At 72.8% G+C, this 112,910-nt stretch carries 95 protein-coding genes, 5 pseudogenes and 1 riboswitch (1 of these 101 running past the window's edge); of the genes and pseudogenes, 50 read left to right on the top strand and 50 right to left on the bottom strand.

What is annotated here, in order from left to right:
• The 4 genes from ACH47Z_RS30710 to ACH47Z_RS30695 form a co-directional block, all read left to right on the top strand.
• Positions 1-962 carry the end of a TIM-barrel domain-containing protein gene (locus tag ACH47Z_RS30710; RefSeq protein WP_399079567.1) on the top strand. The gene continues 1,210 nt to the left of window position 1, outside the view, so the window shows 962 of its 2,172 coding nt (coding positions 1,211-2,172); the start codon falls outside the window, past its left edge; its stop codon occupies positions 960-962.
• Between the two features lie 130 nt (positions 963-1,092).
• Entirely contained in the window at positions 1,093-2,301 is a 1,209-nt protein-coding gene (locus ACH47Z_RS30705) for a carbohydrate-binding protein (RefSeq protein WP_399079414.1), read from the top strand.
• A 139-nt stretch (positions 2,302-2,440) separates the two neighbouring features.
• Positions 2,441-3,217 carry a polysaccharide lyase family 7 protein gene (locus ACH47Z_RS30700; protein WP_399079412.1) on the top strand — a complete coding sequence of 259 codons (777 nt, stop codon included), beginning with the start codon at positions 2,441-2,443 and terminating at the stop codon, positions 3,215-3,217.
• A 94-nt stretch (positions 3,218-3,311) separates the two neighbouring features.
• A complete protein-coding gene (locus tag ACH47Z_RS30695; RefSeq protein WP_399079410.1) occupies positions 3,312-3,773 on the top strand; it encodes a hypothetical protein in 462 nt (153 codons plus the stop codon).
• Positions 3,774-3,867: 94 nt separating this feature from the next.
• Here ACH47Z_RS30695 and ACH47Z_RS30690 read toward each other — a convergent pair whose 3' ends face one another.
• A complete protein-coding gene (locus tag ACH47Z_RS30690; RefSeq protein WP_399079408.1) occupies positions 3,868-7,242 on the bottom strand; it encodes a pyruvate carboxylase in 3,375 nt (1,124 codons plus the stop codon).
• A gap of 203 nt (positions 7,243-7,445) precedes the next feature.
• Positions 7,446-8,321: a hypothetical protein gene (locus ACH47Z_RS30685; protein WP_399079406.1), complete on the bottom strand. Its 876-nt coding sequence runs from the start codon at positions 8,319-8,321 to the stop codon at positions 7,446-7,448.
• Positions 8,322-8,816: 495 nt separating this feature from the next.
• Between ACH47Z_RS30685 and ACH47Z_RS30680 the strand changes: the two genes are divergently transcribed.
• From ACH47Z_RS30680 to ACH47Z_RS30645, 8 genes are all read left to right on the top strand, one after another.
• The gene (locus tag ACH47Z_RS30680; RefSeq protein ID WP_399079404.1) at positions 8,817-10,709 is read left to right on the top strand and encodes an ATP-binding protein; all 1,893 of its coding nucleotides are present in this window, start codon (positions 8,817-8,819) and stop codon (positions 10,707-10,709) included.
• Positions 10,706-11,113, top strand: a complete 408-nt coding sequence (locus ACH47Z_RS30675; protein WP_399079402.1) for a roadblock/LC7 domain-containing protein — start codon at positions 10,706-10,708, stop codon at positions 11,111-11,113. Before ACH47Z_RS30680 ends, ACH47Z_RS30675 begins: the two co-directional genes overlap by 4 nt.
• An 11-nt stretch (positions 11,114-11,124) precedes the next feature.
• Positions 11,125-11,472 (top strand): DUF742 domain-containing protein, encoded by a 348-nt coding sequence (locus tag ACH47Z_RS30670; RefSeq protein WP_399079400.1) that lies wholly within the window; start codon positions 11,125-11,127, stop codon positions 11,470-11,472.
• Entirely contained in the window at positions 11,453-12,079 is a 627-nt protein-coding gene (locus ACH47Z_RS30665) for a GTP-binding protein (protein WP_399079398.1), read from the top strand. The genes ACH47Z_RS30670 and ACH47Z_RS30665 overlap by 20 nt, the downstream gene beginning before the upstream one ends.
• Entirely contained in the window at positions 12,076-13,287 is a 1,212-nt protein-coding gene (locus ACH47Z_RS30660; protein ID WP_399079396.1) for a cytochrome P450, read from the top strand. The genes ACH47Z_RS30665 and ACH47Z_RS30660 overlap by 4 nt, the downstream gene beginning before the upstream one ends.
• Before the next feature lie 39 nt (positions 13,288-13,326).
• Positions 13,327-14,553: a cytochrome P450 gene (locus ACH47Z_RS30655; RefSeq protein WP_399079394.1), complete on the top strand. Its 1,227-nt coding sequence runs from the start codon at positions 13,327-13,329 to the stop codon at positions 14,551-14,553.
• Between the two features lie 132 nt (positions 14,554-14,685).
• Positions 14,686-15,675, top strand: coding sequence for an aldo/keto reductase (locus ACH47Z_RS30650; RefSeq protein ID WP_399079392.1), 990 nt, complete (start codon positions 14,686-14,688; stop codon positions 15,673-15,675).
• Positions 15,676-15,835: 160 nt separating this feature from the next.
• Entirely contained in the window at positions 15,836-16,993 is a 1,158-nt protein-coding gene (locus ACH47Z_RS30645; RefSeq protein WP_399079390.1) for a PP2C family protein-serine/threonine phosphatase, read from the top strand.
• A gap of 63 nt (positions 16,994-17,056) precedes the next feature.
• On the opposite strand, the gene ACH47Z_RS30640 is transcribed toward ACH47Z_RS30645, so the two are convergent.
• Together ACH47Z_RS30640 and ACH47Z_RS30635 are read right to left on the bottom strand one after the other, a co-directional pair.
• Positions 17,057-17,581 (bottom strand): hypothetical protein, encoded by a 525-nt coding sequence (locus ACH47Z_RS30640; protein WP_399079388.1) that lies wholly within the window; start codon positions 17,579-17,581, stop codon positions 17,057-17,059.
• Between the two features lie 56 nt (positions 17,582-17,637).
• The gene (locus ACH47Z_RS30635; RefSeq protein ID WP_399079386.1) at positions 17,638-18,147 is read right to left on the bottom strand and encodes an SRPBCC domain-containing protein; all 510 of its coding nucleotides are present in this window, start codon (positions 18,145-18,147) and stop codon (positions 17,638-17,640) included.
• A gap of 109 nt (positions 18,148-18,256) precedes the next feature.
• Here ACH47Z_RS30635 and ACH47Z_RS30630 point away from each other — a divergent pair, with 109 nt between their 5' ends.
• A complete protein-coding gene (locus tag ACH47Z_RS30630) occupies positions 18,257-19,054 on the top strand; it encodes an SAM-dependent methyltransferase (protein WP_399079384.1) in 798 nt (265 codons plus the stop codon).
• 39 nt (positions 19,055-19,093) lie between these two features.
• Positions 19,094-19,441 (top strand): annotated as a pseudogene (locus ACH47Z_RS30625) (GNAT family N-acetyltransferase); the annotation flags it as partial.
• A 30-nt stretch (positions 19,442-19,471) separates the two neighbouring features.
• On the opposite strand, the pseudogene ACH47Z_RS30620 reads toward ACH47Z_RS30625, so the two are convergent.
• From ACH47Z_RS30620 to ACH47Z_RS30605, 4 genes and pseudogenes are all read right to left on the bottom strand, one after another.
• A pseudogene (locus tag ACH47Z_RS30620) lies at positions 19,472-19,627 on the bottom strand (acyl-CoA desaturase); the annotation flags it as partial.
• A gap of 62 nt (positions 19,628-19,689) precedes the next feature.
• Positions 19,690-20,946, bottom strand: coding sequence for a beta-ketoacyl-[acyl-carrier-protein] synthase family protein (locus ACH47Z_RS30615; protein WP_399079382.1), 1,257 nt, complete (start codon positions 20,944-20,946; stop codon positions 19,690-19,692).
• 110 nt (positions 20,947-21,056) lie between these two features.
• Complete coding sequence (locus ACH47Z_RS30610; RefSeq protein ID WP_399079380.1) at positions 21,057-21,620, bottom strand: lysophospholipid acyltransferase family protein; 564 nt, start codon at positions 21,618-21,620, stop codon at positions 21,057-21,059.
• Between the two features lie 191 nt (positions 21,621-21,811).
• Entirely contained in the window at positions 21,812-22,270 is a 459-nt protein-coding gene (locus ACH47Z_RS30605; RefSeq protein WP_399079377.1) for a flavodoxin family protein, read from the bottom strand.
• A gap of 102 nt (positions 22,271-22,372) precedes the next feature.
• On the opposite strand from ACH47Z_RS30605, the gene ACH47Z_RS30600 reads away from it, so the two are divergent.
• Positions 22,373-23,074 carry a lipoprotein gene (locus ACH47Z_RS30600; RefSeq protein ID WP_399079375.1) on the top strand — a complete coding sequence of 234 codons (702 nt, stop codon included), beginning with the start codon at positions 22,373-22,375 and terminating at the stop codon, positions 23,072-23,074.
• Positions 23,075-23,082: 8 nt separating this feature from the next.
• Here ACH47Z_RS30600 and ACH47Z_RS30595 read toward each other — a convergent pair whose 3' ends face one another.
• Both ACH47Z_RS30595 and ACH47Z_RS30590 read right to left on the bottom strand, forming a co-directional pair.
• Entirely contained in the window at positions 23,083-23,718 is a 636-nt protein-coding gene (locus tag ACH47Z_RS30595) for a GNAT family N-acetyltransferase (RefSeq protein WP_399079374.1), read from the bottom strand.
• Positions 23,719-23,813: 95 nt separating this feature from the next.
• Entirely contained in the window at positions 23,814-25,547 is a 1,734-nt protein-coding gene (locus ACH47Z_RS30590; protein WP_399079565.1) for a DUF1996 domain-containing protein, read from the bottom strand.
• A 358-nt stretch (positions 25,548-25,905) separates the two neighbouring features.
• On the opposite strand from ACH47Z_RS30590, the gene ACH47Z_RS30585 reads away from it, so the two are divergent.
• Positions 25,906-28,341 carry an NlpC/P60 family protein gene (locus ACH47Z_RS30585; RefSeq protein WP_399079372.1) on the top strand — a complete coding sequence of 812 codons (2,436 nt, stop codon included), beginning with the start codon at positions 25,906-25,908 and terminating at the stop codon, positions 28,339-28,341.
• Between the two features lie 30 nt (positions 28,342-28,371).
• Here ACH47Z_RS30585 and ACH47Z_RS30580 read toward each other — a convergent pair whose 3' ends face one another.
• Entirely contained in the window at positions 28,372-29,445 is a 1,074-nt protein-coding gene (locus ACH47Z_RS30580) for an NAD-dependent epimerase/dehydratase family protein (protein WP_399079370.1), read from the bottom strand.
• Positions 29,446-29,641: 196 nt separating this feature from the next.
• On the opposite strand from ACH47Z_RS30580, the gene ACH47Z_RS30575 reads away from it, so the two are divergent.
• Positions 29,642-31,006: an FAD-dependent oxidoreductase gene (locus ACH47Z_RS30575; protein WP_399079368.1), complete on the top strand. Its 1,365-nt coding sequence runs from the start codon at positions 29,642-29,644 to the stop codon at positions 31,004-31,006.
• 86 nt (positions 31,007-31,092) lie between these two features.
• Here the strand turns inward: ACH47Z_RS30575 and ACH47Z_RS30570 are convergent, their stop codons facing one another.
• The 3 genes from ACH47Z_RS30570 to ACH47Z_RS30560 all read right to left on the bottom strand — a co-directional run bounded on the left by ACH47Z_RS30570 (position 31,093) and on the right by ACH47Z_RS30560 (position 37,164).
• Positions 31,093-35,688: a hypothetical protein gene (locus ACH47Z_RS30570; protein ID WP_399079366.1), complete on the bottom strand. Its 4,596-nt coding sequence runs from the start codon at positions 35,686-35,688 to the stop codon at positions 31,093-31,095.
• An 82-nt stretch (positions 35,689-35,770) separates the two neighbouring features.
• Positions 35,771-36,772, bottom strand: a complete 1,002-nt coding sequence (locus tag ACH47Z_RS30565) for a hypothetical protein (RefSeq protein ID WP_399079363.1) — start codon at positions 36,770-36,772, stop codon at positions 35,771-35,773.
• On the bottom strand, positions 36,769-37,164 hold the full coding sequence (locus ACH47Z_RS30560) for a PadR family transcriptional regulator (protein WP_399079563.1): 396 nt from the start codon (positions 37,162-37,164) through the stop codon (positions 36,769-36,771). The genes ACH47Z_RS30565 and ACH47Z_RS30560 overlap by 4 nt, the downstream gene beginning before the upstream one ends.
• Before the next feature lie 387 nt (positions 37,165-37,551).
• Between ACH47Z_RS30560 and ACH47Z_RS30555 the strand changes: the two genes are divergently transcribed.
• The 7 genes from ACH47Z_RS30555 to ACH47Z_RS30525 all read left to right on the top strand — a co-directional run bounded on the left by ACH47Z_RS30555 (position 37,552) and on the right by ACH47Z_RS30525 (position 46,320).
• A complete protein-coding gene (locus tag ACH47Z_RS30555) occupies positions 37,552-38,775 on the top strand; it encodes a hypothetical protein (RefSeq protein ID WP_399079361.1) in 1,224 nt (407 codons plus the stop codon).
• An 11-nt stretch (positions 38,776-38,786) separates the two neighbouring features.
• Complete coding sequence (locus ACH47Z_RS30550) at positions 38,787-39,065, top strand: DUF1232 domain-containing protein (RefSeq protein ID WP_399079359.1); 279 nt, start codon at positions 38,787-38,789, stop codon at positions 39,063-39,065.
• Between the two features lie 29 nt (positions 39,066-39,094).
• Complete coding sequence (locus ACH47Z_RS30545; protein WP_399079357.1) at positions 39,095-39,817, top strand: 2-phosphosulfolactate phosphatase; 723 nt, start codon at positions 39,095-39,097, stop codon at positions 39,815-39,817.
• Positions 39,818-39,850: 33 nt separating this feature from the next.
• Complete coding sequence (locus tag ACH47Z_RS30540) at positions 39,851-40,201, top strand: hypothetical protein (RefSeq protein WP_399079355.1); 351 nt, start codon at positions 39,851-39,853, stop codon at positions 40,199-40,201.
• Positions 40,202-40,371: 170 nt separating this feature from the next.
• Positions 40,372-42,894, top strand: a complete 2,523-nt coding sequence (locus tag ACH47Z_RS30535; protein WP_399079353.1) for a SpoIIE family protein phosphatase — start codon at positions 40,372-40,374, stop codon at positions 42,892-42,894.
• A 197-nt stretch (positions 42,895-43,091) separates the two neighbouring features.
• Positions 43,092-45,716 carry a SpoIIE family protein phosphatase gene (locus ACH47Z_RS30530; RefSeq protein WP_399079561.1) on the top strand — a complete coding sequence of 875 codons (2,625 nt, stop codon included), beginning with the start codon at positions 43,092-43,094 and terminating at the stop codon, positions 45,714-45,716.
• Positions 45,717-45,939: 223 nt separating this feature from the next.
• Positions 45,940-46,320: a hypothetical protein gene (locus ACH47Z_RS30525; RefSeq protein ID WP_399079351.1), complete on the top strand. Its 381-nt coding sequence runs from the start codon at positions 45,940-45,942 to the stop codon at positions 46,318-46,320.
• Between the two features lie 31 nt (positions 46,321-46,351).
• Here the strand turns inward: ACH47Z_RS30525 and ACH47Z_RS30520 are convergent, their stop codons facing one another.
• The gene (locus tag ACH47Z_RS30520; protein WP_399079348.1) at positions 46,352-48,193 is read right to left on the bottom strand and encodes a glycoside hydrolase family 15 protein; all 1,842 of its coding nucleotides are present in this window, start codon (positions 48,191-48,193) and stop codon (positions 46,352-46,354) included.
• A 154-nt stretch (positions 48,194-48,347) separates the two neighbouring features.
• Here ACH47Z_RS30520 and ACH47Z_RS30515 point away from each other — a divergent pair, with 154 nt between their 5' ends.
• On the top strand, positions 48,348-48,554 hold the full coding sequence (locus tag ACH47Z_RS30515) for a hypothetical protein (protein WP_399079346.1): 207 nt from the start codon (positions 48,348-48,350) through the stop codon (positions 48,552-48,554).
• Between the two features lie 135 nt (positions 48,555-48,689).
• On the opposite strand, the pseudogene ACH47Z_RS30510 reads toward ACH47Z_RS30515, so the two are convergent.
• The 4 genes and pseudogenes from ACH47Z_RS30510 to efeU all read right to left on the bottom strand — a co-directional run.
• A pseudogene (locus ACH47Z_RS30510) lies at positions 48,690-48,906 on the bottom strand (molybdopterin-dependent oxidoreductase); the annotation flags it as partial.
• Between the two features lie 45 nt (positions 48,907-48,951).
• Positions 48,952-50,103: a HoxN/HupN/NixA family nickel/cobalt transporter gene (locus ACH47Z_RS30505; protein WP_399079344.1), complete on the bottom strand. Its 1,152-nt coding sequence runs from the start codon at positions 50,101-50,103 to the stop codon at positions 48,952-48,954.
• Positions 50,104-50,270: 167 nt separating this feature from the next.
• Positions 50,271-51,542 carry an iron uptake transporter deferrochelatase/peroxidase subunit gene (gene efeB / locus ACH47Z_RS30500; protein WP_399079342.1) on the bottom strand — a complete coding sequence of 424 codons (1,272 nt, stop codon included), beginning with the start codon at positions 51,540-51,542 and terminating at the stop codon, positions 50,271-50,273.
• 56 nt (positions 51,543-51,598) lie between these two features.
• Entirely contained in the window at positions 51,599-53,629 is a 2,031-nt protein-coding gene (gene efeU, locus ACH47Z_RS30495; RefSeq protein WP_399079340.1) for an iron uptake transporter permease EfeU, read from the bottom strand.
• 244 nt (positions 53,630-53,873) lie between these two features.
• On the opposite strand from efeU, the gene ACH47Z_RS30490 reads away from it, so the two are divergent.
• The 5 genes and pseudogenes from ACH47Z_RS30490 to ACH47Z_RS30470 all read left to right on the top strand — a co-directional run bounded on the left by ACH47Z_RS30490 (position 53,874) and on the right by ACH47Z_RS30470 (position 57,700).
• A complete protein-coding gene (locus ACH47Z_RS30490) occupies positions 53,874-54,536 on the top strand; it encodes a DedA family protein (RefSeq protein WP_399079338.1) in 663 nt (220 codons plus the stop codon).
• Complete coding sequence (locus ACH47Z_RS30485; RefSeq protein ID WP_399079336.1) at positions 54,533-55,144, top strand: phosphatase PAP2 family protein; 612 nt, start codon at positions 54,533-54,535, stop codon at positions 55,142-55,144. The genes ACH47Z_RS30490 and ACH47Z_RS30485 overlap by 4 nt, the downstream gene beginning before the upstream one ends.
• Positions 55,141-55,899, top strand: coding sequence for a phosphatase PAP2 family protein (locus ACH47Z_RS30480; protein ID WP_399079334.1), 759 nt, complete (start codon positions 55,141-55,143; stop codon positions 55,897-55,899). Before ACH47Z_RS30485 ends, ACH47Z_RS30480 begins: the two co-directional genes overlap by 4 nt.
• A complete protein-coding gene (locus ACH47Z_RS30475; RefSeq protein ID WP_399079332.1) occupies positions 55,853-56,521 on the top strand; it encodes a response regulator transcription factor in 669 nt (222 codons plus the stop codon). Before ACH47Z_RS30480 ends, ACH47Z_RS30475 begins: the two co-directional genes overlap by 47 nt.
• Positions 56,518-57,700, top strand: a pseudogene (locus tag ACH47Z_RS30470) (sensor histidine kinase). The gene ACH47Z_RS30475 and the pseudogene ACH47Z_RS30470 overlap by 4 nt, the downstream one beginning before the upstream one ends.
• A 6-nt stretch (positions 57,701-57,706) precedes the next feature.
• Here ACH47Z_RS30470 and ACH47Z_RS30465 read toward each other — a convergent pair.
• The 4 genes and pseudogenes from ACH47Z_RS30465 to ACH47Z_RS30450 form a co-directional block, all read right to left on the bottom strand.
• Positions 57,707-58,297: pseudogene (locus ACH47Z_RS30465) on the bottom strand (hypothetical protein); the annotation flags it as partial.
• A gap of 21 nt (positions 58,298-58,318) precedes the next feature.
• The gene (gene prcB, locus ACH47Z_RS30460) at positions 58,319-59,173 is read right to left on the bottom strand and encodes a proteasome subunit beta (protein WP_399079330.1); all 855 of its coding nucleotides are present in this window, start codon (positions 59,171-59,173) and stop codon (positions 58,319-58,321) included.
• Positions 59,174-59,248: 75 nt separating this feature from the next.
• Complete coding sequence (locus ACH47Z_RS30455; protein WP_399079328.1) at positions 59,249-60,199, bottom strand: lysylphosphatidylglycerol synthase domain-containing protein; 951 nt, start codon at positions 60,197-60,199, stop codon at positions 59,249-59,251.
• Positions 60,196-61,671 carry a hypothetical protein gene (locus ACH47Z_RS30450; protein WP_399079558.1) on the bottom strand — a complete coding sequence of 492 codons (1,476 nt, stop codon included), beginning with the start codon at positions 61,669-61,671 and terminating at the stop codon, positions 60,196-60,198. The genes ACH47Z_RS30455 and ACH47Z_RS30450 overlap by 4 nt, the downstream gene beginning before the upstream one ends.
• A gap of 208 nt (positions 61,672-61,879) precedes the next feature.
• On the opposite strand from ACH47Z_RS30450, the gene ACH47Z_RS30445 reads away from it, so the two are divergent.
• On the top strand, positions 61,880-62,263 hold the full coding sequence (locus ACH47Z_RS30445; RefSeq protein ID WP_399079326.1) for a BlaI/MecI/CopY family transcriptional regulator: 384 nt from the start codon (positions 61,880-61,882) through the stop codon (positions 62,261-62,263).
• On the top strand, positions 62,260-63,153 hold the full coding sequence (locus ACH47Z_RS30440) for a M48 family metalloprotease (RefSeq protein ID WP_399079324.1): 894 nt from the start codon (positions 62,260-62,262) through the stop codon (positions 63,151-63,153). Before ACH47Z_RS30445 ends, ACH47Z_RS30440 begins: the two co-directional genes overlap by 4 nt.
• A 338-nt stretch (positions 63,154-63,491) precedes the next feature.
• Here ACH47Z_RS30440 and ACH47Z_RS30435 read toward each other — a convergent pair whose 3' ends face one another.
• Together ACH47Z_RS30435 and ACH47Z_RS30430 are read right to left on the bottom strand one after the other, a co-directional pair.
• Positions 63,492-65,855 carry a glycoside hydrolase family 65 protein gene (locus ACH47Z_RS30435; protein ID WP_399079322.1) on the bottom strand — a complete coding sequence of 788 codons (2,364 nt, stop codon included), beginning with the start codon at positions 65,853-65,855 and terminating at the stop codon, positions 63,492-63,494.
• A complete protein-coding gene (locus ACH47Z_RS30430; protein WP_399079320.1) occupies positions 65,852-66,592 on the bottom strand; it encodes a beta-phosphoglucomutase family hydrolase in 741 nt (246 codons plus the stop codon). The genes ACH47Z_RS30435 and ACH47Z_RS30430 overlap by 4 nt, the downstream gene beginning before the upstream one ends.
• A 130-nt stretch (positions 66,593-66,722) precedes the next feature.
• On the opposite strand from ACH47Z_RS30430, the gene ACH47Z_RS30425 reads away from it, so the two are divergent.
• Complete coding sequence (locus tag ACH47Z_RS30425) at positions 66,723-67,385, top strand: nucleoside/nucleotide kinase family protein (RefSeq protein WP_399079318.1); 663 nt, start codon at positions 66,723-66,725, stop codon at positions 67,383-67,385.
• A gap of 3 nt (positions 67,386-67,388) precedes the next feature.
• On the opposite strand, the gene ACH47Z_RS30420 is transcribed toward ACH47Z_RS30425, so the two are convergent.
• From ACH47Z_RS30420 to ACH47Z_RS30395, 6 genes are all read right to left on the bottom strand, one after another.
• Complete coding sequence (locus ACH47Z_RS30420) at positions 67,389-69,218, bottom strand: hypothetical protein (protein ID WP_399079316.1); 1,830 nt, start codon at positions 69,216-69,218, stop codon at positions 67,389-67,391.
• Positions 69,219-69,269: 51 nt separating this feature from the next.
• Positions 69,270-70,988 carry a hypothetical protein gene (locus tag ACH47Z_RS30415; RefSeq protein ID WP_399079314.1) on the bottom strand — a complete coding sequence of 573 codons (1,719 nt, stop codon included), beginning with the start codon at positions 70,986-70,988 and terminating at the stop codon, positions 69,270-69,272.
• 2 nt (positions 70,989-70,990) lie between these two features.
• On the bottom strand, positions 70,991-71,893 hold the full coding sequence (locus ACH47Z_RS30410) for a carbohydrate ABC transporter permease (RefSeq protein WP_399079312.1): 903 nt from the start codon (positions 71,891-71,893) through the stop codon (positions 70,991-70,993).
• The gene (locus ACH47Z_RS30405; protein WP_399079310.1) at positions 71,890-72,801 is read right to left on the bottom strand and encodes a carbohydrate ABC transporter permease; all 912 of its coding nucleotides are present in this window, start codon (positions 72,799-72,801) and stop codon (positions 71,890-71,892) included. The genes ACH47Z_RS30410 and ACH47Z_RS30405 overlap by 4 nt, the downstream gene beginning before the upstream one ends.
• 117 nt (positions 72,802-72,918) lie before the next feature.
• On the bottom strand, positions 72,919-74,247 hold the full coding sequence (locus tag ACH47Z_RS30400) for an extracellular solute-binding protein (protein WP_399079308.1): 1,329 nt from the start codon (positions 74,245-74,247) through the stop codon (positions 72,919-72,921).
• Positions 74,248-74,532: 285 nt separating this feature from the next.
• A complete protein-coding gene (locus ACH47Z_RS30395; protein ID WP_399079306.1) occupies positions 74,533-75,678 on the bottom strand; it encodes an ROK family transcriptional regulator in 1,146 nt (381 codons plus the stop codon).
• Positions 75,679-75,902: 224 nt separating this feature from the next.
• Here ACH47Z_RS30395 and ACH47Z_RS30390 point away from each other — a divergent pair, with 224 nt between their 5' ends.
• The 5 genes from ACH47Z_RS30390 to ACH47Z_RS30370 all read left to right on the top strand — a co-directional run bounded on the left by ACH47Z_RS30390 (position 75,903) and on the right by ACH47Z_RS30370 (position 82,486).
• A complete protein-coding gene (locus ACH47Z_RS30390; protein WP_399079304.1) occupies positions 75,903-76,802 on the top strand; it encodes an N-acetylglucosamine kinase in 900 nt (299 codons plus the stop codon).
• 215 nt (positions 76,803-77,017) lie between these two features.
• Positions 77,018-78,925 carry a phosphatase PAP2 family protein gene (locus ACH47Z_RS30385; RefSeq protein WP_399079302.1) on the top strand — a complete coding sequence of 636 codons (1,908 nt, stop codon included), beginning with the start codon at positions 77,018-77,020 and terminating at the stop codon, positions 78,923-78,925.
• 92 nt (positions 78,926-79,017) lie between these two features.
• Entirely contained in the window at positions 79,018-80,703 is a 1,686-nt protein-coding gene (locus tag ACH47Z_RS30380) for a phospholipid carrier-dependent glycosyltransferase (RefSeq protein ID WP_399079300.1), read from the top strand.
• Between the two features lie 78 nt (positions 80,704-80,781).
• Positions 80,782-81,699 carry a MurR/RpiR family transcriptional regulator gene (locus tag ACH47Z_RS30375; protein ID WP_399079556.1) on the top strand — a complete coding sequence of 306 codons (918 nt, stop codon included), beginning with the start codon at positions 80,782-80,784 and terminating at the stop codon, positions 81,697-81,699.
• Positions 81,700-82,105: 406 nt separating this feature from the next.
• Complete coding sequence (locus tag ACH47Z_RS30370) at positions 82,106-82,486, top strand: hypothetical protein (RefSeq protein WP_399079299.1); 381 nt, start codon at positions 82,106-82,108, stop codon at positions 82,484-82,486.
• 49 nt (positions 82,487-82,535) lie between these two features.
• Here ACH47Z_RS30370 and ACH47Z_RS30365 read toward each other — a convergent pair whose 3' ends face one another.
• Together ACH47Z_RS30365 and ACH47Z_RS30360 are read right to left on the bottom strand one after the other, a co-directional pair.
• Complete coding sequence (locus tag ACH47Z_RS30365; RefSeq protein ID WP_399079298.1) at positions 82,536-83,192, bottom strand: peptidoglycan-binding protein; 657 nt, start codon at positions 83,190-83,192, stop codon at positions 82,536-82,538.
• Positions 83,193-83,344: 152 nt separating this feature from the next.
• Positions 83,345-84,196 (bottom strand): hypothetical protein, encoded by an 852-nt coding sequence (locus ACH47Z_RS30360; protein ID WP_399079296.1) that lies wholly within the window; start codon positions 84,194-84,196, stop codon positions 83,345-83,347.
• Between the two features lie 316 nt (positions 84,197-84,512).
• Between ACH47Z_RS30360 and ACH47Z_RS30355 the strand changes: the two genes are divergently transcribed.
• Together ACH47Z_RS30355 and ACH47Z_RS30350 are read left to right on the top strand one after the other, a co-directional pair.
• Positions 84,513-85,256, top strand: coding sequence for a TetR family transcriptional regulator (locus tag ACH47Z_RS30355; protein ID WP_399079294.1), 744 nt, complete (start codon positions 84,513-84,515; stop codon positions 85,254-85,256).
• A 160-nt stretch (positions 85,257-85,416) separates the two neighbouring features.
• On the top strand, positions 85,417-85,833 hold the full coding sequence (locus tag ACH47Z_RS30350) for a Zn-ribbon domain-containing OB-fold protein (protein ID WP_399079292.1): 417 nt from the start codon (positions 85,417-85,419) through the stop codon (positions 85,831-85,833).
• A gap of 41 nt (positions 85,834-85,874) precedes the next feature.
• Here ACH47Z_RS30350 and ACH47Z_RS30345 read toward each other — a convergent pair whose 3' ends face one another.
• Genes ACH47Z_RS30345 through ACH47Z_RS30335 form a run of 3 tightly spaced genes read right to left on the bottom strand, consistent with a single transcriptional unit; the run spans position 85,875 to position 86,499 of the window.
• Entirely contained in the window at positions 85,875-86,051 is a 177-nt protein-coding gene (locus tag ACH47Z_RS30345) for a hypothetical protein (RefSeq protein ID WP_399079291.1), read from the bottom strand.
• Positions 86,048-86,173, bottom strand: coding sequence for a hypothetical protein (locus tag ACH47Z_RS30340; RefSeq protein ID WP_399079289.1), 126 nt, complete (start codon positions 86,171-86,173; stop codon positions 86,048-86,050). The genes ACH47Z_RS30345 and ACH47Z_RS30340 overlap by 4 nt, the downstream gene beginning before the upstream one ends.
• A gap of 32 nt (positions 86,174-86,205) precedes the next feature.
• Complete coding sequence (locus ACH47Z_RS30335) at positions 86,206-86,499, bottom strand: hypothetical protein (RefSeq protein WP_399079287.1); 294 nt, start codon at positions 86,497-86,499, stop codon at positions 86,206-86,208.
• A 155-nt stretch (positions 86,500-86,654) separates the two neighbouring features.
• Here ACH47Z_RS30335 and ACH47Z_RS30330 point away from each other — a divergent pair, with 155 nt between their 5' ends.
• A complete protein-coding gene (locus tag ACH47Z_RS30330) occupies positions 86,655-89,414 on the top strand; it encodes an alpha/beta hydrolase family protein (RefSeq protein WP_399079285.1) in 2,760 nt (919 codons plus the stop codon).
• A gap of 21 nt (positions 89,415-89,435) precedes the next feature.
• Here the strand turns inward: ACH47Z_RS30330 and ACH47Z_RS30325 are convergent, their stop codons facing one another.
• Entirely contained in the window at positions 89,436-89,822 is a 387-nt protein-coding gene (locus ACH47Z_RS30325) for a PPOX class F420-dependent oxidoreductase (RefSeq protein WP_399079282.1), read from the bottom strand.
• Positions 89,823-89,832: 10 nt separating this feature from the next.
• Positions 89,833-91,026: a MalY/PatB family protein gene (locus ACH47Z_RS30320; RefSeq protein ID WP_399079280.1), complete on the bottom strand. Its 1,194-nt coding sequence runs from the start codon at positions 91,024-91,026 to the stop codon at positions 89,833-89,835.
• A 174-nt stretch (positions 91,027-91,200) separates the two neighbouring features.
• Here ACH47Z_RS30320 and ACH47Z_RS30315 point away from each other — a divergent pair, with 174 nt between their 5' ends.
• Positions 91,201-92,031 carry an SAM-dependent methyltransferase gene (locus tag ACH47Z_RS30315; RefSeq protein WP_399079277.1) on the top strand — a complete coding sequence of 277 codons (831 nt, stop codon included), beginning with the start codon at positions 91,201-91,203 and terminating at the stop codon, positions 92,029-92,031.
• Positions 92,032-92,470: 439 nt separating this feature from the next.
• Entirely contained in the window at positions 92,471-93,868 is a 1,398-nt protein-coding gene (locus tag ACH47Z_RS30310) for a S1 family peptidase (protein ID WP_399079275.1), read from the top strand.
• Between the two features lie 85 nt (positions 93,869-93,953).
• Here the strand turns inward: ACH47Z_RS30310 and ACH47Z_RS30305 are convergent, their stop codons facing one another.
• A complete protein-coding gene (locus ACH47Z_RS30305) occupies positions 93,954-94,139 on the bottom strand; it encodes a hypothetical protein (protein ID WP_225097636.1) in 186 nt (61 codons plus the stop codon).
• 100 nt (positions 94,140-94,239) lie between these two features.
• Entirely contained in the window at positions 94,240-95,388 is a 1,149-nt protein-coding gene (locus ACH47Z_RS30300; protein ID WP_399079273.1) for an ROK family protein, read from the bottom strand.
• 109 nt (positions 95,389-95,497) lie between these two features.
• On the opposite strand from ACH47Z_RS30300, the gene ACH47Z_RS30295 reads away from it, so the two are divergent.
• Entirely contained in the window at positions 95,498-96,700 is a 1,203-nt protein-coding gene (locus ACH47Z_RS30295) for a Gfo/Idh/MocA family protein (RefSeq protein WP_399079271.1), read from the top strand.
• Positions 96,701-96,704: 4 nt separating this feature from the next.
• Here ACH47Z_RS30295 and ACH47Z_RS30290 read toward each other — a convergent pair whose 3' ends face one another.
• Positions 96,705-97,403 carry a L,D-transpeptidase gene (locus ACH47Z_RS30290; RefSeq protein WP_399079269.1) on the bottom strand — a complete coding sequence of 233 codons (699 nt, stop codon included), beginning with the start codon at positions 97,401-97,403 and terminating at the stop codon, positions 96,705-96,707.
• A gap of 237 nt (positions 97,404-97,640) precedes the next feature.
• On the opposite strand from ACH47Z_RS30290, the gene ACH47Z_RS30285 reads away from it, so the two are divergent.
• Complete coding sequence (locus ACH47Z_RS30285) at positions 97,641-99,029, top strand: pyridoxal phosphate-dependent decarboxylase family protein (protein ID WP_399079266.1); 1,389 nt, start codon at positions 97,641-97,643, stop codon at positions 99,027-99,029.
• Between the two features lie 6 nt (positions 99,030-99,035).
• On the opposite strand, the gene ACH47Z_RS30280 is transcribed toward ACH47Z_RS30285, so the two are convergent.
• The 5 genes from ACH47Z_RS30280 to ACH47Z_RS30260 form a co-directional block, all read right to left on the bottom strand.
• Positions 99,036-99,824, bottom strand: a complete 789-nt coding sequence (locus tag ACH47Z_RS30280) for an SDR family NAD(P)-dependent oxidoreductase (protein WP_399079264.1) — start codon at positions 99,822-99,824, stop codon at positions 99,036-99,038.
• 54 nt (positions 99,825-99,878) lie between these two features.
• Positions 99,879-100,793 (bottom strand): SDR family oxidoreductase, encoded by a 915-nt coding sequence (locus tag ACH47Z_RS30275; RefSeq protein WP_399079262.1) that lies wholly within the window; start codon positions 100,791-100,793, stop codon positions 99,879-99,881.
• An 85-nt stretch (positions 100,794-100,878) separates the two neighbouring features.
• Positions 100,879-101,247, bottom strand: coding sequence for a DUF4180 domain-containing protein (locus tag ACH47Z_RS30270; RefSeq protein WP_399079260.1), 369 nt, complete (start codon positions 101,245-101,247; stop codon positions 100,879-100,881).
• A 44-nt stretch (positions 101,248-101,291) separates the two neighbouring features.
• Positions 101,292-101,921, bottom strand: coding sequence for an MBL fold metallo-hydrolase (locus ACH47Z_RS30265; RefSeq protein WP_399079258.1), 630 nt, complete (start codon positions 101,919-101,921; stop codon positions 101,292-101,294).
• On the bottom strand, positions 101,921-103,009 hold the full coding sequence (locus ACH47Z_RS30260) for an S-(hydroxymethyl)mycothiol dehydrogenase (RefSeq protein WP_399079256.1): 1,089 nt from the start codon (positions 103,007-103,009) through the stop codon (positions 101,921-101,923). Before ACH47Z_RS30260 ends, ACH47Z_RS30265 begins: the two co-directional genes overlap by 1 nt.
• A 204-nt stretch (positions 103,010-103,213) precedes the next feature.
• On the opposite strand from ACH47Z_RS30260, the gene ACH47Z_RS30255 reads away from it, so the two are divergent.
• Positions 103,214-103,957 carry an acyltransferase domain-containing protein gene (locus ACH47Z_RS30255; protein ID WP_399079254.1) on the top strand — a complete coding sequence of 248 codons (744 nt, stop codon included), beginning with the start codon at positions 103,214-103,216 and terminating at the stop codon, positions 103,955-103,957.
• 68 nt (positions 103,958-104,025) lie between these two features.
• Here ACH47Z_RS30255 and ACH47Z_RS30250 read toward each other — a convergent pair whose 3' ends face one another.
• On the bottom strand, positions 104,026-104,331 hold the full coding sequence (locus tag ACH47Z_RS30250) for a hypothetical protein (RefSeq protein ID WP_399079252.1): 306 nt from the start codon (positions 104,329-104,331) through the stop codon (positions 104,026-104,028).
• A gap of 173 nt (positions 104,332-104,504) precedes the next feature.
• Here ACH47Z_RS30250 and ACH47Z_RS30245 point away from each other — a divergent pair, with 173 nt between their 5' ends.
• Positions 104,505-104,870 (top strand): nuclear transport factor 2 family protein, encoded by a 366-nt coding sequence (locus ACH47Z_RS30245; protein ID WP_399079250.1) that lies wholly within the window; start codon positions 104,505-104,507, stop codon positions 104,868-104,870.
• A 240-nt stretch (positions 104,871-105,110) separates the two neighbouring features.
• Positions 105,111-105,191, top strand: a riboswitch (ZMP/ZTP riboswitch).
• 24 nt (positions 105,192-105,215) lie between these two features.
• A complete protein-coding gene (locus ACH47Z_RS30240) occupies positions 105,216-106,061 on the top strand; it encodes a bifunctional 5,10-methylenetetrahydrofolate dehydrogenase/5,10-methenyltetrahydrofolate cyclohydrolase (protein WP_399079248.1) in 846 nt (281 codons plus the stop codon).
• 13 nt (positions 106,062-106,074) lie between these two features.
• Here ACH47Z_RS30240 and ACH47Z_RS30235 read toward each other — a convergent pair whose 3' ends face one another.
• Positions 106,075-108,045: a ricin-type beta-trefoil lectin domain protein gene (locus tag ACH47Z_RS30235; RefSeq protein WP_399079247.1), complete on the bottom strand. Its 1,971-nt coding sequence runs from the start codon at positions 108,043-108,045 to the stop codon at positions 106,075-106,077.
• A 215-nt stretch (positions 108,046-108,260) separates the two neighbouring features.
• Here ACH47Z_RS30235 and ACH47Z_RS30230 point away from each other — a divergent pair, with 215 nt between their 5' ends.
• Positions 108,261-109,490 (top strand): glycosyltransferase, encoded by a 1,230-nt coding sequence (locus ACH47Z_RS30230; RefSeq protein ID WP_399079554.1) that lies wholly within the window; start codon positions 108,261-108,263, stop codon positions 109,488-109,490.
• Positions 109,491-109,528: 38 nt separating this feature from the next.
• Here the strand turns inward: ACH47Z_RS30230 and ACH47Z_RS30225 are convergent, their stop codons facing one another.
• Positions 109,529-110,554 (bottom strand): alcohol dehydrogenase, encoded by a 1,026-nt coding sequence (locus tag ACH47Z_RS30225; protein ID WP_399079245.1) that lies wholly within the window; start codon positions 110,552-110,554, stop codon positions 109,529-109,531.
• 152 nt (positions 110,555-110,706) lie between these two features.
• Positions 110,707-111,369 (bottom strand): TetR/AcrR family transcriptional regulator, encoded by a 663-nt coding sequence (locus tag ACH47Z_RS30220; RefSeq protein WP_399079243.1) that lies wholly within the window; start codon positions 111,367-111,369, stop codon positions 110,707-110,709.
• A 166-nt stretch (positions 111,370-111,535) separates the two neighbouring features.
• On the opposite strand from ACH47Z_RS30220, the gene ACH47Z_RS30215 reads away from it, so the two are divergent.
• The gene (locus tag ACH47Z_RS30215) at positions 111,536-112,789 is read left to right on the top strand and encodes a YncE family protein (RefSeq protein WP_399079241.1); all 1,254 of its coding nucleotides are present in this window, start codon (positions 111,536-111,538) and stop codon (positions 112,787-112,789) included.
• The last annotated feature ends 121 nt before the right edge of the window (positions 112,790-112,910 follow it).

Genomic DNA, 112,910 nt, shown 5'->3' with positions numbered 1-112,910 from the left:
CGACGATGTCCGGCATCGCCTACGACACCGGTGACGTGGGCAGCATCTACCGCCACGACGCCAAGATGTACGCCCGTGATCTTCAGTGGAAGGCGTTCCTGCCGGCCATCATGACCATGGACGGCTGGGCCACCGACATCACGACCAAGAAACCGGCCGACCAGCAGCCCTGGCTCGACGGGGAGCCGTACACCTCCATCAACCGGAAGTACCTGCAGCTGAAGGAGCGGTTGCTGCCGTACATGTACACACTGTCCGCCGAGGCCGCGAAGACCGGGGTGGGCGCGGTGCGTCCGCTGTGGCTGGAGTACCCGGACGATCCGGGCACCCTTACGGATCAGGCGAAGTACGAGTTCCTGTCCGGTCCCGACTTCCTCGTCGCCCCGGTCTACCAGGACTCCGACACCCGCGACGGCATCCATCTGCCGAAGGGCACGTGGACCGACTACTGGACCGGCCGCACCTACCAGGGCCCGACCACGGTCAACGGCTACCACGCCCCGCTCGACACGCTGCCGCTGTTCGTGCGTGAGGGCGCGATCGTCCCCATGTGGCCGAAGGGGACGACGAGTTGGCAGACCCGGGACCGGCACGAGCTGGACTGGGACCTGTATCCGGCGGCCCATGGCACGAGCCACTACACGCTGTACGAGGACGACGGAACGACCCGCGACTTCGCCCAGGGTGCCGCTGCCACCCAGCGGGTCTCCCTGCACGGCGACGGCGACGGTACGACCGTCTCGGTGGGCGCGAGCCGGGGCGCGTACGCCGGCAAGGTGGACGCCCGCTCGTACCGGTTCACCGTGCACGGCGCCACGACGCCCGCCCGCGTGCTGCTCGACGGCCGCCAACTGCCCGCCTCCGCCTGGTCGTTCGATGCAGGCGCGCAGGTCACGACGATCACCGTGCCGAGTCTGCCGCTCGATCGCGGGTTCACCGTGCGACTGGTCGACGGAAGGTAAAGGGATCGTATGGTCTAGTCCAAAGAGCATGTTGGTCTAGTCCAACTTATTGACGTGACCGCAACAGCTCCCGGAGGGTGGGGCTCCCCACATCGGGGCACTCCCCACCCCCACCCTCTGGAGGCACGCAGTGAGACGTCTTCGGGCATGTCTGGGCGCGGCGGCGGCCGTCACGCTCGCCGCTGCCGGCACCACCGCGCTCGTCGCGGGCAACGCCTCGGGCGCGACCACCGCGCTGAGCAACCGCTGGTACGCCGCGGCCCCCTACCTGATGCCACTGGACAACGACCCGCCGGACCCGTCCGCCATCATGGACGCGACCGGCCTGAAGGCCTTCCAGCTGGCGTTCGTCCTCGCCCCCAACGGCGGCGGCTGCTCCCCCACCTGGGGTGGCACCGCGCCCGTCTCGTCGGACACGGCCGTGCAGTCGGTGATCAACACCATCCGCTCCAAGGGCGGTGACGTCTCGGTCTCCATCGGCGGCTACGGCGGCACCAAGCTCGGCCAGGCCTGCGCGGACGCGGCGTCCACGGCGGCGGCGTACCAGCAGGTCATCACCAAGTACGGGCTGCACGCGATCGACTTCGACCTGGAGGAGCCGGAGTACGAGAACACCGCGGCCATCCACAACGAGATCGGCGCGGCGAAGATCCTCCAGCAGAACAACCCGGGGCTGTACGTGTCGGTGACGACGGCCGGCACGGCGGACGGCACCGGCTGGTTCGGCAAGCAGATGCTGCTGGAGGCCAAGTCCCAGGGCTTCACGCCGAACAACTTCTCCATCATGCCGTTCGACGGCGGCTTCAACGGGGCGGCGAGCCAGACCAGCGCGCTGACCAACTTCAACTCGATCCTGCAGTCGACCTTCGGCTGGGACCAGGCGACCGCGTACGCGCACGAGGGCTTCTCCGGCATGAACGGCCGCAGCGACACGGGCGAGTACTTCACCCAGGCGGACTTCCAGACCGTGCTGGACTACGCGACGAGCCACAACATGGACCGCTTCACGTTCTGGTCCCTGAACCGCGACCGGCAGTGCAGCCCGCCCGACAACGGCGGCCGCACGTCCGGGACCTGCTCGAGCGTGGCGCAGAACGACTGGGACTTCGCCAAGTACTCGGTGAAGTTCGCCGGGGTGACCCCGCCGACGCCCACGCCGACCCCGACCCCGACCCCGACACCCACCTCCTGCAAGACCGCCTGGAGCGCTTCGGCGGTCTACACGGCCGGCGACGAGGTCTCGTACGGGAACCACAACTGGAAGGCGAAGTGGTGGACCCAGAACGAGGTGCCCGGCGCGGCGCAGTGGGGGCCGTGGCAGGACGAGGGCGCCTGCTGACCTCCCAGCGCTCGAAGTCTTGACGGGTCTGGTTCAGACCTTTAGCTTCTCGGGTCACCGAGGACCAAGGATGCGTTCAGCGTTCATCATGTTGAACGCATCCGTCGGTCCGACATCCGGTCCGACGAAGGGACCCCCCATGACCCGGTCACGGCTCCTCGCAGTACCGGCCACCGCGGGCCTCGCGCTCGCGCTCGCCCCGCTCGGCGGCCCCAGCGCGATCGCCGCCGACCCCCTCACGGCCCCCGGCGGCAACTTCGACCTGTCGGTCTGGGAGCTTCAGGAGCCCGTCGGCTCCCCCGGCAGCCCGACCACCATCCCGTCGTCCCGGCTCCAGGGCGCGGACGGCTACCAGGACGCGTACTTCTACACCGACACCCGCGACGGGGCGATGACCTTCTGGGCTCCGGAGAAGGGCGTCACCACCCCGAACTCCCCTTACGCCCGCTCCGAACTGCGCGAGATGAACCACGACGGCAGCGCGGCGGACTGGGCGCTGTCCGGCTCGCACAGGATGAGCGCGACGCTGCGTGTGGTGTCGGTGACGAAGAACGTGTGCGTGGGCCAGGTCCACCTCGGCAGCGGCGGCTCCTCCACCAAACCGTTGCTGGAGCTGTACTACCGGGCGAACGGCGACATCGTGCTCGGCACCGAGGACTCGCCGTCCGGCGGGCAGACCCCGCACACCGTGGGACACGTCGCGGTCGGCAGGACGTGGAGCTACACCATCGCCGTCTCCGGCGGGAACACCGTCGATCTGACCGTCAACGGCACCACCACCCACTACGCCGTCCCGTCGCCCTTCCAGCAGTACAAGCAGTACTTCAAGGCCGGCTCCTACAACCAGTCCTCCTCCGACAGCACCACCGACGGCGCCCGTGTCGCCTTCTACGGCCTGACCGTCAAGCACGGCTGACACGCGGTCCGACCTGCGCGACTGGTGCAATCGGCCGTACGGTCGTAGCGTCGAGAGGCACGCGGTCGGACACGGCACAACGGTGGGAGCGACCATGCGCGGATCAGTGCTGGGAACGGCAGTCACCCTCGCGGCAGGAGCCTTGCTGACAGCGGCGATGACGACGGCGTCGGCCAGTCCGCCGACCACGGCCACGGCACCGGCCCAGGTCACTCGGGCTCAGCCCGTGCTCGTCGACTGCTTCTTCCACCGCAACGTCCGCCCGCAGGACTTCATCCTGGCCTGCGGCGACGGCAACAGCCGGCTGACCGACCTCCAGTGGACCCAGTGGGGTCCGGACGGGGCGAAGGCCATCGGCGTGAACATGGTCAACGACTGCAAGCCGTACTGCGCGGCCGGCACCTTCCACGCGTACCCGGTCGTCATCCGGCTCAGCGGCGAGAAGCCGTGGAAGAAGCATCCGCGCTTCCAGCGCTTCAGCGACATCAGCCTGACCTACACCGGCGCCCGGCCGGACACCTTCAAGCAGGTCATGACGTACCCGCTCTGGGACTGACGCCCCGGGCGCACGGCGCCGAGGGCCTGGGCCGCGCGGGTGGTCCCGCGGTGCGCGCCGCGACCGGGGCCGGGTCGCGGCGCGTACGGTCGGCTCAGGCGATCTCGACCAGCAGGTCGCCGCCCTCCACCTGCTGGATACGGTTGATGGCCAGCCGGGAGACGCGGCCCGCCTTGGGCGCGGTGATCGTGGCCTCCATCTTCATCGCCTCGATGGTGGCGATCGTGGCACCGGCCGCGACCTCGTCGCCCTCGGCCACCGCGAGGGTCACCACACCGGCGAACGGCGCCGCGACATGCCCGGGGTCGGCGCGGTCGGCCTTCTCGGTCACCGGCACGTCCGAGGCGGCGGCGCGGTCACGGACCTGGATCGGGCGCAACTGGCCGTTGAGCGAGGACATCACGGTGCGCATCCCTCGCTCGTCGGCCTCGCCGACCGCCTGGAGTTCGATGAGCAGCCGGACGCCGGGCTCCAGGTCGACGGCGTACTCCTTGGCGGGGCGCAGGCCGTAGAAGAAGGCCTTGCTGTCCAGGACGCTGGTGTCGCCGAAGGCCTGGCGGTGGGTGTCGAACTCGCGCGTGGGGCCGGGGAACAGCAGCCGGTTGAGCGTCGCCCGGGTGTCCTTGGCGAGCCCCTCGCGGTCGTCGGCGGACAGCTCGGGAGCGGGCTTGGGCGCGCCGCGGCCGTTCAGGGCCTTGGTGCGGAACGGCTCGGGCCAGCCGCCGGGCGGGGTGCCCAGTTCGCCGCGCAGGAAGCCGATCACCGAGTCGGGGATGTCGAACCGGTCGGGCGTCTCCTCGAAGGCCGCAGGCGAGACACCCGCGCCGACCAGGTGCAGGGCGAGGTCGCCGACCACCTTGGACGACGGGGTGACCTTCACCAGCCGGCCGAGGATGCGGTCGGCGGCCGCGTACATGGCCTCGATGTCCTCGAAGCGGTCGCCGAGGCCGAGGGCGACGGCCTGGGTGCGCAGGTTGGACAGCTGGCCGCCGGGGATCTCGTGGTGGTAGACGCGGCCGGTCGGGGAGGCGAGGCCCGCCTCGAACGGGGCGTAGATCCTGCGGACGCCCTCCCAGTACGGCTCCAGGTCACCGACGGCCTGCAGGTCGAGGCCGGTGGGGCGCTCGGAGTGGTCCGTGGCGGCGACGAGTGCCGACAGCGACGGCTGCGAGGTCGTCCCGGCCATGGAGGCGACCGCGCCGTCCACGGCGTCGGCGCCCGCCTGGATCGCGGCGAGGTAGGTGGCGAGCTGGCCGCCGGCCGTGTCGTGCGTGTGCAGATGCACGGGCAGATCGAACTCGCGGCGCAGCGCGGAGACGAGCTTGGCGGCGGCCGGGGCGCGCAGCAGTCCGGCCATGTCCTTGACCGCGAGGACATGGGCGCCGGCCTCGACGATCTGCTCGGCCAGGCGCAGGTAGTAGTCGAGGGTGTAGAGCCGCTCGGAGGGGTCGTTGAGGTCGGCGGTGTAGCACAGGGCGACCTCGGCGATCGCGGTGCCGGTCTCCCGGACGGCGTCGATGGCGGGCCGCATCTGGCCGACGTCGTTGAGGGCGTCGAAGATGCGGAAGATGTCGATGCCGGTGGCGGCGGCCTCCTGTACGAAGGCGTCGGTCACCTCGGTCGGGTACGGGGTGTAGCCGACGGTGTTGCGGCCGCGCAGCAGCATCTGCAGGCAGATGTTGGGCACGGCCTCGCGCAGGGCGGCCAGCCGCTCCCAGGGGTCCTCGGCGAGGAAGCGCAGCGCCACGTCGTACGTCGCGCCGCCCCAGCACTCCAGGGAGAGCAGCTGCGGCAGGGTGCGGGCGACGACCGGGGCTACCGCGAGGAGGTCCTTGGTGCGTACGCGGGTGGCGAGGAGGGACTGGTGGGCGTCGCGGAAGGTGGTGTCGGTGACGCCGAGGGTCGGGGACTCGCGCAGCTGCCGGGCGAAGCCCTCGGGGCCGAGGGCGACCAGGCGTTGGCGTGAGCCGGCCGGGGGCTCGCCGGCCGGGAGCGCGGGCAGCTTGGTGACCGGGTCGAGCAGCTTCGGGCGCTCGCCGTGCGGCTTGTTGACCGTCACGTCGGCGAGATAGGTGAGCAGCTTGGTGCCGCGGTCGGCGGAGGAGCGGGCGGTGAGCAGGTGCGGGCGCTGCTCGATGAAGGAGGTGGTGACCCGGCCCGCCTGGAAGTCCGGGTCGTCCAGGACCGCCTGGAGGAAGGGGATGTTGGTGGCCACACCGCGGATGCGGAACTCGGCCACGGCACGCCGGGCGCGCCCCACGGCGGCCCGGAAGTCCCGGCCCCGGCAGGTGAGCTTGACCAGCATCGAGTCGAAGTGTGCGCTGATCTCCGTACCGGCGTGGGTGGTGCCGCCGTCCAGCCGGATGCCGGAGCCGCCCGGGGAGCGGTAGGCGCTGATCCGGCCGGTGTCCGGGCGGAAGCCGTTGGCGGGGTCCTCGGTGGTGATACGGCACTGGAGGGCGGCGCCGCGCAGGGTGATGGTGTCCTGCGCGAGGCCGAGGTCGGCGAGGGTCTCGCCGGAGGCGATGCGCATCTGGGCCTGGACGAGGTCGACGTCGGTGACCTCTTCGGTGACCGTGTGCTCGACCTGGATGCGCGGGTTCATCTCGATGAAGACGTGGTTGCCGTCGGGGTCGAGGAGGAACTCCACGGTGCCGGCGTTGCGGTAGCCGATCTCGCGGGCGAAGCGGACGGCGTCGGCGCAGATCCGCTCGCGCACCTCGGGGTCGAGGTTGGGGGCGGGCGCCAGCTCGATGACCTTCTGGTGGCGGCGCTGGAGGGAGCAGTCGCGCTCGTAGAGGTGGATGACGTCGCCCTCGCCGTCGGCGAGGATCTGCACCTCGATGTGGCGCGGGTCGACGACGGCCTTCTCCAGGAAGACGGTCGGGTCGCCGAAGGCGGAGGCGGCCTCGCGGGAGGCGGCCTCGATGGACTCGCGCAGCTGGGCGGGGTCTGCCACCCGGCGCATACCGCGCCCGCCACCGCCGGCGACCGCCTTGACGAAGACGGGGAAGCCGATCTCCTCGGCGGCGCTGACCAGTTCGTCGACGTCCGTGGAGGGCTGGGAGGAGCCGAGCACGGGTACGCCGGCCGCGCGGGCGGCGGCGACCGCGCGGGCCTTGTTGCCGGTCAGCTCCAGGGTCGCCGCGCTGGGGCCGACGAAGGTGATGCCCGCCTCCTCGCAGGCGCGGGCCAGCTCGGGGTTCTCGGACAGGAAGCCGTACCCGGGATAGACGGCGTCGGCGCCCGCGCGGCGGGCGGCGCCCACGATCTCCTCGACGGAGAGATAGGCCCGCACCGGGTGCCCCGGCTCCCCGATCTCGTACGCCTCGTCGGCCTTCAGCCGGTGCAACGAGTTGCGGTCCTCGTGCGGGAACACGGCGACGGTACGCGCGCCGAGTTCGTACCCCGCCCGGAACGCGCGGATCGCGATCTCTCCACGGTTGGCGACCAGCACCTTGCGGAACATCCTGGATTCCCTTCAGCTGCCCTGCCGGCGACGAACACCATGGTGTCTGCCACGCCTGCCGTATCTCGCGGCAACCATAGGGGTTCCCCCGGTTGTCGACGTGCGAAAACCATCACACTGCCGAGGTGGCCGGCGCCACAGTCGGGGCCACGGACGGGGCCACCGTCGGTGCCCCGGCCGGGCCCGCACGGGGCGCCGGCCGGTCAGCGTTCCGCGGAGGTCATCGCCGCGTCCCCGCGCCGGTCGGCCCGCGCCGGGGCGGGCACGGTCCGCGGCTGCCCGGGGGCGGGACCGGGTGCGGCCGTGGGGACCGGCGCCGCAGGGGCGGGGGCGGGCGCCCGGCGGCGGCCGGGCAGCAGGGACCGCACAAGCGCCCGCACCTGCTCGCGGCGGCCGTGCAGCAGCCCGAGGACGATCGCCGAGCCCACCGCGATCAGATGCTCGCGGCCGGCCAGGTTGGGGATGGCGATGGACTCCCACACCATCGAGCCGCCGGTCAGCGTGAACACCACCGGCGCACGCTTGATCACCGCGAGATAGGTGAACAGGCCCACGACGGCCGCGGACGGCCCGGTGTCCAGCACATGGGCGGCCTCGGGTGGCAGCCCGAGGCCTCCCCAGCCGGGGCCCATCGCGATCATCACGCGGGCGGTGAGCGTGCCGGCCAGCGTGGTCGCGTACGCGATCGCCAGCGTCCGGGCCCGGCCCAGGGCCAGTTCGGCCCAGGCGAAGGCGAGGAACAGCTGGGTGATGCCCGCCCACACCGGCAGGTCGAGCGCCGGGACGTACAGCGACACGGGCGTGCGCAGCAGCGACAGCCACAGCGGCAGGTCGGCCTTGACGCCGCCGAGCCGGGTCACCCAGAGCCGGCCGAGGGGGTGCTGGGCGATGCCCTGGAAGAAGATGACGCCGAACGCGGCCACGAACGCCAGCAGCAGTCCGGACAGCCCGCGGCGCGCGAGGCGCTGCACCGGCTCGACGACGATCGCGTGGAACTCGCCCCGCAGCGTTCGCCCGGTGAACCGGGCCAGCCGTACGAGCAGCGAGCGGCATGCCTCGATGCGCCCCTCAGTCATCATGAGGCACGGCAGCCCATCGCTTTCGGCTCCCCGGTCATACGCGTCTCCCCCTTCGCCAGGCTTCCGGCTTTGTGGCCGGTCGACCTACCCCCTCCGTACGGGTCGCGGCCTGCATGCCCGGTCCCTCCCCCGGTGTGGGCCTCTGTGGTGGTGAGGCCCGGTCGGTGACAGTTCATCGACCCGGGAGACGGGCGTCAAGATCCATTGCGGATGCACAGGGGTATGAAAAGACCCACAGGTCCGGGGCGCGGAAATCCGGCAGCGGGAGGCAACCCGCACACCCGTGATTCCGTCCCCCCATTCAAGGCTTCTGTACGGCTGTGTCGGCGCGCTCCGGACCCGCCCACTTCATGGAACGAATGCGGAACCTTTCTTTTCCGATCACGAACTCTCGTATAGTGACCGCCAGTTCACCACTGAGTGTCACGTCACACCATCGACCGTTCCTGCCAGCCGCCCCATGCCCGTCTCTGCCGCGAGGACCAGACCGGACCGATGATCCCGCCCACGCATCCCGGCGACCGACCCTCTCTCCGTACCTTCCTCACCGCCCTCGCCGTCACCGGCGCCCTGTCGGCGCTCGTGGTCTGCGTGGCCGTGGCGGCGGCGCCGGGCTCGGTACGCACCCCGCTGGCCTGGGGCGCGGGCGTGGCGGCGGTCGTGCTCAGCGCGGCGGTCGCCGACGCCGTACAGACCCGGCGCACCGCGCGCGGCCTGCGGCACCGGCTGGACGCCGTGACCCAGGACCTCGGGCGGCTCCTGCAGCAGCAGGCCCGAGCGACCGACGAGACCCGTCAGGAGCAGCAGCGGCTCATCGACGAACTCGCCCAGCAGCGCACGGAGTTCACGGAGTCGTTCGCGGCTGAGCGGGCAGAGCTGGAGCGGGCCGGCGGGCAGGAGACGGACCGGCTCCGGCGCGAGAACGCCCGGCTCACCGACGAGTTGGAGCGGGCCCGGCGCGAGCGGGCCACGGCGGTCGCCGCGACCTCCAACGCCGCCGGCCGCATGCAGGCCCTCGCCACGGCCACCCTCGCCGACCTGCGCGCGATGGAGGACCGGCACTCCGACGAGGACGTGCTCGCCGACCTGCTCCATCTCGACCAACGCACCGCGCAGGCGGGCCGGATCGCCGACTCCATCGCCGTACTGACCGGGGCGCGGTCCGGTCGCCGGTGGGCGCGGCCGATCGGGATGGAGTCGATCCTGCGCGGCGCGATGGGCCGGATCGCCGGCTATCGGCGGGTGCGGGTGCACTCGGTCAGCGAAGCCGCCGTGGCCGGGCACGCGGCCGAGGGTGTGATGCACGCGCTCGCCGAACTCCTCGACAACGCCTCGAACTTCTCGCCGCCGACGGCCGAGGTGCACGTCTACGTGGAGGAGGTGCCGGCCGGGGTCATCGTGTCCGTGGAGGACAGCGGTCTGGTGATGGGCGACGTCCAGCTGCGCCGTGCCGAGCGGGCGGTCTCCGGTGACGTCTCCGAGCTGGGCGGTCTGACCGGCACCCGGCTCGGACTCGCCGTGGTCGGCCGGCTCGCCCTCAAGCACGGCCTGAAGGTGTCGTTCCGGCCGTCCGCACGCGGCGGCACGGGCGTGCTGATGCTCATCCCGCAGGACATCCTCACGACCCCCGCCCCGCCCGAGTCCCCGGCGGCGACCCCGCTCCCGGCACCGGCCGAGTCCCCCTCCGTCCCGCCCGCCGCGGAGGCCACCCCGGTCCACGAGTCCGCGGCCCGGGAGGAGGGCCCAGCCGGCCTCCCCAAACGCCGCCGCGGCCGCACCCTCGCCGAGGCCGAACGCTCCCGCTCGACACCCCGCCCCGCCGAGGCCCCGGCCACCGGCACCGACACGGGCAAGGCCCGAGCGGCCCGCTTCAGCAGCTTCCGCCAGGCGCTCCGCCCGGCCACCCAGGACACACAGGGCACGCCGGACACCACCCCGGACGCCTCGGGCACCCGCAGGGTCGGCACCGACCCCGCCGCGCCGACACCGGCTGCCGCACACGCCGCCGCTGCGACCGCACCGGACACCGACCCGGCCACCTCCGCCCCGGCCGGGACCGGCGCGGCACCGGACGCCGACGCCACCGTGTCCCCACAGGACCCCGCACACGCCCGTCACGCGGCCGGTGATCCGCAGACCGCGGCGCAGGCCCCGGCCGAGTCCCCGCAGGTCGGCGCGCCCGTCGCGCATCCCGCCGACCACGCCCCGCAGGACGGCCGCCCCCGGGACGGCCGTTCGGCCGATGTCCCGCAGGGGACGCTCCGGGACGGTCACGCGGCCTACGCCCCCGCGGACCACGTCGGCGCGCCGCACGGCACCCCCGGTGAGCACCCCTCCTCCGCCCCCTCCCACCCGCACGCGCACCCGGAAGGCGACACCACTTCATGACCGGCCCGAGCACCGCCGACGACACGCTCACCTGGCTCCTGGAGGGCCTGCTGGAGAGGACTTCGGGGGCGCGGCACGCGCTCGTGTTGTCCCGGGACGGGCTGAAGCTGTGCCGCAGCCCGGAGCTGAGTGCCGATCAGGCCGACCAGCTCGCCGCGATCGCCGCCGGGATCCAGTCGCTGTCGCACGGGGCGTCGGTGGAGTTCGGTGACGGCAGCGGAGGCGTGCGCTCGGCGCTGACCGAGTTCTACGGCGGTGTGCTGTTCATCGTGGAGGCGGGCGCCGGCGCCCATCTGGCCGTCGTCACCACGGAGGACGCGGACGCCGGGGTCGTCGGACACCACATGAGCGAACTCGTGGAGCAGCTCGGCGAGCACCTGACCGCGCTGCCCCGTACGTCATGAGTGGTCCGGGGATGAATCGGCCGGGACGGGACGACGCTCCTGATCGGCTGTACACCATCACCCAGGGCCGCAGCCGGACCGGCCCCGACAGCCCCTTCGATCTCGTCACCCTCGTCGTCGCCGAGTCGGGCCCGGTGGCCGGCATGCAGTCGGAGCACGTGGCGATCCTGCGGATGACCGAGTTCCCCGCCTCGGTGGTGGAGATCGCCGCCGAGCTGAAGCTGCCCGTGGGCATCACCAAGGTGCTGCTGTGCGACCTGCTGGCGGCGGGCCGCGTCAGCGCCCGGCATCCGCACAGACCGGCCATCGCCGACCCCGACATCCTGGAGCAGGTGCTCGTTGGACTCCGCAACCTCTGACGCGCGCACCCCGTTGGGTGCCTCCGCCGACCACGGTTTCAAGATCGTGGTCGTGGGCGGCTTCGGCGTCGGCAAGACCACCCTGGTCCGATCGGTCAGCGAGATCCGTCCCCTGAGCACCGAGGAGACGATGACCCAGGCCGGCGCGTCCGTGGACGACATCCGGCAGGTGCGCGGCAAGTCCGCCACCACCGTCGCCTTCGACTTCGGCCGGATCACCCTGGACGCCCGCAAGGTGCTCTACCTGTTCGGGGCGCCCGGACAGGAGCGGTTCTGGTTCCTGTGGGACCGGCTGTTCTCCGGCACGCTCGGCGCCGTCGTGCTCGTCGACACCCGGCGGATCGACGACTCGTGGTACGCCATCGACCGCCTCGAGCACCACGGCACGCCGTTCATCGTGGCCTGCAACGACTTCGGCGGTCCCGTCCGCGCCGGCGAGGACGTCCGCGAGGCCCTCGACCTCGACCCGCACGTACCGCTGATCGACTGCGACGCCCGCTCCCGCGCCTCCGGCAAGCAGACGCTGATCACGCTGGTGCGGCACGTGAAGAACCGGTACGCCGACCCGTCAGCCCGGACGGGCCTGCCCCGACAGGAGTTCGTGTGACCACCCCCGACGCCGTCCCGCTCGGCGGCCCCCGGTTCCAGACCGAACCCGCCCGCCTGTACCGGGAGATGCGCCGCGACCACGGCGCCGTCGTCCCGGTCCTGCTCGACGGCGACGTCCCGGCCTGGCTGGTGCTGGGCTACCGCGAACTGCACCAAGTGACCGGCGATCCGGTGCTGTTCAGCCGGGACTCCGACCTGTGGAACGAGTGGGAGAACATCCCGGCCGACTGGCCGCTGCTGCCGATGATCGGCCGCAAGCAGCCGTCGATCCTCTACACCGTCGGCGAACGGCACCGGCAGCGCGCCGGGATGGTCAGCAACGCCCTGGAGGCGGTGGACCCCTTCGAGCTGCGGCGGCACGCCGAGCGGTTCGCGGACGAGCTGATCGACGCGCTGTGCACGGCGGGCGAGGCCGATCTGGTCGCCCAGTACGCGATGCTGCTGCCCGTGCGGGTCCTCGCCCGGCTCTACGGTTTTCCCGACGAGGACGGTCCGGGGCTGGTCACCGCCCTCAACGACATGATCGACGGCCGCGAGCGGGCCCTGGCCGGGCAGGCTCATCTGGCCACCTCCATGGGGCAGTTGATCGCCGACCGGAAGAAGGAGCCGGCGCACGACGTGGTCTCCCGGATGCTGGCCGACGACAGCGGCTTCAGCGACGAGGAGATCACCCAGGACCTGATGGTGATGATGGCGGCCGGGCACCAGCCGACCGCCGACTGGATCGGCAACTCGCTCCGGCTGATGCTCACCGACGACCGCTTCGCGGCCTCGCTGTTCGGCGGGCGGCACAGCGTCGCCGAGGCGATGAACGAGGTGCTGTGGGAGGACACGCCCACCCAGAACGTGGCCGGCCGCTGGGCCGCCCGCGACACCCACCTCGGCGGCCGCCGCGTCCAGGCCGGCGATCTGCTGCTGCTCGGCCTCCAGGGCGCCAACTCCGACCCCCAGGTGCGCACCGACGCCTCCGCCCTGACCGGCGGCAACAACGCGCACTTCTCGTTCGGTCACGGCGAGCACCGCTGCCCGTTCCCCGCGCAGGAGATCGCCGAGGTGATCGCCCGGACCGGCATCGAGGTCGTACTGGACCGGCTGCCGGACATCGACCTGGCGGTGCCCGCCGAGTCCCTCACCCGGCGGCCCTCGCCCTGGCTGCGCGGACTGACCCGGCTGCCCGTCCGGTTCACGCCCGTACCCACCCTTTGACCGCCGCACTCCGACCCCCCGCCCTGGAGGCACGTCACGATGACGACCGGTACCGAAGCATCGCGGATCGCCCTGGACCCCTTCGTCACCGACCTGGACGCCGAGAGCGCGGCGCTGCGCGCGGCCGGTCCGCTCGCCGCCGTAGAACTGCCGGGCGGCGTGCCGGTGTGGGCCGTCACCCACCACGCCGAGGCCAAGGCGCTGCTCACCGACCCGCGCCTGGTGAAGGACATCAACGTGTGGGGCGCCTGGCGGCGCGGCGAGATCCCCGCCGACTGGCCGCTGATCGGGCTCGCCAACCCGGGCCGCTCCATGCTCACCGTGGACGGCGCCGACCACCGCCGGATGCGCACGCTGGTCGCGCAGGCGCTCACCCCGCGCCGGGTGGAGACGATGCGCGAGCGCATCGAGAAGCTCACCCAGGACCTGCTGGACGCGCTGCCCGGGGACGGGGAGACCGTCGACCTCAAGGCGGCCTTCGCCTACCCGCTGCCCATGTACGTCGTCGCCGACCTGATGGGCCTCCCGGAGGACCGGCTCCCCCGCCTGAAGGTGCTGTTCGAGAAGTTCTTCTCGACGCAGACCCCGCCCGAGGAGGTCATCGCCACGCTGACCGAGCTGGCGCAGATCATGGCCGAGACGGTGGCGGCCAAGCGGGCCGAGCCCGGCGACGATCTGACCAGCGCCCTGATCCTCGCCTCCGAGGACGGCGACCACCTCACCGACGAGGAGATCGTCTCCACCCTCCAGCTGATGGTCGCGGCCGGTCACGAGACGACGATCTCGCTGATCGTCAACGCCGTCGTCAACCTCTCCACGCATCCCGAGCAGCGCGCCCTGGTGCTGTCCGGGGCGGCCGACTGGCCGGCGGTGATCGAGGAGACCCTGCGGTACTCCACCCCGACCTCGCACGTGCTGATCCGGTTCGCGACCGAGGACGTGCCGGTCGGCGACCGGGTGATCCCGGCCGGGGACGCGCTGATCGTGTCGTACGGCGCGATCGGCCGCGACGAGCGGGCGCACGGACCGGGCGCCGGGGAGTTCGACATCACCCGCGAGTCGAAGAACCGGCACATCTCCTTCGGCCACGGCCCGCATGTGTGCCCGGGTGCGGCCCTGTCCCGGCTGGAGGCGGGGGTGGCGCTGCCCGCGCTGTACGCCCGCTTCCCGCGGCTGGACCTGGCGGTGCCGGCGGCCGAGCTGCGCAACAAGCCGGTGGTCACCCAGAACGACCTGTTCGAGCTGCCGGTGCGGCTGGATTCCTGACCCGGCGCGGAGCGTTGCTTGACTTGGAGAGCGCTCCAACTCGTAGCGTCACAGACGTACGGCACGTGAGCGGCTCCGGCCGCGTGCCGTACGCAGTGACCATCGAGTGTGCGGGAAAGGCTGGGACATCACATGCAGAAGCGCAGTCTGCGGGACCTCCAGGTATCGGCCATCGGCCTCGGATGCATGGGCATGTCCGCCTTCTACGGCTCCGCCGACCAGGACGAGGGCGTGGCGACCATCCGGCGCGCGCTGGAGCTGGGCGTCAACTTCCTCGACACCGCGCAGGTGTACGGCCCGCTCACCAACGAGTCGCTGGTCGGCGAGGCGATCCGGGGGCACCGCGACGAGTACGTCATCGCGACGAAGTTCAACTACCGGATGGACGACGCCGTACCGGGAGACATGACCACGATCGGTCGGCAGGACGGCTCCGCCGAGCACGTCCGTGAGTCGGTCCACGGCTCGCTGCAGCGGCTGGGCACCGATCACATCGATCTGTACTACCAGCACCGGGTGGACCCGAACGTGCCGATCGAGGAGACGGTCGGCGCGCTGGGCGAGCTGGTCGAGCAGGGCAAGGTGCGGCACATCGGGCTGAGCGAGGCGAGCGCGGAGACCATCCGGCGGGCGCACGCCGTGCACCCGATCACCGCCGTGCAGAGCGAGTACTCGCTGTGGACGCGGGACGTGGAGGCCGAGGTGCTGCCCGCCTGCCGGGAGCTGGGCATCGGCTTCGTACCGTACTCCCCGCTCGGCCGTGGCTTCCTCGCGGGCCGTTTCACCTCGCCGGACGAGCTGGACGCGAACGACTTCCGGCGCAACAACCCGCGCTTCACCGACGCCAACCTGGAGGCCAACCTGCGCCTCGCGGCGAAGGTCAAGGAGATCGCGGCGGAGAAGGACGTGACCCCGGCCCAGCTGGCCATCGCCTGGGTGCTGGCCCAGGGCGAGGACCTGGTGCCGATTCCGGGTACGAAGCGGCGTACGTACCTGGAACAGAACGCGGGGGCGGTGGACATCGAGCTGGCCAAGGAGGACTTGGCGCGCATCGATGCGGAGCTGCCGCCGGTGTCGGGTGAGCGGTACGACGAGGCCGGGATGCGGGCGGTCAATCGTTAGGCCGGGCGCAGGAGAGGGCCCTTTTGTTTCGCAGGCGAAGTGGGCGGGAGAGCCGCTGATCGCATGGCATGCGGTGGAATCGGGGCCGGGCTCGGAATGCCTGGTTCCGGTTCTTTCCGTGTGACGTGCGCCCGGTCCGGTGGGAGAGCACGCTGTAGGAATGGGACCCACGTCCAGGACGGTGGGTTCGCGGCAGCCGTGGTGGTCCTCGCACGCGCTGCTGCTGCTCCCGGTCCTGCTCATCGTGGTGATCACGGTGGTGGACATCAGGTCACCCACCAACGTGCACCTCGGCCCGGCGCTGGTGATCGCGCCCGCGCTCACACCCTCGTTCGCCGGGCCCCGCACCACGGCGGCGGTCGGGGCGCTGGCCCTGGCCGCCCAGCTCCTCATCGCCATCACCCACGGCGGCATCACCACCATGAACCACGTCGTGCAGCTCATCACGCTCGCCGTGCTGTCGGTGCTGTGTGTGATCTACGGCGTCCTGCGCGAGCGCCGGCAGGCCCAGCTGGCCCAGGTCCGCACGGTCGCCGAGGCCGCGCAGCACGTCCTGATGTGGCCGCTGCCCGAGCAGATCGGCCCGCTGCGGATCGCCTCGCTGTACCTGGCCGCCGAGGAGGAGGCACAGATCGGGGGTGACCTGTACGCGGTGACCCAGTACGACGGCGGGGTGCGGGTCCTGATCGGCGACGTACGCGGCAAGGGCCTGTCCGCCATCGGCGAGGCGGCCCTGCTGATCGGCGCGTTCCGGGAGCGTGCGCACCACCGGCACATGCCGCTCCCTGAGCTGGCCGTCCTGCTGGAGCAGAGCGTCACCCGCTACGCGGCGGACCTGGAACCGCCGGAGGAGGCGGGCGAGCGGTTCGCCACCGCGCTGCTGGTGGAGATCCCGGACCGGGATCCGGTCACCATCATGACCAGCTGCGGCCATCCGCCGCCGCTGCTGCTGAGCCCCGGCCACGCGGTCACGATCCCGAGCCTGCACCCGTCACCGCCGCTCGGGGTGCACGGCGGAGCCGAGCACACGCTGGACGTGTTCTCCTTCGAGCCGGGCGACACCCTGCTGCTCTACACCGACGGCGTGGTGGAGGCCAGGGACCCCAGCGGCCGGTTCTATCCGCTCACCGACCGGGTCGCGCGCTGGACCGACGACAGTCCCGAGGCGCTGATGCACCATCTGCGGCGCGATCTGCTCATCCATGCCGGCGGCCGGCTGGACGACGACGCCGCGCTCATCGCACTGCACCGCCAGACGGTCGACCGCCGCCGGCACCACGGCCGGACGGTCGGCGGCGACGCCGTCCGGCACGGGTGAACGTACGGCAGAGGGCGTGGGCCCCGCTCCGAGTGGGGCGGGGGCGGGGCCGCACGCCCCGGCTCAGCGGACCGGCTTGAGGTCGGTGATCTTCAGGGTCTTCAGGTCGGACCGGACGTCGATCCGGCTGACCTCCGGGTGCTTGCCGTCGCTCCAGGTGAGCGTGACCCGGCTGGTGGCGTGGCCCGCGCCGGAACCGGTGTAGGTCACCTGCCACTTCACCGGCACGTTCTGCGCGAAGAGGATGCCGTCGGCGTGTTCCTTCTTCTCGAACGCGGCGACCTTCTTCTGCGCGGCGGCGGTCAGGTAGAAACCGCGCAGGGCCTTGGCGGCGGTCCCGGCGGACTTGTCGCCGGTGGCCCAGACGGCGTCGATGTAGGCGCCGTAGAAGTCGGCCACGTGCTGGGTGGCGTTGCGCGGGTCGCCCTGGGCGGAGGACACGGCGGCGGCACGGGTGGTGTGGCTCGGGCCGGTCCCGGCGAGGGCGGGCGTCACGGCGGCCAGGGTGAACCCACCGGTGAGGGCCACGGCGGTGAGCAGGATCTTACGGCTGTGGGTACGGCTGAGCGTGCGGCTGCGAACGGACATACGTCTGATTCCCCCGGTTACGGTACGACCAGGCCGATCCCGGCCGTCGACGGACCTTAAGACCGCATTTCCCTCGCGTCGGTTCCGTTTCCCGAACCCCTGTTTCCCCGATGTCCCCCAACGAGCCGGGCGAGGTTGTCGAGGGCCATCCGGGTGCCCAGTTCGTTGTCCTCGCGCGGGATCTCGTCAGGGATGCCCTCGTGCAGGATCTCCACGTCCGTGCCGTCACCGGCCGGGGTGAGTGTCGTCGTCATGGTCATGGTGCCGCGTACGGCGTCGTCGTCGGTCTCGAAGGCGAACACCTCCACGACCAGGGCGTCGGGCACGAGCCGGGCGAAGTGGCCGTGGTAGGTGTCGGCGTGCCCGCCGGACTTGCCCGAGGCGGAGGCGTCGTCGTAGGTGAGGGAGACCCGGAAGGCGCCGCCCTCGCGGGCGTCGAACTCGTGGACACGGGCGGTCATCCCGGCCGGGACCCGCCAGGCCGCGATGGCGTCCGGGTCGGTCAGCGCCCGGTAGACGACATGCGGGAGCGCCTGCACACGCCGGGAGACTCGGGTGGCGTACATGGACTCACGCTACCGCCGTCGCCGAACAACCCCCACCCGCACGGCAGTTCACCGCTCTCGGTAGATTCACCCGCACCGCGTGACTCCACCCCCCTCACGGAGAGCCGACGTGACAGACACCGGATTCAGCCCGGAGCGGATCGACACCGGCAAGCCGCATTCCGCCCGGATGTACGACTGGTTCCTGGACGGCAAGGACCACTACCCCGTCGACGCCGAGGCGGCGACCGAGGTGCTGGGGCTCTTCCCCGGCGTCAAGGACACCGCCTGGGCCAACCGCGAGTTCATGCACCGGGCCGCCCGCTACGTCGCCCGCCAGGGCGTCGGCCAGTTCCTGGACGTGGGCACGGGGATCCCCACGGAGCCGAATCTGCACCAGGTCGTCCAGGCGGTCACCCCGAGCGCACGGGTGGTCTACGCGGACAACGACCCGATCGTACTGCGGCACGCCGAGGCACTGCTCCAGGGCACCCCCGAGGGCCGTACCGCGTATCTGCACGCCGACGTCCGCGAGCCGGAGCGGATCGTGGAGTACGCCCGCGAGCATCTGGACCTCGGCCGGCCCGTGGGCCTGTCGCTGATCGCCCTGCTGCCGTTCGTCCCCGACGAGCAGGACGCGTACGGCATCGTCCGGACCCTGCTGGACCCGCTGCCGTCGGGCAGCCATCTGCTGTTGTCCCATGTCAGCGCCGAGTTCGATCCGGAGGTCTGGGCGCGGATCGAGGCCGTCTACCGCTCCGGCGGCACCTCGGTCCGGGCCCGCTCGCATGCCGAGGTGTCCCGGTTCTTCGAGGGGCTTCAGCTTGCCGTGCCGGGTGTCGTGCCTGCCACGCGCTGGCGCCCCGAGCCGGCGATGCGGGTGCACGAGGAGCAGCCGGTGTTCGTGGGGGTGGCTCGCAAGCCCTGACGGCGGTGCGGGGGTCCCGGAGCGGTCATATGCTGCGAAATGCCGCCCCCGAAGGGAGTTCCCGTGGCCGACCCGCCGGCCCGCCCCGAGGAGCTGACGCTCCAGCCCCTCGGCTTCGAGCATCTGGCCGCCGTCCTCGACCTCGGTCACCGGGTGTACGACACCGATGCCATGCCCTACACCGGGTGGTCGCTGTCGGCCGTCGCCGGGCATCTGGACGCCCCGGACCCGGCCTGTCTGGTGGTGCTCTACGGGGAGCGGCTGGCCGGGTTCGTGCTCGGCTCGCTGTCGTTCGAGCAGCGGGCCGACTGGGGCTGTCTGGAGTGGATCGCCGTCGACCCCGCCCATCAGGGGCGCGGAGTGGCCTCGCGGCTGGTGAAGGAGTGCTGTGCGCGGCGGCCGAACGCGTCCGCTGAGGTCGGCGTGGTGGAGGTCGTGCCAGGACTCGCCCAGGGACAACGGGGCCGGCCACCCCATTGTGCCCGAGCGGTCCCGGCCGCGGAACGGGCGTGAACCGGCCGCGTGGCAGATGGAGTTGATCGACCAGGCAACATGGTGGACCAGGCAGATCCGGCGGCGAGGAGCGCGAGGAACGGCACCGCGACGAAGACGCCGATCTTTCCCGCAGAACGGGGCTACTGGTCGACGGCGGTGAAGGCGAGCACGGCGTTCTGGCCGCCGAAGCCGAAGGAGTTGCTGACGGCGGCGCGCATCCGCTGCGGGCGGGGCACCTTGGCGACGACGTCCAGGTCCATGTCCGGGTCGAGGGTGTCCAGGTTGGCCGTGGGCGGGATCAGCTGGTGGCGCAGGGTGAGCACGGTGCAGGCGGCCTCGATCGCGCCGGCGCCGCCGATGGCGTGCCCGATGGTGCCCTTGACCGCGGTGACGGGCGGCGGCCGGCGAAACACCTGGTGCAGCGCGTTGTGCTCGGCCGCATCACCCTGCGGGGTGCTCGTACCGTGGGCGTTGACGTGGTCGATGTCCTCGGGGTCCAGCCCGGCGTCGCAGATGGCGGCGCGCAGGGCACGGGCGGCGCCGTCGCCGGCGGGGTGCGGGGCGGTGACGTGGTGGGCGTCGCAGGAGGCCCCGAACCCGGCGAGCAGGGCCTCGGGCCGTACGCCCCGGGCGCGGGCGCTGTCGGTGCGCTCCAGGACGAGGACGGCCGCGCCCTCGCCGAGGACGAAGCCGTCGCGGTCCCGGTCGAACGGGCGGGAGGCGGACTCGGGGGTGTCGGTACGACGGGACAGCGCGCGCATCTGGGCGAAGCAGACGGCGGTCATTCGCAGCCGGGCCGACTCGCTGCCGCCGGCCAGGACGATGTCGCAGAAGCCGGACAGCAGCCAGTCCCGGGCCAGTCCGATGGCGCTGGTGCCGGAGGCGCAGGCGGTGCTGACGACCATGTTGGGGCCCTGTGCGCCGAGGTCGAGGGCGATCTCGGCGGCAGCCATGTTCGGCACGCTGCGGGGCAGGGCCAGCGGGGAGACGCGTTCGGGGACCTGGCCGGCGAGCCGGTCGAACTCGGCCTGCCAGCCCTGCATCGACCCGGTGCCGACGCCCATGACCACACCGATCCGGGCCCCGTCCCAGCCGCCCGGGGCGAGACCCGCGTCGGCGACGGCCTCCCGGGCGGCGAGCAGCGCGAAGGTGGTGAACCGGTCGAGGCGGCGGGCGAGCCGGTGCCCGAGCCGGCCGGCCGCGTCGAGGCCCGGCACCTGGCAGGAGAAGGCGACGGGCAGCCCGTCCAGAGCGGGGTCGGCGGTCGCGGTGGACACTCCTGCGGTCAGGCCCGTCCAGGCGGCCTCCCGGCCGACGCCCGCCGGGGTGACCAGCCCCAGTCCGGTGACGGCCACCGGGGCGCGCCGCGCGGGGCCGTGTGCTGTCACGAGCTGCATGGGGGCTGATTATTCGGGCCGGGGGTGACGGTGCCGGGCCGTGACAACTCGATCAGCCCAGACGGAGGGTGTCGTACCACCCGGATGCGCGCAAACGCACCCGCGAAGGGTCACCGCCGTGGGGCGGATACGACCGCCCGGGTCCACGCCTCGGCGAGGGCGGTCTCGAGGTCGTCCGGCGGCCGGTCCGAGGTCGCGAGCCGGAGCGCGGGGCCGACGTACACATGGACGCGGGGGCGGCGCACGGGTGCGGTGGCCCGGCCGGCCGGCTGTTCGGCGCGGCTTCCGGAGGAGACCCGGCGGGCGCCCGCGTGCACGATCGGCATCACCGGGGCGCCCGTGGACAGCGCGAGCCGCACCTCGCCGGACTTCAGCCGGCCGGGCGGTCGGTCGTGGGAGGCGCGGTAGCGGGGCAGGCCGCCCTCGGGGTAGCTGAGCACGCTGCGGCCCGTCGCGAGCGCGTCGGCGGCGTACCGCAGGGCGTCCGGGGCCCGCCGGCTCCCCCGGTGCACCGGCACGTACCCCTCTCGGGTGAGGGCCCGCCCGGCAGCGGCACCCGCCACAGCCCGGCGGTGGCGAGCACGGCGGGCCGGCCGGTCCCCACCGGCGAGGAGAGGAGGGTCCGCGATGCTGTCCGCATGGGCCGGAGGCAGCGGGCCCGCACCTTCGTCCATCCAGGTCGAGGATGCCCGCCGGGGCGGCGGCGCCCGCCGAGCCTGGCACCGTGCGGTTGCGGGTGTTGGTGTCCTCTGAAGACACGAACAGGACTGACAGAGCGCTGTGCGGGCGGGCTTCGGTCCACGCCGGTCACGCGGTGTCACCGTACGAAGATCGCTCCGGTCGCCGCGCGCCCGCTCTCCGGCTCTCACGCGCCGGGCATCAGCCCCGCCGCGACCGTGGCCCCCAGCTCCCAGCACGCCTCTGTGTCGGCCTTGCCGGGCTCGCCGGTGACGGTCACCGGCTCGGCCGCGCGGCGCCAGCCGAGACCTGTGGTGACGGCCTCGATGGCGCGGACGGCGCCGGTGACCTCGTTGCCGCCGTGGACGTAGTAGCCGAAGGGGCGACCCCGGGTCTCGTCCAGGCAGGGGTAGTAGATCTGGTCGAAGAAGTGCTTGAGCGCGCCGGACATGTAGCCGAGGTTCGCCGGTGTGCCAAGCAGATAGCCGTCGGCTTCCAGGACGTCGGAGGCGGTGGCGGCGAGGGCCGCGCGCCGGACGACGCGGACACCCTCGATCTCCGGTGTCGTCGCGCCGGAGACGACGGCCTCGAACAGCGTCTGACAGTTGGGCGACGGCGTGTGATGGACGATCAGCAGGGTAGGCACATCCGCACCCTGCCATGAAGCTGCGCTCGCGCGCCAAATGCGTACGGCGCTGTCGCCGCCCTCGGTTACAGTGGCGCCCCTGTCCAGGAGGGGAGAAGAACGGTGCAGGTCAGGGTGGGGTCCGTGGCAGGCCGCGTGGTCGTGGCGCTGGCGCTGGCGGCGGTGCTCGGCGGGTGCGCGGGGGCGGGGGACGGCGACCGGAAGGCGGGGGCAAGCGCGTCGGCTGCCGCTGGTGCCCGTGGCGCGAAGGGCACGGGAGGTGTGCCGAGCGGGGGCACCATCGGCGCGAGCGGGTCGGACTGCAAACTGCCTGTCCGTTTCGACATTGCCGCCTCCTGGAAGGCCAAGGGCATCGACGCCGAGGCCGAGTTGTCGAAGACGTCTCAGGGCCCCGACGGCGATCTGGGCGGAGCGCTCGCCGACAGCTTCCTGCGCCAGGGGCCGGTCACCGCGGCCTGCGAGATCGACGCCAAGCCGGCCGGCCACATCGGCTTCCTGCGTGTGTGGACCGGCAAGGGGGCGAACGCCGACGCGGGCACGGTGCTCCGGCAGTTCGTCGCCGCGGAGGACAACACGAGCAAGGCGACGTACCGCGTCGTCAAGACGGGCGGCGGCCTGTCCGGCGTGGAGGTGGAGTACCTGTACACCAGCAAGCTCCTGGACGAGACCAAGAAGGAGACCGCCCTCGCGGTGAGCACGCCCGACGGGCCGGTCGTCCTGCACCTCGGCGGCATGGACACCGAGGAGCACGAGGCGATGCGCCCCGCGTACGAACTCGCCAAGCGAACGCTCAAGTCGGCCTGACGCTCCGGTCATTCCACGGTCGTGGAGCGGCCCAGGTAGGTGAGGGGACCGGCGTCCGCGACCGGGATCTCGTGGAAGCCGAGCCGGTCGTAGAAGGTGCGGGCGACGGTGTTGACGGTGACCATGCCGAGATGGACGGCCGCTACACCCTGTCCGCGCAGGGCCCCGAGGAAGGTGTGCATCAGCCGGCGTCCGTGGCCCCGTCCCTGCCAGGGCGGCAGCAGGTCGATGTGCAGGTGGGCGGGGTAGGCGCCGAGTTCGGGTACGAGCATGCGCTCCGGGTGGTGCAGAAGGCGGATCATCTCCTCACTGGGCGTGCGGGGTGGTACGGCGGGCTCCGGGTAGCGGTCGGCCAGCCGGGGGATCCAGGTCCGACGGAAGTCCTCGACGAAGCGCCCGGTGTCCGCCGTACCGACGATGTACCCCACGGCCCGGCCCGTGCCGTCGTCCAGCACGAAGGCGAGGTCCGGGTCGAAGTGGCAGTACGGCTCGGCGAACAGCGACGGCATCAGGCGCGGGTCCGGGTAGACGGCCCGGGAGTCGCCGCCGTTGTACGCGGTGCGGACACAGACGTCGGCCACCGCGGGGCGGTCGGCCGTCGGGTCGTAGGGCCGGATGGCGGGGGTGGGGCGGTGAGAGGGCATGCCGACATCCTGGGTGGTGTGGGAGCGCTCCCTCAAGCCCCTTCCGTGGAGTGGGGCTTGGACCGTGGGCGAGCTTTCGGGCGTGGTGAGGGTGGTCAGTAGGGCAGGCGCCGGGCGCGGAGGTACATGATCAGGCCGGACAGGGCGAGCAGGGTGCCGAGGGCGGCGGGCCACAGGTGGAGGCCGGTTGGCGCCAATCCGCCTCGGGATTCCCTGAGTCGAGGCTGAGCAAGGGTGTAGGGGGAGACCGAGGGCACGGAGTCGCCCGGTGGGATCGTCGCGCCGGCCCGGGGCAGCTCGCTCGCGGCAACTGTCGTACCAGTGCCTGGAGTTGGCGTTGGCGTTGGCGCGAGCGTCGTCGTACCGGAGCCGGAAGCCGCCGACGGCGCAGCGGCCGTACCGGAGCCGACGCCGCTCGGGCCGCACACGCGACCGGAGTTGATGCAGTCGACCATCTCGCGCATCAGGCCCTCGTCGAAGACGTCGATGAAGTCGCCGTGGTCGGTGACGGGCTTGTGGAGCTGCTCGGGGAAGGAGTCGACCGCGAACAGCGGGACGGTACGGCCCCCGTCCTGGAGGCTCGGCGCGGGGACGTCATAGACGATGCGCTGAACCAGCTGCGGGATCGCACGGAAGCCCGCCGGGCAGGAGCCGTCGGGGGCGGTGAAGGCCACGTGGGTCCGGTGGTCGGCGCTGTCGATGTTGCGGCCGTCCCAGCAGCTCTGGAACCGGAAGGTGCGCACGACGTCGCTGCCCGGCGGGCACAGCGGGTACTTGTCCGTCAGCTGCCGGTCCTCGTACCCGGTGCAGCTCCAGGACGCGTTGGCGTTGCCAGGGCCGTTGACGAAGGCCTTGGCGTCGCCGGTGATGATGCGCAGGAAGCGGGGCATGGCAGTGACCTTGCCGCGCGGGTTGCCCACGAAGGTCAGCGTGACCTGCCTGGGCGTGACGATCCGGCCCGCGTTGCCCTCCGTGCCGCCGCCCGGGGATCCGGCGTCGTGCTCCTGCGTGCCGTTCTGCAGGCGCAGCACGGGCCAGTAGTACGAGGACTTGTCGCCCTGGTCCACACAGCTCGTGCCCGCCTTCGCCAGGTCGTCGTCGCTCGCGAAGGCGTTGTTGCCCTGGTTACCCACGTAGTCGTGGACGTGGTGGGCGCCGTTGGAGACGCCGGGCGCGACGATGACGTTGTCGGAGTTGAACAGGCCGCCCGCGTTGACACCGCAGTCGGAGGTGAACGTGCCGCGCGAGGCGTCCGCCTGCTGGGGCGGGTTCGGCAGGTCGGGCTCCACGGAGGTGATGTCCGCGTAGTCGGAGACGACGGGTCCGTTGCCGGCCTGACCGGCGCCGTTCGCGCTCCGGCCCTGGCCAGGGCTCGGGCTGGTGACGCTCTGCCGGTCCGTGGCGCTCGGGGTGGGGTCGGCGCCGGGGCGGAGGGCGCAGGCCGCGAGCGCGTCCAGGCCCCGCGGGTGGTCCCCCGCCCGGCCGAGGGCGTCGGTGATCCGGCCGATGACGGCCGCGCGTTGCTCCTTCAGGGGGTTCATGATCGTGGCGGTGACGGAGCCGGAATCCTGGCTCGCGGCCGGTCCGGACTGCTGAAGCCGCCGGTACGCGGCCGCCGTCTCCCGGTCCAGCAGGGCGAGTTCACGGTTCACATCCGAACGGGCCGCGTCCGGTACGGCGGTCAGGCGGCTGCCGATGTCGGGGCAGTCGATCGTCGCGGTGCCGGCCGACAGGACGTGGCCGGTGGCGTCCGTGCCGGGCGCGTCGCCCCGGCCCTCGGTCGCCGAGGCGTAGACGCTCGCCGCGACGAGTCCGGCGCCGCCCAGCATCAGGGCGACCGCCGCGAAGGTCGTGCGTCGTGCGCGGGTCGGACGTCTGCGGCCGGTGCGTGCCAAGGTGGTCCCCTGTGTGTGCGTGGATCTGGGCATAGAGCTCCCCCGCTCCATACGGAGAACGGAGGCGTCGTGTTCAACAGGATCGCGAATTCACCTGAATCTCACAGGAAAACACGGTCCTCGCCCCTTCCCTCTCGAACGTCATCACGAACATCACAATTACGTATCGGACATTCCACGCTCCGACCTTCACACGAGGTACACACCTTGGCTAGGTTGACGCGAGGCCGCCCGGCTCAGCCGGACGCAACGGCCCAACTGCCCTGCTGGGCAAGGAAGGAGCACGTCTTCCATGGCGCCGGAGAGCCGCGACGAGGTCAGGCAGCGGATCGAATCCCTTTATGACCGAGCCGAGAACGAGACCGGGAACTTCAACGCGACCCGGGCCATGGCGGCGGTGACGCGCTCACGGGGCGTACCGCTCGCCAAGCGGTCGGGCAGGAGGCAGGAGCCGGATCCCGCTCTCGACGCGATGGCGCGGCAGTGGATGAACCAGGCCCGCTCGAAGCTCGGCCCGTCCGTCCCCGCCGCACTCCCCGCCGACCGCCTGCCGGCTCCGGCGCCCTCCCGGGACCGGCTGGGGCGCGGCGAACGGGACGCCTTGGGCACGGGCCCGTCCGCGCGACAGCCCCAGGCGCTGGAACGGGGCGCCGACCGCGCGATCGCCGAACTGACGGCCGCCGGCCCGGCGCTGGATCCGGCGAGTCGCCCCCGAGCCGAGCTGGACAGCGGACGCATGGCCCTGCCGGCCCCTCGGCGAGCCGAACTGCCGGATGCGGCAACGGATGTGGCGTGGCGCGGTGACGGGACGGGACCGCTCGGCGCTCTGAGCACACCGGAGCCGACGACGTCCGGCACGGGTGCATTCGCCGTGCCGGGCCTCGGGACGCAGGGGGCGGGGATTTCACTGCCCCCTGGCGCGGAGGTGACGGCGACTCTGATGACGCCTGGCGCGCGAGGGGCGGGGACCTCGATGGCGCAGGAAGCGGCCGCTCTGATGACACCCGGCGCACTGGGGGCCGCCGACGTCATGCCCCCTGGCGCACAGGAAGTGGCATCGTTGGTGGCGCCTGGTGCACAGGAGGTGGCCACCTCGATGGCTCCTGGCGCGCAGTGGGCGACCGCTGTGATGACGCCCGGTGCGCAGGAGACCGCTGGCGCTCAGGCAGGGGCGACCTCGATGAGTCCTGCCGCACAGGGGGCCGCGGCCGTGATGACGCCCGGTGCGCAGGGAGCCGCATCCTTCGTGACGCCGGGTACGCAGGACGCCACGGCCCTGATGGCACCCGCTTCGCCGGGGGCTGCGGCCTTGGCGACCGCCGACGCACAGGGATATGCCGCCCTGATGACACCTGGCGCGCTGGGAGCGGCCGCCTTGGAGACTCCTGGCGCGCCATGGGCGACCCCCGTGATGACGCCCGGTGCGCAGGAGACCGCCGCCGTCATGGTCCCTGGCGCACAGGGAGTTGCCGCCCTGATGACACCCCGCGGTGAGGGGGCTACGGCCCTGATGGCCCCTGGTGTGCCGGGCACACCGGTCGGCCCAGGTCCCGTCGAGACCGCCGTCCTGCCCGTCGTCGAACCGCTCGGCACCCAGGGCACGCCGGTCCGGGAACCCAGGTCCCTGCCCGGCGCCGCCGTACCCGGCCGCCCCGCCCCCGCCACGTCGAAGGCCGGCAACCAGCGCAAGCTCGCCGCCGCGAGCGACCTGCTCACCCGGTACGCCGCCCGACGTGCGGCACCGGCAACGGCCGTACAGCCCACGCCGGTTACGGCCGCGCCGCCCATGGTCGCGTCGGTGCAGCCCGATGTGACCCAGGTGGCACAGGCGACTGCGGCCCAGCTGGGGCAGACAACCGGGCAGTGGCAGCAGCCGCAGTGGACGGCGCCCGGCGGATCGGCACCGACACCGCCCGAGGCCGTCTGGCCCGACGCCGCCCCGGCCACCACCACTGGCTCCTTCCCGCCCCCCATGATCCCCGCGCCGGCCATCACCGGCACCGGCTCGGTCCCGTACCCGGTCACGCCCGCCACCGACACCACCTCGTACCCATCCCCAGCGGTGCCCGCGCCCGCCACCGACACCGGCACCGGCCCGTACCTCAGCGGCGCTTCGCCCACCGCCGCGGGCTCGTTCCAACCCGCGGGCGCCGCTTTCCCCGTCGACACGGGCTCCTTCCCACCTCTGAACCCCGTCTCCCCCGTCGACACGGGCTCCTTCCAGCCCGTCGGCGCCGCTTCCCCCGTAGGCGCAGGCACCCTCCCGCCCCTCGGCGTCTCGACCCCCGCCACCGATCCCCTCACCGGCGCCTTCGCCACGCAGACGGCGCCGCCGCCCAGCCCCTCCCCCGCTCCCGAGTCGTCCCGGGCCTCGCGGGCCGACAGGGCCATCGCGTTCGCTCGGGCGCAGATCGGGAAGCCCTGTGTGTGGGGTGCGACCGGGCCGGACTCGTACGACTGCTCCAGCCTGACGCAGGCTGCCTGGCGGGCCGCCGGGGTCACCGTGCCGCGTGCCGCGCACGAGCAGGCGCTCGCCGGTGCCCCGGTGACACTCGCCGGTATCGAGCCCGGTGATCTCGTCCTCTTCTTCGACGACGACCGACACGTGGGGCTGCATGTCGGCGGCGGCATGATGGTGCACGCGCCGGGCCCGGGGTCGGTCATTCGTGAGGAGTCGATCTTCGGTGCCGGGGAGTCGGCGATCCACCGGATCGTGCGGCCCGCCTGACGTGACCGGCCCGCGAACCTGTGCCGCGGGTCAGCCGCGGCGCCGGTGTGCGCGCCGGCTGTCGTAGTGGTCGAGCAGGGTCTCTTCCAACGGCCGGTAGGTGAGGCCCAGTTCGCGGACGCTACGGCTGTTGTCGACGCGGAAGCGGATGCCGAGATGCCTGTGAATGTAGTCCTGGGTGAGGCCGAAGGCGGGGCCCAGGACACGCACCGGCCAGTGCGGGAGCCTGGTGCGCGGCAGCCGCAGGTCGTGGGGGTGGTGGGCGCGGATGATGCGGGACATCTCGTGGAACGACGCCATCATCTCGGCGGCCACGATGTAACGGCCCTTGGCCGCCGGGTTCTCCGCCGCCGCGATGTGTGCGTCGGCCACATCCCGCACGTCCACCGTGGTGAAGCTGAAGTCCGGTGCGCCGTAGCAGAAGTAGCCCTGGAAGAGCTCGTCGAGCAGGAAGAGGCTGCCGGAGTCGGAGGCGGGGGTGAACGAAGGGCCCAGGATCAGGCCGGGGTTGACCGACACCATGCGCCAGCGGTCCTGTGCGGCCTCCGCCTCCCAAGCGGCGCGTTCCGCAAGGGTCTTGGCGTAGTGGTAGGGGTTGTTCGCGACCGTGCTGGTGGTGTTGAAGCAGCGTTCCGACAGTACCTGGCCGTCCATCGCGAGCACGTCGGCGTAGTCGCCGAAGATCGCGCCCACGGTCGACGTGAAGACCAGGGTGCGGACGTCCGTGGTCCGCTCGACGGCCGCCAGCACGTGACGGGTGCCGAGCAGCGCCGGGTCCACGACGTCCCGTCGGCCGTCCCGGATGCGCTCCGGCATCAGGAACGGCGAGGCCACGTGGAAGACGGTCGCACAACCGCGGAAGGCCTCGTCGAAAGACCCCTCTCTCAGCAAGTCGGCCTCGAAGAGGGTGAGTTGGCCGGGGAACGCCTCCTGCAGCCCCCACAGCGGGCGGACCTTGCGGGCGTCGGCGGCGTTGCGTACCGTCGCGCGCACCCGGTAGCCGCGCTCCAGCAGGCGCCGTACCAGGTGGCTGCCGACGAAGCCGCTGCCGCCGGTCACCGCGACAGTCGTCCCCGCCACGGCCGTCCCCGCGGGTCCGCTCACGCTTCCTCACCCCTCGCCGCCGGCCACCGTCGCACCCCGAGAGGATCCCGCGCGGCCACGCCATAAGGAACCCCTGAACAAGCCATAAGATCACCTTATGGGGTCATAGACCGGACCCCCGTACAGACTTAGGTCTGCCTTAGTTTAGGCTTCATCCCATTCGAGCCGCCTGCCCACGTTCGAAGGGAACCTGATCATGCCGCGCCCCCTGCGGGTAGCCATCGTCGGAGCCGGCCCCGCCGGGATCTACGCCGCCGACGCCCTGCTCAAGTCCGAGGTGGCCGCCGACCCCGGCGTGTCCATCGACCTCTTCGAGCGGATGCCCGCCCCGTTCGGCCTGATCCGGTACGGCGTCGCCCCCGACCACCCGCGCATCAAGGGCATCATCACCGCCCTGCACCAGGTGCTCGACAAGCCGCAGATCCGCCTGTTCGGCAACGTCGACTACCCGACCGACATCAGCCTGGACGACCTGCGCGACTTCTACGACGCGGTGATCTTCTCCACCGGCGCGACGGCCGACCGCGAGCTGCCGATCCCCGGCATCGACCTGGACGGCTCCTACGGCGCCGCCGACTTCGTCTCCTGGTACGACGGCCACCCGGACGTGCCGCGCACCTGGCCGCTCGAAGCTGAGAAGGTCGCCGTGCTCGGCGTCGGCAACGTCGCCCTCGACGTGGCCCGCGTCCTCGCCAAGACCGCGGACGAGCTGCTGCCGACCGAGATCCCGCCGAACGTCTACGACGGCCTGAAGGCGAACAAGGCCGTGGAGATCCACGTCTTCGGCCGCCGGGGCCCGGCCCAGGCGAAGTTCAGCCCGATGGAGCTGCGCGAGCTGGACCACTCCCCGAACATCGAGGTCATCGTCGACCCCGAGGACATCGACTACGACGAGGGCTCGATCGAGACCCGGCGCGGCAACAAGCAGGCCGACATGGTCGCCAAGACGCTGGAGAACTGGGCGATCCGCGACGTCGGCAACCGTCCGCACAAGCTGTTCCTGCACTTCTTCGAGTCCCCCACGGAGATCCTCGGCGAGGACGGCAAGGTCGTGGGCCTGCGCACCGAGCGCACCGCGCTCGACGGCACCGGCAACGTCAAGGGCACCGGCGAGTTCAAGGACTGGGACGTCACGGCCGTCTACCGCGCGGTCGGCTATCTCTCCGAGAAGCTCCCCAAGCTCCCCTGGGACATCGACTCGGGCACCGTCCCGGACGCGGGCGGCCGGGTCATCGAGGAGGGCGGCGCCCCTCTGCAGTCCACCTACGTCACCGGCTGGATCCGGCGCGGCCCGGTCGGTCTGATCGGTCACACCAAGGGCGACGCCAACGAGACCGTCGCCAACCTGCTGGACGACCACGCGGGCGGCCGCCTGCACACCCCGGCTTCGCCCGAGCCGGAGGCCGTCGACGCCTTCCTCGCCGAGCGCGAGGTCCGCTTCACCACCTGGGAGGGCTGGTACAAGCTGGACGCCGCCGAGCGTGCGCTGGGCGAGCCGCAGGGCCGTGAGCGCGTGAAGCTCGTCGAGCGTGAGGACATGCTGCGGGAGAGCGGGGCGTAAGTCCCGGATTCCGGATCGTGTGAGGCTCCGAGGGGGCCGGCGCCACCGCGCCGGCCCCCTCGCTCCGTTCGGCCCCACGCCGTCGGTCAGCTCTCCGCCGCCCGTGCGAACAGCTCGTGCAGCGGCACCGGTGGCAGCAACCGCACGAACGGTCCGTGCACGCCGCCCAGCCCCGTCGGTGAGGCCAGGTGCGTGGCCAACTTGCCTCTCTCCAGCGGGAGATGGGGTACCTTCAGGGACTCCCACGTGTCGCGTATGAAGACGCTGCGGCCGGCGCGAGCCCGGCGGGCGGTCTCGACCGCGCCCACGGCCAGCAGTTCCGCCTGCGCCGCCTTGTGCCGGGTGGCCGTCCAGCCGTTCCAGCGGCGGACGGCGCGGTCCGTGGGCCGGGCGAGCGCGCGCAGTTGGAGGTGGAGCGCGGCCGCGTCCGTGCCGACGCCGAGCCGGCCTGCGGTGGCGTCGACCAGGTCGGGCGCGCTGAGCAGGGGATTCGCCTCGTAGCCGCCGACCGGGACCGGAGTCGCGGCAGCGCGGTCAGCCATCCTGGCCAGCCCGTCGAGGACCGCCCGGAACTCCTCGACGCCCGGGCGGAGCCAGGGCACGCCCGTGCGGTCGGCAACCTCCAGGGCCCGCGCCACGCGTTCCGGGTCGGCGAGCGCGGCCGGGCGCAGGAAGATGTCGCCGGTCGGGAGGCCCACCACGAACACCCCGTCGTCCACCACCGCCGCCACCTCGGTCACGCCCGCGTGGAGCGGCTCCGGACAGGGCAGCACCGTGCCGTCGTAGGGCCGGAACGCCGGGTCGGCCGCGGCCACCTGGGCCACCGCGGGCTTCCCGGTCAGTTCGATGAGCGTGCCGGGGTCGGCGAACCACGCCCGCAGCCCGGCGTGGAGCCGGAGCGCCCCGTCGGCCGCCGGATCGCCGACCGGCCGCTCGGTCAGCGCCCAGGCGATCACGGACTGCGCCTGGACGTACGGCACCCGGTCACCCCACGGCTGCTCCCCGAGCGAGCCGTCGGACAGCACCGGGCGCACGTCGAGCCTGCCGCTGCGGGTGCCCACCAGCACGCACCCGGTCTCCTCGACGGGCGGTCGTCCGGCGGGCAGGGTGCGGGCCCAGTCCGCGGGCAGGCCGAGGTCCGTCTCCAGTGCCTCGGCCAGCTCCTCGTCGACGTACGGCTGCGCGCCCAGCAGTTCGGCCCAGACCTCGGCCATGCGGGTCGCCGCCCCCTTCAGTCCCTGCGGCGTCCACAGGTCGGCCGGGTCCTCGGGCACACCGGCGGCGAGCACCGCGCGGCGGCCGCGCTCACCGAGCCGGTGGCAGAAACTGTCGTACTCCGCGGCCGTGGTCTTGTTCGCCTTGTAGGGCGCGGAGCGCAGCATCTTGGTGTGCTCGTCGTACCGTGCGCGGCGCGGGAGGCCGCCGAGGACGAGGGCGGCGACGGAACGGCGTACTCCGGTGCGACGGCAGAAGACGGTCAGTGCCTCGGGGGTCAGCGGGAGCGGGCCGCTTCGGTCGGTCAGCTCCAGCAGGCGGGTGAGGCGTGCGCCGTCGTCGGCGGTGACGGTGACGGTCCGCTCCTCCTCGGTGTGCTCGGGGGCGGGGTCGCCGGCGGGCTGCAGGAAGCGGGCGAGGCCGCCGCGTTCGGCGCCGGTCGCCGCGCCCGGTGCGGCGGCCAGGGCGTCCAGCGGTGCCCGGCCGGTGCGCCAGGTGCCGCCGGGCCTGGCGAACGGCTGGCCGCTCCAGGTCAGCAACAGGGCCTTCAGGGCCGCGCGTTCGTCGTCGGGGGTGGTCTCGACGGCGGCCCGCCAGGCGACGGCGTCGATGTCGCCCAGCAGCGCCTGCCACTCCGCGGGCCGCGCGGGCGGGGCGAGGGCGCGGGTCTCGTCGTCGATCTCGCCGCGCAGGAAGCGGCCGTCGGCGGCGACCGCCGTGAGGATGCCGGGGTGCCGCTCGGGCGTGTACGCCTCGTAACCGCGCAGGTCGGGCAGGAGCCCGGACAGGGCCGGGGCGAGGGTGGTGTCGGGGACGGCGGCGGGCAGGGTCACGACGGGGCCGGACCGCATGACACCGACCCGGCGGGACAGCTCCTCGCGGCGGCGCAGCACACCGGCCGCGAGCAGGGCGGCGCGCGCCACGCCGGCACGCACCCGGGCGTCCCCCACCTCCGGCAGCAGTCGTACGGCGGCGGCGCGCAGGTGCTCGGCGTCCGGGCTCTCCAGGGCGGCCTCCAGGAGGGCGCGCACGATGGTGTCGTCCACGCTGCGCAGCGCCTTGGAGGAACGCTCGTCGCGTGGGGTGAGGAAGTGCCAGAAGGCGGGCGGCGGCACCAGGCCGGCGTCCTCGCCGAGGGTGGGCGAGCGGTCCCGGTCGCGGCCGGCGGGCGGGACGAAGCCGTGGACCTGCCACAGCAGCGAGTTGTCGTCCGCCGCGTGGCAGCGCACCGTCGTCTCCCCGACGAGGACGGCCTGCTCACCACCCTCGGGCAGCCCGATGATGCCCCACGGGTGGCGGCCGAAGCGGCGGCTGCGATAGCGCGCGGTACGACCGTCGGCCGACTCCAGCAGGAAGTCCCTCGGGGACGGGCCGGGGTGGGGCGTGCGGTTGAGGACACGGCAGCCGACGAGCCGTCCGTCCTGCCCGAGCGGGGAGGCCGGGGCGTCCTCGGGCAGGACGGCGAGGAACTGGCCGCTCTCGAACACCTCCCTGCCGGGCGGGAGTTCAGGGTCGCGGTGGAAGTCCGGCAGACCGAGATCGCCGGCCCGGTCCCCCGTGTCCGGGTCGTACGGCATCCACCCCGCGCGCGTGTGGAACACCCGGGCGCTCCAGAACCGGTGGCCGTCGCTCATCTGGAGGTCATGGCCGCCGATGCCCTCCCGGCCGCCGGGCCGCAGCACCCGCTCGCCGTCGAACCGCCCGCCGCGGTCCGGGGTCTCGAACTGGTAGCCGAAGCCGCCCTGGATGTGTCCGCCGTACGGCCGCAGGCCGAAGGTGTCCTCCGGGGTGAACACCTCGTCCGGCCGGTCGGTCCAGAAGGCCCGGTCGGAGCCGGAGTGGCGGGCGTCGGTCCGCCAGCTGACCAGGAAGTGCCCGCCGACGTGGTGGACGGCGTGCGCGGTCGCCTCGTCGGGCACCCGGAAGGTGCATGACGCGCGTGTGCCCGCGTGGTCGACGGCCACCGCGCGGTCGGCGCCGAAGACGGTCAGGACCGGCCAGGTGCAGGTCACGTGGAGGGTGTCGGCCGGGTCGAAGCCGGCGAGGGCGGCCTCCAGCGCGGGCCAGCCCAGCTCCTCGGGGAGCCCGGCGTGCAGGGCGCGGGCGAGCGGGCCGGTGAGGTCGAGGGCGGCCAGCGCCTCCTCGATGCCGTCCAGGGCGGTGGCCGTGGGCCGGTCGAGGAGGGTGCCCAGTTCGGTCACCGCCTCGTCGGCCGCGGCGAGGCCGCCGCCGCGCAGGGCGCCGAGCAGGGCCTCGACGCGGGTGTGCACCTCGCCGGCGATACCGGCGTTCTCCGGCAGGCGGGTGATCGCCGTACCGGCGCCGCGCAGCCCCGCGTGCACGGTGCCCTCCAGGCGCCGGCCGAACACCGGGTCGGCGGCCAGCGCCTTGAGGTCGCGGCGGGACCGGTCGTCCCAGAAGGTCAGTCCCACCGTGTCTCCGGGGTCCTCGACGGCGATGCCCTCGGCGAGGCAGGCGTCCAGGAGGTCGGCGTCGAGGGCCGGCCAGCGGTACTGGTCCTCGTGGAGGCGCACCGGGGTGCCCGCGGCCCGGAGGCGGGGCGCGAACCGGGCGACGATCTCGAAGAGTTCGGCCGGCATGGGCTGGTCCACCACTCCGCCGTAGGGCACCCTGCGGTGCCGGTAGGCGCGTGTGTACCGGCCGAGCCAGCCGGCCGGGCCGCCGTCCGGGGTGAGGTGTCCGGCGGCCGCGGCGTCGATGATGCCGGCGCGCAGCAGCAGGCGCAGCCAGGCCGCCGCGTCGTTCCTGCTCTCGGGGAACAAGTCGAGCAGGGCGGCCCGTACGTCGCCGTCCTGGGGGTGTTCGGCGAGCGGCGCGGTGGCTGCCTCCAGCAGGGCGTCCGGGATCGCCTTGCCGCGCGCACCGCCGAGGAGACGGCCCAGGACACGGGCGTCCTCGGCGGTGCCGAGCCCGGCGGCGCGCGCGGACGCCCGGACGCGGCGGGCCAGGTCGGCCGGGAGCTCGCCGGGCGAGGCGGCCCACGCGGTGAGCACGCGGACGTACTCCTCGTGCGCCTCGGCGGGTGGCAGCTGCCCGGCCAGCCAGCGCTGGTGCCGGCTCAGCTCCGTGACGGGCAGCTCTCCGCGGGCCGCGCAGAGCAGTGCGTTCGCCCGCCGCCAGTCGGGGTCGACGTCCAGCGCGTGTTCCTGCTCGGCCTTGCGGGCCAGGGTGTAGGCCTTGGCGGCCGTGCCGCCGGGACAGCCCAGCAGGCGGTGCGCCACGGTGTCCCAGAACCAGGGCAGATGGGCGGGCGGCAACGAGCGTGCGCGACGCCTCAGTTGGTCGAGGCAGCGGCCCATCTTCGGGTAGGCGCGCGACACGGCCGTGCGCACCTCGTCGAGGAGCGCGAGCGCGGCGCCGTGCTCCGCCGGGTCGTTGGCGGCGGCCCAGAGGACGTACGTCGTCGAACGGTGGGGTTCCGCGGGCAGCAGGGCGTGCTTGTGCATGCGACCGATCTTGACACGCGGGTCTGACACTCCGTCCGGGTCTGTGGACAACTCGCCTCGGCCCTGGGCGACATGGCCCGGGTCAGCGGGTCGCGAGTTCCCAGCGGCCGGCCACCGCCAGCGCCACGGTCAGCAGGGCGAGGGCGCTCGTCTGGCCGAGGCTGCCGTTCCAGTACCCGGCGGGGACGGGCACTCCGAGCCAGGGGTAGAGGGCGGCGACGCGCACGGACAGGAGCAGCAGGCCGAGCCCGGCGAGGGCGAGGCCGCCGCCGGGCGCGCTCCGGTCCCGGCGGCGGGCGTTCCACACCAGCCAGCCGAGGGCGCCGACGACGAAGCAGTTGGGGGGCGCCCACACCAGGTCCGTCGCGGCGGGCAGCAGCACCAGGGACGCTCCCGTCAGCACGCAGGCCGTCATGAAGACCAGACCGGGGGTGCCGGCGGGCAGCCGGGCCGGGGGCGCGTCGCGGTGGTGGGCGGCGCACAGCGCGAGCGCCGGAAGCCAGACCAGCAGCATCAGCGTGACGACGAACGCCGGCTCCGTGACGATCGTCGCGCCCGTCAGCGAGCCGATCAGCGGCCACAGGCTGGGCAGCGCCGCCACCAGGGCGCCGATCCGGGCGAGGCGCCGGCGGTCGGACAGGAGGGCGAAGTAGGCAACCGTCCAGCCCAGCGGAAGGATCCACTGGGCGACGGAGACCGTCCCGGTGACGGTCCCGTGGTCGGTGAAGTCCGACAGGAACAGCCGCCGTTCCGCGCCGCCCCGGGTGAAGGTCCAGGTCAACCGCAGGATCGGCTCGATGACGGCGGAGGCCGCGAGGAGCAGCACGGCGGACAGGGCGAAGAGCCTGGTGCCCGAGCCGAGCACGGCGTAGCGCCGGGGCGCTCCGGCGGCGCCGAGGCGGCTGCGCACCGCGAGGGCGGCGATGCTCGCCACCTCGCCGAACGTGGGCCGGCTCTGGTCCTGGGTGTCGCGGTCGAGGCCCCACAGATACGTCTCGACCATCTCCTCCTCCCGTTCGCGCCGGTAGTAGGCGGGGAGCAGGCGCAGCACCGCGCGGTAGCGGGCTTCCAGCAGTGTGGTCATGCGAGGCCTCCCGCGAGTCCGGGTGCGGTGGGGGGTTCGAGGCCGGCCGGGCCGTCGGCGGCGGGCCGGGCGGGCGTGCCGGCGCGGCGGCCCTCGGCGATGCGCCGCCTGGCGGCCCCGGCGCCGGCGGCCATCCGCTCGGCCTCCGTCTCCAGGGCGGCCGCTCCGTCGTCGGTCAGCCGGTAGTAGCGCCGCAGCCGGCCCTGCTGGACCTCTTCCCGGTCCAGCACGATCAGACCGTCCGCGGTGAGCCGGTCCAGCACGCCGTACAGGGTGCCGACCCGCAACTGCACCTCCCCGTCGGACAGTTCCTCGACCTCGCGCAGGATGCCGTAGCCGTGCCGCGGCTGGTCGGCGAGCGCCGTGAGGACGAAGAACGCCGCCCGGGTCATGCTCTTCGCTGTCATGCGGCCAGGATATATCGGGAGCAGATATATATCGAGGGCGTAGGCATCGTGGCTGACGGCGGCCACGCGCGCGTGCTCGGGAAGGCGTGAGGCGCGTCCACGCGCGCGTGTCGTGAGAACGGGGTCCGCCCCTGAGCGGATGGATGGGCGGACCCCGTTCGCCGGACCATTGTGGGCGCCGTGGGAGTTGCCCGGCCATGTGCGCACGGTGGTCACCCGACGCGTCCTCTCCGCGCCCCATGCGGACCGCGCACACCCCGTGCGCGGGGCGCGTCCTCGGCGCGACACGCCACCTCCCCGGCCCCGGACGACGCGCTTCCCGGCCGAGCGGCGATACTGGAAGCTCACCCACTCCCATCAGCAGATTGGCTCATGTCGAACTCCGCCACCGACCGCGCCGCCTTCCCGCAGACTCTCTGGGCGGTCCGCGGCTGCCACACCGGTCCCGCCCCCGAGGAGGTCGTGCGCCGCACCCTGCGCCGGCGCCGGGAGAGCGGGGACATCGACGACTTCGCCGAACCGCCCGTGCCCGAGGACGCGACCGAGCGGATCTTCGAGGCGCGCTGGCGGGCCGCCGGCTCGGTGACCGTGCGGGCCCGGCTCACCCTCGTACCGCGCGCGGGGCGGCCGCAGGGGCACGAGTGGCGGCTCGTCGCGGAGGCGGAGCGCCCCTGGGACGAGACCTGGCCCTCGCCCGCGACCCTGTTCTGGCCCGAGAGCGGCACCGGCGAGGGCGACGACGGCGCCTGGGACCACCACGCCACGGTCACCGGACTGCGGCTGCGCCAGGTCAACGCGCTGCCCGAGGACGACAAGGAGATGCGCCGCCGGCTGCGCGACGCGGCCCGCGAGGGCTGGTGCGTCAACCTCGTCGTGCACGAGGCGATGACCCCGGACGAGGCGGGCCGGCTGCCGCTGTCCCGGCTGCTGCCGCCCGGTCTGCGGCACCGCGTGGTGGAGCACCGCGCCGCCCCGCACCAGTTCCGCGCGGTCAACTACGCGCTGAAGGACCTCGGCGTCGAGGTGCCGCGCGGCGGCGCCGTACTGCTGCCGCCGGACCCGGCGCCGAAGGACTACGACGGCCGGGAGCACCGGGTGCGCAGCGTCTTCCTGGACGGTTCCGAGCCGGCCGAACTCCTCGCGGCGCTGCGGCACTTCGCCGCCCGGGCCCGGCCCCTGCCGCGGGAGGCCGAGGACGCGCTGAACGACCTGCGCGAGAACTGGACCCTGATGACCCTCCGGGAGGAGCTGGAGCGCGAACGAGAGCTGGTCGCCCGGTACGCCGAGGCGCTGGAGGCGATGACGAAGTCCCGGGACCTGTACAAGGACGCCGCCGAGCAGGCCCTCGCCGCCCTGGCCGCCTACCGCGACGTCCCCGCGCCCGCCCTGCCCCCGCAGCGGCCCGTGCCCCGGACACCGGGCGCGCTCCAGCAGCTGACCCGGACCTTCGAACGGCTGAGGTTCCCGGCCAAGGGCCAGCGGCAGCAGGCACCCGGCCCACAGGGTCCGGCGGACGCCACACCGAGCGGCACGCAGGGCACGCCGGCCGAGGGCGCCGGCCCGGACCCGGCCGACACCACGGACCGGACGTCGTAGCCCCCGGAAACATGGACACCACGGCCCTGCTGCTGCTCAGCGCCGTCGTCGCGGCGGCGCTGCTCGCCGTCGCGGTCGGTCTGCTGGTACGGCTGGTGCGGGCCCGGAACGCGCTGCGGCGGGCCGGGCTGCCGACGGGCCCGCGCTGGGTTTTCTGGGGCGCGGTCGCGTATCTGCTGCTCCCCGCCGATCTGCTGCCCGACCCCGTCTACCTGGACGACATCGGCGTCCTGCTGCTCGCGCTGCGCAGCCTGCGCGCCGCCCGGCCCCTGCCGCCGACCGAGCCCTGAACGGCCGCCGGGTGGCGCATCATGGAGCGATGCAGCCCGAGTTCACCGGTATCCCCGGTACGCCCACCGCGCCGGACGTGGCCGTGGTCGTCGACGTCATGCGCGCGTTCACCGTGGCCGCCTGGGCGTTCCGGCGCGGCGCCGAGCGGATCGTCTTCGCCGGTACGCAGGAGGAGGCCCTGGAGCTGAAGGCCCGTCACCCCGGCTGGCTGGCCTTCCAGGACGGAGCGCCGGTGCCGGGCTTCGACCTGGCCAACTCGCCCGCCCGGCTGCGCGCGCTGGACGTGCGGGGCCGTACGGTCGTGCAGAAGACCACCGCCGGGACGGCCGGGGCGCTGGCCGTGGCGGACGCCGGGCTGCTGCTGTGCGCGAGTTTCGTGGTGGCCGGTGCGACCGCCGAGCTGCTGCGGCGGGCCCGGCCGCGGACGGTGACCTTCGTCGTCACCGGGGACGGCGGGCGGGCCGAGGAGGATCTCGCCTGCGCCGAGTACATAGCCGACCGGGTCCGCACGCTCGACGCCGATCCGGGTCCCTATCTCGACCGGGCCCGGCGTTCCGACGCCGCGGCCCGGCTGGCCGACGGCGTGCGGCGTGGCTGGGCCGGTGTCCACCCCGAGGACGTCGCGATGTGCCTGGAGGCGGACACCTTCCCGTTCGCCATGGCGGCCGCCCGCGTGGACGGCCACCTGGTACTGCGTCCGGTGCGCGGCGCGGGCGCGCACCCCGCGGGTCCGGCCCACCCGGTGGACTGAGTCCCGTACGCGAGCGCGGTCACCGCTGCCGCCGTGCCAGGGCGGAGCCAGGGCCGCGTCCCACGGCCGGGACGGGGCCGGCGGGCCGAGCCGCCCGCCGAGGAGCTGCCCGGCGACGAGTGCCGCGGTGACACCGAGCACGGCGGGCGCCGTGACGAGCCGGATCCGCGCCGCCCGGGCGGGCAGGGCGAGTGCCGGCAGGACGCCCGGACCCGCGGCGACCTCGGTGGCCGCGAGGGCCCCTGGGACAGTCCGGCCCGGCAGCGCGGCGCCACGGACGATCCACCCGGCGGCCAGGGAACTCCGGCCGCGCTCCTTGCCGCCGCGCGGTCAGCAGCACCGCCGCGAGCCCCGTGCGGTGCGGCGAGTTCTCCAGCAGCGTGACGGGTTGGACGACCTCCTCGCGTCAGCAGCAGCGCTGCCGGCCGCGTCAGCAGGTGGGGACCGGTGCGAAGGTGAGGAGGGCGTCCCCTGCCCAGGTGCATTCCGTGCTCTTCCAGGCGCATTCTTGCTGTGTCAGCCACCCGGAAGGCGCACGGGACGAGGTAGGGCCGATGGCCGAGGCAGGGCCGATGGCCGAGAGCGGCGGCGAGCAGGTGGTCCGTACCCGGGCCAGGCTGGCCGCGCTGCTGGCGGACGCCTCGACCGGCGCGCTCGGTGCGGCGGGCGGCCAGGTGGCGGGCGTGTATCTGCGCTCGGGCACGCCGGGTCTGCTGCGGCTCGCGGTGCTCTCCGGGCTGCCCGGACCGCTGTTCCGCCCGTGGTGGCGGCTGCACGTGGGCCGTCCTTTCCCGGTGGCCGACGCCTACCGTCTCGGTGTACGGGTGGTGCTGGCGAACGCCGCCGAGACGGTGCGCCGGTATCCGCAGTTCGCGGCGGGCCTGCCCTTCCCGTTCGGGTCGTTGCACGTGCCGGTGCCGGGCGGTGGTGAGCCGCTCGGGGTGCTCACGGTGCTGCGCCCGGCGGTCGCGGACGGCGTGGACGAGCCGCTGGACCAGGAACTGCTCGCCCGGCTCGCCGAGGGCCTCGGCGCCGAACTGCTCGCGCTGGCCGCCGGGAACCCGGACGCGATCGTCTGGGACGCCGAGCCGCTGTGCGTGCGGCCGCCCGCGAGCCGGCCCGCGCAGGCCCTCGTGGGCCGGTTCAGCTGGGATCCGGTGACCTGCGCGGTGCGCGCGGACGACCGGTTGCACACCCTTCTCGGGCTGCGCCCCGGCGAGTTCGACGGGACGGACACGGCCCTCGCGGACGCCGTCGCGCCGGCCGACGCGGACCGGTTCCTGGCCGCGCTGCGCGAGGCCGCCGCCGGCAAGCCGCCCGGGTCGCCGCTGAGCCTGCGGGCTCGGGACGGCACGCTCCGGCTGCTGGACCTGTGGCCGGCCGCGGAGGACGCGGCCGAGGAGCGGGTGGGCGGGGTCGTGTTCGACCCCGGACCGGGCGCCTCCGCGGACGGCGCGGCCGATCTGCTGCCGCAGGGGGTGTTCTGCCTGGACCGGCTGGGGCTCATCGTGTACGCCAACGAGGCCGCGGCGCGCGTCACCGGCCGGGACCGGGGGTGGCTGCTCGGGCGGCCGCTGTGGGAGGCGTTGCCGTGGCTGACCGGGCCGCCGTACGACGACCATCTGCGCGGCGCGCTGCTGGCCCCGGACCCGGTGCACTTCCATGCCAGGCGCCCGGCCGGGGACCGTGGGGAGCCCGGCGGAGGCGACTGGTTCGCCGTGTCGGTGCATCCCGGCACAGACCTGCTGACCTGCACGCTCGCCCCGGCCAGCCGCATGGACACGCCGGGCGAGCCGGTCGCCGAGACACACCTGCCCAAGGACACGGCCGACCACTCGATGGCGCCGGTGTACCGGCCGATCGCCCTGGCCATCGCGCTGACGGACGCGGTGACCGCCCGGCAGGTGTCGGCGGTGGTCGTACAGGAACTGCTGCCGGCGTTCGGCGGCGGATGCCTCGCCATCTACGTGCTCCAGGACCGGCATCTGTACCTGGCCTGGGAGAGCGGCTTCCCGCAGGGGTTCCTGGCCCCGTTCGAGGGGACCGCGCTGGACGCGCACCTGCCCGGCGTGGAGTGCCTGACCACGGGCCGGCCGCTGTTCTTCGAGTCGATGCAGCAGATGGCGGACAGGTATCCGGGCATGCCGCTGGACGCCGAGGAGGGCGCCCGGGCCTTCCTGCCGATGATCGCCTCCGGCCGACCGGTCGGCTCGTGCATCCTCGGCTTCGACCGCCGGCGCCACTTCAGCGCCGAGGAACGTACGGTCCTCACCGCGCTCGCCGGGCTGATCGCGCACGCCATGGAACGGGCCCAGCGCTACGACAGCGAGGCCGCCCTCGCCCGCGGCCTGCAGCAGGCGCTGCTGCCGCACCGGCTGTCGACGCACCCCCGGGTGGAGACGGCGGGCCGGTATCTGCCGGGCACCCAGGGCATGGACGTCGGCGGCGACTGGTATGACGTGGTCGAGGCCGGTGCTGGGATCGCGCTGGTGATCGGCGATGTGCAGGGGCACGGGGTGCAGGCGGCGGCCACCATGGGCCAGCTGCGCAGCGCGGTGCGCGCGTTCGCGCTGGGCGACCGGCCGCCGGACGAGGTGCTGAGCGGCACCAACCGGCTGCTGATCGACCTCGACCCCGGCCAGTTCGCCAGCTGCTGCTATCTGCGGCTGGATCCGGCCACCGGCCGGGCCCTGGTCGCCCGGGCGGGCCATCCGCCGCCGCTGCTGCGCTCCCCCGACGGCAGTACCAGGCTGCTGGACATCCCCGGCGGGGTCGTCCTCGGCGTGGATCCGCACGCCCGTTACCCGGTGGCCGAGCTGCTGCTGGAGCCGGACGCGATCCTCGCCCTCTACACGGACGGGCTGGTGGAGCGGCCGGGTGCCGACATCGACGACGGCATCACCGCGCTGCGGCTGGCGCTCGGCCGGGCCGGGGGCGCCGCCGGGCGGCGCGGCGGGCACTCGCTGGCCGGGGTCGCGGACCGGCTCACCGCCACCGCCCGGCATGCCACCGACCGCCCCGACGACGTGGCGCTGCTGCTCGCCGCCCGCCGTTCGGCTCCCCCGCCCCGCCCATGACCGCAGCGCGCGGTCCCGGACGGCGGCCGTCACCCGCGCTCACGGTCTCGCCTGAGCGGGCCGGGCAGTGTAGACATGGGCACATGGTGCGACTGCCCGGCCGGAAAGCGACCCGGCCGCCCCGGACGTTCGGGCACCCGCGCACACCGAGGGGCCCGGTACCGGACGGCCCCGGCGGCGACGGCCGCCGGCCGGGCATGCTGCGCTCGGCGGTGACCGGGCGCAGCGTCGCCGGGCAGGTCTTCCTGCTCCAGGTCGTGATCGTGCTGCTGCTGGTCGTCGCGGCCGTGGTGGCGCAGGTGCTCCAGGTGCGGCACGACAGCGACACCGAGGCGGCGAACCGTTCGCTCGCCGTCGCCGAGTCGTTCGCCAACGCGCCGGGCACGGCGGCCGCGCTGCGCACCCCGGATCCGACGAAGATCCTGCAGCCGAGGGCCGAGGCCGTACGCAACGCGACCGGCGTGGACTTCGTCGTCGTGATGAACACCGACGGCATCCGCTACACCCACCCCAAGCCGGACCGCATCGGCAAGAAGTTCGTCGGCACCATCGGCCCGGCGCTGGCCGGGGGCACCGTCACCGAGCACGTCAACGGCACGATAGGACCACTCGTGCAGGTCGTGGTGCCGGTGCGGGACTCCGCCGGCAAGGTGGTGGGCCTGGTGTCGGCGGGCATCACCACGGCGCACGTGGGCGGGGCCGCCGCCCAGCCGCTGCCCCTGCTGCTCGGGGCGGCCGCGGCGGCCCTCGCGCTGGCGACCGTCGGCACGGCCCTGGTCAGCAGACGGCTGCTGCGCCAGACGCGCGGCCTCGGACCGTACGAGATGACCCGGATGTACGAGCACCATGACGCGGTGCTGCACTCGGTCCGCGAGGGCGTGCTGATCGTCGGCGACGGCGCCCGGCTGCTGCTCGCCAACGACGAGGCGCACCGGCTGCTGGACCTGCCCGAGGACGCCGAGCGGCGCAGCGTGCTGGAGCTGGGCCTGGACGACGAGACGGCGGCGCTGCTGGCCTCGGGGCGGGTGGCGACGGACGAGGTGCACCTGGTCAAGGACCGGCTGCTGGCGATCAACCAGCGCCCCACCGATCTGCGCGGCGGCCCGGCGGGCAGCGTGACCACGCTGCGCGACTCCACCGAGCTGCGGGCGCTGTCCGGGCGGGCGGAGGTGGCGCGCGAGCGGCTGAACATCCTGTACGACGCCGGGGTGGGCATCGGCACCAGCCTGGACGTGACCCGCACGACGGAGGAACTGGCCGATCTGGCGGTGCCCCGGTTCGCGGACTTCGCGACGGTGGACCTCTTCGACGCGGTACTGCGCGGGGAGGAACCGCGGCCGGGCACCGCGCTGCGCCGCACGGCCGGCACCGGGGTCCGCAAGGACGCCCCGCTGTACCCCGTCGGCGAGCACATCCGGTTCGTGGCCACCTCGCCGCAGGCGCGCAGTCTGACCACCGGGCAGTCGGTCGTGGTGCCCGCCCTGTGCGACGCGCCCGGCTGGCGGGCGCAGGACCTGGAGCGCACCGATCAGGTGCTGGAGTACGGCATCCACTCGATGATCACCGTGCCGCTCAAGGCGGGCAGTCTGGTGCTGGGTGTGGCGAACTTCTGGCGCTCCCAGAAGCCGGAGCCGTTCGACTCCGAGGAGCTGGCGCTCGCCGAGGAGCTGGCCGCGCGGGCGGCGGTGTCCATCGACAACGCCCGCCGGTACACCCGCGAGCACAGCATGGCGGTGACCCTGCAGCGCAGTCTGCTGCCGCGCTCGCTGCCCGAGCAGGGCGCGCTCGAGATCGCCTACCGCTATCTCCCGGCGCAGGCCGGGGTGGGCGGCGACTGGTTCGACGTCCTGCCGCTGTCCGGGGCCCGGGTGGCGCTGGTGGTGGGGGACGTGGTGGGGCACGGGCTGCACGCGGCGGCCACCATGGGCCGGCTGCGCACGGCGGTGCACAACTTCTCCGCGCTCGATCTGCCGCCGGACGAACTCCTCGGTCTGCTGGACGAGCTGGTGGGCCGGATCGACCAGGACGAGACCTCCGCGGACGGCGCGGCGTCGATCACCGGCGCGACCTGTCTGTACGCGGTGTACGACCCGGTGGCGCGGCGCTGCACCCTGGCCCGGGCCGGTCATCCGCCGCCCGCGCTGGTACGGCCCGACGGTGGTGTGGAGTTCCCGGAGGTGCCGGCGGGTCCGCCGCTGGGCCTGGGCGGGCTGCCGTTCGAGACAGCCGAGCTGGAGCTGGCCGAGGGCAGCCGGCTGGTGCTGTACACCGACGGGCTGGTGGAGGACCGCGACCGGGACATCGACGAGGGTCTCGAGCTGCTGGGCGACGCCCTGGGCCGGACGCCGGGCGCCTCGCCGGAGGAGACCTGCCGCACGGTGCTGGAGCGGCTGCCGGCCCGGCCGAGCGACGACGTCGCACTGATCGTCGCCCGCACCCGGGTGCTGGGCGCCGACCGGGTCGCCCAGTGGCAGGTGCCGTCCGACCCGGCGGCGGTGTCACAGGTTCGGTCCTCGGTGACGCGGCAGCTGGTCGAGTGGGGGCTGGAGGAGCTGGACTTCACGACGGAGCTGATCCTGAGCGAGCTGGTCACCAACGCCATCCGCTACGGGCGCGGCCCGATCGGGGTACGGCTGCTGCGCGACCGCGCACTGATCTGCGAGGTGTCCGACGGCAGCACGACCTCGCCGCATCTGCGGTACGCGGCGAGCACCGACGAGGGCGGCCGGGGCCTGTTCCTGGTCGCGCAGCTCGCCGACCGCTGGGGCACCCGCTACACCCCGCACGGCAAGGTCATCTGGGCGGAGCAGCCGCTGCCGTAGCCCCCGTGGGGACGGCGTGGGGAAATGTGTTGAGGACACGTCACCCGACGGGTGATGATCTTCGGCATGTTCGCGCTCGCCGCCGAGCCCGAACGCCCCAAGGTTCTCTACGAACGGGGTGCTCGCGCGCGGCCGACGCCGAACGGGCGTCCTTCCTCGGCCCGTCCGACCTGCGCGGCCGGCAGTACGTGACCTCCGGCACCGTCCTCGGCACGCTGTCGCCGTGGGCTTCGACGCGGGCATGAACGGCCGGTACGCCTGGCTGCGGGACACCCCGGACCACGGGCTGGCCGCGCACGACGGCGGCCCGGAGCTGATCGGGGACCCCGTCACGCGCGCGCCCGGACAGGTGCTGCACGCGCACGCGAGCTGCTGGACGGACCCGCCCGCGATCGCCGCGGACAGCGTCGCCCTGCTGCGCCAGTCGGTGGTGGCGCCCTGGGGCGAGCAGCGCGGGAGCGCAGACGACGGTGTCGAGCGGGGCCCGGCGGACCACGACGCGGGGTTCGCGGCGTTCGCCTCGGCCGTCAGGGGCAGCTGGCTGCGCGGCGACCGGGCACGGGTGCGATCCGCCGGCCCGGTCACCAGCTCCCGCTTCGCCTGAGCCTGAGCCGGAGCGGAGGTCGCCCTGGTCCTCAGCCGAGGGCGCGGTCGAGGTTGAACGCGGCGCTGATCAGGGCCAGATGTGTGAACGCCTGCGGGAAGTTGCCCTGTTGCTCGCCGGTGCGGCCGATCTCCTCGGCGTACAGGCCGAGATGGTTGGCGTAGGTGAGCATCTTCTCGAACGCCAGCCGGGCCTCGTCGAGCCGGCCGGCCCGGACCAGGGCCTCGACGTACCAGAACGAGCAGATCGAGAAGGTGCCCTCGTCGCCGCGCAGCCCGTCGGGGCTGGCCTGCGGGTCGTAGCGGTAGACGAGGGAGTCGGAGACCAGGTCCTCGGTGAGGGCGTCCAGGGTGGACAGCCACTTGGGGTCGGTCGGGGCGACGAACTTGGCGAGCGGCATCATCAGCAGCGAGGCGTCCAGTACGTCACTGCCCTCGTACTGCACGAAGGCGCTCCGCCGCTCCGACCAGCCGCGGTCCATGATCCGCCGGTAGATCGTGTCGCGGGCCTGCCGCCAGCGGGGCAGGTCGGCGGGGAGCCCGCGCCGGTTGGCGAGCCGGATGGCCCGCTCGATGGCGACCCAGCACATCAGTCGCGAGTACGTGAAGTTCCGGCGGCCGCCGCGGGTCTCCCACACGCCCTCGTCGGGCTGGTCCCAGTGCGCGCACACCCAGTCGACCAGTTCGCACACGTCGTCCCACTGGCCGCTGGGGATGGGCTGGGCCCATTTGTCGTAGAGGTAGATCGAGTCGATCAGGGCGCCGTAGATGTCCAGCTGGAGCTGGTCGGCGGCGGCGTTGCCGACCCGGACCGGTGCGGAGCCGAGATGGCCCTCCAGATGCGGCAGCACCCGCTCGGGCAGCTCGGCGCGGCCGTCGATGCCGTACATGATCTGCAGCGGCGGGGAGTCGTCCGTGCTGTCGCAGGGGCTGACGTGCGTGGTGAGGAAGCGCATGAAGGCCTCGGCCTCGCCGCTGAAGCCGAGCCGCAGCAGCGCATAGACGGCGAAGGCGGCGTCACGCACCCACACGTACCGGTAGTCCCAGTTGCGCTCACCGCCGAGCTGCTCGGGCAGGCTGGTGGTGGGGGCTGCGACGATGGCGCCGGTGGGGGCGTAGGTGAGCAGCTTCAGGGTGAGGGCCGAGCGGTGCACCATCTCGCGCCAGCGGCCCCGGTAGCGGGACTGGTGCAGCCAGCGCCGCCAGTAGACGACCGTGGCGTTGAACTCCTGCTCGGCCTCGGCGCGGGCGCAGCCGCGGGGGGACACCGCCTCGCCGACCTGGTCGAGGGCGAACACCGCCGTCTCGCCCTCGCTCAGCTTGAAGTCGGCCCGTACGTCCCGGTCGTCGCACTCCACGGTGGCGGTGGTCGTGAGGGCGAGGGACAGCTTGGGGGACTCGAAGACGACCAGGCCTTCCTGGGTGCGCAGGGTGTGCCGGTCGGCGCCGTAGTTGAAGCGCGGGGCGATCAGGGCCCGGAAGGGCACGGTGCCGCGCACGCACACCACGCGCCGGATCAGCCGGTGCCGGCCCTCCAGGCGTGCTGCCTCGCCGCTGACCGGCATGAAGTCCTGCACCTCGCCGACCCCGTCCTCGGTGAAGAACCGGGTGATCAGGACGTTGGTGTCGGGGAAGTAGAACTGCTTGGTGCGCGCGGGGACGGTGGCGGCCAGCTCGAAGCAGCCGCCGCGCTCGGCGTCGAGGACGGCCGCGAAGACGCTGGGCGCGTCGAAGGACGGGCAGCAGTACCAGTCGATCGTGCCGTTGGTGCCGACCAGGGCCACGCTGCGCAGGTCGCCGATGAGCCCGTGCTCGGCGATCGGCAGATAGCGGGGGCCGGGGCGGAAGCCCTCGGCGAACGGGGTCTCGGCCATCTGCGGGCCTCCCGGTGAGCGGAGCGAGATGCATTCCAGCTTAGGAGCGAGTGCTCTCCGGTGGCGTGGGAAGGCGCCGCGGGGAATGGTGAGAGTGTGCCCCGTTCGGGGGCACCGGCACGGATGCGGTCATCCGGACCGAGGAGGAGGCATCATGTCGACACCCACACCCGACGAGACCCGGTCGGCCGACGACCACTGCACCCCGGACGCCCTGCTCCACACCGCTCCGGCCAAGAACATCACCCCGGAGGACTACGTGATGGCGGCGGGCAGGGACGTCAACCCGAAGAACCTCGCCTGGGCCCGCCGCAAGATGGAGAAGGAGGGCCCGACAGCGGTGGAGAGGCTGCTGCCGTAGGGGCGTCCGGGGCCCAGCAACCAAGCACGGGCAGAGGGGCCAACCCAAAGGGGCGCGGGGCTGTGCCTGCTTCGCGGCTCCGCCGCGGGGCGCGAGCAACCGCAGACGCCCCGCGCCCGCCGGACGGCATGAGCACCAGCCGGGCACGATCAGCCGCAGCGGCCGACCGTGCCGCGGAGGCGGCGGCGCGCCGTTCATCGCGATGGCGACCAGTACCTCCGGGTCGGCACCGGTGAAGACGACGTCCGCGGCCGCCGGATCCGCGCCCGCCTCGGCGAGCAGCACCCGCAGCGGTGCCGGTCCAGTCGCTGGTGCCGACGGCCTCCACCAGCCCACTCCACGGTGACCAAACGATTGCCCTGCGGGGACTCCCCCCGGGGTACAGGCCCGACGCCGGTCAGTCGGCGCTCTGTTCCGCCAGGCCCGCCGTCCACTTCTCCTCGATGCGGCCCGCCTTCCAGACCAGCAGGGCGACGGCCCAGGTGGCGAAGAAGAGGCCGACGATGACGAAGCCGACGGTGTTGAGGTCGAGGCCGGCGATCCAGTCCCAGAAGGCGCCGTGGAGGTCGAGCTTGTCGGCGAGGAGGCCGAGGAGCTCGACGGTGCCGATGATGAAGGCGACGGCGACGGACAGGCCGGTGATGGTGAGGTTGTAGTAGACCTTGCGGACCGGCTTGGAGAACGCCCACTCGTAGGCGAAGTTCATGAACGAGCCGTCGATGGTGTCCAGCAGGGACATGCCCGCGGCGAACAGGACGGGCAGGCAGAGGATGGCGTACCAGGGCAGGCCGGAGGCGGCGCCGGAGCCGGCGAGGACCAGCAGGGCGATCTCCGTCGCCGTGTCGAAGCCGAGCCCGAACAGCAGGCCCAGCGGGTACATCTGCCACGGCTTGCGGATCGAGCCGGTGACGCGGCCGAGCAGGCGGTTCATGAAGCCGCGGTTGTTCAGCTGGTGCTCCAGCGCGGCCTCGTCGAAATCGCCGCCGCGCATCCGGCGGAACACCTTCCAGATGCCGGCCAGGATGACGAGGTTGATGCCGGCGATGAGGTAGAGGAAGGCGCCGGAGACCGTCGTACCGATCAGGCCGGTGACCTCGTGCAGGTGCGAGTTGTCGTCGCGGACCGGGCCGGCCAGGGTCTTCATGCCGAGCGAGAGCAGCAGGGAGAGCCCGAAGACGATGCTGGAGTGGCCGAGGGAGAACCAGAAGCCGACCGACAGCGGGCGCTGTCCCTCACCCATGAGCTTGCGGGTGGTGTTGTCGATGGCCGCGATGTGGTCGGCGTCGAAGGCGTGCCGCATGCCGAGGGTGTAGGCGGTGACGCCGATGCCGATATCGAAGGACTCCTTGCCGACGCTGAAGTGCTGCGGCGCGATGATGCCGACCAGGGTGCCCCAGCCGATGACGTGCAGCGCGAGGACGAAGCCGGCCATCCCGCCGACCCTGATCCACTCCTGTCGCGTCATGGAGCCTCGGACGCGCTGCCGGAGCGACGGCTTGCCGTCGGCCTGGGCGGGGAGGGACGGAGCGGAACCAGGGGCGGCCGTCATCGGGAGGGTGTGTCCTTCGGTCGTACGGGTACGGCCGCACACCGCAGCCTGGTGCCATCCTCTCCTACTTGCAACTCATGTGCAGTAGATGGGCGGTAAAGGCAACGACAGGCCTTTCCCATGGGGAGGGAAAGGCCTGCCGCGCAGAATGCAGCGAAAAGGGGCGATCAGGCGGAGAACATGCCCCGGCCCAGCCAGTCCTCGGAGTCCTTCACACCGGGCAGGGCGAAGAAGTAGCCGCCGCCCGTCGGGGAGATGTAGTCGACGAGCGGCTCGTCGATCAGCCGGGTCTGCACGGCCTCGAACTGGCGCTTGACGTCCTGGTTGTAGCAGCAGAACACCAGGCCCATGTCGAGGTTGCCGACGTTGTCCACGCCCCGGTCGTAGTTGTAGCCGCGGCGCAGGATGCGGGAGCTGTCGGTCGACGCCTTGCGCGGGTTGGCGAGCCGGATGTGGGCGTCCAGCGGGATCGCGTTGCCCTTCGGGTCCTTGGCGTACTGGGGGATGTCGGTCTCCTTGGCGCCGTCCAGCGGGGCGCCGGTGTCCTTGCGGCGGCCGAACATCTTCTCCTGCTCGCTGAGCGAGACCCGGTCCCAGAACTCCACCAGCATCCGGATGATCCGGATGACCTGGTAGCTGCCGCCGGTGGTCCAGGCCGGCTCGCCCTGGCCGTCGCCGACCCAGATCAGCTTGTCCGTCTCGCGGGCGGAGGTGACGTCCGGGTTGGCGATGCCGTCCTTGAAGCCGAGCAGGTTGCGCTGGGCGCCGGTGGGCCGCGGGGCGTTCTGGAAGCCGTCGATGCGCCACTTGATCTGCATGGCTCCGCGGGTGTGCCGGGCGATGTCGCGCAGCGCGTGCAGCACGGTGTCCTGGCTCTGGGCGCAGATCTGCAGGGAGAGGTCGCCATGGCACTCGGCCGCGTTCAGGTTGTCGTTGGGGAACGTCCGCATCGGGGTGAGGCGGGCGGGCCTGACCTTGGCGAGGCCGTAGCGGTCGTCGAAGAGGGAGGCGCCGACGCCGACGGTGACCGTGAGGCCGTCGGAGGGGACCTCGGGGCCGAGGATGCCGTTGTCGGAGGGCGGCGCGCCGACGCCGAGGTCGGCCGGGGCGCCGCCAGAGGTGAGGAAGCGGGCCCGCTCGGTGATGGTCTTCAGCAGGCCGCTCAGACCCTTGCGGTCGTCGGCGATGACGTCCAGCGAGACGAAGGTCGCGGCGGCCGGCGTGGGGGTGACGATCCCCGCTTGGTGGGCGCCGTGGAAGGGGACCTTCACGGCACCGTCGGCGTTCGAGGTCTGCGCCTCGGCGGTGCCACCGCTCTCGCCGAGGGCGAAGCCGCCGCCGGCCAGGACCGCTCCGGCGGCCCCGGCGCCCAGCGCGGTCCGCACGAAGGAGCGGCGGGCGGGGCCGACGGGGCAGGTCGGCGTGTCGGCGGTGGACATCGGAGGGTTCCCTTCGGAGTGCGGGTGCGCGGGGGTCGTCGGGCGGGCGTCGGTCATCAGGCGGACTTCCGGATCTCGAGCAGGTCCGGGATCGGGGCGAGGTCCTCCAGCAGCTGGCCGGTGGCGCCGTTCAGGCGCTGCCGGTCGCTCGCGGTGAGCTTGTCGACGGCTGTCCAGCGGTCGCCGTCGTGGGCCGCGTCCAGGAGTTTCTGCACGCGCGCGATGTCCGCGTCGACCGTGGGGAGTACCTTGGGCGCGCGGCTGGTGAGCAGCGGCTTGAGGACCGTGAGCAGTTCGCGGGTGCCGTCCAGGTTGGCGCCGGCGGTCGCGAGGTTGGTGCCGCTGCCCTCGTCGGTGTCGCCGGTCAGCTCGAACTGGAGGGTGTTCTCGAGGATCTCGTGGGCGCGCAGCGGCAGGTCGCCCGGGTCGAAGTCCTGACTCGGGAACGCCTTCTGCAGTCCGGCCGCGTCGGTGGCGAGCTGCTGGGCGGGCCCGGTCAGGTCCTTGGCCGACTGGCCGTGCCACAGGCCGTACTCGATACGGTGGAAGCCGCTGAAGTCCTTGTCCTGGACGCCGTCGCTCAGTCCGTCGGCCCGGCCGTTGATCTTCTTGTCGAAGTCCTCGAAGGTGCCGTAGGCGGCGCCGAGCGAGGAGTAGGTCAGGTGGGCGGTGAGCCAGTCGGTGCGGGCCTTGTCGAGGTGGTTGCCCTTGATGTCGTCGGCGAGGGTGCGGGTCTGGCCGACGAGGATGGCCAGGCCCTGGCCGACGTACGTCTTGTACACCGTCAGGGGTGCGGCGAGGTCCTGTTCGGAGACGGGGACGACCGGCTTGGCCGCGCCGCCGCCGGTGACGGTGACCGACGCGGAGGTGACCGCCTTGCCGCCGGTGGGGACGCAGCGCCAGGCGTAGGTGCCGCCGGCGACGGTGGCGACGAGGTCGCGGGTGGTACCGGGGGCGAGGCCCTCGATCTCGCCGTAGACCGCGCTGGTCGACGGGTCGATGAGGTACACCTCGGAGGTCTTGCCGCCGGTGTTGTGCATCTGGAAGGTCTGCCGGCCCGGCTTGGGCGCGGTGAAGCCCTTGCCGCACTCGGTCTGGGAGACGGCGACGGTCTGGTCGCCGGCGGGCTTGGGCCGGGAGAAGGTGACGACGAGTCCGGCGATGACGGCGGGTACGGCGACCACGACTGCGGGCACCACCCACACCGGCCGGCGCCGCTCGGGCCGCCCGGCCTTGGGCTCCCCCGCGGGGCGCTCGGCAGCCGGCTTGGGGGCCGTGGCCCGCACGCCGCGCACGAACAGCGTCATCACGACGGCCAGGTAGGCGACGTAGGCCACCACCTGGAGCCAGGTCATGGTCGGGGTGAGGTTGAAGACGCCCTGGACCAGGGTGCTGTACCAGGAGCCGGCGTCGACGCTGCTCGCGAGGTCGACCGCGTAGGCGGTCTTGCCGGGCAGTACGCCGCCCTCCTGGAGGTCGCGCAGGCCGTAGCCGAGGACGCCGGCGGCGATGACGATCAGGACGGCGCCGGTGGCGGTGAAGAACTTGGTCAGGTTGATCTTCAGGACCCGGCGGTACAGGCCCCAGCACAGGCCCGCCGCGAGGACGAGGCCGATGCCGGCGCCGGTCAGCGGTCCGGCCGACTCGCCGGCCGCCTGGGCGGTGGTCCACAGGAACAGGGCCGTCTCCAGGCCCTCCCGGCCGACCGCGAGGAAGGAGGTGAGGATCAGCACGCCCGAGCCCATGGCGAGGGCACCGGTCACCTTCTCCTTCAGCTCGCCGGACAGGCTGCGGGCCGAGCGGCGCATCCAGAACACCATGGCGGTGACGAACGCCACGGCGATCACGCTGAGGATGCCGCCGAACGCCTCCTGGGCGGTCTGCGGCATGGAGGCGGCGGTGAAGGTGAGCACCGCGCCGAAGCTCATGGCGACCGCGACGGCGGCCAGGACGCCGGTCCACACCTGGGGCAGTCGCGAACGCGCCTCGGCCCGGACCAGGGTGGCGACCAGGATGGAGACGATGAGTCCGGCTTCGAGTCCCTCCCTCAATCCGATCAGGAAACTCGGAAACGCGTCGTCCCACATGACCTGCTGCCCTCCCAGACCTACTTAGCGAAGGCATACCTTACCTTCGCGGACCATCATGACGACGGCCGTGCAGTCAGTCAGTCATGAAGTGGCAATGGGCAGGCAAAGGCCGGGAACGATAGGCGCCCTCCGTTCGTCTACAGTCCAGTCGACCGTCTACAAATATGTAGTCGGATGTAGTCGCGAGGGATTCGCGGAAACGCGATGACTTCACAGAAAGCCGAAGGAAGGGCGTACGGCGATGGCCACTCCCCCACACCTGGCATCGCAGCTCGCGGTCAACGTGCTCGACGCCCACTCCCTGCTCGCCGCCTTCGGCGTGCTCGGCGTCGGCGTGGTGCTCTTCGCCGAGACCGGCCTGCTGATCGGGTTCTTCCTGCCCGGAGACTCGCTGCTGTTCACCGCGGGCCTGCTGTGCACGGGCTCCGCCGATCGCGGGCTGCATCTCTCGCTCGGCCCGCTGCTCGCCGCGGCCGCGGTCGGCGCGCTGGCCGGCTCGCAGTGCGGGTTCCTCATCGGCCGCAAGGCGGGCGGCGCGCTGCTGGCCCGCAGCCGCTCGGCGAAGCTGCGCGAGGGCGCCGAGCGCGCCGAGGAACTGCTCGAGCGCTACGGCCACGCCAAGGCGATCGTGCTGGCCCGCTTCGTCCCGGTGGTGCGCACCGTGCTGAACCCCATGGCGGGCGCCCTCGGGGTCCCGGCCCGCACCTTCACCCTCTGGCAGGTGGCCGGCGGCCTCGTGTGGAGCCTCGGCCTCACCCTCGCCGGTTACGCGCTGGGTTCCTCGGTACCGAACATCGACAAGTACCTGCTGCCGGTGATCGCGCTGATCGTCGTCGTCTCCCTGCTCCCGCTCGCCGCCGAGCTGCTGCGCTCCCGCAGGGCCGCCAAGGAGGTGCGCGGATGAACCTCGCCCTGACGGGCTCGTCGGTCGACGGCCCCCTCTACACGGACATCGTGGACCTCGCCCACCGCGCCCCCGGCTGGCTGGACGGCACGATCGCGGTGTGGTCGGCGTACGGGCTCGGGGTGTTCGCCCTGCTCATGCTCGTCGGCTGGTGGCTGGCCCGGCGGGACGGAGCGAGCGCCGCCGTGACCGCGCTGGCCGTACCGGTGGCGGTGGTGCTGGCCTACGCGGTGAACAGCGTGGTGAAACCGCTGGTGGCCGAGGACCGGCCGTGCCGGCACCTGGCCTTCCGCACGCTGGAGGCATGCCCCGCGCGCGGCGACTGGTCGTTCCCGAGCAATCACGCCGCGATCGCCTTCGCCGCGGCGACCGCCCTGTTCTTCGTCTCCCGGCGCCTCGGCGTGGTGGCGGCCGTGTGCGCGGGCGCCATGGCGGTGTCCCGGGTGTGGGTCGGGGTGCACTATCCGCACGACGTCGCCGTGGGGGCGGCCGCCGGCGCGGCGGTGGCGTTCGTGGCGATGACCGCCCTGAGACGGCTGCCGGAGGACCTGCCGAAGCGGCTGTCGGGGACCCGGCTGCGCCCGCTGCTGGTGTCGGACTCGGCATGAGGTCCCGCAACCTCGCGGAGGCGGCGGGCACGGTGGCCCTGGTCGCCGGGATGGCGTTCGCGGCGCTGGCCGCGCTGGTGATCAGCGACCAGGGCCCCCTGTTCCCGGACCTGGGCCTGTTGTCCTGGTCCGTGGGGCACCGCCCGCCGATGGCCGTGGCGGTCGCCCGCGGGCTCACCGCGACGGGCACGGGCGCCGTGCCGTACGTCCTGGCGGTGCTGGCCGGGCTGATCGCGGGGCGCACCGCGCGGCAGTGGCTGGTCGCGGCGCTGCTGGCCGTGGTCTGCCTCGGCGCGGGCCAGGCGGTGCGCTACGGCGTGATGGACCTGGTCGCCCGGGCCCGGCCGCCGCAGTACGACTGGCAGACGCACGCCTCCGGCTGGTCGTTCCCCTCCGGCCACACCACCACGAGCGCGGTGACGGCGGGGCTGCTGATCCTGGCCCTCGCCCTGCGCGCCCCACGCGGCCGCAAGGCCCTCTGCGTGCTGGTCGCCGCCTGGGGCGCGGGCGTCGGGCTGACCCGGGTCTACCTCGGCGTGCACTGGTTCACGGATGTCGTCGGCGGCTGGCTGTTCGCCGCCGGCTGGCTCGCCCTCTTCGTCCGCGCGGTGGCCCGATGGCTGCCCGCGCGTCTCGTCCCACGTGCCGGTGCCCCGGAGCCGGGCACACCCCAGCCGAGCGATCCGGCCGCCGCGCCGGTGGAGAGTGATGCACCCCAGGATCCTCATCGTCGAGGACGATCACGCCCTGCGTGACGTGCTGCGCCGTGGTCTGCACGACGAGGAGTTCGACACGGTCACGGCCGCCGACGGCGCCACCGCGCTGCGGCTGGCCACGCCGGAGGTGTCCGCCGTCGTGCTGGACGTCGGCCTGCCCGACGCCGACGGCCGCGACGTCTGCCAGGCGATGCGCGCCAACGGTTTCCTCGCCCCGGTCGTCTTCCTGACCGCGCGCCACGGGCTGACCGACCGGCTCTCCGGCTTCTCGGCCGGTGGCGACGACTATCTGACCAAGCCCTTCCACCTCGCCGAGCTGGCCGCCCGGCTGCGGGCCGCCCTGCGCCGGACGGCACCGCCGGCCGCTGCCTCCGGCGCGGGCGGCGGGCTGGTGCTGGACGCCGTCCGGCACAGCGCCACCGTCGACGGCGGCCGCGTCGACCTCACCCCGACGGAGTTCCGGCTGCTGGCCGCGCTCTCGGCGGCGGGCGGGGAGCTGGTGCGCCGCCGCGACCTGCTCCGCGCGGGCTGGCCGGAGGGGGCCCAGGTCAGCGACAACACGCTGGACCAGTATCTGACCCGGCTGCGCCGTAAACTGCGCGCGGCCGGCAGCGAGTCGACCATCGCCACGGCACGCGGAATCGGCCACCGCCTGACCTGAGTCTCCCCTCACGTCGCCGGTCGTTGTTCGCCCTCCTGGCGCCGCGCACCCTGCGCGGGCGGCTCTCGCTGGTCGCGCCGACCACGGCCGCGCTGCTGATGGTGATCCTCACCGTGGTGTTCAACACCGTGGTCCGCCATCGTCTCCGGCGGGAGGCGGACGACGCGCTGCGCGCCCGCGCGGCGGCCGTGGCCACGACCGTCGACACGCGGCACGGCCGGGTGCGGGTGCTGGAGACGTCGGGCGACCGGCTGCTGGAACGTCCCCCGTCCGGGGCCGGCGAACTCACCGACGCCGCCGGCGCCCTGGCCGCCCGGGGCGGGCGCGGGTGCCGCACGGTGCACGGCGCCGACACGGTACGGCTGTGCGCCGAGCCGGTGCCCGGCAGCGGGACGCGCGCCACCGTGGTCACCGCGCTGGACCTCGCGCCGTACCGCAGCTCGGCCCGGACGCTGCTGCTGGGCTCGTTCGCGCTGGACGCGGTGGCCTGCACCTACGCACTGACCCGGCTGGCGGTGGGGCGGGCGCTGCGGCCGGTGCGGACCATGACGGACCAGGCGACGCAGTAGAGCGCCGTCGGTTCCGAGAAGCGTTTCGCGGGCGGCGGCCGGCCGGCCGAACTGGCCGCGCTGGGCGCCTCGTTGGACTCCCTGCTGGACCGTATCCGGGCGGTGCTGCGGCACGAGCGGCAGCTGACCGGCGAGCTGTCCCACGAACTGCGCACGAGGCCCGCGAAGGCGCGCCCACGGCACCGGGCACCGCCGACGTACCGGCCGTGCTGCACCGACTGGCCACGCAGACGGACACCTCGCCTTCGGTGCGGGTGACTGCCACGGGATCGCTGACGGCGGGGGTCCAGCCCGCACTCCTCGAACGCACGTCAGTCCGTTGCCGGCGAACGCGGTGCGGTATGCCCGTACGACGGTCACGCTCGCCGCAAGCCGGTCGGACGGTGGGATACGGATGGAGGTGACGGACGACGGCCCGGGCGTGCCGACGGCCTTCACGGACCTGCTCTTCCAGCCCGGCAAGCGGGCCGACCCCGGCGACGGGCACGCCGGAGCGGGGCTCGGGCTGCCGCTCGCCCGGCGGCTGGCCCGCTCCGCCGGCGGTGAGGTGTCCCACGATCCCGGGCACGGGCCCGGGGCGCGGTTCGTGGTGGCCCTCCCCGCGGGTTGACGGCGCTCAGGCGGTCTGCTGCTGGGCCCGTTCCTCGGTGACGTCCTCGCGGGTCACGATCAGGAAGACGACCAGGGCGAGGATGACGGCGAGGAAGAGCACGCCGGTCACCACGGTGCCGAGGCCCAGGCCGCCGTCGCCGGTGGGCTGGGAGAGGTGGTCGCCGACGGAGGCGCCGAGCGGCCGGGTGAGAACGTACGCGATCCAGAAGCTCGTCACGGCGCTCAGGCCCAGTGCGAACCGGGCGAGCGCGACCGCGGCGATGGCGGCGGCGAACAGCACGGCGGACACCCAGTAGCCGAGGTCCATCTTCTCGTACCAGAGGGCGAAGACGCTCACCAGGGCGATCCCGAAGACGGTCGTGGTGGTCTCCAGCGCCACGCCCATGGTGTCGGTGAGGTTGTCGCTGACCAGGGTGCCGACGACGCTGATCAGGGCGACGGCGAGCCAGTACACCCCGGCGCGGTAGGCCTCGGTACGGAACTGCACCACGAGCACCACGGCGAGCAGCGCGCTCATCAGCAGCGAGACTCCGGTCAGCCCGAGCCCTGCCTTCTCGTTCAGCAGGTCGGCGGAAACCTGAACGCATCCTGAGCACCCGGCCCGCGGCGCCGCCGGTCAGGGCGCGGCGTGCGGTCCGTCCGGGCGGTCGCCGCGGCGCAGGATCATCTCCCGGCTCAGCTCCTCGGTCTCCGTCTCCGCCAGCCGTTCGAAGCCGTCCTCGGTGATCACCGACACGACCGGGAAGATACGGCGGTTCAGGTCGGGGCCGCCGGTGGCCGAGTCGTCGTCGGCCGCGTCGTACAGCGCCTGGAGCGCGGCGAGGACGGCCTCGCGGCGGGTCTGGCCCGGCCGGTACAGCTTCTTCAGGGCGCCCCGGGCGTACGGGGAGCCGGAGCCCTCGGCGTAGAAGTCGTACTTCTCGTACAGGCCGCCGGCCGGGTCGAAGCCGAAGATGCGGCCGCGTCGGCCCTCGGCTGCGGTGAGGTCGTAGCCGGCGAGCAGCGGGACGACGGCGAGGCCCTGCATGGCCTGGGCGAGGTTCTGCCGGATCATGGCCGCGAGCCGGGTCGCCTTGCCGGCCAGGGTCATCGGGATGCCCTCGACCTTCTCGAAGTGCGTCAGCTCCACCTGGTACAGGCGCACCATGTCGACGGCGAGCCCGACGGTGCCGGCGAAGGCGACGGCCGTGTAGTCGTCGGCGGGGTGCACCTTCTCCAGGTCGCGCTGGGCGATGAGGTTGCCCATGGTGGCCCGGCGGTCGCCGGCGATCAGCACGCCGTCGCCGTACGTCAGGGCCAGCACCGTGGTGCCGTGCGGGAAGCTGTCGGGCGCCATCCGGACCCCACCGGGCAGCGGCGGCATGGTGGGCAGCATCTCCGGGCGGTGTGCGGCCAGGAACTCGGTGAAGGACGACGACCCCGGCGTGAAGAACGCCTCGTCCGGCAGCCCCGCTGTGTCGTTCCCCGGCATGACTCTCCCCCTCCTGCTGCGGCATGTGACACCCGACTCCTACCTGCGGCGGGCCCGCGGGAAACTCCCCGCCCCTCACAGGGCCTTGCGCCGCACCAGCACCCCGAGCACGAGCAGCCCCGGCAGCAGGGGCAGCCACACCGTCAGCAGCCGGTAACCGAGCACGGCGGAGGCGGCGGCCGCGCCGGGGGCGCCGGAGACGGTGAGGGCGAGCGCGAGCGCCGCGTCCAGGGAGCCGAGTCCGCCCGGTGTGGGCAGCAGGGCGGCGGCGCTGCTGGCGGCGAGGTACAGCAGGGCCACCTGGAGCGGGGGCAGTGACAGTCCGACGGCCCGGGTGACCGCGATGAGGACCGTGGAATGCAGCCCGGCGAAGGCGAGGGAGCCGCCCCACAGGGCCGCCGCGCGGGCGGGGCAGGCGTGCAGCGCGCGGATGTCGGCGAGTACGGCGGTGAGGGCCTGCCGGCAGCGCGGCCACAACGGAGTCGCGAGCAGCACCGCCAGCAGGACGGCGCCGCCCAGGACGAGGCCGAGGGCGGTCGCGGAGAGGTTCGGCAGGCGCAGCAGACCCGGGGAGAAGGGGGCGAGCAGCGCGATCAGTGTCAGGCGGACGACGGCGCCGGCGGCGGCCTTGACGGCGAGGGCACTGGCGCTGCGGCCCGGGGGCAGCCCGCAGCGCATCAGGAAGCGCAGGTTGACCGCACCCGCGCCGAGCCCGGCGGGCAGCAGATGGTTGGCGGCGGAGGCCGCGAACTGGGCCGCGACCAGCCGGGATCCGGGCAACCGTCGTACGACCGCCCCCTGCTGGGCCAGCGCCGAGGCCGCCCAGGTGCCGAGCGCCGCGGTCGCGCCGACCAGCAGCCAGCCCTGATCGGCCCCGGCCAGCCGCCCGGCCCCGCTCTCCAGCACGGGCCAGTGCCGACGGGCCAGATACAGCCCGCCGAGCAGAACGACGAGCAGGACAGCGGCGTGCCAGTAGGCACGCCGCCGGACGGGGGAGGCGGCGAGTTCGGTACCCGGGGACGTCATCGGCCGCTCCCCGGCACGGAGTAGTACAACCGCTGCCCTTCCAGAGGCGCGGACCGCCAGCCGTCGGCGTACCCCGGTGGCCGCGAGCCCGCGGGCACCAGCACGGCGACCGGGGTCCGCCGGGCGGTGGTGGCGATGCGGTCGGCGGTGCTGTTGGTGTTGGGGCCGTCGGTCGCGGCCGAGGAGCAGCCGGTGTAGAAGGCGACGGGGAGGGCGTCGTCGCCGGTGAGCAGGCAGGGTGGGCGGACGCCGAGCCGGTGCAGGGCGGCGGCCGTGCGGGACCATGCCTGGTGGGCCCGGGTGGTGCGGTCCACCGTGTGTACGAGGACGGCCAGTTGTACGGCGAGGTGTCCGGCGAGTCCCAGGCCGAGCAGGGTCGCGACGACCGGGCGCCACGGCCGGCGCGGGGCGGTGAGGAGGTATCCGAGCGCGTCGGCGACCGGGAGCGCGAGGAGGGCGTAGGCCGGGAGCAGGAAGCGGGGGGCCGCGTAGCCGATCAGGAACAGGTACGGGAACGCGGCGCTCACCGCGCAGGCGAGCGGGAGAGCCGTCGCCGCCGGGCGGCGGGCGCGGACCGCGACGGCGAGGCCGAGTACCGCGAGCGCGGGCAGGGCGAACCACCACAGCGTGACCACCGGGTTGGGCAGACCGCCGGTGCACGGCCGGCACAGGGTGTCGCCGCCGAGGCTGCGCAGCTGGTCGGTGACGGCGAGGTGCCAGCCGAGGCCGCCCTGGATCGCCGAGCCCTGCGACAGCCGGTGCGCGAGACCGCCGTAGCTCGTGTACGCCTCGATCACCCATTCGAGGGCGCCGGCCGCGAGACCGGCGAGGAGCACCGACAGTGTTCGCCATCGGCGGCGCGCGACGCCCAGGGCGAGGAGCGGCAGCACCGCCCAGACGGCGTCCATCGGCCGCATCCACGCCGTCAGCGCGCCGCTCACCGCGAGACCCCACAGCGCGGGCCGTCCGGTGCCGGCGCGGAGGAAGCAGCCGGCGGCGGCCAGGGCGGCCACGGCGACCCAGTAGTTGGGCATTGCCTGCGGGCCGTAGAACAGCGTGACCCACAGGGAGGCGAACAGGGCGCCGGCGAGGGCGAGGACGCGCGCGGGGAACAGGCCGCGCCAGGCCCGCAGGGCCAGGAACAGGGCGAGGCCGGACAGCAGCGCGAGGTAGATCCGCAGCAGTGGCGTGGAGGTGGACCAGGAGGCGACGGGCGCGACGAGCACGGAGACGCCCCGGGCCCGGGGTGCGCTGAAGAAGGCGGCCGGGGCCTTGAGGCTGACCTGGCTGACATACACCGTCTCGTCCCAGCCGAGGCCCATGCCGGGCCGGACGAGGAGCAGCTGGGCCACGGTGAAGGCGGCCGCGACGACGGCGAGCGGGACGGCGGCCCGGGGCTCGCTGCCGGCGGACGTGCGACGGCCGCGCTCGCGCCGCAGTCCGGCGAGTGTGGCGTGCGCGCTGCCGGCCATCATCACCCCTCTTGTCCCGCGACGTGCGGGGCCACTGTCACCCTACAACCTGTAGGGTCGAGCGCGGGAGCCGGAAGCGCATCGCCGCAGCACGGCGAGAGCACTCTCGACCCCAGGGGAAAACACCGCCAAACTACCCCGTATCGCTGGCTCTTGCCGGGCGGACGGGGCCATCCGGCCCATCCACTACGCGCTGTAAGGTTGGGGCATGGCTGGCACAGAGTCCCGCGGGAGGGCGGAGCGGAGAAGCGCCGGGGAGCTGGAGAGCGAGGTGCTGGCCGCTCTGTGGGCCACTGAGCGGGCGCTGACGCCGGCGGAGATCCAGGCCGAGGTCGACGGGGCGCTTGCCTACAACACGGTGCACACGATCCTCAAGCGCCTGTACGACAAGGGGCTGGTGCTGCGCGACGCGGACGGCCGGCGCGGCGCGTACCGGCCGGCGAAGAACGCGGCGGAGCTGACCGCCGAGGCGATGCACGAGGCCCTGGACCGGGGCCCGGATCCGATCGCCGCGCTCCAGCAGTTCGTCACCGGGCTGAGCGCCGAGGAGGAGCGGGCGCTGCGCGAACTGCTCGCCAGAGGCCGCACATGAGGTTCGACGTGTACGGCCCCCTGGTGTTGTCGCTGCTGCCGGCAGCGGTCGGCCCGGTGATCGCCCGCCGGGTCGCCCCGGCGCTCGCCGCGCGTGTGCTGGCGTCGGCCGCCGTGGTGACGGCCCTGGCCACCACGTGGTCGCTGGTGCTGCTGGCCGCCGCGCTGCTCGGGGACGCGCCGCCGGTGATCCGCGAGGCCCGCGAGGACGGGCATCCGGTGATGGATCCGGTGCCGGGGGCGATCGGGCTCGGCGCGTGTCTGGCGCTGGCCGTGGTCGCCGTACGGGTGTACCGGGCCGTGCGGGCCGAACGGTCCACGCGGCGGGCGCTGCGCCGACTGTGCGCGGGGCAGCCGGCCGACACCGAGCTGATCGTCGCCGCCTCCGAGGTGCCGCAGGCGTTCGCGATCCCGGGCCGGCCGGGCCGCATCCTGGTCACCTCGGCGATGCTGAGCGCGCTGGCACCGGCCGAGCGGCGGGTGCTGCTCGCGCACGAGCGCGCCCATCTCGTCCACCGGCACGGGGCACTGGTCACCGCGGTGACGCTGGCCGCGGCGGCCAATCCGCTGCTGGGGCCGGTGCGTACGGCCGTCGCCTTCCTCGTGGAGCGCTGGGCGGACGAGCAGGCGGCGACCACGGTCGGGGACCGGCGCGTCACGGCCCTCGCCCTGGCCCGGGCCGCCCTCACGGCGGGCCGCACTCGCGCCGCCTGCGCCCTGGGCTTCACCGACCGCGCCGTCACCCGCCGCATCGCGGCCCTCCAGACAAGCCCCCCGCCCCACCTGTGGCCCGCCGCGGCCGCCGTCCTCGCCCTGGCCGCCCTCCCCGCCCTCCTCGCGGCCGACGCGACGGGCGACCTGCTGGGACTGCTGTCCGGCGCGCTGGGCTGAGCCCGGGCGATCGGCTGGGCCCGGAGAAAGGCGGCAACTCCGCACCCGCGGCCCCGGTCCCTCACCACACCCGGACCACCCGCTCGGGGCGACAACGCACCGGCCGACCTGCTGAGAGTGCTGCCCAGCGCGCTGAACTGAGCCCCGGCGACGGGCCGACGGCCCGAAGGAAGGCGGCAACACCACAGCCGCCAGAGCAGTCGGCGGCCCGAGCGCGTCCGCACGCGCGGACCGCCGGAAGGCGACGGGGTCGAGCGGGCCGGTCGCCGTCCCCAGCCCACTGCCGCGGCCGCGTACGCCCGGCAACCCCTCACGCCGAGGGCCCCGCTTGCCGCGCCTCACCCCCCGTCAGGCGCCCGGCGGAACGGCTGTTCGGGGGTCGGGCGGCGGACCGGTGGGGGTACGGCGCGGACGGCCGGGTCGTCGGGGGTCAGGGTCAGGGGCTCGCCGTGGTGACGCAGGGTCAGGGGTGGGCCGTCGAGGAGGGCGTACGTCGCCTTGTCCGCGCCGATGTCCACGCGCAGCCTGCGGCCGCGGAACTGGACGTGGAAGGCGAGCCGGCTCAGCCGCTCGGGCAGCCGGGGTGCGAAGCGCAGGCTCTCGCCGTCGCGGCGCAGGCCGCCGAAGCCCGCCACCAGCGCCATCCAGGTGCCGGCCAGCGAGGCGATGTGCAGCCCGTCGCGGGTGTTGTGCTCCAGGTCCTGAAGGTCCATCAGGGCTGCCTCGGTGGTGTACGCGTAGGCGAGGTCCAGATGGCCGGTCTGCGCGGCGATGACGGCCTGGCAGCAGGCGGAGAGTGAGGAGTCGCGGACGGTCAGGGGCTCGTAGTAGGCGAAGTTCCGGGCGATCTGCTCCTCGCCCGCCTCGTCGCCCTCGCGCGCGAAGAAGTCGCCGCAGGTGTACATGGCGAGCACCAGGTCGGCCTGTTTGACGACCTGCTTGCGGTAGAGGTCGAAGTAGGGGAAGTGCAGCAGCAGCGGGTACTGGTCGGCGCGGGTGCCGGCGAAGTCCCAGCGCTGGTAGCGGGTGAACCCGGCGTGCTGTTCGTGGACGCCGAGTTCGTCGTTGTAGGGGACGTACATCGCCTCGGCGGCGTCCCGCCAGGCCGCGCTCTCCTCCGCGTCGACGCCGAGCCGGGCCGCCCGGTCCGGGTGGCGTTCGACGACGTCGGCCGCCGCGCGCAGGTTCTGCCGGGCCATCAGGTTGGTGTACGTGTTGTCGTCGGCGACCGCGCTGTACTCGTCGGGCCCGGTGACGCCGTCTATGTGGAAGACACCGTGCGCGTCGTGGTGGCCCAGCGAGCGCCACAGCCGGGCCGTCTCCACCAGCAGCTCCGCGCCCACCTCGCGCTCGAACTCCGCGTCGCCCGTGGCCTCGACGTACCGGACGACGGCGTCGGCGACGTCGGCGTTCACATGGAACGCCGCGGTACCGGCCGGCCAGTACGCCGAGCCCTCCGGTCCGGCGATGGTCCGCCAGGGGAACGCGGCGCCGCCGAGCCCGAGTTGGGCCGCGCGCTCACGTGCCTCGTCCAGCGTGTTGTACCGCCAGCGCAGCGCCTCGGCGACGGCGGCGGGCGCGGTGTGGGTGAGCACGGGCAGCACGAACATCTCGGTGTCCCAGAAGGCGTGCCCGTCGTACCCGGAACCGGTCAGCCCCTTCGCCGGAATGGCCCGCTGCTCGGCGCGGGTGCCGGCCTGCAGGACGTGGAAGAGGGCGAAGCGGACGGCCTGCTGGATCTCCTCGTCGCCCTCCACCTCGACGTCCGCGCGGGCCCAGAAGTCGTCCAGGCAGGCCCGCTGGTCGGCCAGCAGCCCCTCCCAGCCGTCGTGCGCGGCGGCGGCGAGGGCGGCGTCGACCTGGTCGGCCATCGCGGGCAGCGAGCGGGTGCCGGACCAGCCGTGCGCGACCAGCTTCTCCACCCGCAGCGTCTGCCCGGGCTCCAGGACGGAGGTGACGGTCAGCCGGGCCACGTCGCTGCCGCTCTCGCTGCGTACGGTGGTCCGCTCGGGGCCGCTGACGACGTGGTCGGCGGCCACGGCGACCCTCAGGCCGCTGCGCCGGGTGCGGTGCACCAGCCGCAGCCGGCTGCCGGCGGCGAGGTGGTCCTCCTGCTCCAGCGGCGACTGGAGCGCCATGGCCGCGCGCGGGTCGCCGCTCGACTCCGGCAGGGTCTCGTTGGCGACCAGCTCGGACTGTATGACCACCCGGCTGCGGCTGGAGACGGCCTGAACCTCGTACGCGACCGCGGCGACCGCGCGCTGGGTCAGCGACACCAGCCGGGTCGAGCGCATCCGGACCGTGGAACCGGCCGGCGAGGTCCACTCGCAGATCCGCTCCAGCACCCCGCGCCGCAGGTCCAGCACCCGCTCGTGGGCGACGAGCCGGCCGTAGCGCAGGTCGAACGGCTCGTCGTCCACCAGCAGCCGGAGGATCTTGCCGTTGGTGACGTTGATGACCGTCTGACCGGACTCCGGGTAGCCGTACCCGGCCTCGGCGTACGGCAGCGGGTGCACCTCGTGCACGCCGTTGAGGTAGCTGCCGGGCAGGCCGTGCGGTTCGCCCTCGTCGAGGTTGCCGCGCCAGCCGACATGGCCGTTGGACAGCGCGAACACCGACTCGCTCTGGGCGAGGACGTCGAGGTCGAGGGCGGTCTCGCGGACGCTCCACGGCTCCACGGCGTACGACCGGTTGGTGATCACTGATTGCCTCCCAGCTCGGCGAGGTCCTTGACGACGACGGTCGCGCCGTGCGCGTACAGCGCGTCGGCCTGGCCGACCCGGTCGACGCCGACGACGTATCCGAAGCCGCCCGCGCGGCCCGCGTCCATGCCGGCCAGCGCGTCCTCGAAGACGGCCGCGCGGGACGGCTCGACGCCGAGGTCGTGGGCGGCGGCGAGGAAGGTGTCGGGGTGCGGCTTGCCCGGCAGGTGCCGTTCGGCGGCTACGACTCCGTCGATCCGTACGTCGAAGAAGTGCTCGGCGCCGACCGCGCGCAGCACGTCGCGGCAGTTGGCGCTGGAGGAGACGATCGCCGTGCGCAGCCCCTCGGCGCGCACCGCCTCCAGATAGCGCAGGGTGCCCTCGTAGGCCTCCACGCCACCGGTGCGGATCTTGTCGAGCAGCAGGACGTTCTTGCGGTTGCCGACACCGTGCACGGTGCGGGCGTCCGGCGGGTCCTCCGGGGTGCCCTCGGGCAGGTGGATGTCACGGGAGTCGAGGAAGGCGCGGACGCCGTCGGCGCGGGGGCGTCCGTCGACGTACTCGTCGTAGTCGGCGACCGCGTCGAACGGCCGCCCCTGCTCGCCGTCGTAGTCGCTCAGGAACGCGTCGAAGGTCTCCTTCCAGGCGGCCGCGTGCACGAGGGCCGTCTTGGTCACGACCCCGTCGAGGTCGAACAGACAGGCCTGGATTGCGTCGGGCAGACCGAGCTGAGTCATACCAGCACTCTTCCCCACGAGGGGCGCTCCGGGAGGTGGCGCACGCCACATCGGAGCGCACTTCTCGGCAAAGCTTGCGGAACGACCGCTGCCGGACCCGCCGGACGACATCGGTGTCACACTGTCCGGTGTGCCGCTGACCTTCGACGACCTCCTCGCCCGTGTCCGTGCCCTCGCTGGGGATGGCCGACGTGCCGTGCTCGGTATCACGGGCAGCCCGGGTGCGGGCAAGACGACGCTCGCCGAGCATCTCGTGCGCGCCCTGAACGCGGACGGCCCGCCCTGGGCCGCGCACGTCCCGATGGACGGTTTTCACCTGGCCGACGCCGAACTCGACCGCCTGGGCCGCCGGAACCGCAAGGGCGCCCCCGACACCTTCGACGCGGCAGGCTACGCGGCCCTGCTGCGCCGGCTGCGCGAGGACACCGATGAGGTGGTGTACGCACCCGGCTTCGATCGGATCCTGGAGCAGCCGCTGGCGGGCGCGATCCCGGTGGAACCGGCCGCCCGGCTGGTGGTGACCGAGGGCAACTACCTGCTGCTGACGGAGGGGGCGTGGGCAGGGGTGCGGCCGTTCCTGGACGAGGTGTGGTTCTGCGAACTCACCGAGGAGGAACGGATCCGCCGACTGGTCGCCCGGCACGAGGAGTTCGGCAAGGACCACGAGGAGGCCGTTGCCTGGGTCCTGGGCACGGACCAGCGCAACGCCGATCTGGTGGCGACGACACGGGACCGGGCGGACCTGGTCGTGCCGCCCGCCGCGCTCCCGGCCGCCGTGCTCCCCGAGCGCTGAGGCTCAGCGACTCAGGGTGAGCGAGGGCTCCCCCCGGTCGTCGCCGGCCACGGGTCCGACGACCGCCGTGAACGCCTCCGTGCGTACGGTGAGCCCCTCCGCGCCCGCCTCGAATGCGGGCGCCAAGGCTCCTCCGGCCCCGTACCGTACGGCGAACACGTGCAGCCCCTCCGGGGTGCCCGGGGCCGGGTCGGCCTCCAGGGCGGTGGAGGAGACCAGGTGGCGCCAGCCCTCGTCCGGGTTGCCGTACCCGCGCGGGTCGGCGGCGAGCGCGAACGCGGCCTGCTCCTGGGTGAGTTCGGCGCGGGCGTCGAAGTGGTCGTCTCCCGAAGCCGTCGGGTGCGTGAGGCGCAGGCCGCCCGCCGCCGTGACCTCCCCCTCGGCAATGCGGCGCACCCGGTCGCCGTCGTCGGCGGCGTACGGCATCCCGGACAGCAGGTACGGTGCCCCGTCGAGCCGCTCCACGGCGACCGTCACCCACAGGCCGGCGCCGTCGGTGACGTACAGCGAGCGGACATGGCGCAGGACGTGGTCGCGGCCGACGACCGGCTTGGTGACCAGCTTGGCAGCGAGCCCGTCGGCGCGGACGTCGCGGACGCGTACCTCGCCCATCGGGCGGCACAGCAGGAAGCCGTCGGTGACCGGGCCGAAGCCGTGCTGGCGGCGCACGGCGGCGGGCAGGTAGTAGGTGCCGGCGGCCTCGATCAGGGAAGGCGTCATCCGGCTGTCGAAGGCCACGGAGACGGAGCCGGAGCGCAGTTGGTGGCGGACGGGGTGGGGGGACGGGGTGCGGTGCCAGCGGGTGGGGTCCTGGATCTGCCAGACCAGCATGAAGGCGAAGTGCCCGTCGATCCGGCCGTCGCGCTGCACCGCGTGCCGGCCCCAGCGGGTGTCGCCCCGGTAGCGGCCGAGGTCGGCGCCGATGCGCGCGCCGAAGTACCTGAGGCCCAGGACGGATTCGAAGCCGGAGTGCTGTTCGCTGTAGCGGGGGCCGCCACAGTCGTAGCCACCGCTCGTCAGGCGGGCGTCGAGGTAGCCGGCGAGGGTGTCGCCGTCCTCGGCGAACACGCCCTCTCCACTGACCCGGTGGGCCTGGGCGAGGAAGGACAGGGAGATCGGGCCGTAGTTGTTGTCGTAGGCGCCCCCGTGCTCGGGCGGCAACAGCGCGCCCCGGTCACGGACCCGGTGGGCGCGGATCTCCTCCTCGTAGAGGCGCAGTGCCCGCGCCCGCACCAACTTCCCTTGCTCCTCCGGGAGATGGCGGGCGAGCATCAGGCCGCCGACCACGCAGCCGATGGCCTGGTTGCCGGCCTCCTGCGGGTTGAAGAAGGTCGCCTCGGTCAGCCAGCGCCAGTAGCCCTGTGCCACCTCCAGCAGTTCGGCACGTTGACCCTCGTCGACCAGTCCCTCCGCCAGATCCAGCACGTTGACGGCCTGCAGCAGCGCCCACACCGTGCTCGGCCAGTCGCCGATGGGGTGCGCGCCGGCCTCCAGCACGTAACGGGCATAGGACAGACCGGAGTTGCTCACCTTCAGGTTCGGGTAGCCGGGGTTGTCCTCGACGTAGACCCGCTCGCGCAGGTGGAAAGCGAGGCTGCGGCGCACCGCCTCCGGCAGGCGCGGGTCCTTGGAGCGCTGCCAGGCGAGGACCAGCAGGGAGGTGATGCCGAGCGAGGTGTCGCCGATGTCGTCGTCGGCATCCGGGTGCTCGAGGTTGCCTTCCGGCGTGATCCGTGCGAGGGCCTGCTCGACGACGTCCGCGAGGACCGCGTCGTACGCCTCGGGGGTGTCGGGCAGGTCGTGGAGCGGGCCGCGCTGGCGGAGGAGGTGCACGTGGTCTCAGCCCTTCATGCCGGAGATCGCCATGGCGTGGGTCGTCGGGGGTCACACGACAGGTGCGGACCGGCGCGCGCGCAGTGCGACGGTCAGTGTGTGCGGGCCGTGTCCGCCGATGTAGACGCGGTTCCCGGTCGTCGCATCGGTGCCGCCCACCACGGTGTAGTCCTGCCCCGGGTCGTACCGCAGTACGTCGCTCCGGTCCGGACCGGCCAGCGGTTCGCCCGCCTCGACGTCGGCCTCGACCCGGATCTCGTCGTCGCCGACCCGGTAGGTCATCGGCCCGGCCGCCAGGCACCAGCGTCCGTCGCCGATCGGGACGGCGCCCTCTGGGACGCCGCCCGGCCGGAAGGTCAGTTCGAGGGCCCAGGGCACCCGCGGTCCGCTGATGTCGATCCGCAGGTCGGCACCGTCGTCCCTGAGGTCCACTTCGACGCGGGTCGTGTGGGAGACCTCGTCCCGAGGCCGGTCGGGGAAGGCCATCGGGGCCGAGAAGCGTCCCTCGTCCACCAGCCGGTAGGCCCCGTCGTCCCGCCGCTGGTCGGGCGGGAGCGGCTGGTAGTAGGCGGCCGTGAGGGTTTCGGTGAGCCGGTAGTGGCTGTCGGCGAGGCGTTGCATACCGGCGGCGCGGAACGGGCCCAGGTCGAAGAACCCGCGCGAGAGCCGGACCGCGTCGAGGACGGCGTCGCCGGCGAACAGGCGCAGGAAGGTGGGATTGCAGGCGAGGCCCGAGCGGATGCGCCGGTGCTCGGGCACGTCGGAGCCGCCGTACACCACCGTGTGCACGCCGGCCGAGGCGCGTGCGGCGAGGCGTGCGGTGGTGAGGTAGCGGTCGCGCGGAAGTGTCTCCGCGGCCGGGGTCGGCAGGGCGCGGCACAGGTCCGGCGTGAGGAGGGTCTGGGCGAGCAGGTCGGGGTCGTCGATGCCGGCGGCGGCCGCCAGCCGCGCCACCCGGCTGAAGTCACCCCGACCGGTGCGGATCGCGAGCAGCCGGTAGTGCGGCAGGTAGGGCGCCAGCGGGAACGGGTGGTTCTGGTCCTGCCGTCGCGAGTGGACGGTCTCCACCGTGGCGTCCGGCCTGATGAGGTCCAGCGTCGCGGTGAGGTTGCGTTCGACCGCGTCCCGCAGGTCGGCGCGGTCGAGCACGTCGGCCAGCAGCAGGAACGAGGGGTTGGACACGTGGGACGCGTAGATGGCGCTGCGTTCCGAGTACAGGCCCTCCGCGTCGATGTCGACGCCCTCGGCGAGCCATTCCTCGACGCGGTCGAGCAGCCGGTCGTCCGGGAACGACCGGTGCAGCCGGGCCAGCGCCGCGCACAGCTCCCAGCGGTGGTTCGGGGTGTGCACCCCACCGGTCAGGAGACTGCCGGTGGCGGCGCCGGCGATCTCGGCGAGCGCGGCCGTGACGTCGCGCAGTTCCAGCCCCGCGCCGGCGGCGAGCACGTGCGCGTCGCACACGTCGTTGACGGTGAACGCGGAGTCCGGCGGTGACTGCACGTTGTCGCCGCCGGCGAAAAGACCGGTGGTGGTCTGCGCGGCCCGCAGGGCGCGGAGGTGGGTCATCGCGGCGGCGACGGTCTGCTTGCTGCCGTGCAGCGCCGAGTCCGGGGAACGGTATGCCGCGACCAGGGTCTTCACCCGGTGCGCCAGACCACGGTGCGGCACACCGGTGGGTTCCTCGTCGGGCTTGGCCGCCAGCGGGGCGGCCAGCCGGTCGGCGGCGCCGGCCACCGCGCGGACGAACTCGTGGTCGAGCGTGGTGGGCACGGTCAGTCCTTCAGTCCGGCATTGATGTCGGCGCCCATGACGTAGCGCTGGAAGACCAGGAAGATGACGATCAGCGGGATCATGGAGATGACCGATGCGCCGAGCAGGACCGACCAGTTGATGTTCTGCGCGCCCACGATGCTCTGGATACCGATCTGCACGGTGAACTTGTTGGGGTCGTTGAGCATCAGCAGCGGCCAGATGTAGTCGTTCCACCGCCACTGGAAGGACAGGATGGCGAGGGTCAGCATGATGGGCCGGGAGAGCGGCACCATGATCCGCAGGAAGATCGACAGTTCGCGGGCGCCGTCGATGCGTGCGGCTTCCACGAGTTCGTCAGGAACCGTCAGGAAGAACTGGCGGAACATGAAGCATCCGGTCGCGGTGAGCACGGCCGGGAGGATGATGCCGGTGAACGAGTTGTAGAGGCCCAGGTTGCGCACCACCAGGAACTCCGGGGCGAGCATGACCTCGCCCGGCAGCATGGTGGTGGCCAGGATGCAGATGAAGAACGCCTTGAGCCACTTGTTGTCGTACTTGGCCAGCGCGTACCCGGTGCAGCAGCTGGCTGCCACCGTGAGGACCGTCGTGATCACGCACACGAGGGTCGTGTTGATGAAGTACTGGGAGAAGTTGGCACTGCGCCACGCCGTCAGGTAACCCGACAGGGTGGGGTGGTGCGGAACCAGCGTCAGCGGATAGGAGAACAGGTCCCCGGCCGGTTTGAGGGAGCTGAGGATGAACCACAGCACCGGCAACCCGTAGAGGCACGCCAGGATCCACAGCAGTGTCGTCGCGGACACCGCCCGCCGGACCCCACCGCTGCCCGCGTTGCGGGTCCGCTTCTTGGAGACGGCCTGTCCTGGATCGGCGTCGACCGGGCGTGACATGTCTGTGGTTGTCATCGGTTCTCCACCCGCCGGTTGACGATCAGCTGGATGATCGCGACGGCCATCAGGATGAGCATGAGCACGAATGACGCGGCGCTCGCGTAGCCGATCTGGCCCCGTTGGAAGCCGGTCTGATAGATGTACTGGACAAGCAGGTTGTTCGACGTTCCGGGTCCGCCGTTGTTGAGGGAGACGAACAGCGGGTATTCCTTCATCGCGTTGATCGTGTTGAGCAGGATGACGATGAACGAGGTGGGCGCGATGCTCGGCAGCGTGATGCTGATGAACTGGCGCCACGGACCGGCGCCGTCCAGCGAGGCCGCCTCGTAGTACGACACCGGTACGTTCTTGATCGCCGCGATGAACAGCAGCATCGAGAAGCCCGTCCAGGCCCAGGATGCCGCTATCACCACCACGAGCAGCGACAGGTCCGCGTTCGACTGCCACGGAATGGCGTGCCCGCCGAGCTTCTCGATGACGTAGTTGACCAGTCCGAAGTTCTCGCCGAACAGCCACCGCCACAGGACACCCACGACGATGGGCGACAGCAGCCACGGGATGAAGAAGATGACGCGGGCGACCGACGTGCCCTTGGCATGCTTGCTCACCAGCACGTTGGCGATGAGCAGCGAGAGCGCGAAGTTCAGCGGAACGAAGAGGACGGTGTACAGCAGCGTCCGGGTCAGCGCGTCGTAGAAGGAGGAGTCCCCGAACAGGTTACTGTAGTTGTCCAGTCCGACGAACTGGAACGCCCCCACGCCCGTGTAGTTCGTGAAGGAGTAGACGAGCCCGATCACCGCCGGCCAGACGAAGAACAGCGCGAAGAGCACGACATTGGCCGCGATGAGGACGAGCGGCGCGATGGTGTACCTGCTGCGTCTCCTGGGCGGGCTCACGGACACGTCCGAGGCGCGTTTTGTCATCTTCCTGACTCCGTGCTGGTGGAAGGGATTCCTGCGGGCTCACGCCATGAGCCCGGCATCACGTGGGCGCCCGAGGCCGGGCGGCGGTGACTCGACCCCGCCGCCCGGCCCGGTGGCCTACGATCCGCCGCCGACCTGCTGGTTGTAGCCGGCCACGATGTTCTCCAGGGCCTTGTCGGCCGACTGCTGGCCGTTGACCGCCTTGCCGAGCTCCGTCTTGGTCGGGTCGGTGGTGAGGCTCTTGCCCTTCAGCACCCAGTTCGTCTGCGCGGTGTTGAAGTACCCGGAGATCGGGGCGTAGAGCGGGATCTCCTCGTTGTACAGCTTGAACGCCGCCTGCGCCGCCTCGGAGGTGAAGGGGTACTTGGGGTTCAGACCGCTCTCGACCGGGAGGAACCCGGAGGACTCGACCAGCTCGGTGTACTGCTTCGGCTCGTACACCCAGGAGAGGAACTTCTGCGCGGCGGTGGCCGCGGCGCCGTTGTTGTTGAACCCGACCATCATGCCGCCGCTGTTGACGTCGCTGGCCTGGACCGGTTCGGCGGGAGTCGGGACGCTCGCCCAGTCGAACTTCTTGATGCTCTCCGCGAAGGCGGGAACCTGCCACACACCGGACCAGTAGGCGACCACGTCACCGCTCTGGAACATGGCCGACGGGTCGGCGCCACTGGTCCACACCGACTTCGGCATGGTCTTGTCGTCGTTCAGTCCGACGAAGAAGTTCACGGCCTTCCTGGTCGCGGCGTCCACCGAGAACGTGCCGGAGGAGTCCGCGTGGACGTACTGCCCGCCGAGCTCGTACACCATGGCGCGGAGCCGGGACGGCGACTGGTCGAACGTCAGGGAGTACTTGGCGCCGGTCTTGTCCCGGACCGTGTTCGCCGCCTTGATGAAGTCGGTCCAGGTCCAGGTCTTCTGGGGCGAGGTCGGGAAGGAGACGCCGGCCTTCTTGAACAGCGTCTCGTTGATGTACAGGCCGGACGCGGTGACGTCCGAGGGGATGGAAAGCACCTTCCCGGACGAGTCCTTGGCGAGGAAGTTGCCGTTGATGTTGTTGCTCTTGTTGTTGGCGATGGAGCTGAGGTCGATCAGCTTGTTCGACCAGATCGGGTCCAGCGCGGGCACGTCCGCCACGTCGGGCAGAGCGTTCGCCTGCGCGGCGTTGTGCAGCTTCGTCGGGTAGCCGTCGTAGGGGATGTTGACGAGCTTGACGTCGACGCCGGCTTCCTTCTTGTACTGCGCGACCAGCTTCTTCCAGCCCGCGTCCTGCCCCGGGACCGTGGAGATCCAGAACGTCAGCGACTTGGAGTTCCCGCCCGAGCCGGATCCCGACCCGCAGGCGGAGAGCAGAAGGGCACCTGCCGCGGCAGCGGCAGCGAGAGGAACCACGCGGCGTATGCCGCCACGGCCGAGTCGGCGGGAGCGCCGCACACCCACACTGGTCATTTTCGATCCCTTTTCGTCGTACTGGACGGAGCACGGCGCCAGCCGAGGCGGCACGGGTGCATTTTGCAGGAAATTTCGCTTTCCGGGGGCACGGCCTCGCCCGGCCGCATCGCCTGCTGGCGGGTGGGCTCCCCCAGCCCCGGTGGGGCCGGTTCCGCACGGGCACGCCCTCGTGCGGTCGCCGTACACCGCTCATGTCGTGTACGGCCGGGAGGCCACCAAGCCGGTGTCCCGACCGGCTTAGAAAGCGCTTGTCCGGACATTGGCAGAACGAGCCGGAAGCCGTCAATGCCTCCATCGCGCGGGCTCGGTCACGGTTCGGACACCTCGGGCCACCGCGAGCCGGGCCGCGCCCACGACGGTACCGAGATCCCCGACCGTACTGCTGACCACCTCGGTGGGCCAGCTCAGCCGCCCCAGCTCGGCCCGCACCCCGGGCAGGAGCTGCGGGTACGCGCCGGTGCTGCCGCCGAGCACGATCAGCCCCGGGTCCAGTACGGCGGCCACGGCGGCGGCCAGCCGGCCCACGTCGGCGGCGTGCCGGGCGACGACGGCCCGGGCCGGGCTCCGCCCCTCGCCGGCCAGCGCGAACAGGTCCTCGGTGGTCTCGGGACACGGCCCGTCCGCGTCCCGCCAGGCCTCGGCGGCGCGGCGCAGCAGGGAGCGCGCGCCCATGGACTGCTCCAGGGCCTCCAGACGCGGCTCACGGCCCTCGTCCCAGGGATAGGGCAGCCGGGCCAGCTCACCGGCGGCGCCGTTCGCCCCGCGCAGCACCTGCCCGCCGACGACGATGCCGAGGCCGACGCCCACGCCGACCCGCAGATAGCCGAAGGTGCCCCGGCCCCGGGCGGCGCCCTCGTGCAGCTCGGCGAGGGCGGCGCAGTTGACGTTGTTCTCCAGGTGGACCGGGACGCCCGGGGGCAGCGCGACGGCCACGGCGTCGAAGACCGGGCCCGCCTTGGCGGTCGCCGGACGCGCCCCGGCGCCCTCCGTGGCCGGTGCGGTGACGTCGCCGATCGCGACGACGATGGCCCGCAGCGGGGCCGCGGCGGGCAGCGCGTCGAGGGCCTCGCCGACGGCGTCCGCGGCCTCGGCCCGGGGGCCGGTGGCCTCGGCGAGCAGCGTGCCGTCCAGGGCGCAGCCCCGTACCCGGGTGAGGTCCGGGCCGAGATCGACGGCCAGGACCGCGCCGGCGGCCGGCCCGAGCCGGTAGACGGCGGCGGTACGGCCCGTACCGCTGGACGCCGTACCGGAATGGGCGGCGAGCCCGGCGCTCTCCAGCTCCGCGACGGCGGCGGACACCGTCGGTTTGGACAGCCCGGCCAGGTTCGCCAGTTGCGGCCGGGTCGCGCTGCCCGCCTGGGCGAGCACGGCGAAGACCGCGCTCGCGCTCTCGGTCAGCCGGGGCGTCGCCACCACGTCGTGTTCCACGGTTCTCCCACAGGTCGCGAGGACTCTTGACGCACTCTCTTGACGCACTGTACTTCGTTAGTTAATTTCCTAACGAACTCAACGGTACTCGCCTGCCGTACTCCGCCAGAAGCCCGTCCCGGGGCTTCCCGACCGCTTCGACTCCGCTTCCTCCAGGCACGGTTCGCCCGCCGTCGCAGCACAGCGCGCGTGAAAAGAGCTGCGCGCACGACGAAAGAGGTCCCGTGCAGGACTCCACGCCCGTCCTGGTCGGCATCGACGTGGGCGGCACCAAGACACACCTGCGTGCCCTGGCCGGGGACACCCCGGTCGCCGACCACGTCCGTACGAGCGGCGGCTGGCGGCCGTACGACCCGGTGGCCGCCGCCGGCTGGCTGGCCCGGCTGATCGCCGAGGCCCTGCCGGCCGGCCTGCGCCCGTCGGCGGTCGCGGTGGGCGGCCACGCCTGCGAGACCCCACGCCAGTGCGACCAGATACGCACCGCCCTGCATCTCCACTTCGACGTGCCCGCGCTGGTCGTGGGCGACGCCGAACTCCTCGTCCCCGCCGCCGCCTTGGACAAGGGCGCCGGCCTGGTCGCCGGCACCGGCTCGGTGGCCGTGGGCCGGCGCGCCGACGGCACTCCCGTGCAGGTCGGCGGCTGGGGCGCGGTCCTCGGTGACGAGGGCGGCGCGGCCGGGCTGGTCCGCGAGGCGGTGCGCGCCTGCTGGGCCGCCCACGATCGCGGCGAGGCACCCGACGCGCTGGCGGTGGCGCTCCTCGAGGCGTTCGGCGTGCCCGAAGTGCCCGCGCTGGGCGCGGCGTTGGAGAACGTCCCCGATCCGTCCGCCGCGTGGGGCCGGGCCGCCCCGGCCGTCTTCGCCGCCGCCGAGGCGGGCTCGGCGCTCGCCCAGGAGGTCATAGCCGCCGGGGGCCGCTCGCTGGCCGCACTCGTCGCGCTGTTGGCCCGGCGCGGCGCGGCGACGGACGAGGTGGTGGTCGCGGGCAGCACCATCCTCGCCCAGCCTCCGCTGTACGACGCCTTCGCCGCCGCGCTCGCCGAGGATCTGCCGTCGGCCCGGCCACGGCCGCTGCGGGTAGCGCCGGTCGAGGGAGCGGTGGCGCTCGCGCGCTCCCTTCTGTAAGTCGGCTCCGGTGACCCGCCTGTTGGTTTCTGTGCGCCGAACGCCCCGCGTTCACCTGCCGAACAGCCGGAGATCACCCGGGTCTCCCCGGCGGGTCACACCCCAGCCATAGATATGCAGCCGTTCGACTTCTTCTCCCTACTTCTCCACGGGATCACACAACTCGGCACACTGCGCCGGGCTTTCCCCGTGGCCCATCCCTGAGAGGCACAGGCATGCCGCAACCCGCCGGGCACCCCTCCTCCGCGCTGAACCGGCGCGGTTTCCTCACGACCACGCTGGCCGCGTCGGCGGGCGTGCTCGCCGCCCCGGCCGTCGCCGTCTGGCTGCCGGCGGCCGACGCCAAGGCCGCGAGCGCGCCGGCCGCGTTCGTGGACGACTACAAGACCAACGTCGCCGCCAACCTGACGCCCGAGACCAACGCGGTGGTCCGGATCCTCGGCGGCTTCGCCCAGGTGTGGAAGACCGGCTCCGCCTGGAACACGGGGGCCCCGCTGCGCCCCGAGATCCTCCGCGCGGACCTGTGCTACTGCGCCCGGACCACGGCCGAGCGCACCGACGCCCAGGCCGGGGAAGCCTTCATCTACGACCGCCAGCACCAGAGTTACGCGATGATCGCGGGCCTCGGCCCGCTGAGCGACCTGTACAAGGCGGGCGCCAAGGCGGTCACCTCGATCACCAGCGCCCCCGACGGCACCCCGGCGACCACCGTCAGCGACGCCGTGCCCGCGAACGCCCCGGCCGGCTCGGCGCTCGGCGCGGGCGCCCACGACTCCGCCCTCGGCAAGGTCGCCGAACTGGTCGACACCCTGCGCGGCCCGTACGCCTCCGGCAACCCCTCCAAGTACGCCTACCTGTACCCGCGTCCGTGGCGGCTGAACGAGGACAGCGAGGTCGTCGACACCGGAAGGACCGACGCGTTCGGGTACCCGGTGTACGACTCCCCCGTGGTCGTCGCCCCGCAGCTGCTGCGCCAGCGCGGCACCTCCCCGACCGACGACGGCGGCTTCCCGAGCGGCCACACCAACGCCTTCCACCTCGCCGCGCTGGCCTACGCGTACGCCGTACCGGAGCGTTTCCAGGAGCTGGTGACCCGCGCGCTCGAGCTGGGCCACACCCGGATCGTGGCGGGCATGCACCACCCCGTCGACGTCATCGGCGGCCGGACCATGGCCACCGCCCTCGCCGCGGCCACCCTCGCCGACCCGGCCAACGCCCAGCTGAAGGCCGCCGCCCGCGCCCAGGCCCTCGCCTACTTCACCGCGCAGACCGGCACCACGGCCGACACCCTGTACGCCTACGCGCACACCGGCACCGACCCGTACGCCGACCGGGACGCCAACGCGCGAGCGGTCCGGCCCCGGCTGACGTACGTCCTCACCCGCCAGGGCCGCGATGTGCCGCTGACCGTGCCGAAGGGCGCGGAGGTGCTGCTGGAGACCCGGCTGCCGTATCTGAGCGCGGACCAGCGCCGTGAGGTGCTGCGCACCACCGCGCTGCCCTCCGGCTACGTCCTGCTCGACGGCTTCGAGCAGTGGGGGCGGCTGAACCTGTTCGCCGCGGCGGATGGTTACGGTGCCTTCGACGCGGACGTCACGGTCACGCTGGACGCGGCGGCGGGCGGCTTCTCGGCGGCCGACGCCTGGCGCAACGACATCGACGGGCGTGGCGGTCTGACCAAGCGCGGCACCGGCACGCTCACGCTGACCGGCCGCAACCGCTACACGGGCGGGACCGTGCTGGCCCAGGGCACGCTGGCCGCAGGCGGAAAGGACGCGCTCGGCCACGGGGACGTGCGGGTCACGGACGGCACGCTGCGGATCGAGGGACGGCTGCGGGTGCGCGGCGCCTACGCCCAGGACGCCGGCACGCTGGATGTCACCCTGCGCGCGGGCCGCAAGGCGCCGCTGACGGCCCGCCACCTGGCGGTGCTGGGCGGTTCGGCGGTGCTGTCACTGCGGCTCGACACCGAGCGGCCGCCGGCGGCGGGCAGCACGCTGGCGGTCCTCGACGCTCCCCGGCTGCGTGGCCGGTTCGCCCGGATCGAGGTGAACTCCGACCGGCTGCGGGCCGTACCCGTGTACACGGCAGAAGGTCTGTCGGTACGACTCGTGCAGCGGTGACGCCCCCGGCGGCGGGAGCGGTGCGACAGTAGGGCCATGATCCGGGCCACGCACTCTCCCGCCGCCGTACGGCCGGTGCCACCGCGGGGCGGATGATGGCGCGCGAACAGCACCTGGTCCTCAGCCGAACGGCTCCCGCCGAGCAGTCCGCCCTCGGCGGCTCCGTGATGCGCCGGCGCCGGCTGGTCCCGCTTCTGGTGATGTTGCTGCTGGCCCAGATGGCGGCGGCGATGGTGACGACGGCCGTGCGGCAGACGCCGACCATCGACGAGCCGGTGTACGTCGCCACGGCCACCGACTATCTGCACGAGCACCGGATCCGCTACAACCCCGAGCACCCGCCGCTCGGCAAGTTGCTGATCGCGGCCGGGGTGGCGGTGGCCGACCCGCACTACGACCCGTCGTACCCCGGCACACAAGGGGACGTGGGCCGGCATCTGCTGTACGAGTCCGGCAACGACCCCTGGCGCCTGATGCTGTGGGCCCGGCTGCCGGTCATCGCGCTGACCCTGCTGTTCGGCCTAGTCGCCTTCGCCTTCGCCCGCGAGGTCACGGGCACGGTCGGCGGCCTGGTGGCCCTCGCCCTGTACTCCTTCTCCCCCGACCTGATCGCCCACGGTTCCCTGGCCACACTGGACATGCCGGCGGCCGGCTTCGTCCTGACCTCCGCCTGGCTGACCTGGCGGGCCCGCCGACGCCCCACGCTGTATCTGCCGCTCGCCGGGGCGGCGCTGGGGGCGGCCGTGGCCACCAAGATGAGCGTACTGCCGGCGGTACCGGTGCTGATGGGACTGGCGGCGGTGTCGGTGACCGTCGCGTCCGTGGGGAGCGACCGGCGCCGCAGGGTGCTGACCGCGCTCGCCGGGGTGGCTGTGATGGCGCTGATGGCCGTCGCCGTCGTGTGGGCCTCGTATCTGGTGGTCGATCCGCGGCTGCGGTTCTCCCCCGCCGCACCGGTCCCGGCCCTGCACGGGCTGCGCGGGCGGCTGGTCGATCTGCTGCCGCTGCCGCCCGCGTACCGGGCCGGGATGCGCGTGCAGTTCGCGTTCGAGGACCAACCGTGGCAGGGCTATCTGTTCGGGCACCTCTACACCGGCTCGCGCTGGTACTACCTGCCCGCCGCCCTTCTGGTGAAGACGCCGCTCGGCCTGCTGGTGCTCGGCGCCGCCGGTGCCGTGGCGGTCGTCGCGGTACGGCGGTTGCGGCCCGCGGCGCCGTATCTGCTGTTGCCGCCCGGGGTACTGCTGGCGGCGGCGATGACGGGGGCGCGGGACTTCGGGACGAGGTACGCGCTGTTCGTGCCGGTGTTCCTCGCGGTGGCGGCGGCCTGTGTACCGGCCTGTGTGCCGCGCACCGGTCGGCGGTGGGCGGCCGGTGCGACGGCCGCGCTGGTGCTCTGGACTGCGGTGAGTTCGCTGCGGACGTTCCCATACTACCTGCCGTACGCCAACGAGGCGTTTGGCGGGCCGGCGAACACCCACCGGCTGCTGCACGATTCCAACGTGGACTGGGGTCAGGACCTGGGCCGGCTCGCCGACCGGCTCCGGCAGGAGGGCCCGGGTGCGCGGGTGTGGCTGGTGTACAAGGGCAGCGGTGTGCCGTCGTACTACGGCATCCGCGCCGCCGATCCGCGCGCCGTCCCGGCCGACCGGGTGCACGGGCTGCTGGTGGTGTCGGACTCGGCGGTCGCCAAGGCGCGCGGGAAGCTGGCCGAACTGATCGCTTCCAGTCGTCCGATCGGCGACGTGGGCCATTCGATCAGCCTCTATCACCGGTGAGCACGTACGCTCAACCTGCTGGTCACAACGGCCGGTGAGCTATGTTGAGTGGTCGTGGCAGACAAAGGAAGCGACCGGGTGCCCTCGCCGCAGCAGGCACGCGCACAGGCGTCAGCGATCACCTCGGGCAGGACGGCGCCCGCGGCCGAGGCCGCCCCGACCTCACGGCTCAGGGAACTGTTCGACGGCCCCCGTCTGTCGCCGGGTCAGCGGCGCATCGCCCAGTACCTCATCGAGCACATCACCGAGGCCGCGTTCCTGTCGATCACCGAGCTGGCCGACCGGGTCGGGGTCAGCCAGCCCTCCGTCACCCGCTTCGCCGCCGCCGTCGGCTTCAGCGGCTATCCCGCGCTGCGCGAGACGCTCCAGTCGATCGCGCTGAGCACCCTCGCGGGCGGACCCGGCGAGGAGAACCGGGCCAACGAGCTCCAGGCGGCCGTCGACGCCGAGATCGCGAACCTGGAGAACCTGCGGCGCGACTTCGCCGACCCCGAGCGCATCATCCAGACCGGCCGCGCGCTGTCCCGCTCGACCCCGCTGACCGTGCTGGGCCTGCGCATCTCGGTGTCCCTGGCCGAGTACTTCGGCTACGCGGCCCGCCGGATCCACCCCGACGTACGGCTGGTCACCCGGGGCGGCAGCGTGGCCTACGACGCGCTGCTGCAGTCCCGCGAGGCCGGCGGCACCTGGGTGCTCGCCTTCGCCATGCCCCGGCACTCCCAGGAGACCCTCCAGGCCGTCCGGGTCGCCCGCGGCGCCGGTCTGAAGGTCGCCCTCGTCACCGACCTGGCGCTCGGGCCGGTGGCCGACGAGGCCGACGTCGTCTTCGCCACCGGCACCGGGTCGCGGATGGTGTTCGACTCCTATGCCGCGCCCGGCGTACTGGCGGCCGCACTGCTGCAGGCCATGACCGACGCCGACCCGGAGCGCACCCAGGCCCGCCTGGAGAAGTACGAACAGCTCTCCGAGCAGCACCAGTTCTTCCTGAGGGACTGACCTCTTCCCGAAGAACCTGCGGCGCCGACGGTCCGCGTCCGCACCGGGCAGCCGTGAAGATCCTGCAGTCCCCCCTACCCCGGACAGGGATCATCCGACACAAAGCACGCATGAATGTTTTCATACGGCTTGCAAACGGGACGGCATATATAAATACTGCTCGCACCACAGCCCCGAGAGAGCCGACGGACCAGCCATGCGCACGCACCTCGCCACGCAGCGCCGGTTCCCCGCGCCCGGGGCCCCGCACGGACACCCCCAGCCGCCGTTCCCTACCCACGTCGGCGCCCGGGGTGTTCCGGGGCGCGCCGTCTGCGCGACGCGCCCGTGGCGGCCCCGGCCATCCCCTAGACCGGGGCCGCCCCGCTCTCGTCGACCACCCTCACGACGCCGCACACCGGAAGCGATGATCATGCCCCTGACCAGCACGCGCATCAGTCCCGACTGGCCCTGTCAGGTCAAGACGCCGGGCTCGTACGACTGGGAGCGCTCGGCGGCCAAATGGCTGCGGGAGCTGATCCCCGCGCGTTACGCCAGCTATCCGGCGCTCATCCGCCACCCGGTCCTGCTGGCCCGGCACGCCCAGCTCCAGGTGCAGCAGGAGGTCCGCGTGGCCCGGACCGCCCTGCAGACCGCACGCGCCGAACTGCCGATGCTGGGACTGCCCGAGTCGGTCATCGAGCACACGATCAAGCTGTACGCCGCCGAGGTCCTCCAGCTGCAGCACATCGCCCGCAGCGTCCGCGCGGTCAGCGAGGCCCTGGCGGTCCGCGGCGGAGGGCGCTGACTTCCACGACCGGGATCCCGGCGAACCCTCCGCCGGCTGTCAGCCGCTCTCACGAACCGTCGCCCGGGGTCGTGCGTGACTCCAGCGCGTGGCGCGTGTCGTTGCCGTAGACGCCGGTCTCGTCGCCGCGGATGCCGTACCAGAGCTGGAACCGGGCCACGGCCGCGGTGAGCGTGGCGTCGTAGGTGCCGTTCGTGGAGCCGTCGCGGTAGACGTCCGGGATGCGCAGCAGGCGTTGCTGCAGTTCGGTGACCTCGGGGCCGGTGTCGCCCTGGCGGAGGGTGCCGGCGCCGTCGGGGTCGGTGGCGGAGGTGCCCGCGGCCGAGGGGGTGGGCGTCGGCGTGGCGGCGGGCGGTGCGGTCGTCACGGGGGTGGACGGCCGCGCGGTCGCGGCGGCCTCCTGGCCGTCGGGCAGCAGCAGGGCGCACCCGAAGCCGACGAGTGCGGCCACCGCCACGGCCCCGGCGAGGGCGGCCCGGCGCACACCCGGCTTCCGGCCCGGCATGCCGGGGGTGGGGCGGGCCGGCGGCACAGGCGGCAGTTCCTGGGTGTCGTCCTCGGTGGTCTGCGCTGCCTGTGCCGGGACGACGGCCTCCATCTCGCGCATGAGCTCCGCGAGGGCGTCCAGACGGCGGGGCCGCAACACCCGTACGGGTTCCAGGACCGGTCCGGCATGCGGCCGTTCAGCATCAGGCGGTGTCGGCACCAGGCTCTCCTTCCGTCCCCGTCCCGACCCGTCCCGGACGGGCGGGCGGGCGGGACGCGCGAGGTCCCCGCGCACTGATACGGCCGGGACGGGAGAGCCGTTCACCTCTCAACCAAAGCCTCCGCCCTGACCGCACCTCACCCTGGTGACGGTCAGGCCGGGTTGAGGGCGCCTTGCGCGAACCGGTTCAGGGACGCCGTGAACGCGGCGACGAAGGCGTCCCTGGCCTCCTCCGGCAGCGCCTCCAGGGACAGATAGGGGTTGAGGTCCTCCAGTTCGACCAGCAGCAGACCGCCGTCGCGGGTGCGGCAGGCGTCCACGCGCTGGATGCCGTGGCCGAGGTCGTTCCAGTCGATGAAGCGCCGGGCGAACTCCAGGTCGCCGGCGGTCGCCGCGTAGGGCTGCAGCTCCCAGCGGCGCTCGGGGTCGGGGGCGTACAGGGCGTACTGGAAGTCGTCGTCGACGAAGTAGAAGGACACCTCGTGGACGAAGTCGACGCAGGGCTGGATCAGCACCTCACCGCCGGCCGTCGCGACGACCCCGGCGACCTGCCCGGCGGGCACGACGCGCAGGCCGGCGGAGTCCGCGCCGAGCTTCGGCTTGACCACGTACCGCTCGGCGGCCGGCAGCCCGTGCAGGTCCGCGGCGCTGCCGACGGTCGGTATGACGGGAAAGCCGGCGGCGCTCAGATCGAGCAGGTACTGCTTGCCGGCCATGTCCGCCCTGCCGGTGAGCGGGTTGTACACCCGGGCGCCGGTGGCGAGTGCCTGCGTACGGAAGGCGTCGTAGGCGCTCTGGTAGCCGAGGACGGGCCCGCTGTTGCGCACGACCACGGCGTCGAAGCCGTCCATTAGCGCGGCCGCGTCCAGCGGGTGGCACAGGGCGAGGTCGAAGCGGGCGCGGAGCCGGGAGGTGAGGAAGATGTCCTCGTCGCAGTAGCGGCGCCCACGGGCCTGGTACGCCAGGTCGGTGACGTAGAGCAGTCGGTGGCGGGCGGCGGGCATGCGGGATCTCCTCGGGCGGGCCGGTACGGGGACGGCCGGTGCCCGCAGCAGACGGTGCCTGCCGACACGGGCCGGTCCCGGCACGGTGGAGAAAGGTTACGTCGCAGGGTGCGGGGCGTGTCGCGCGGGGCCGCTCGCTGTGGGAGCGGGGGGGCATGGGGTCGGTCGGTGTCCCCGACCGGGGTGGGCGTCCGGCGGGGGCTCCTGCGGTGCCGAGGGCACCTTCGACACCTCCTCACAGCACTCAGTTCCCCCATGAGGCCGTTCGTCCTGCACTGAGTGTCATAGGGTGCCTCCGGGTGCTACGTTCCCGTTCATGAGCTCCAGCAGCGCGGTGCCGACCGCGAAGCCGCCGATGCGGGAGGCCCTGGTCGCGGCGGCCTTCCGGCTCTTCCTGGAACGCGGGTACGAGCAGACCACCGTCGACGACATCGTGGCCCTGGCCGGGGTCGGCCGGCGTTCGTTCTTCCGCTACTTCCCCTCCAAGGAGGACGTGGTCTTCCCCGACCACGAGCGCTGCCTGGCCGACATGACCGATTTCCTCGCGGCGGGCGGAGCGGAGCACGAACCGGTGCGGCGGGTGTGCGACGCGGCCCGGCTGGTGCTGCGGATGTACGCCGAGAACCCGACGTTCTCCGTGCAGCGCTACCGCCTCACCAAGCAGGTGCCGGGCCTGCGCGCCTATGAGCTGTCGGTGGTGTGGCGCTACGAGCGCGCACTCGCCGAGTATCTGCGCGGGCGCTTCGCCGGCCGGCCCGACGGCACGCTGCGAGCCGACGTGATCGCGGCCGCGGTCGTCGCCGCGCACAACAACGGCCTGCGCGCGTGGCTGCGTTCGGACGGCGAGGGCGACGCGGGCGCGGCGGTGGACCACGCGCTGGGGTATGTGCAGAAGGCGTTCGGGCGTCCCGCCGAGGCCACCGCGCCCGCCCGCGTCAGCCCGGTGCCGTTCGGCGGACCGGCCGGGGATCCCGACGACGTGGTGGTGCTGGCCTGCCGCCGGGACACCCCGCTGTGGCGGGTGGTGCAGGAGCTGGAGGCGGAACTCGGCCGGGCCTGACCCGGCTCACGTGCACACATTCAGGGTACGGAGTGTCTTTACGAGTGACACTGAGTGCCATAACCTGTCGGTGTGCACGGTGGCACCGCAGCCGCGCACACGTGTGCCCGGTGTGCGCCGGACACGCGGGATTCCGGCCCAGCGCAGGGAGTTGACCAGCGTGTACCACCACTCAGCAAACGCCTCGCATCCGGCGGCCGGAGCCGCGGCGGGTCTGCTCGATCCCGTCTCCGTGGACTCCAAGGACGCCATCCTCTTCCAGCGCTGCGCCTGGTGCGGCACCGCGATGTACCACCGGCTGCTGTGTCCGGTGTGCCAGGGCAGCGAGCTGCGCACGGAGCGCAGCGAGGGCGTCGGGACGGTCCGGCACTCCACGGTGCTGCACCGCAACACGCCGGCCGCGCGCAATGTGTCGCTGATCGAGATGGCCGAGGGGTTCGTCGTACGGGGCCGGGTCATGGGCCCGCCGATCGGCATCCACAGCGGCGACCGGGTCCGGCTGTCGACCGCCAAGGACCCGGTGCGGAGCGAGCCCGTCTTCCAGCTGGTGGACGAGCCGTACCGGGCCTGGACCTGACACGTCCACGCGCGCCCCGAAGCGGAGACGCGACGTCGACCTCACCGGGGCCACACCCCCGGCACCAGCTCCCGTACGCTGACGGGCCGTCCGGTCTCGAACGCGCGGTTGGTGCCGAGGCCGACGGCGAGGGCGAGCGCGCCGTCGCGTTCGGTGGCCGGGAGCGGCGCGGTGCACGGGGACAGCGCGGCCCGGCACGCCGGCGGCGTACGGCTCACCCTGCGCCCGCTGTGGCAGCCGCCGGCCGACCTCCCGCTGCGGACCGCTCACACTGCCAGCGGCTCTCCTCGACCTCCAGCTCCAGCTCCAGCTCCAGCCGGCCCGCGCTGCCGTTGACCATGACCCGGTAGCCCTCCCACGGGGAGTAGGCGGTCAGATGGAGGTCATCGTGGCCCCGCGTGCATAGCGGACGAGGACGGCCATGTCGTCCTCGATGCCGATGGGGCCGTCGAAGACGTTGCGGTCCCGCAGATAGCCGTCGTCGCACTCGGCGTCGAGGTAGAGAGCGCGCAGGGTGTCGTCGGCCGCGAGGTCGAGCGCGAAGGGGTCGCCCGCGGCCTCGGGCGCGCCGTGGGCGCGGGCGTAGTCCCGGCGCAGGCCGCGGCGTTCGCCCGCCGCGGCGCCGTAGAAGCCGAGCCTGCCGACGGCGGGCGGCCCGCCGGTCAACTCCAGGGCTGTCGACCTCCGTTGTCCTGATCTCGATCACGTGATCGATCACTTTCCCCGCACAGGCAACCCACAGACTGCGCCTTCCGTCCTCCGGGGGCGAGGGGCTCCCGGGACGGCCGGGACGCTCGAGGTCGGGGGTACGAGGAGGAACAGTGGTCCGTGCCCGGCACATATGGGTGACCGCCACCGCGTTGCTCGCGGTGGCGGGGGCATCCCCAGGGGCGGCAGTCGCACAAGACCAACCACCATCGCATACGGGGCAGTTGGCCGCGTCGGACGACGGGACGCTGCCGCCGGGCTGGCGGATCGCCGGCGGGCGGTCGCATGCGCGGCTGGAGTGGCGGTCGGACCGGCCGGTGCCGATGGGCGACGCCCGGGTCGAGTTCCGGTCGGACGGACGCCTGTTGGGAGTTCCCCAGCCGGGCAGGGACGGGCACACCTTCCGGCTGCCGCTCGACGGACAGCGCACCGACGATCTGCACGGCCTGCAAGTCTGGTCCGGTGGACGGCGGTTGGACGCGCGCGAGGCCGCCGGGGCCACGTCCGCGGTCAAGCCGCCCGCCCCGCTGCCCGCGAACCCCGTCGACCCGGGCAAGCCCGGCTCGTACCGGACGCGAACGGGCGAGTACAGCCTCACGTCCGTGAAGCTGCCCGGCTTTTCGGCGCCGGTGGAGATGCGCGGGGTGGTCGTCGCCCCGGTCGGCGCCTCCGGCAAGCGGCCGCTCGCGCTGTTCCTGCACGGCCGCCACTACACCTGCTACCAGGGCAAGGACATCAGCGGCGACTGGCCCTGCAAGCCGGGCTGGAAGCCGGTGCCGAGTCACCGGGGTTACCTGCGCGACCAGCAACTCCTGGCCTCGCAGGGCTATGTGACCGTCTCGATCTCCGCCAACGGCATCAACGGCCAGGACTCCGCGGCCGAGGACGGCGGCGCCCAGGCCCGCTCCTCGCTGGTCCGGCTGCACCTGGCCCGGTGGGCCGACTGGGCCGCGCACCCCGAGACCGCGCCGTCCGTCGTCCGCCGGTCGCCGCGCGCCGACCTGTCCAAGGTACTGCTCGTCGGGCACTCGCGGGGCGGCGAGGGCGTCAACCGGGCGGCCCTGGACAGCCTTTACCCGCCGCCCGCCGACCAGGACGGCTACCACGGCCCGGTCCGCTGGACCATCCGCGGCACGGTCCTGATCGGCCCCACCGTCTTCGGTCAGAACCCGGTGCCCGACGTGCCGTCGGTGACGATCCTGCCCGGCTGCGACGGTGACGTCTCCGACCTGCAGGGCGAGGTGTACGTCGACGGCACCCGCGCGGTCAGCGACGGCAGCGCGCTGCACAGCGCCGTGTACGTCATCGGCGCCGACCACAACTTCTTCAACTCCGAGTGGACGCCGGGCCGGTCCGCGGCGCCGTCGGAGGACGACTTCTCCGACGACCCGCAGCACCCGGACCCCGTGTGCGGCAAGCACGCGGCGACCCGGCTCACCGCCGACCAGCAGTACCGGGCGGGCTCGACGTACGTCGCGGCGGCCGCGCGGATGTACCTGGCCGGTGACGACCGGGTACGGCCGCTGCTCGACGGTTCCGGGAAGCGGGCGCCGTCGGCGGACCCGGCGCGGGTCCTCAGCCATGCGGTGGGGGCGCGCCGGGGTGCCGGGTCCCTGCCGGACGGCGGGGTGTCGGTGACCGGCGCCCGGCTGTGCGACGCGGTGAACCCCAGCCCGGACCAGGCGTGCCTGGGCCGGGGCGTGACGGGCGCGTCACCGCACTTCGCGCAGTGGGAGACGGACCGGGAGACCGGCCGGCGGGCGATCGCGCTGCGCTGGACCCGCGCCGGCGCGGCTGCGCGGGTGAGCGTGCAGCACCCGGTGTCGCTGAAGGGCTCCGATGCGCTGGCGCTGCGGCTGTTCGTACCGCCGAACTCGAAGGGCACCCTGCTGGATGTGTCCCTCACCGACACCTCCGGCCGGAAGGTGAAGCTGGGTCGGGTGCGGGCCGACGGGCTGCCGGGCAGCGGGCGCACCACGTCGTACTGGGCGCGCGAGTTCCGGGTGCCGCTGACCGCGGCCACGCGTGGCGGGTTCGCGCTCGGCTCGGTCACGTCCCTTGAGCTGACGTCGCGTTCGGCTTCCGGGCAGGCCTGGCTGATGGACGCGTGGGGCTGGCGGCCCGGGACGCCGGCGGTGCGGGCGGCCGCGCTGCCGCGCGTGGACCTCGGCCGGATGACGGTGGACGAGGGCGACTCGGGTGTGCGCACCTATCACGTGCCGGTCCGGGTGACCGGCCACGGCAGCGGACAGGTGCGGGTGTACGTCGTCGACCCGGCCACCGGGAAGGCGACGGACCGGCTGGTGACGGTACGTCCGGGCGGTCACGACATCGACGTACCGGTCGAGGTGAAGGGCAACACCCGCTACGGCCCGGACGTGTCGCACGACGTCCTGGTCAAGGCGGTCCACGGTGCGGTCGTCGGCTCCTACCGGGGCGGGATCACGGTCCACGACGACGATCCGGCGCCGACAATGACCGTCACGCCGGTCGCCGACCGGGTGACCGAGGGGCAGTCCCTGGCGTGGCGGCTGTCCCTGTCGGAGGCGGTGGACGTGGACATGAGCGCACTGTTCGCCGTGGTGCCGCCCGCGACCGGGCCGGAGCTGTCCACGAAGGACGTCTCGGCGCGCTGGCTTCAGGACACCGCCGGCGTGAAGCCCGACCCGGAGCGTCCGCTGTCCAAGGCCGGGATCTATCTGTGGGTGGACGTCCCGGCGGGGAAGACGAGCGTGGACATCACCGTGCCCACGGTCAAGGACAAGGTGAAGGAACCGGCGGAGTCGGTACGGTTCCAGCAGGCCGACATGAACACCGGTGAGCCGAAGGCCGACGGGCTGGTGCTGACCGGGTCGGTGCTCGACGCGTCGTAGGAGACCGCTTCCGGGTGGCCCTCAGTCCGTGAGGGTCACCCGGATCCCGACGGTGCCGTCCAGCCCGCGCCGCAGCCGGCTGCCGAGCAGGGTGAGGCGGCCGAGGATGCCGTACTTGCGGGCGACGAGGTTCCGGTAGCGGGCGGTGGTGGCCGCGTCGGCGATCCGGGCGGTGGCCGGCAGCTGGTCGCCGGTGGGGTTGCCGCGCAGGTCGCAGGGGCCGACGAGGACGTCCGCCCGGCGCCGGATCCGCTTGACCTTGAAACTGTCGGCGGCCGTCCAGACCCCGAGGGTGTCCGCGTCCCGGACCACCCACACCGGGGTGGCGACCGGGGTGCCGTTCTTGCGATAGCTGGTCACCAGCAGATACTTGCCGGAGCCGAGCCGGTCCAGCCGCGTGTCGTCCATGCCCGGCAGTCTAGGAGCCACCCGCTGCGGGCAGGGCCGCCGCCATCCGCCGTACGCCCTCGGTGACGATCTCGGGCGAGGTCGCCAGGTTCAGCCGTACGTGCCCCACGCCGCCGGTGCCGAAGGGCAGCCCGGAGTTGACGGCGACCCGGCCGCGGTCGAGGAAAATGTGCGCGGGGTCGTCGCCGAGGCCGAGGTCGCGGCAGTCGAGCCAGGCCAGATAGGTGGCCTCGGCGGGGTGGAGGCGGATCGCGGGCAGGTGCTCGGCGAGCAGGGCGTCGAGCAGCCGACGGTTGGCGTCGAGGCCGGTCAGCAGGGCGTCCAGCCAGCTTCCGCCGTCGCGCAGGGCGGCCGTGTGGGCGATCACGCCGACGTGGCTGGGGCCGTGGCTGACCTCCTCGGGCAGTTGGTCGAGGTCGGCGGCGGCCTTCGGCCCGGCGAGGGCGAGGGCGGCCTTGAGGCCGGCCAGGTTCCAGCCCTTGGAGGCGGACATCAGGGACAGACCGCGTTCGGCGCCGGCCACGCTCAGATACGGCACGAAGGGCACGCCGGGGGCGACGAGCGGGGCGTGGATCTCGTCCGCGACGACCCGGACGCCGTACCGCTCGGCGAGGGCGGCGACGGCGGCCAGTTCGTCCGCGGTGTGGACGGTGCCGGTGGGGTTGTGCGGGCTGCACAGCAGAAAGGCGGCGCGGCCGGCGCCGGCGGTGGCCTCCCGGAAGGTCTCCTCCAGGGCGGCCGGATCGAGGCGCAGACCGGGGCCGAGCGGCGCTTCGACCACCTTTCGGTCCATGTGGCCGATGAACTGGAAGAACGGCGGGTACACCGGCGGGTTGACGATCACCGGATCGCCGGGCCCGGTGACCAGTTTGATCATCTCGACCACACCGAGCATCACGTCCGGAACGATCGCGGTGCGCTCGATCGCGATCCCGTCCCAGCCCCAGCGGTCGGCGGCGAACGCGGCCAGCGCCTCGGCGTAGGCGGTGCCGGCGGGGTACCCGGTGTCGCCGAGGGCGAGCGCGTCGGTGACCGCGCGGACCACCGGTTCGGCGAGGGACACGTCCATCTCGGCCACCCACAGCGGCAGCACGTCCTCGGGGTACGTGCGCCATTTCATGCTCGTACGGCGGCGCAGCCGCTCCAGGCCGAGGGCGCCCAGCGGGTCCGGCGCGCCGGGGGTGTCGTGCGGGATGCCGGTCATGGGGCTCACGATAGGCGGCCGGGGTGGGAGAGGGAACGACCGAAAACCGGGGATGCCCGGCAATGATCAACTCGGGCGTCTAGATTGCGTCTTGAACGGTGTGAACGCGCCGCTCGTCCGCCCTTTCCCAGGCATCTCGTCCGGCTTTTCCCAGGCATCCAGGAGCTGACCCACGTGACCGACAACCCGGCAGCCACCAACGACGTGGCCGTGTCGCTGCGCAGCCGTATCAACACCAGCCAGCCGCACACCGCCCGGATCTGGAACTACTGGCTCGGCGGCAAGGACAACTACGAGGTCGACCGCGCGGCCGGCGACCAGATACGCCAACTGCACCCGGGCATCGGGGAGTACGCGCGTGCCGACCGGCTCTTCCTCGGCCGTGCCGTGCGCCACCTGGTCGCCGAGGAGGGCATCCGCCAGTTCCTGGACATCGGCACCGGGCTGCCCACCGCCGACAACACGCACGAGGTCGCCCAGCGCATCGCGCCGGAGTCCCGGATCGTGTATGTCGACAACGACCCGCTGGTCCTCGCGCACGCGCGCGCCCTGCTGACGAGCACGCCCGAGGGCCGTACCGACTACCTCGACGAGGACCTGCGCAATGTCGACGCGATCCTCGAACATGCTTCGAGGACACTGGACTTCAGCGAGCCGGTGGCGCTGATGCTGCTCGGCGTGGTCATCTTCATCGGCGACGACGAGGACCCGTACGGTCTGGTACGGCGGTTGACCGACCGACTGCCGGCGGGCAGTCATCTGGTGCTGTCGCACACCATCACCAGCCCGTCGATGCCGGACGTGGACGAGGCGGTGAAGTTCTGGAACGAGAACGGCACCCCGAAGCTGACCCAGCGGCGACCTGAGGACGTGGCCCGCCTCTTCGACGGCCTCGACCTGCTGGAGCCGGGCGTGGTGTCCTGCTCCCGCTGGCGCCCGGAGCACACCCACGGCGCCGAACCGGAGGAGGTCGCCATGTACGGCGGGGTGGCCCGCAAGAGCTGAGCCCGTACCGGAGCGCCATGGCGACCGCACGTGCGGGCGGGGATGCCACGGCCGCCACGCATCCAGGCGGGACGCCATGGCGGCAGATCGCCCCGGCACGGATGCCCCAGCCGCGCATCCCCCCGCCGGGCGCCGGAGCGCCATGGCGACCGCATGTCCGGGCCGGGATGCCGTGGCCGCCGCGCATCCAGGCGCGGACGCCGTAGCGGCGGAGCGCCCCGGCGAGGATGCCTACCGACAGATTGCCCCGCCGGCCGGATCACCGTCACTCACCGCACGCCGGGGAGGCCGCCGTCGCTCGGCGCGCGCCGAGAGGCACCGACTCCGCTGAACGCCAGGGCGGTGGCCTCCGTATGGAAGTGCGGGCCCTCGACGAGCTGGGGGTCTCGCGCTGCCGGTAGGGGCGGCGCGCGTTCGGGTTCGGCTTCGGGAGCCATGCATGCGGCACGCACGACGACGCATCGTCCGGCGAGTGACACGTCTGGCGGCGGTCGGCGGACTCCTCCTGGGGGGCGCGATGGTCACCCAGGCGGCCATGGCGAGCGAGACACCGCCGGCCGCCGTGAGAGCGCTGGCCGCCCCCACGGGCGCCGGGGACACCGGCGCCGCGCTGGTGGCGCGGCTCGGCACGGCCCGTACGGCGGGCAGTTGGATCGGGGCCGACGGGCGGCCGGTGGTGGCGGTGACCGACGACGCGGCGGCGCGGGCGGTGCGCGGCGCGGGGGCCGAGGCGAAGGTCGTCGCGCACAGCATGGACGAGCTCAAGTCGGCCACCGCCACGCTGCGTTCGGCACCCCGGGTGGCGGGCACCGCGTGGGCGGTGGACTACCGGACCAACCGGGTCGTGGTGAGCGCGGACAGCACGGTGTCCAGGAGCGACTGGTCCCGGATGAGCCAACTCGCCGCGAAAACAGGTGACTTCGTGCAGATGGAACGGACGAAGGGCACCTTCACCACACGGCTGAACGGCGCCCAGCCGATCCTGTCGACGGGCGGCCGCTGCTCGGCGGGGTACAACGTGACCGACGGGCAGAGCGACTTCATCCTCACCGCCGGGCACTGCGGTCCGGCCGGCTCCACCTGGTTCGCGAACAACCAGGGCAACCAGCAGCTGGGGCAGACAGTGAGCAGCACCTTCCCCGGCAACGACTTCTCGCTCGTGAAGTACGCCTCGGGCAAGGCCGGTGACGGCGCCGACGTCGTCGCGATCGGCGGTGGCAACGGGGTGCGGATCACGGGGGCGGCCGATGCGGCGGTGGGGCAGCGGGTGTTCCGCAGCGGCAGCACCAGTGGTCTGCACGACGGCACGGTCACCGCGCTGAACGCGACCGTCAACTACCCCGAGGGCACGGTCACCGGGCTCATCCAGACCACGGTGTGCGCCGAGCCGGGCGACAGCGGCGGCCCGCTGTTCTCCGACGGCATCGCGCTCGGTGTCACCTCGGGCGGCAGTGGGGACTGCACGGCGGGCGGGACGACGTTCTTCCAGCCGATCACGAAGGCGATGACGGCACTGAACGTCAAGCTCATCGTGTCGGCCCAGAGCGCCGCCCGGAACGGTGCCCAGAACGCCGGCGGCACCGCGCAGAGCACCGCCCCCTCCCCCGCGGCCACGCAGGCCGCGATCGCGCCGAACGCGGTATCGCCGGGTGCGGCGGCGCCGGTGTCGGGCGGCCAGAGCGAGACGCTGCTGGCCCGGCTGACGGACACCCGGAACATCGGGCCGGGGCTGCTGGTCATCGCGGGCAGTCTGATCGCGCTCGTCGCCACCCGGTACATCCGGGCCGAGCAGGACCGCAAGGCCTATCAGCGGTACTACTCGGCGACCTGGGGCTGACGAGAGGCCGGTACGGCGGCACGAGAAGGGCACCCGTGCGGTCACGGGTGCCCCGGAGGATACGGCGCGGTCCGCGCGAGGCCGGTCAGGCCGCTCGCTGCGAGCGCGGGGCCGCGGCGGCCCACTCCATCACGAGGCGCTGGTACTGCGCGCGCTGCTCGGTGGTCAGTGTCCCGCCCGACCGGCGCCACAGGGCCCTGATCTCCTCGTTGACCTCCGCGGCCGATCGCTCGGGGGCGGCTTCAACAGTGGTGGACATGCTGTGAAGCATATGCCGGTCGACGTGAAGGCGCTGTGAGTAAGTACACTCGATGCGGACATTTCGGACCGTGTTACTCATCACGTCGATCTGTCAATGCGCGTACGGGAGTTCACACTCTCCCCTCACCCAGCACGAGCACCTGGATCGCCAGTACGGCGGCGCCGCGCGCCCAGTCGTGGAAGTCGGAGACCTTCGTCTCCAGGTCCACGACAGCGGCGAGCGGATGCCGGTGGGCGTGGATGGTGTCATGGACCGTGGTCCCGGCCACATCCATCAGTCCGACGCCCTCGCCGGCGAGCAGGATCTTCTGCGGCAGGGCGAAGTTGGCGATCTGGGCGACCAGGGTGCCGAGCGCGCGGGCGGCCTCGTCGACGACCCGGGAGGCCAGGGGCTCGCCCGCGGCGGCACCGGCGAGGATCTCCTCGTACCCGGTGTCGCGGCCGGTCGCGGCGCGGATCTGGTACTCGATGCTGGGGATGGTGAGCAGGGACACAGCGCTGCCACGGGCGCCGTCCGGGGTGAGCGGGCCGTACGGGTCGATGATCCAGTGCCGGCCGGGGCCGCGGCCCTCCTCCGCGAACGGCACGCGCCGGCCGCCGAGCACCAGCCCGTAGCCGATGCCGGCGCCGATGGTCAGGACGGCGAAGCGGTCGAGGCCGCGGCCCGCGCCGAACCAGCTCTCGGCCTCGGCCAGGGCGGCGACGTCGCTCTCCACGACGACCGGCAGCCCGGTGCGCTCCTGGACCAGCGCGGCGAGCGGCACGTCCCGCCAGCCGAGGAACGGCGACTCCTCGACCACCGCGCGCTCGCGCACCAGGCCGCCCACGCCGATGCCGATACCGGCCGGGGCGGGGCGCCCCTCGGCGAGTTCGGCGGCCAGGTCCGCGACCATGCCGGCGACGGCGGCCGGGTCGTGCGTGGTCAGCGGCCGGTCGAGGCGGGCGGTGACCTCGCTGCGCAGGGTGGTGACCACGCCGTAGACCATGTCGCCGGTGATCTTGAAGCCGAGGAAGGAGCAGGAGTCGGCCACGACCCCGAGCGGCTGGGACGGCCGCCCCTGACGGGTCTCCGCCCCGCCGCCCGCCCCGGCGGCCTCCACCAGCAGTCCGGACTCGAGGAGGGGCTTGGTCAGGCGGGTGAGACTGCCCTGGGACAACCCCAGCCGCCGGGCCAGCTCCGTGCGCGACAGCGGACCGTGCACGAGCACCTCGATCGCCACGGAGCGCTCCGCCGGGCTCAGCGGCAGCCAGCTGGTCATTTCTTCCGCCTCACAAGTAACCAGGTCACCTTATTGCGTACAGAGCATGCCACAGAAGCCTCCACCCGCCCCTTGACGGTTTGATTCTTCCGGATCAAAAGTAAACAGCATGACTTTCTCTCTCGGCATCGTCGGCGCCGGACAGTTCTCCGGTCAGTTCGCCGCCCTGTTCCAGGCCCACCCCGGCGTCCGTGACGTGTATGTCACCGACCTGCTGCCCGATCGGGCCGAGCGGCTCGCCGCCGCACAGGGTCTCGCCGGCACCTTCCCGTCGTACGAGGCCATGCTGGAGTCGCCCGCCGTCGACGCGGTCGCGGTCTTCACCCAGCGCTGGACGCACGGCCCGCTGGTCCTGCAAGGGCTCGGCGCCGGAAAGCACGTGTACTCCGCGGTCCCCATGGCGGTCACCACGGAGGAGATCGCCGCGATCATCGACGCGGTCCGGGCGACGGGGCTGACGTACATGATGGGCGAGACCAGCCAGTACAACCCGGCGACCGTGCACGCCCGCAACCAGATCGCCCAGGGAGCCTTCGGCCGGCTCTTCTACGCCGAGGGCGACTACGTCCACGACATGGACCTCGGCTTCTACGACGCCTACCGCTACAGCGGCGGCGAGAACTGGAGGACGACCGCCAGCTATCCGCCGCTGCTGTACCCGACGCACTCGGTGGGCGGGGTGCTCGGGGCCTGGCGGACGCACGCGGTGAGCGTGTCGGCGATCGGGGTACGAGACGATCGCGGTGACGGCGTTTTCGACCGTTCGGTCAGCCAGTTCGACAACGACGTGTCCAACGCGACCGCTCTGTTCGAGGTGGCGGGCGGCGGATCGTTCCGTACGAACGAGTTCCGGCGGGTCGGCTATCCCTCGCACATCCGCGAGTCCCGGTTCCGGTTCTTCGGCACCGAGGCCAGCATGGAGCAGCTGGCCACGGTGGCGCTGTGGCAGGACAAGAACGGGGTGAAGGACATCAGCGAACTGCTGGAGCCCAAGGCGACGCTGTCGCCCGACGATCCCTCGCTGGCCCATGTCGCGCCGGAGCTGCGGGCCGCCTTTACCTCCGGTTCGGCGCCGGTGCACGACCGGTCAAGGCTGCCAAGGGAGTTCGACCACCTCCACAACGGGCACGAGGGAAGCCACCACTTCCTCGTGGACGACTTCGTCACCGCCGTCACCACCCGTTCGCTGCCGTCGGTGAACGCGTGGACGGCGGCCCGCTACACCCTGCCGGGCATCATCGCGCACGAGTCGGCCCGGCAGGGCGGGGTACGGCTGGCGATCCCCGACTTCGGGGACGCGCCCGAGGGGTGAGGAATCAGGTGCCGGGCTTGCGGCCGTAGACGAAGACGTCGTCGCCCGTCCTCAGCAGCGACCAGTAGGCCTTGGCGTCCTTGGTCGTCATGTTGACGCAGCCGTGCGAGCCCGGCGGGTTCCACATGCTCAGGTTGACCGAGTGGAAGGCCTGGCCGCCGTCGAAGAACTGGCTGTACGGCATCGGCACGTTGTAGACGGTCGAGACGTGGTGGAGGTCCCGCCAGTAGATCTTCTTCAGGCCGGTGCGGGTGACGTAGCCCTTGCGGCCGGTGCGGACGGGCACCGGTCCGTAGACGAGCTTCTTGCCGTCCTGGATCCAGCTGAGCTGGAGCGTGAGGTTCACGCAGGCGATGCGGCCCTTGTTCACCGGGCACGCGCCGTCCTTCTCGGGGTTGTTCCCCACGGCCTTCTGCTTGTTCATCAGGTCCATCACGCCCCAGGTGACGGATCCGGCGTAGCCGATGGCGGGCGTGATCCCGTGCCTGTTCTGGAAGGCCTGGATGGCCCTGCAGTCGGCGGCGGACTGCTTGCCGTCGACGGGCCGGCCGAGGAACTTCTCCACCTGCTTCTGATACGGCCCGGTCTGCGAGGTGCAGCTCGAGGCCGCCTGGGCCGGCGCGGCGGTGAGGGCGAGCGCGAGCGGCGCCACCAGTCCCGTGACGCCCAGCGCGACAACGCCCCGTCTGCGGATGTCCCCCATATGTCTCCCCATTTCCCCTTGTTCTCCCCAGGGCACCCGGGGCCTGCCCCGGGTGCTTCGTAGGCGCTTCCCCCGATGTCGGACTACTAGACCTGTGCGGGGGCAAGAGGGTTGTGGTTCCGGTCAGTCCGTGACGAAACGGTGAACTTTGTCGCCGCACCTCGACACTGGTCCGCGATCCACTTTCTCCGAATTGGACCGGGCCCACGGCTCCCCCGGCGATCTACGCTGCGGCACATGCACCCCACCCTCGCCGGCGATCTCTCCCGGCTCCCCGAAATCCTGCAGTCCGCCCGCGACGTGGCCGCCCGTGAAGTGACCGGGCTCGGCGAGCGGCCGGTCGCCGCGGCCGGGCCGGCGCCCGCACCCGCTCTCCTCCCGGAGGACGGCGCGGGTGCGGACGCGTCTCTCGCGCGCTTCGCCGAGCGGTGGGCGCCCGGGTTCTCGGGGTCGGCCGGGCCCCGGTATCTGGGGTTCGTCACCGGGGGCGCGACGCCCGCCTCGGTCGCCGGGGACTGGCTGACGTCCGCCTACGACCAGAACCTGTCCGGGGCCGGCGGTTCCTGGGCCCAGGAGCTGGAGCGGGAGACCGTGGCCTGGCTGCGTGAGCTGTTCGGGCTGGGCGAGGCACACAGCGGGGCGTTCGTGACGGGGGCGACCGCCTCCAACACGGTCGGGCTGGCGATCGGCCGGGAGTGGCTCGGCGAGCGGCTGGGCGTGGACGTCTCCCGGGCGGGGGCGGCCGCGCTGGGCCCGGTCGACGTGCTCTCCGGCAGCCCTCACTCCAGCATCACGAAGGCGATGTCGGTGCTGGGCATCGGCCGGGACCGGCTGCGGCACGTCCCCCTGCTGCCCGGCAACCGGGAGGCGGTCGACGTGGCCGCGCTGGAGGCGGCGCTCGCCGAACTGGGCGGCCGGCCGGCGATCGTCGTCGCCAACGCGGGCACGGTGAACACGGTCGACTTCGACGATCTGCGCGCGATCGCCGCGCTGAAGGAGCGGTACGACTTCTGGCTGCACGTGGACGCCGCGTTCGGCGGCTTCGCCGCGCTCTCCCCCGACCGTGCCGCCCTGGTCGACGGCCTCGACGCGGCCGACTCGGTCTGCGTGGACCTGCACAAGTGGCTCAACGTCCCCTACGACGCCGCCGTACAGTTCACCCGGCGCCGCGACCTTCAGGTGAAGGTGTTCCACAACGCGTCGCCGTATCTCGGCCTGCCGGTCGGCGAGCCCGACTTCCTGCATCTGACCCCCGAGAACTCCCGGCGGCTGCGCGCGCTGCCCTCGTGGTTCTCACTGGTGGCCTACGGGCGCGCCGGGCACCGGGAGATCGTGGAGCGGAACGTGGCCCTGGCCCGCCGGCTCGGCGCGGGCGTCGAGGCGCTGCCGGGACTGCGTCTGCTCGCTCCGGTCCGGCTCAACGTCGTCTGCTTCACCCTCGCCGAGAACCCCACGCAGGAGCGGGTCGCCGCGCTGGCCCGGGCGGTCGAGGCGTCCGGGGAGGCGTATGTGACGCCGACCGTGTACGGCGAAGTGCCCGGGCTGCGGGCCGCGTTCAGCAACTGGCGCACCACCGAGGCCGACACCGAGCGCGTGCTGGCGGCGCTGGCCAAAGCCTCGGAGTGACCTTCGTCAGGGGTGTCGTACGGCGGTGTGGAAGCCGGTGTTCACCGCGGTGAGCCCCCCGTCGACCACCAGCGTGGTCCCGGTGATCCAGGCGGCGTCGCGGGACGCGAGGAAGGCGACCGCGGCGGCGATGTCCTCGGGCTCGCCGACCCGGCCCAGCGGGTACAGCGGCCGGAGGGCGTCGAGGTCGTCGTCGCGCCCCTCCCACGCCGAGGTGCGGACCGTGCCCGGCACCACCAGGTTCACCCGGCAGCCCCGGGCCGCCGCGTGCCCGGCGAGGGTCCGGGTGAGCGAGGCGAGGCCGGCCTTGGCGGCGCTGTAGGCGTGGTTGCCGCAGTCCTGCAGGCCGTTGACCGAGCCGATGCTGACGATCGCCCCACGTCCGGAGGCGACGAGGTGCGGCAGCGCGGCCCGGCAGCAGCGGTGCACGCCGGTGAGGGTGATGTCGAGGTCGCGCGCCCACGCCTCGTCGGGGTCGTCCTCGAACAGCGGGACGTCCGGGGTGCAGTGGGCCGCGCAATTGACGAGCACGTCGAGCGGGCCGAACGCGGCGACGGTGTGCGCGACGGCCGCCTCCACGGACGTGCGGTCGGCTACGTCACAGGCCAACGCCTCGGCGGTGAGCCCCAGTTGACGCAGCCCGGAGGCGGTCCGCTCGGCCTCGGGCAGGTCCCGGTCGCTCACCAGGACGCGGCCGCCCTCCTCGGCGAGCCGCCGGGCGACGGCCGCGCCGATACCGCGGCCCGCGCCCGTGACGAGTACTGCGTGTCCGGCGAAGCGGGTGTGATCGGTCATGGGCCGACGGCACGGCCCGGGTGCCGCCGTTTCACCAGGTGCGGCCGCATCGGTTCACCGGTAGCCGGTGACGTCCGCCGGCCTGCCCGCGTCCTGCACCTCGACCAGATAGCGCCAGGCGTCAGGGCGGCTGTCGTCGAGGTCGGTGAAGCCGTACTCCTTCGCGAGTCCCCCGCTGGACAGCGACTGTCCGTTGAAGCGGGCCACGTCGGGATCGGCGGCCAGGGCGGCCACGGCGCGGCCGGCGAAGCGCGGGGTCTCGGAGATGGCGAAGTGCGGTTCCTTCGCGAGGGCGTCGCGCCAGTTGTCCTCACGCACGCCGAACAGGTCGAGCATCAGCTCCGAGCGCACCCAGCCCGGGGTGAGCGCCACGGCGGTGGCACCGCGCGAGCCCAGCTCGTGGCCGAGGGCGAAGGCCATGCGCAGGACGGAGGCCTTGGCGAGGTCGTAGAAGAGGTTCACGCGGTAGGTGTCACGGTTGTAGTCAGCGGTGCCGTCGGTGACCTCCACGACCAGCCCGCCGGGCCGGCGCAGCATGAGCGGCAGCGCGTAGTGGCTGGTCACGGCGTGTGTCTCGACCGCCAGCCGGAGGAGCCGCAGCCCGTTGTCGAGGTCGTGCTCCCAGACCGGGGTGTCCCACTCGAAGAGTTTCTCGCCACCCCAGATGTCGTTGACGAGGACGTCGAGGCGGTCCTGTTCGTCCGCGATCCGCTCCACCAGGGCCCCTACGGCCGCGTGGTCGAGGTGGTCGACGGGTACGGCGATGCCCTGTCCGCCCGCCGCCGTGACGAGGTCGGCGGTGTCCTCGATCGTCTCGGGGCGGTCGTACTCCGAGCGCCGGGCGCGGGTGCTGCGGCCGGTGACGTAGACGGTGGCGCCGGCCGCGCCGAGTTCCACGGCGATGCCGCGTCCGGCGCCCCGGGTCGCCCCGGCGACCAGCGCCACCTTGCCCTGCAGCGGTCCTGACATGTCCGGCCTCCTGTGCGGTACGACTGCGGTACGACGTGCTGTCGTCGACCACTGTCACGGGAAAGCCGGACATCCTCTGTCGGTATTAGGTACGGAGTCGCTCGTCCAGCTCCGCGGCGTCCGCGACGAACCAGAGCTGGCCGCCCTGGTTGGACTCGTACACGAAGTCCCGCAGAGCGTCGCTCGCCTCGACGTGGGCCGAGATGTCGCCGAGGACGGCGAGCCGCAGCCGGTAGTTCACGAACTTCTGCACGACGTCACCGGCAACCCCGGAGCGCAGCCGGAAGAACTCGTCCGCGAGCCGCTCGACCGGGACCGCGACCAGCTCCGCCTCCTGGCCGAAGGCGTCACCGATCAGGTCCAGCGCCGCGCGCTCGCCGTCCAGGAGCGGGCCGTCGGGTGCGCAGCGCAGGACGCGTGTGCCGTGCAGGGTCTCGAGCGTGTTCGTGGTCATGACCGTGATCGTACGGACGTACCCGGGCTCGGGTGTACCGGGTTTCAGTGCCCGCGTTTGATCCACTCCTCCAGGTGGGGTGCCTCGGCGCCGATGGTCGTGGCATCGCCGTGCCCGGTGAGGACCTTGGTCTCCGGGGGCAGGGTGAGGAGCTTGTCGCGGATGGAGTCGATGATCGTCGGGAAGTGGGAGTAGGAGCGGCCGGTGGCACCGGGGCCGCCCTGGAAGAGGGTGTCGCCGGTGAAGACGACGCCGAGCCCGGGGTCGTGGAGGCAGACGGCGCCGGGGGCGTGGCCCGGGGTGTGGAGCACGGTCAGGTCGGCGCCGGCGGCCTCGATGACCTGGCCGTCGAGGAGATGCCGGTCGGGGTCGCGGTGCGGGTGGGTCTGCTTCCACAGCGGCAGGTCGTCGGGGTGGAGCCAGATGTGGGCGCCGGTGAGGTCGGCGAGGGCGGGGGCCGCGTCGATGTGGTCGTTGTGGGCGTGGGTGCACACGATCGCGGTGAGGCGGCGGTCGCCGACGGCGCGGGCGATGGCCTCTGCGTCGTGGGCGGCGTCGATGACGACGGCCTCGTGGTCGTCGCCGACGATCCAGACGTTGTTGTCGACGTCCCAGGTGCCGCCGTCGAGGGTGAACTGGCCGGAGGTGACGAGGCGTTCGATGCGGGCGGTCATCACAGCACCACCACCGAGCGCAGCACGTCGCCGTGGTGCATCCGCTCGAACGCCTTCTCCACCTCGTCGAGTTGGATGGTCTCGGTGACGAACGCGTCGAGCGGGAGGCGGCCTTGCAGGTGCAGGTCGATCAGCATGGGGAAGTCCCGGGAGGGCAGGCAGTCGCCGTACCAGCTCGACTTCAGGGCGCCGCCGCGGCCGAAGACGTCCAGCAGGGGCAGTTCGAGCTTCATCTCGGGGGTGGGGACGCCGACGAGGACGACGGTGCCGGCGAGGTCGCGGGCGTAGAAGGCCTGCTGGTACGTCTCCGGGCGGCCGACGGCCTCGATGACGACGTCGGCGCCGAAGCCGCCGGTCAGCTCGCGGATCGCCTCGACGGCGTCGGTCTCCCTGGAGTTGACGGTGTGGGTGGCGCCCAGGGTGCGGGCCTTGTCCAGCTTGCGGTCGTCGATGTCCACGGCGATGATCTTCGCCGCGCCGGCCAGCCGGGAACCGGCCACCGCCGCGTCACCGACACCGCCGCAGCCGATGACGGCGACGGAGTCACCCCGGCCGACACCTCCGGTGTTGATCGCCGCGCCGATGCCGGCCATGACACCGCAGCCCAGCAGGCCGGCGACCGCCGGGGAGACGGCCGGGTCGACCTTGGTGCACTGGCCGGCGGCGACGAGCGTCTTCTCGGCGAAGGCGCCGATGCCGAGGGCCGGGGAGAGTTCCTGCCCGGTCGAGGCGAGGGTCATCTTCTGCTTCGCGTTGTGGGTGTTGAAGCAGTACCAGGGCCGCCCGCGCAGACAGGCCCGGCAGTTTCCGCACACCGCACGCCAGTTGAGGATCACGAAGTCACCCGGTGCCACGTCGGTGACGCCCTCGCCGACGGACTCCACCACGCCGGCCGCCTCGTGGCCGAGGAGGAAGGGGAAGTCGTCCGAGATGCCGCCCTGCTTGTAGTGCAGGTCGGTGTGGCAGACACCGCAGGCCTGGACGCGTACGACGGCCTCGCCGGGCCCCGGGTCCGGTACCACGATCGTCTCGATCCGTACGGGCTCGTCCTTGCCCGGTGCGATCACGCCGCGGACTTCCTGCGCCATGGTCTGGCCCCTTCTTTCGATTGCCTTCACGGCCGACCCTACGCGTGACCGATCGGTAGCAGGACGGACCACGGCGATGATCGTGGATCTTTCCGGCGGATCGGTACGTGACCGAAAATGGCCATTTCATGATGACAATTTTTTTACAGGGTGCGGGACTTTGCCTGGGGTGTGCACCCGCTCCGACCGTGCCTCAATGGGGGCATGCCCCTTGACGGCCGCACGGGACGTACCGCATTCCTGTTCTCGGCCGGTGCCTCGCCACGGCCCGGAACCGGCGCCGAACTCCGGGCGGAGTTCCCGGTGTTCGCGTCGGCACTGGACGACATCTGCGCGCGCCTCGACCCGTATCTCCAACTCCCGCTGTCCTGCGTGATGTTCGCGGCCGACGGCACCCGTACCGCGGCCCTGCTGGACCGGGTGTCGTACGCCGGTCCGGCGCTCTTCGCGCTCCAGGCGGCGCAGTACCGGCTGCTGCGCAGCTGGGGTGTCGTGCCGGACGTGGTCTACGGGCAGGCGGCCGGGCGGATGGCCGCCGCGTACGCCGCGGGCGTCTTCTCCCTGGCGGACGCCTGCCACGCCGTCGGCACCCTGGCCCGGCTCCTGGACGCACTGCCCGACCCGGCACCGGGCCCCGGCATGGACGGGATCCTCGGCGCGTACGGCCGTACGCTCGCCACCCTGCGCCCACGCGCCCCGCGCCTTCCGCTCGTCTGCGACGTCACCGCCCGCCCGGTGGGCGCGGAGACCGCCGAGCCGGAGTTCTGGGTACGGCGCGCACCGCTGCGGTTCGCGGACACGGCCGGGGCGCTGCACCGCGACGGGGTCCGCACCTGGCTGGAACTGGGCCCGGACGATCTACTCGTCCACCTGCTCCCCGGCTGTCTCCCCGACGGCACGGCCTCGGCGTTCGCCCTGTACCGGGACTGGGCGGCACTGCAGAGGTGAGGGCCGCCCCCCGCCGGGACGGCCCTCGTCGTGTCCCTGCCGGGACGGTCCTCGTGTCCGTGGGCGGGTCAGGCCTGGACGGCCGGGAGCAGGCCCGTCACGGGGGCCGCGAGGTCGGTGACCTGGTGCAGTTCGTTCAACTTGTTCAGCTGGTCGAACTGGTTCAGCGCGCGCATCTGCTCGGAGACGCGCGGGACCTGGGCCTTGTGCGCGGCGGGGATGTCGCTGACGGTGAGCGAGTCGAGCACGTGCATGGGGTTGATCTGCCCGGTGGGCACTGCGCTCGCGTCGGCCGCGTTCGCCAGCGGGGCGGCGAGGCCCGTGACCCCGGCGGCGAGGCCGAGGGCGGCGACGATACGTCGTGTTGAGATCATGTCCTGAGCAACGGCCCCGGACCCCGGCCGGACACGGGCGGCGGGCCGTGCTCACTCGTGAGGCGGAGCCCGCCGGCTGCGCTTGCCGTGGCCGCCGGGGCGGAGGAGTCTCGAAGGGTGGGGTCCGCTCGGTCCGCTCCTCGCCGGACCGCGTGCGCCTGAAGGAGGTCACGATGGGCACCTCGACAGGTTCCGCCTTCGACACCGAGACACTGCGCCGGGCCATAGAAGGAAACACCGGCAACTCCCTGCTCGCGCTCTACGCCGACGATGCCGATATCCGCATCGTCGACCACAACAACCAGCCCAGCCACCCCACGGTCCTGCACGGCCGGGGTCAGATCGCCGAGTTGCTGGACGACGTCTACAGCCGCGACATGACACACAAGCTGGACCAGTGTGTCGTCCAGGGCGACCATGTCGCCTTCACCGAGACCTGCCAGTACGGGGACGGCACCCGTGTCCTCGCCGAGTCGATGCTCACACTGCGCAACGGCAAGATCGCCGACCAGCTGATCATCCAGGCCTGGGACGAATAGGCACACCCCGGGCATGGGCGGCGCCGGAAGGAGAAGCGCGCGGGTCCAGGTCACCTCCAGGCTGACCTGGACCTTCTCTGCCCGCGCGAGCCTGGGAGGAGTGCGGCTGCGCTCGCTGCGATCGGTACTGAGAGCGGTGTGCCCACGCCCCGCGCCGGGCACCCGGCGGTCCCGGCACCGCTGAGCCGCACCCGGCCACCCCGGCGCGGGACGGGGTCGTACGCGCGCTCGGTTACGCTGTACGCGGGCCGTGACTGGCGCTGAGGTGGAGTACCACCGGGGAGCGGTCCGTGGTGGATGCCGCGCGCCTGGGCGAGAGAGTCGATCCGCTCAGGAGTGTGCAGCATGACCCAGGCCCGTCTCATGGACGGCACCGCCCTCGCGCGCCGTATCGTCGAGGACACCGCGCAGCAGGCCGCCGAGCTCACCGCGCGGACCGGTGTCACGCCGTGTCTCGCGACCGTGCTGGTCGGCGAGGACCCGGCGTCCGTGACGTACGTCCGGATGAAGCAGAACCGCTGCCGCAAGGCCGGCATCGCCTCCCGGCACGTGGCGCTGCCCGCCGCCACGACCACGGCCGAACTCGTCGGCACCCTGCGGGAGTTGTCCGCCGACCCGGCCGTGCACGGCATCCTGTTGCAGCACCCGGTCGGCGACCACGTCGACGAGCGGGCCGCGTTCGAGGCGATCGCACCGGAGAAGGACGTCGACGGGGTCACCTTCGCCTCGTTCGCCACGATGAGCTTCGGTCTGCCGGGCTTCGTGTCCTGCACGCCCGGCGGAATCATGCGGCTGCTGGACGAGTACGGCGTCGACCCCGCCGGGAAGCGGGCCGTGGTCGTGGGCCGCAGCGCGATCCTCGGCAAGCCGGTGGGCATGCTGCTCCTCGCCCGGGACGCGACCGTGACCTACTGCCACTCGCGCACCCGGAACCTGTCGGCCGCGGTCCGCGAGGCCGACATCGTCGTCGCCGCCGTCGGCCGGCCCCGGCTGATCCGCGGCCAGGACATCAAGCCCGGCGCGGTCGTGATCGACGCGGGCTACAACCCGGGCAACGTCGGCGACGTCGACTTCGACTCGGCCGTGGAGCGGGCCTCGCTGATCACTCCGGTGCCGGGTGGCGTCGGTCCGATGACCATCGCCACCCTGCTGGAGCAGACGGTCGCCGCCGCGACGACGGCGACCGCCTAGGCCTTTACGGTCGTCAGGTGCGGGACCACTTCTGGTTGTCCTGCCCGTTGCAGCTCCACAGGACCAGTGAAGTGCCGTTGCCCGTGGCCGCGTTGTAGGCGTCCAGGCACAGGTTCGCGTGGACGTTGGTGATCGTGCCGTCGGTGTTCAGCGTCCACTTCTGGTTGTCCTGGCCGTTGCAGTCCCAGATGACGACCTTGGTGCCGTCGGTGGTGCCGCGGTTGTAGGCGTCGAGGCACTTGTCGCCGTAGACCACCAGTTCCCTGCGGGAGGTGTACGTCCAGGCCTGGTTGGCGCCGCCGTTGCAGTCCCACAGCTCGGCCTGGGTGCCGTTGGTGATCGAGTTGTTGTAGATGTCCGCGCAGCGGCCGGACTGTCTGCCGACGAGCAGTGTGCCGTTCGTGCCCGGGAGGGGGCTGACGGTGAGGGCGCCCAGGGCCGGACCGCCGCTCAGCGCAAGGGAGTTGGCGGATCCCTTGGTGAGGTTCACCTGGACCGAGACCGTGCCCGGCGAGGCACCGGTCGGCGGGAAGGAGACCGTGGTGGCGGTCTGCCCGTTGACCTGGAGGGTGCCGGTGACGGGCGTGGAGCCGGTGTTGGTGTAGGCGATGTCCGCCACGTCCAGGCCGGTGCTCGCGGCGCTGACGCCCGTGTACCTGCCGGTGGAGGTCGCGGTGTAGCCGCTGCTCGCCGTCTCGGTGCCGCTCACCTTGAGCATCACCGAGCCGCCCGCCGGAACACTGGCGGTGTAACTCGTGGCGTACGAACCGAGGTTCTGCCGCGCCCACAGGTCACGCACGGTCGCCGAGGCGCCGGTCAGGCCGAGGTCGGACCAGCGGACGGTGATGTTCTGGGCGGCGGAGGTGCGGTTCAGCAGCACGACGGCCCGGTTGCCGGTGCCGGCGAGGACCTTGCCGTAGACCTGGAGCCCGGTGGTGTCCTCGGCGACCTTGACGCCCTGGAGGCCGCGTGGGTCCTGGTCGACGGCGACGACGTCCGGGTTCTTGAGGATCCCGGCCGTTTCACCGGTCATCGTCGTCAGGTCGTTGCCGGCCAGCAGCGGGGCGCCGGAGATCGCCCACAGGGCCATGTGGGTGCGGTTCTGCGCGGCGGTGAAGCCCGGCATGCCGACCATCAGCATGTCGGGGTCGTTGTGGTAGCCGGTGTGCTGGGCGGCCGGGTGCTGGGCCTGGTCGAAGTTGGACAGCATGTTCGTCTGGGAGGGCGCGTTGCCGTAGTAGATGATGTCCGTGCTGGTGCGCCACATGGGGGCGAGGCCCGGCGCCCAGTTCCAGGGGTTCTGCTTGCCCCAGTTGCACACCGAGAGGGTGAGCGGGCGGCCGGTGGTCGCGGTGGCCTGGGTGACGGCGGAGCTGATCGCCTTGTACGTCGTCGCCGCGTCCAGCCCCTCGGCGTCGCCGCCGCACCAGTCGACCTTGACGAAGTCGAAGCCCCACGTCGAGAACTGGAGCATGTCCTGGTCGTAGTGGCCCTCGCTGCCGGTGTCGGGGGCGGCGGGGCGGCCGGTCGGGTAGTAGTAGCCGCAGCCGTTCTTGCCGGCGTCGGTGTAGATGCCGGCCTTCAGGCCCTTGCTGTGGATGTAGTCGGCGATGGCGCTCATGCCGCCGGGCCATTCACCGGTGTCGACGGTGATGTTGCCGGCGCTGTCACGGGTGCCCTGCCACCAGCCCTCGTCGATGTTGATGTACTTGTAGCCGGCGTCGGGGAGGCCGGCCGCGACGAACGCGTCGACCTGCTGCTTGATGACGTTGTAGTCGATCTTCGCGGCGAAGCTGTTCCAGGAGGCCCAGCCCATCGGCGCGGCGGGCACGGGCATCTGACGGGCCGTCGCGGCCTGCGCCGGGCCCGGCTGGGCGAAGAGCAGGGCGGCGGCCGCGGTCAGGGCCAGGACCAGCGCCCGTACGGCGGCGGTTCTGCAGCGGCGTACGAAGCCTTCGGCGGTCGGACGGGGTGGGGGGTACATCGGCGCCTCCGCGTGCGGACGGAATCCGCGCTGACTCCAGGATTGATCGATATATCGAACAAGGATCGGTAAACCGAACATTGCGCGCCGACCGTAGAACCGCCCGGGGGTGAAGTCAACGGCTGCGACAGAGGTGAACACGCCGTTCTCGCCGGGTGTTTGGGCCCGCGCGGGGCGCGCTGCCGCCATACTGGGTCATCGTGCGCATTGCCATCATGACGGCCGGATCCCGGGGCGATGTCGCCCCCTACACCGGGCTGGGACACCGACTCGCGCTCGCCGGGCACGAGGTCACCCTGGTCACCCACGCGCGGTTCGCGCCGCTGGTCGTGGGCTCCGGCGTACGGTTCCACGCGCTGCCGGTCGATCCGCGGGCGGAGCTGGAGTCGCCGCGCGGGCGGGGCCTGCACCGCAGCACCAGTGAAGCCACCAAGCTGCTGCGCCTGGCGGACATGGCGCGCCGGCTGGTCGGACGGATGACCGAGGACCTGATCACGGCGGCCCGGGAGAGCGAGGTGCTGCTGCTGTCCGCCTCGCTGGCCCCGCTCGGCCATACGATCGCCGAGGGGCTGCGGCTGCCGAGCATGGGCGTCTATCTCCAACCCATCGCCGGGACACGGGAGTTCGCACCTCCCGTCCTCGGCGGCGGCTCCTGGGGACCGGCGGTCAACCGGGTCGCCGGGCACGGGGTGTGCCTCGCCACGGAACACATCTTCACGAGCGCCCTGCCCGGGATGCGCAAGCGGCTCGGACTGCCCGCGCTGCGGGCGGGCGCCGCGCTACGGGCCCGGGAACGCCGACTCTGGCCGGTGCACCACGGCTTCAGCCCGCTGGTGGTACCCCGCCCCCGGGACTGGCGGCCGGGTCTTGCGGTGAGCGGCTACTGGTGGCCGTACGACAGGGAGGATCAACTCCCGTCGAAGTTGCGGGAGTTCCTCGACTCCGGTCCGCCCCCGGTCTTCGTCGGACTGGGCAGCGCCACCGTGCCGGACGCCGGGCGGCTCAGCGCCCGGGTGGTCGCGGCGCTGCGGCGGGCCGGGCTGCGCGGGGTGATCCAGCGCGGCTGGGGCGGGCTCGCGGCCGACGGCGAGGACATGCTGACCGTCGACGACGTACCGCACGCGCTGCTCTTCCCGCACATGGCCGCCGTCGTCCACCACGCGGGCGCGGGCACGACCGCCGCGGGACTGCGCGCCGGGGTCCCGGCCGTACCGGTCCCGATCCAGTTCGACGCGGGGTTCTGGTCCGCCCGCCTGATCACCCTGGGCGTCGCCCCGACCGCCGTACCCCTGCGCCGCCTCACCGTGGACACCCTGGCCTCGGCCCTGGTACGAGCCACCCGCGAACCGGCGTACCGGGACCGAGCACGAACCCTGGGCACCCGAATCCGCGCCGAGGACGGAGCCGAGCCGGTACTGGCGGCGGTGGAACGCCTGGGCGGCTGACCGGCCCGGCTCAGAGCATCGGCGCACCAGGTCCGCCGTCAGCTGTTGGTGAGCACCATGCGGAAGCGGGCGCCGCCCGAGAGCATTTTCCGGAAGGCGCCGTCCACGTCGTCCAGCGGGACCGTCTCGGTCATCGGGCGGATGCCGTGCAGGGCGCTGAACTCCAAGGTGTCCTGCACGTCCCGGGCGGTGCCGGACGGGTGGCCGCGTACGACGCGGGCGCCCATGATCAGCTGGAACGGGGTGATGCCCAGCGGCTCCGGATCCGCGCCGATGACGACCAGTTCGCCGCGCGGAGCCAGGCCGTCGACGGTGGCCGTGATGGCCGCCGAGTTGCCGGCGGTGGCCAGTACGACGTTCGCGCCGCCCAGGGACTGCAGGGCCTCGGCGACCGGCGTGCCGGCGGTGCTGTCGACGTAGTGGTGGGCGCCCAGCCGCTTGGCGACGTCGGCCTTCTCCGCACCGCGGGCGATCGCCACGGTCTCGAAGCCCATCGCCGCCGCGTACTGCACCCCGAGATGGCCGAGGCCGCCGATGCCGAGCACCGCGACCAGGTCCCCGGGGCGGGCGGAGCTTGCCCGCAGGCCGTTGTACGTGGTCACGCCCGCGCAGGCCATGGGGGCCGCGTCGCTCGCCGCCAGCGCGTCCGGGATCCGGGCCAGGGCGTCGACGGGCGCGATCACCTTCTCCGCGAAGCCTCCGTCGTAGGCCCAGCCGGGCACCTTCAGGTTGGCGCACACGATGAAGTCGCCCCGCCGGCAGGGCGTGCAGTGCCCGCAGCTGCCACCGAACCAGCCGACCGCCACCCGGTCGCCGACCTGCCAGCCCCGGTCCTGCGCACCCTCGCCGAGCACCTCGACATGCCCGGCGATCTCGTGCCCGGGGACCTCCGGGAAGGTGATGCCCGGCACCGCCGCGTGCACGAACATGGCGTCGCTGTGGCAGATGCCGCACGCCTCGACGGCGATCCGCACCTGGCCCGGCCCGGGTTCCGGCACCTCCCGCTCGGCCAGTTCGAACGGGCCGTCCGCTGCCCGCACCTGCGCGACTCGATAGGTACTCATCTGTCTCTCCTGCGTCTGCCGGTGTGTCCGCCCCGCTCCGGAACACGGGTACGACGGCCCCCGCACCAGCAGACCAGCTCCGGGCCGATCCCGCGCGCCGAACCGCACCGACCCGCGCTGACCTGGGGCTACGGCTCTGCCCGGCGCCCCGGTCAGGCGGCCGCGGGCCGCCAGCCCTCCGGCCGGAGCATCCCCAGCAGCAGCCGCACCAACTCGTCCACCACCTCGTCCAGCGTGGCGTCCACCCAGCCGGCGCTCCAGTCGTGCAGGAGCCCGTTGACACTGCCGATGAAGGCCGTGGCGGCGAGCCGGTAGTCCCGGGGCGCCGCCTCCCCGCGCACCACGGCCGCGTCCGCCTCCGCGCGGATGAGGTCGACCCAGCGGGCCCGGCGAGCCAGCCGCTGTTCCTCCAGACGGGGGCTGACGCCGACGATCTCCACGAAGGTGATGCGGATACGGCGCGGATCGCAGGTGACATCGCGGGCGTAGGCCCGGAAGAGCACCGCGGCCCGCTCGGCCAGCGGCAGGCCGTCCGCCGTGGCGAGGGCCTCCAGGACGGCCTGTTCGGCCCAGCCGTTGACCTGAAGGTGCAGCGCGGCGAGGACGTCCTCCAGGGTGCGGAACTCCTCGTAGAACTGGCGCGTGGACAGGCCGGCGGCCTGGCTGAGCGCGGCGACCGTCGCCCCCCGGTAGCCGGGGCCTGCGCCGAACAGCTCCAGGGCCGCGTCCAGGAAACGCCAGCGCCGCTCGGCCTGCCGTTCCTCGGCGGATCTGCCGCCGTAGCGGCCCGTCGGCGCCTTGAGCCTGCCCGTCACGCTCTCCCCCTCCGTCCGCCCCACCGACCCCCAATCTTGTCGTGCACACCTCTTGTCGCGCACCCCACCCCTTCCTTACTTTTCAGTAAGTTCACTGTGAAAGCACGCGTGTTCAGACTTCCCGAGCAATCCCCCGGTTCCAACTCTCCGAGAAAGGAGAGCAGTCATGCCTGCCTCCAGAACCAGGCACCTGTGCTCCGTGGCCGCCGCCCTCGCCCTGACCGTCGCCGGACCGGCGACCGTCGCCTCCGCCGCCACGGCCGCCGACGACGGCCTGCGCGAGGTGATGTTCGTCGGCAACAACTGGGACGGCACCGCCGATGTCATCAAGTCCTCCGGCGACTTCGCGAAGATCGGCCGGATCAATGTCGTCCCCGACAAGGCGGAGCGGATCGCCGAGATCAACGCCGACCCGATCAAGTGGATCTACTACACGTCCATCCGCGACCAGGTCGGCCAGGGACACGACCAGTACGTGGACGACATGTACTCCACTCCCGACGGAAAGTCCGTGGTCGTCTCCCGCCCGAGCTTCGCCGACGTCGTCTCCATCGACCTGGCCACCGACAAGGTCAACTGGCGCTTCCCGGTGGCCGGTTACCGCGCCGACCACATGGCGGTCTCCCCCGACGGCACCCGGGTCGCGGTGTCCGCCTCGCTCGCGAACAAGGTGCAGGTCCTGGACATCGACACCGGCAAGGAACTGGGCGAGTTCGGCACCGGTGACAAGCCGCACGAGAACTTCTTCACGAACGGCGGCACGTACATCTGGAACATGTCCATCGGCGAGGTCACCACGTCCCTCGACGACCCGGCCTGGGACTGGACCAAGGGCGACCGGCACATCACCATCGTCGACGCGACCACGTTCAAGCAAGTCAGAACCATCGACATGCGACAGCGGCTGGACGCGATCGGGCTGAAGAACTTCTCCGACGCGGTCCGCCCGGCCGCCTTCACGCCCGACTGGTCCAAGCTGTACTTCCAGGTGTCGTTCTTCAACGGCTTCCTGGAGTACGACGTGGCCGCGGACAAGATCACCCGGGTGAAGACGCTGCCGCAGAGCCCGGCGACGAACCCGGACCGCACCACCTGGCTGCTGGACTCGCGCCACCACGGCATCTCGATGAACCCCGAGGGCACCAAGCTGTGTGTCGCCGGGACCATGGACAACTACGCCACCGTGGTCGACCGGGCCTCCTTCGACGTCGGCCCGCTCGTCACCGCGTCGACGCCGTACTGGGCGACGGTGAGCGGTGACGGCAAGGACTGCATCATCTCCGAGGCCGGCGCCGACCAGGTCACGGCCATCGACTTCGCCACCGGCCAGAAGGTGCTGTCCGTACCGGTCGGCGACCATCCGCAGCGCGTCCGGCTGGGGCACATCCAGGCCGACTGGACGAGCCCGAGCGGGAGTTGAGCGCCGGCGGCCCCCGGGACGACCTCACTCCCCCCCCCCCCCCCCCCCCCCCCGGGGGGGGGGGGGGGGCGGGGGGGGGGGGGGGGGGGGGGGGGGGGTGGCGGGCTGGCGGGGCCGGGCG

This window comes from Streptomyces sp. NPDC020192, assembly GCF_044388685.1.
Classification (GTDB): Bacteria; Actinomycetota; Actinomycetes; order Streptomycetales; family Streptomycetaceae; genus Streptomyces.
The sequence above is the reverse complement of the archived record's forward strand: the minus strand, read 5'-3'. Positions and strand labels throughout refer to the sequence as shown.

Excerpts from the sequence above, each read along its gene's own strand:
- ACH47Z_RS30645 (WP_399079390.1), top strand. The coding sequence starts at position 15,836 with ATGGGACCCACGTCCAGGACGGTGGGTTCGCGGCAGCCGTGGTGGTCC.
- ACH47Z_RS30320 (WP_399079280.1), bottom strand. The coding sequence starts at position 91,026 with ATGACCGGCATCCCGCACGACACCCCCGGCGCGCCGGACCCGCTGGGC.
- ACH47Z_RS30635 (WP_399079386.1), bottom strand. The coding sequence starts at position 18,147 with ATGTACGCCACCCGAGTCTCCCGGCGTGTGCAGGCGCTCCCGCATGTC.
- ACH47Z_RS30215 (WP_399079241.1), top strand. The coding sequence starts at position 111,536 with ATGCCTGCCTCCAGAACCAGGCACCTGTGCTCCGTGGCCGCCGCCCTC.
- ACH47Z_RS30550 (WP_399079359.1), top strand. The coding sequence starts at position 38,787 with ATGGACACCACGGCCCTGCTGCTGCTCAGCGCCGTCGTCGCGGCGGCG.
- ACH47Z_RS30240 (WP_399079248.1), top strand. The coding sequence starts at position 105,216 with ATGACCCAGGCCCGTCTCATGGACGGCACCGCCCTCGCGCGCCGTATC.
- ACH47Z_RS30485 (WP_399079336.1), top strand. The coding sequence starts at position 54,533 with ATGAACCTCGCCCTGACGGGCTCGTCGGTCGACGGCCCCCTCTACACG.
- ACH47Z_RS30655 (WP_399079394.1), top strand. The coding sequence starts at position 13,327 with ATGACGACCGGTACCGAAGCATCGCGGATCGCCCTGGACCCCTTCGTC.
- ACH47Z_RS30440 (WP_399079324.1), top strand. The coding sequence starts at position 62,260 with ATGAGGTTCGACGTGTACGGCCCCCTGGTGTTGTCGCTGCTGCCGGCA.
- ACH47Z_RS30680 (WP_399079404.1), top strand. The coding sequence starts at position 8,817 with ATGATCCCGCCCACGCATCCCGGCGACCGACCCTCTCTCCGTACCTTC.
- ACH47Z_RS30640 (WP_399079388.1), bottom strand. The coding sequence starts at position 17,581 with ATGTCCGTTCGCAGCCGCACGCTCAGCCGTACCCACAGCCGTAAGATC.
- ACH47Z_RS30380 (WP_399079300.1), top strand. The coding sequence starts at position 79,018 with ATGATGGCGCGCGAACAGCACCTGGTCCTCAGCCGAACGGCTCCCGCC.
- ACH47Z_RS30560 (WP_399079563.1), bottom strand. The coding sequence starts at position 37,164 with ATGACCCGGGCGGCGTTCTTCGTCCTCACGGCGCTCGCCGACCAGCCG.
- ACH47Z_RS30490 (WP_399079338.1), top strand. The coding sequence starts at position 53,874 with ATGGCCACTCCCCCACACCTGGCATCGCAGCTCGCGGTCAACGTGCTC.
- ACH47Z_RS30250 (WP_399079252.1), bottom strand. The coding sequence starts at position 104,331 with ATGATCTCAACACGACGTATCGTCGCCGCCCTCGGCCTCGCCGCCGGG.
- ACH47Z_RS30290 (WP_399079269.1), bottom strand. The coding sequence starts at position 97,403 with ATGGGGGACATCCGCAGACGGGGCGTTGTCGCGCTGGGCGTCACGGGA.
- ACH47Z_RS30675 (WP_399079402.1), top strand. The coding sequence starts at position 10,706 with ATGACCGGCCCGAGCACCGCCGACGACACGCTCACCTGGCTCCTGGAG.
- ACH47Z_RS30565 (WP_399079363.1), bottom strand. The coding sequence starts at position 36,772 with ATGACCACACTGCTGGAAGCCCGCTACCGCGCGGTGCTGCGCCTGCTC.
- ACH47Z_RS30410 (WP_399079312.1), bottom strand. The coding sequence starts at position 71,893 with ATGACAACCACAGACATGTCACGCCCGGTCGACGCCGATCCAGGACAG.
- ACH47Z_RS30230 (WP_399079554.1), top strand. The coding sequence starts at position 108,261 with ATGACGGCCGGATCCCGGGGCGATGTCGCCCCCTACACCGGGCTGGGA.
- ACH47Z_RS30515 (WP_399079346.1), top strand. The coding sequence starts at position 48,348 with ATGTCGACACCCACACCCGACGAGACCCGGTCGGCCGACGACCACTGC.
- ACH47Z_RS30545 (WP_399079357.1), top strand. The coding sequence starts at position 39,095 with ATGCAGCCCGAGTTCACCGGTATCCCCGGTACGCCCACCGCGCCGGAC.
- ACH47Z_RS30555 (WP_399079361.1), top strand. The coding sequence starts at position 37,552 with ATGTCGAACTCCGCCACCGACCGCGCCGCCTTCCCGCAGACTCTCTGG.
- ACH47Z_RS30355 (WP_399079294.1), top strand. The coding sequence starts at position 84,513 with ATGAGCTCCAGCAGCGCGGTGCCGACCGCGAAGCCGCCGATGCGGGAG.
- ACH47Z_RS30690 (WP_399079408.1), bottom strand. The coding sequence starts at position 7,242 with ATGTTCCGCAAGGTGCTGGTCGCCAACCGTGGAGAGATCGCGATCCGC.
- ACH47Z_RS30310 (WP_399079275.1), top strand. The coding sequence starts at position 92,471 with ATGCGGCACGCACGACGACGCATCGTCCGGCGAGTGACACGTCTGGCG.
- ACH47Z_RS30450 (WP_399079558.1), bottom strand. The coding sequence starts at position 61,671 with ATGGCCGGCAGCGCGCACGCCACACTCGCCGGACTGCGGCGCGAGCGC.
- ACH47Z_RS30595 (WP_399079374.1), bottom strand. The coding sequence starts at position 23,718 with ATGCCCTCTCACCGCCCCACCCCCGCCATCCGGCCCTACGACCCGACG.
- ACH47Z_RS30695 (WP_399079410.1), top strand. The coding sequence starts at position 3,312 with ATGCGCGGATCAGTGCTGGGAACGGCAGTCACCCTCGCGGCAGGAGCC.
- ACH47Z_RS30295 (WP_399079271.1), top strand. The coding sequence starts at position 95,498 with ATGACTTTCTCTCTCGGCATCGTCGGCGCCGGACAGTTCTCCGGTCAG.
- ACH47Z_RS30585 (WP_399079372.1), top strand. The coding sequence starts at position 25,906 with ATGGCGCCGGAGAGCCGCGACGAGGTCAGGCAGCGGATCGAATCCCTT.
- efeB (WP_399079342.1), bottom strand. The coding sequence starts at position 51,542 with ATGTCCACCGCCGACACGCCGACCTGCCCCGTCGGCCCCGCCCGCCGC.
- ACH47Z_RS30265 (WP_399079258.1), bottom strand. The coding sequence starts at position 101,921 with ATGACCGCCCGCATCGAACGCCTCGTCACCTCCGGCCAGTTCACCCTC.
- ACH47Z_RS30455 (WP_399079328.1), bottom strand. The coding sequence starts at position 60,199 with ATGACGTCCCCGGGTACCGAACTCGCCGCCTCCCCCGTCCGGCGGCGT.
- ACH47Z_RS30340 (WP_399079289.1), bottom strand. The coding sequence starts at position 86,173 with ATGGTCAACGGCAGCGCGGGCCGGCTGGAGCTGGAGCTGGAGCTGGAG.
- ACH47Z_RS30285 (WP_399079266.1), top strand. The coding sequence starts at position 97,641 with ATGCACCCCACCCTCGCCGGCGATCTCTCCCGGCTCCCCGAAATCCTG.
- ACH47Z_RS30370 (WP_399079299.1), top strand. The coding sequence starts at position 82,106 with ATGATCATGCCCCTGACCAGCACGCGCATCAGTCCCGACTGGCCCTGT.
- ACH47Z_RS30405 (WP_399079310.1), bottom strand. The coding sequence starts at position 72,801 with ATGACAAAACGCGCCTCGGACGTGTCCGTGAGCCCGCCCAGGAGACGC.
- ACH47Z_RS30505 (WP_399079344.1), bottom strand. The coding sequence starts at position 50,103 with ATGACGGCCGCCCCTGGTTCCGCTCCGTCCCTCCCCGCCCAGGCCGAC.
- ACH47Z_RS30685 (WP_399079406.1), bottom strand. The coding sequence starts at position 8,321 with ATGATGACTGAGGGGCGCATCGAGGCATGCCGCTCGCTGCTCGTACGG.
- ACH47Z_RS30480 (WP_399079334.1), top strand. The coding sequence starts at position 55,141 with ATGAGGTCCCGCAACCTCGCGGAGGCGGCGGGCACGGTGGCCCTGGTC.
- ACH47Z_RS30615 (WP_399079382.1), bottom strand. The coding sequence starts at position 20,946 with ATGCAGCTCGTGACAGCACACGGCCCCGCGCGGCGCGCCCCGGTGGCC.
- ACH47Z_RS30245 (WP_399079250.1), top strand. The coding sequence starts at position 104,505 with ATGGGCACCTCGACAGGTTCCGCCTTCGACACCGAGACACTGCGCCGG.
- ACH47Z_RS30235 (WP_399079247.1), bottom strand. The coding sequence starts at position 108,045 with ATGTACCCCCCACCCCGTCCGACCGCCGAAGGCTTCGTACGCCGCTGC.
- prcB (WP_399079330.1), bottom strand. The coding sequence starts at position 59,173 with ATGCCGGGGAACGACACAGCGGGGCTGCCGGACGAGGCGTTCTTCACG.
- ACH47Z_RS30530 (WP_399079561.1), top strand. The coding sequence starts at position 43,092 with ATGCTGCGCTCGGCGGTGACCGGGCGCAGCGTCGCCGGGCAGGTCTTC.
- ACH47Z_RS30255 (WP_399079254.1), top strand. The coding sequence starts at position 103,214 with ATGCCCCTTGACGGCCGCACGGGACGTACCGCATTCCTGTTCTCGGCC.
- ACH47Z_RS30325 (WP_399079282.1), bottom strand. The coding sequence starts at position 89,822 with ATGGACGACACGCGGCTGGACCGGCTCGGCTCCGGCAAGTATCTGCTG.
- ACH47Z_RS30590 (WP_399079565.1), bottom strand. The coding sequence starts at position 25,547 with ATGCTGGGCGGCGCCGGACTCGTCGCGGCGAGCGTCTACGCCTCGGCG.
- ACH47Z_RS30520 (WP_399079348.1), bottom strand. The coding sequence starts at position 48,193 with ATGGCCGAGACCCCGTTCGCCGAGGGCTTCCGCCCCGGCCCCCGCTAT.
- ACH47Z_RS30270 (WP_399079260.1), bottom strand. The coding sequence starts at position 101,247 with ATGACCACGAACACGCTCGAGACCCTGCACGGCACACGCGTCCTGCGC.
- ACH47Z_RS30575 (WP_399079368.1), top strand. The coding sequence starts at position 29,642 with ATGCCGCGCCCCCTGCGGGTAGCCATCGTCGGAGCCGGCCCCGCCGGG.
- ACH47Z_RS30275 (WP_399079262.1), bottom strand. The coding sequence starts at position 100,793 with ATGTCAGGACCGCTGCAGGGCAAGGTGGCGCTGGTCGCCGGGGCGACC.
- ACH47Z_RS30610 (WP_399079380.1), bottom strand. The coding sequence starts at position 21,620 with ATGGACGAAGGTGCGGGCCCGCTGCCTCCGGCCCATGCGGACAGCATC.
- ACH47Z_RS30535 (WP_399079353.1), top strand. The coding sequence starts at position 40,372 with ATGGCCGAGGCAGGGCCGATGGCCGAGAGCGGCGGCGAGCAGGTGGTC.
- ACH47Z_RS30280 (WP_399079264.1), bottom strand. The coding sequence starts at position 99,824 with ATGACCGATCACACCCGCTTCGCCGGACACGCAGTACTCGTCACGGGC.
- ACH47Z_RS30570 (WP_399079366.1), bottom strand. The coding sequence starts at position 35,688 with ATGCACAAGCACGCCCTGCTGCCCGCGGAACCCCACCGTTCGACGACG.
- ACH47Z_RS30305 (WP_225097636.1), bottom strand. The coding sequence starts at position 94,139 with ATGCTTCACAGCATGTCCACCACTGTTGAAGCCGCCCCCGAGCGATCG.
- ACH47Z_RS30260 (WP_399079256.1), bottom strand. The coding sequence starts at position 103,009 with ATGGCGCAGGAAGTCCGCGGCGTGATCGCACCGGGCAAGGACGAGCCC.
- efeU (WP_399079340.1), bottom strand. The coding sequence starts at position 53,629 with ATGTGGGACGACGCGTTTCCGAGTTTCCTGATCGGATTGAGGGAGGGA.
- ACH47Z_RS30385 (WP_399079302.1), top strand. The coding sequence starts at position 77,018 with ATGCCGCAACCCGCCGGGCACCCCTCCTCCGCGCTGAACCGGCGCGGT.
- ACH47Z_RS30430 (WP_399079320.1), bottom strand. The coding sequence starts at position 66,592 with ATGACTCAGCTCGGTCTGCCCGACGCAATCCAGGCCTGTCTGTTCGAC.
- ACH47Z_RS30225 (WP_399079245.1), bottom strand. The coding sequence starts at position 110,554 with ATGAGTACCTATCGAGTCGCGCAGGTGCGGGCAGCGGACGGCCCGTTC.
- ACH47Z_RS30700 (WP_399079412.1), top strand. The coding sequence starts at position 2,441 with ATGACCCGGTCACGGCTCCTCGCAGTACCGGCCACCGCGGGCCTCGCG.
- ACH47Z_RS30475 (WP_399079332.1), top strand. The coding sequence starts at position 55,853 with ATGCACCCCAGGATCCTCATCGTCGAGGACGATCACGCCCTGCGTGAC.
- ACH47Z_RS30300 (WP_399079273.1), bottom strand. The coding sequence starts at position 95,388 with ATGACCAGCTGGCTGCCGCTGAGCCCGGCGGAGCGCTCCGTGGCGATC.
- ACH47Z_RS30650 (WP_399079392.1), top strand. The coding sequence starts at position 14,686 with ATGCAGAAGCGCAGTCTGCGGGACCTCCAGGTATCGGCCATCGGCCTC.
- ACH47Z_RS30670 (WP_399079400.1), top strand. The coding sequence starts at position 11,125 with ATGAATCGGCCGGGACGGGACGACGCTCCTGATCGGCTGTACACCATC.
- ACH47Z_RS30360 (WP_399079296.1), bottom strand. The coding sequence starts at position 84,196 with ATGCCCGCCGCCCGCCACCGACTGCTCTACGTCACCGACCTGGCGTAC.
- ACH47Z_RS30400 (WP_399079308.1), bottom strand. The coding sequence starts at position 74,247 with ATGACCAGTGTGGGTGTGCGGCGCTCCCGCCGACTCGGCCGTGGCGGC.
- ACH47Z_RS30445 (WP_399079326.1), top strand. The coding sequence starts at position 61,880 with ATGGCTGGCACAGAGTCCCGCGGGAGGGCGGAGCGGAGAAGCGCCGGG.